At 63.8% G+C, this 114702-nt stretch carries 103 protein-coding genes and 1 tRNA gene (1 of these 104 only partly in view); 60 read left to right on the forward strand and 44 right to left on the reverse strand.

Translation table 11 applies throughout. The annotated features are described in order from the left end of the window. Positions 1-79: 79 nt before the first annotated feature. The gene (locus tag A9O65_RS11810; protein WP_064698309.1) at positions 80-523 is read right to left on the reverse strand and encodes a MerR family transcriptional regulator; all 444 of its coding nucleotides are present in this window, start codon (positions 521-523) and stop codon (positions 80-82) included. A 219-nt stretch (positions 524-742) separates the two neighbouring features. Between A9O65_RS11810 and A9O65_RS11815 the strand changes: the two genes are divergently transcribed. The 5 genes from A9O65_RS11815 to A9O65_RS11835 all read left to right on the forward strand — a co-directional run bounded on the left by A9O65_RS11815 (position 743) and on the right by A9O65_RS11835 (position 6718). Continuing rightward, the gene (locus A9O65_RS11815; protein WP_064702352.1) at positions 743-1909 is read left to right on the forward strand and encodes an acyl-CoA dehydrogenase family protein; all 1167 of its coding nucleotides are present in this window, start codon (positions 743-745) and stop codon (positions 1907-1909) included. 21 nt (positions 1910-1930) lie between these two features. Further along, the gene (locus tag A9O65_RS11820) at positions 1931-3064 is read left to right on the forward strand and encodes an enoyl-CoA hydratase/isomerase family protein (RefSeq protein WP_064702206.1); all 1134 of its coding nucleotides are present in this window, start codon (positions 1931-1933) and stop codon (positions 3062-3064) included. 155 nt (positions 3065-3219) lie between these two features. Beyond that, positions 3220-4122 carry a 3-hydroxyisobutyrate dehydrogenase gene (gene mmsB, locus A9O65_RS11825; RefSeq protein WP_064702207.1) on the forward strand — a complete coding sequence of 301 codons (903 nt, stop codon included), beginning with the start codon at positions 3220-3222 and terminating at the stop codon, positions 4120-4122. Between the two features lie 94 nt (positions 4123-4216). Next, positions 4217-5398: an acyl-CoA dehydrogenase gene (locus tag A9O65_RS11830; protein ID WP_064702208.1), complete on the forward strand. Its 1182-nt coding sequence runs from the start codon at positions 4217-4219 to the stop codon at positions 5396-5398. Positions 5399-5512: 114 nt separating this feature from the next. Continuing rightward, a complete protein-coding gene (locus A9O65_RS11835; RefSeq protein ID WP_064702209.1) occupies positions 5513-6718 on the forward strand; it encodes a CaiB/BaiF CoA transferase family protein in 1206 nt (401 codons plus the stop codon). A gap of 31 nt (positions 6719-6749) precedes the next feature. Here the strand turns inward: A9O65_RS11835 and A9O65_RS11840 are convergent, their stop codons facing one another. The 5 genes from A9O65_RS11840 to ppsR form a co-directional block, all read right to left on the reverse strand. Next, positions 6750-7838, reverse strand: coding sequence for a DUF1513 domain-containing protein (locus A9O65_RS11840; protein ID WP_064702210.1), 1089 nt, complete (start codon positions 7836-7838; stop codon positions 6750-6752). Positions 7839-7842: 4 nt separating this feature from the next. After that, positions 7843-8868 (reverse strand): imelysin family protein, encoded by a 1026-nt coding sequence (locus A9O65_RS11845; RefSeq protein ID WP_064698315.1) that lies wholly within the window; start codon positions 8866-8868, stop codon positions 7843-7845. A gap of 11 nt (positions 8869-8879) precedes the next feature. Further along, positions 8880-10259: a di-heme oxidoreductase family protein gene (locus A9O65_RS11850; RefSeq protein ID WP_074749282.1), complete on the reverse strand. Its 1380-nt coding sequence runs from the start codon at positions 10257-10259 to the stop codon at positions 8880-8882. Between the two features lie 128 nt (positions 10260-10387). After that, the gene (locus A9O65_RS11855; protein WP_082920169.1) at positions 10388-11671 is read right to left on the reverse strand and encodes an imelysin family protein; all 1284 of its coding nucleotides are present in this window, start codon (positions 11669-11671) and stop codon (positions 10388-10390) included. Positions 11672-11885: 214 nt separating this feature from the next. Beyond that, positions 11886-12719, reverse strand: a complete 834-nt coding sequence (ppsR, locus tag A9O65_RS11860; protein WP_064698316.1) for a posphoenolpyruvate synthetase regulatory kinase/phosphorylase PpsR — start codon at positions 12717-12719, stop codon at positions 11886-11888. Positions 12720-12954: 235 nt separating this feature from the next. Between ppsR and ppsA the strand changes: the two genes are divergently transcribed. From ppsA to A9O65_RS11880, 4 genes are all read left to right on the forward strand, one after another. Then, positions 12955-15327 carry a phosphoenolpyruvate synthase gene (ppsA, locus tag A9O65_RS11865; protein ID WP_064698317.1) on the forward strand — a complete coding sequence of 791 codons (2373 nt, stop codon included), beginning with the start codon at positions 12955-12957 and terminating at the stop codon, positions 15325-15327. A 120-nt stretch (positions 15328-15447) separates the two neighbouring features. After that, complete coding sequence (locus A9O65_RS11870) at positions 15448-15924, forward strand: hypothetical protein (RefSeq protein WP_064702211.1); 477 nt, start codon at positions 15448-15450, stop codon at positions 15922-15924. Positions 15925-16336: 412 nt separating this feature from the next. Further along, entirely contained in the window at positions 16337-17278 is a 942-nt protein-coding gene (argC, locus tag A9O65_RS11875) for an N-acetyl-gamma-glutamyl-phosphate reductase (protein ID WP_064702212.1), read from the forward strand. Between the two features lie 117 nt (positions 17279-17395). Next, a complete protein-coding gene (locus tag A9O65_RS11880) occupies positions 17396-18010 on the forward strand; it encodes a LysE family translocator (RefSeq protein WP_064702213.1) in 615 nt (204 codons plus the stop codon). Between the two features lie 168 nt (positions 18011-18178). Here A9O65_RS11880 and A9O65_RS11885 read toward each other — a convergent pair whose 3' ends face one another. The 3 genes from A9O65_RS11885 to acnB form a co-directional block, all read right to left on the reverse strand. Continuing rightward, positions 18179-20053 (reverse strand): glycerophosphodiester phosphodiesterase family protein, encoded by a 1875-nt coding sequence (locus A9O65_RS11885; RefSeq protein WP_064698319.1) that lies wholly within the window; start codon positions 20051-20053, stop codon positions 18179-18181. 54 nt (positions 20054-20107) lie between these two features. Further along, complete coding sequence (rraA, locus tag A9O65_RS11890; protein WP_064698320.1) at positions 20108-20593, reverse strand: ribonuclease E activity regulator RraA; 486 nt, start codon at positions 20591-20593, stop codon at positions 20108-20110. A gap of 317 nt (positions 20594-20910) precedes the next feature. Further along, a complete protein-coding gene (gene acnB / locus A9O65_RS11895) occupies positions 20911-23514 on the reverse strand; it encodes a bifunctional aconitate hydratase 2/2-methylisocitrate dehydratase (protein ID WP_064698321.1) in 2604 nt (867 codons plus the stop codon). A gap of 253 nt (positions 23515-23767) precedes the next feature. Between acnB and A9O65_RS11900 the strand changes: the two genes are divergently transcribed. Genes A9O65_RS11900 through A9O65_RS11910 form a run of 3 tightly spaced genes read left to right on the forward strand, consistent with a single transcriptional unit; the run spans position 23768 to position 28797 of the window. After that, positions 23768-24208, forward strand: a complete 441-nt coding sequence (locus tag A9O65_RS11900) for a DUF1289 domain-containing protein (RefSeq protein WP_064702214.1) — start codon at positions 23768-23770, stop codon at positions 24206-24208. 22 nt (positions 24209-24230) lie between these two features. Then, positions 24231-24857 (forward strand): MiaE family protein, encoded by a 627-nt coding sequence (locus A9O65_RS11905; RefSeq protein WP_064698323.1) that lies wholly within the window; start codon positions 24231-24233, stop codon positions 24855-24857. Positions 24858-24891: 34 nt separating this feature from the next. Next, positions 24892-28797 (forward strand): ATP-binding protein, encoded by a 3906-nt coding sequence (locus A9O65_RS11910; protein WP_064702215.1) that lies wholly within the window; start codon positions 24892-24894, stop codon positions 28795-28797. 49 nt (positions 28798-28846) lie between these two features. Here the strand turns inward: A9O65_RS11910 and A9O65_RS11915 are convergent, their stop codons facing one another. The 4 genes from A9O65_RS11915 to queC are packed head-to-tail and all read right to left on the reverse strand — an operon-like array spanning position 28847 to position 31323. Continuing rightward, complete coding sequence (locus A9O65_RS11915) at positions 28847-29119, reverse strand: YkgJ family cysteine cluster protein (protein ID WP_073292047.1); 273 nt, start codon at positions 29117-29119, stop codon at positions 28847-28849. Continuing rightward, entirely contained in the window at positions 29116-29961 is an 846-nt protein-coding gene (locus A9O65_RS11920; protein ID WP_064698325.1) for a 6-carboxytetrahydropterin synthase, read from the reverse strand. The genes A9O65_RS11915 and A9O65_RS11920 overlap by 4 nt, the downstream gene beginning before the upstream one ends. After that, positions 29961-30605 (reverse strand): 7-carboxy-7-deazaguanine synthase, encoded by a 645-nt coding sequence (gene queE, locus A9O65_RS11925; RefSeq protein WP_064702216.1) that lies wholly within the window; start codon positions 30603-30605, stop codon positions 29961-29963. Before queE ends, A9O65_RS11920 begins: the two co-directional genes overlap by 1 nt. Further along, a complete protein-coding gene (gene queC, locus A9O65_RS11930) occupies positions 30598-31323 on the reverse strand; it encodes a 7-cyano-7-deazaguanine synthase QueC (protein ID WP_064702217.1) in 726 nt (241 codons plus the stop codon). Before queC ends, queE begins: the two co-directional genes overlap by 8 nt. Positions 31324-31495: 172 nt before the next feature. Between queC and trhP the strand changes: the two genes are divergently transcribed. Continuing rightward, positions 31496-32908 carry a prephenate-dependent tRNA uridine(34) hydroxylase TrhP gene (gene trhP / locus A9O65_RS11935; RefSeq protein ID WP_064698632.1) on the forward strand — a complete coding sequence of 471 codons (1413 nt, stop codon included), beginning with the start codon at positions 31496-31498 and terminating at the stop codon, positions 32906-32908. Between the two features lie 41 nt (positions 32909-32949). Continuing rightward, on the forward strand, positions 32950-33372 hold the full coding sequence (locus tag A9O65_RS11940; RefSeq protein ID WP_064698328.1) for an SRPBCC family protein: 423 nt from the start codon (positions 32950-32952) through the stop codon (positions 33370-33372). A gap of 17 nt (positions 33373-33389) precedes the next feature. On the opposite strand, the gene A9O65_RS11945 is transcribed toward A9O65_RS11940, so the two are convergent. The 8 genes from A9O65_RS11945 to A9O65_RS11980 form a co-directional block, all read right to left on the reverse strand. Continuing rightward, entirely contained in the window at positions 33390-33629 is a 240-nt protein-coding gene (locus tag A9O65_RS11945) for a DUF2789 domain-containing protein (RefSeq protein WP_064698329.1), read from the reverse strand. A gap of 71 nt (positions 33630-33700) precedes the next feature. Next, positions 33701-34765, reverse strand: coding sequence for an asparaginase (locus tag A9O65_RS11950; protein ID WP_064698330.1), 1065 nt, complete (start codon positions 34763-34765; stop codon positions 33701-33703). Between the two features lie 38 nt (positions 34766-34803). Further along, positions 34804-35973, reverse strand: coding sequence for an MFS transporter (locus A9O65_RS11955; RefSeq protein ID WP_064702355.1), 1170 nt, complete (start codon positions 35971-35973; stop codon positions 34804-34806). A 70-nt stretch (positions 35974-36043) separates the two neighbouring features. Next, positions 36044-36544: a hypothetical protein gene (locus A9O65_RS11960; protein ID WP_064698331.1), complete on the reverse strand. Its 501-nt coding sequence runs from the start codon at positions 36542-36544 to the stop codon at positions 36044-36046. A gap of 84 nt (positions 36545-36628) precedes the next feature. Then, positions 36629-37915, reverse strand: a complete 1287-nt coding sequence (locus A9O65_RS11965) for a DEAD/DEAH box helicase (protein WP_064698332.1) — start codon at positions 37913-37915, stop codon at positions 36629-36631. A gap of 142 nt (positions 37916-38057) precedes the next feature. Beyond that, positions 38058-38657 carry a PqiC family protein gene (locus A9O65_RS11970; protein WP_254783088.1) on the reverse strand — a complete coding sequence of 200 codons (600 nt, stop codon included), beginning with the start codon at positions 38655-38657 and terminating at the stop codon, positions 38058-38060. Next, positions 38654-40336 (reverse strand): intermembrane transport protein PqiB, encoded by a 1683-nt coding sequence (gene pqiB, locus A9O65_RS11975; RefSeq protein ID WP_064698333.1) that lies wholly within the window; start codon positions 40334-40336, stop codon positions 38654-38656. Before pqiB ends, A9O65_RS11970 begins: the two co-directional genes overlap by 4 nt. A gap of 16 nt (positions 40337-40352) precedes the next feature. Continuing rightward, a complete protein-coding gene (locus A9O65_RS11980; protein ID WP_064698334.1) occupies positions 40353-41666 on the reverse strand; it encodes a paraquat-inducible protein A in 1314 nt (437 codons plus the stop codon). 134 nt (positions 41667-41800) lie between these two features. Here A9O65_RS11980 and A9O65_RS11985 point away from each other — a divergent pair, with 134 nt between their 5' ends. The 6 genes from A9O65_RS11985 to A9O65_RS12010 all read left to right on the forward strand — a co-directional run bounded on the left by A9O65_RS11985 (position 41801) and on the right by A9O65_RS12010 (position 49845). After that, positions 41801-42784 carry a calcium/sodium antiporter gene (locus A9O65_RS11985; protein WP_064702218.1) on the forward strand — a complete coding sequence of 328 codons (984 nt, stop codon included), beginning with the start codon at positions 41801-41803 and terminating at the stop codon, positions 42782-42784. A gap of 194 nt (positions 42785-42978) precedes the next feature. Then, a complete protein-coding gene (locus A9O65_RS11990; RefSeq protein ID WP_064702219.1) occupies positions 42979-44388 on the forward strand; it encodes a cytochrome ubiquinol oxidase subunit I in 1410 nt (469 codons plus the stop codon). 3 nt (positions 44389-44391) lie between these two features. Continuing rightward, positions 44392-45393: a cytochrome d ubiquinol oxidase subunit II gene (gene cydB / locus A9O65_RS11995; protein WP_064698337.1), complete on the forward strand. Its 1002-nt coding sequence runs from the start codon at positions 44392-44394 to the stop codon at positions 45391-45393. A gap of 13 nt (positions 45394-45406) precedes the next feature. After that, complete coding sequence (cydD, locus tag A9O65_RS12000; RefSeq protein WP_064702220.1) at positions 45407-47086, forward strand: thiol reductant ABC exporter subunit CydD; 1680 nt, start codon at positions 45407-45409, stop codon at positions 47084-47086. Next, positions 47079-48824: a thiol reductant ABC exporter subunit CydC gene (gene cydC / locus A9O65_RS12005; RefSeq protein WP_064702221.1), complete on the forward strand. Its 1746-nt coding sequence runs from the start codon at positions 47079-47081 to the stop codon at positions 48822-48824. The genes cydD and cydC overlap by 8 nt, the downstream gene beginning before the upstream one ends. 25 nt (positions 48825-48849) lie before the next feature. After that, positions 48850-49845, forward strand: a complete 996-nt coding sequence (locus tag A9O65_RS12010; RefSeq protein ID WP_064698340.1) for an adenosine deaminase — start codon at positions 48850-48852, stop codon at positions 49843-49845. Between the two features lie 57 nt (positions 49846-49902). On the opposite strand, the gene A9O65_RS12015 is transcribed toward A9O65_RS12010, so the two are convergent. From A9O65_RS12015 to xdhA, 5 genes are all read right to left on the reverse strand, one after another. Further along, a complete protein-coding gene (locus A9O65_RS12015) occupies positions 49903-50745 on the reverse strand; it encodes an EamA family transporter (protein ID WP_064698341.1) in 843 nt (280 codons plus the stop codon). Positions 50746-50947: 202 nt separating this feature from the next. After that, positions 50948-52300: a guanine deaminase gene (gene guaD / locus A9O65_RS12020; RefSeq protein ID WP_064702222.1), complete on the reverse strand. Its 1353-nt coding sequence runs from the start codon at positions 52298-52300 to the stop codon at positions 50948-50950. A 156-nt stretch (positions 52301-52456) separates the two neighbouring features. Next, positions 52457-53338, reverse strand: coding sequence for a xanthine dehydrogenase accessory protein XdhC (xdhC, locus tag A9O65_RS12025; protein WP_064698343.1), 882 nt, complete (start codon positions 53336-53338; stop codon positions 52457-52459). Next, positions 53325-55751 (reverse strand): xanthine dehydrogenase molybdopterin binding subunit, encoded by a 2427-nt coding sequence (gene xdhB / locus A9O65_RS12030; RefSeq protein ID WP_064702223.1) that lies wholly within the window; start codon positions 55749-55751, stop codon positions 53325-53327. Before xdhB ends, xdhC begins: the two co-directional genes overlap by 14 nt. Continuing rightward, on the reverse strand, positions 55735-57228 hold the full coding sequence (xdhA, locus tag A9O65_RS12035) for a xanthine dehydrogenase small subunit (RefSeq protein WP_064702224.1): 1494 nt from the start codon (positions 57226-57228) through the stop codon (positions 55735-55737). Before xdhA ends, xdhB begins: the two co-directional genes overlap by 17 nt. Positions 57229-57425: 197 nt before the next feature. Between xdhA and A9O65_RS12040 the strand changes: the two genes are divergently transcribed. Then, positions 57426-58085 carry a TetR/AcrR family transcriptional regulator gene (locus A9O65_RS12040; RefSeq protein ID WP_064698346.1) on the forward strand — a complete coding sequence of 220 codons (660 nt, stop codon included), beginning with the start codon at positions 57426-57428 and terminating at the stop codon, positions 58083-58085. 18 nt (positions 58086-58103) lie between these two features. On the opposite strand, the gene A9O65_RS12045 is transcribed toward A9O65_RS12040, so the two are convergent. Then, the gene (locus A9O65_RS12045; RefSeq protein ID WP_064698347.1) at positions 58104-59477 is read right to left on the reverse strand and encodes an NCS2 family permease; all 1374 of its coding nucleotides are present in this window, start codon (positions 59475-59477) and stop codon (positions 58104-58106) included. 164 nt (positions 59478-59641) lie between these two features. Here A9O65_RS12045 and hrpB point away from each other — a divergent pair, with 164 nt between their 5' ends. Further along, entirely contained in the window at positions 59642-62098 is a 2457-nt protein-coding gene (gene hrpB / locus A9O65_RS12050) for an ATP-dependent helicase HrpB (RefSeq protein WP_064702225.1), read from the forward strand. A 250-nt stretch (positions 62099-62348) separates the two neighbouring features. On the opposite strand, the gene A9O65_RS12055 is transcribed toward hrpB, so the two are convergent. Continuing rightward, positions 62349-62714, reverse strand: a complete 366-nt coding sequence (locus A9O65_RS12055) for a MerR family transcriptional regulator (RefSeq protein WP_064698349.1) — start codon at positions 62712-62714, stop codon at positions 62349-62351. Positions 62715-62814: 100 nt separating this feature from the next. Between A9O65_RS12055 and A9O65_RS12060 the strand changes: the two genes are divergently transcribed. The 5 genes from A9O65_RS12060 to A9O65_RS12080 all read left to right on the forward strand — a co-directional run bounded on the left by A9O65_RS12060 (position 62815) and on the right by A9O65_RS12080 (position 65938). Continuing rightward, complete coding sequence (locus A9O65_RS12060; protein ID WP_064702226.1) at positions 62815-63588, forward strand: SDR family NAD(P)-dependent oxidoreductase; 774 nt, start codon at positions 62815-62817, stop codon at positions 63586-63588. Positions 63589-63792: 204 nt separating this feature from the next. Then, positions 63793-64245, forward strand: a complete 453-nt coding sequence (locus A9O65_RS12065) for a YchJ family protein (protein ID WP_064702227.1) — start codon at positions 63793-63795, stop codon at positions 64243-64245. 13 nt (positions 64246-64258) lie between these two features. Beyond that, on the forward strand, positions 64259-64651 hold the full coding sequence (locus A9O65_RS12070) for a hypothetical protein (RefSeq protein WP_244534402.1): 393 nt from the start codon (positions 64259-64261) through the stop codon (positions 64649-64651). Positions 64652-64864: 213 nt separating this feature from the next. Then, complete coding sequence (locus A9O65_RS12075; RefSeq protein ID WP_064698352.1) at positions 64865-65332, forward strand: copper chaperone PCu(A)C; 468 nt, start codon at positions 64865-64867, stop codon at positions 65330-65332. A gap of 27 nt (positions 65333-65359) precedes the next feature. Continuing rightward, positions 65360-65938 carry an SCO family protein gene (locus A9O65_RS12080; protein WP_064698353.1) on the forward strand — a complete coding sequence of 193 codons (579 nt, stop codon included), beginning with the start codon at positions 65360-65362 and terminating at the stop codon, positions 65936-65938. A 119-nt stretch (positions 65939-66057) separates the two neighbouring features. Here A9O65_RS12080 and A9O65_RS12085 read toward each other — a convergent pair whose 3' ends face one another. The 5 genes from A9O65_RS12085 to hutI form a co-directional block, all read right to left on the reverse strand. Then, positions 66058-67392 (reverse strand): Na+/H+ antiporter family protein, encoded by a 1335-nt coding sequence (locus tag A9O65_RS12085; RefSeq protein ID WP_064702228.1) that lies wholly within the window; start codon positions 67390-67392, stop codon positions 66058-66060. Positions 67393-67480: 88 nt separating this feature from the next. Continuing rightward, positions 67481-69019, reverse strand: coding sequence for a histidine ammonia-lyase (gene hutH / locus A9O65_RS12090; RefSeq protein WP_064698355.1), 1539 nt, complete (start codon positions 69017-69019; stop codon positions 67481-67483). A 174-nt stretch (positions 69020-69193) separates the two neighbouring features. After that, a complete protein-coding gene (gene hutU / locus A9O65_RS12095) occupies positions 69194-70873 on the reverse strand; it encodes a urocanate hydratase (protein ID WP_064702229.1) in 1680 nt (559 codons plus the stop codon). A 53-nt stretch (positions 70874-70926) separates the two neighbouring features. After that, a complete protein-coding gene (gene hutG / locus A9O65_RS12100) occupies positions 70927-71868 on the reverse strand; it encodes a formimidoylglutamase (protein ID WP_064702230.1) in 942 nt (313 codons plus the stop codon). Beyond that, positions 71858-73084: an imidazolonepropionase gene (gene hutI, locus A9O65_RS12105; RefSeq protein ID WP_064702231.1), complete on the reverse strand. Its 1227-nt coding sequence runs from the start codon at positions 73082-73084 to the stop codon at positions 71858-71860. Before hutI ends, hutG begins: the two co-directional genes overlap by 11 nt. A 343-nt stretch (positions 73085-73427) precedes the next feature. Here hutI and A9O65_RS12110 point away from each other — a divergent pair, with 343 nt between their 5' ends. Beyond that, on the forward strand, positions 73428-74756 hold the full coding sequence (locus tag A9O65_RS12110) for a YjiH family protein (RefSeq protein WP_064702232.1): 1329 nt from the start codon (positions 73428-73430) through the stop codon (positions 74754-74756). Between the two features lie 15 nt (positions 74757-74771). Here A9O65_RS12110 and hutC read toward each other — a convergent pair whose 3' ends face one another. Beyond that, positions 74772-75482: a histidine utilization transcriptional repressor HutC gene (gene hutC, locus A9O65_RS12115; RefSeq protein ID WP_064698360.1), complete on the reverse strand. Its 711-nt coding sequence runs from the start codon at positions 75480-75482 to the stop codon at positions 74772-74774. Between the two features lie 105 nt (positions 75483-75587). On the opposite strand from hutC, the gene A9O65_RS12120 reads away from it, so the two are divergent. From A9O65_RS12120 to A9O65_RS12175, 12 genes are all read left to right on the forward strand, one after another. Then, positions 75588-76211, forward strand: a complete 624-nt coding sequence (locus tag A9O65_RS12120) for a DUF938 domain-containing protein (RefSeq protein WP_064702233.1) — start codon at positions 75588-75590, stop codon at positions 76209-76211. A gap of 68 nt (positions 76212-76279) precedes the next feature. Further along, positions 76280-77230 carry a sugar-binding transcriptional regulator gene (locus A9O65_RS12125; protein WP_064698362.1) on the forward strand — a complete coding sequence of 317 codons (951 nt, stop codon included), beginning with the start codon at positions 76280-76282 and terminating at the stop codon, positions 77228-77230. A gap of 416 nt (positions 77231-77646) precedes the next feature. Continuing rightward, positions 77647-78957 carry an ABC transporter substrate-binding protein gene (locus A9O65_RS12130; protein ID WP_064698363.1) on the forward strand — a complete coding sequence of 437 codons (1311 nt, stop codon included), beginning with the start codon at positions 77647-77649 and terminating at the stop codon, positions 78955-78957. Between the two features lie 84 nt (positions 78958-79041). Next, complete coding sequence (locus A9O65_RS12135) at positions 79042-79932, forward strand: carbohydrate ABC transporter permease (protein ID WP_064698364.1); 891 nt, start codon at positions 79042-79044, stop codon at positions 79930-79932. Positions 79933-79959: 27 nt separating this feature from the next. Beyond that, positions 79960-80838 carry a carbohydrate ABC transporter permease gene (locus A9O65_RS12140; protein WP_082919919.1) on the forward strand — a complete coding sequence of 293 codons (879 nt, stop codon included), beginning with the start codon at positions 79960-79962 and terminating at the stop codon, positions 80836-80838. Positions 80839-80850: 12 nt separating this feature from the next. Further along, positions 80851-81993, forward strand: a complete 1143-nt coding sequence (locus A9O65_RS12145; RefSeq protein WP_064698365.1) for an ABC transporter ATP-binding protein — start codon at positions 80851-80853, stop codon at positions 81991-81993. A gap of 9 nt (positions 81994-82002) precedes the next feature. Continuing rightward, positions 82003-82680 (forward strand): HAD family hydrolase, encoded by a 678-nt coding sequence (locus A9O65_RS12150; RefSeq protein ID WP_064702234.1) that lies wholly within the window; start codon positions 82003-82005, stop codon positions 82678-82680. Between the two features lie 22 nt (positions 82681-82702). Further along, positions 82703-83479: an L-iditol 2-dehydrogenase gene (locus A9O65_RS12155; protein ID WP_064702235.1), complete on the forward strand. Its 777-nt coding sequence runs from the start codon at positions 82703-82705 to the stop codon at positions 83477-83479. Positions 83480-83618: 139 nt separating this feature from the next. After that, positions 83619-84251 carry a nucleoside triphosphate hydrolase gene (locus tag A9O65_RS12160; RefSeq protein ID WP_064702236.1) on the forward strand — a complete coding sequence of 211 codons (633 nt, stop codon included), beginning with the start codon at positions 83619-83621 and terminating at the stop codon, positions 84249-84251. A 68-nt stretch (positions 84252-84319) separates the two neighbouring features. Further along, positions 84320-85795 carry a mannitol dehydrogenase family protein gene (locus A9O65_RS12165; RefSeq protein ID WP_064698369.1) on the forward strand — a complete coding sequence of 492 codons (1476 nt, stop codon included), beginning with the start codon at positions 84320-84322 and terminating at the stop codon, positions 85793-85795. A gap of 11 nt (positions 85796-85806) precedes the next feature. Continuing rightward, on the forward strand, positions 85807-87291 hold the full coding sequence (xylB, locus tag A9O65_RS12170) for a xylulokinase (RefSeq protein WP_064702237.1): 1485 nt from the start codon (positions 85807-85809) through the stop codon (positions 87289-87291). 26 nt (positions 87292-87317) lie between these two features. Then, on the forward strand, positions 87318-88268 hold the full coding sequence (locus tag A9O65_RS12175) for a transaldolase (protein ID WP_064702238.1): 951 nt from the start codon (positions 87318-87320) through the stop codon (positions 88266-88268). Between the two features lie 33 nt (positions 88269-88301). Here the strand turns inward: A9O65_RS12175 and A9O65_RS12180 are convergent, their stop codons facing one another. Continuing rightward, the gene (locus A9O65_RS12180) at positions 88302-88505 is read right to left on the reverse strand and encodes a hypothetical protein (RefSeq protein WP_064698372.1); all 204 of its coding nucleotides are present in this window, start codon (positions 88503-88505) and stop codon (positions 88302-88304) included. 205 nt (positions 88506-88710) lie between these two features. Between A9O65_RS12180 and A9O65_RS12185 the strand changes: the two genes are divergently transcribed. From A9O65_RS12185 to A9O65_RS12205, 5 genes are all read left to right on the forward strand, one after another. Continuing rightward, entirely contained in the window at positions 88711-89772 is a 1062-nt protein-coding gene (locus A9O65_RS12185) for an HlyD family secretion protein (protein WP_064698373.1), read from the forward strand. Beyond that, positions 89762-90907 carry a DUF2955 domain-containing protein gene (locus tag A9O65_RS12190; protein WP_082920170.1) on the forward strand — a complete coding sequence of 382 codons (1146 nt, stop codon included), beginning with the start codon at positions 89762-89764 and terminating at the stop codon, positions 90905-90907. The genes A9O65_RS12185 and A9O65_RS12190 overlap by 11 nt, the downstream gene beginning before the upstream one ends. Positions 90908-91249: 342 nt before the next feature. Further along, complete coding sequence (locus A9O65_RS17255) at positions 91250-91555, forward strand: hypothetical protein (protein ID WP_064698374.1); 306 nt, start codon at positions 91250-91252, stop codon at positions 91553-91555. A 174-nt stretch (positions 91556-91729) separates the two neighbouring features. Continuing rightward, positions 91730-93154 carry a DUF1800 domain-containing protein gene (locus tag A9O65_RS12200; RefSeq protein ID WP_064702239.1) on the forward strand — a complete coding sequence of 475 codons (1425 nt, stop codon included), beginning with the start codon at positions 91730-91732 and terminating at the stop codon, positions 93152-93154. Positions 93155-93188: 34 nt separating this feature from the next. Further along, complete coding sequence (locus tag A9O65_RS12205) at positions 93189-94331, forward strand: DUF1501 domain-containing protein (protein ID WP_064702240.1); 1143 nt, start codon at positions 93189-93191, stop codon at positions 94329-94331. A 1084-nt stretch (positions 94332-95415) separates the two neighbouring features. Here A9O65_RS12205 and A9O65_RS12210 read toward each other — a convergent pair. The 8 genes from A9O65_RS12210 to A9O65_RS12245 all read right to left on the reverse strand — a co-directional run bounded on the left by A9O65_RS12210 (position 95416) and on the right by A9O65_RS12245 (position 101384). Next, positions 95416-96366, reverse strand: coding sequence for a cupin domain-containing protein (locus A9O65_RS12210; RefSeq protein ID WP_064702241.1), 951 nt, complete (start codon positions 96364-96366; stop codon positions 95416-95418). A gap of 507 nt (positions 96367-96873) precedes the next feature. Further along, complete coding sequence (locus A9O65_RS12215; RefSeq protein ID WP_254783087.1) at positions 96874-97404, reverse strand: AAA family ATPase; 531 nt, start codon at positions 97402-97404, stop codon at positions 96874-96876. Between the two features lie 302 nt (positions 97405-97706). Continuing rightward, a complete protein-coding gene (locus A9O65_RS17260; protein ID WP_139180636.1) occupies positions 97707-97919 on the reverse strand; it encodes a hypothetical protein in 213 nt (70 codons plus the stop codon). A 234-nt stretch (positions 97920-98153) separates the two neighbouring features. Further along, entirely contained in the window at positions 98154-98519 is a 366-nt protein-coding gene (locus tag A9O65_RS12220; RefSeq protein WP_064702243.1) for a hypothetical protein, read from the reverse strand. A gap of 77 nt (positions 98520-98596) precedes the next feature. Beyond that, positions 98597-99016 (reverse strand): DUF7282 domain-containing protein, encoded by a 420-nt coding sequence (locus tag A9O65_RS12225; RefSeq protein ID WP_064702244.1) that lies wholly within the window; start codon positions 99014-99016, stop codon positions 98597-98599. Positions 99017-99127: 111 nt separating this feature from the next. Then, complete coding sequence (locus A9O65_RS12230; RefSeq protein ID WP_064702245.1) at positions 99128-99874, reverse strand: anti-sigma factor; 747 nt, start codon at positions 99872-99874, stop codon at positions 99128-99130. After that, positions 99871-100473, reverse strand: coding sequence for a sigma-70 family RNA polymerase sigma factor (locus A9O65_RS12235; RefSeq protein ID WP_064698382.1), 603 nt, complete (start codon positions 100471-100473; stop codon positions 99871-99873). The genes A9O65_RS12230 and A9O65_RS12235 overlap by 4 nt, the downstream gene beginning before the upstream one ends. An 834-nt stretch (positions 100474-101307) precedes the next feature. Then, positions 101308-101384, reverse strand: a tRNA-Pro gene (locus A9O65_RS12245). Positions 101385-101603: 219 nt separating this feature from the next. Here A9O65_RS12245 and A9O65_RS12250 point away from each other — a divergent pair. The 7 genes from A9O65_RS12250 (at position 101604) to A9O65_RS12275 (ending at position 107362) form a co-directional block, all read left to right on the forward strand. Then, the gene (locus tag A9O65_RS12250) at positions 101604-101960 is read left to right on the forward strand and encodes a CidA/LrgA family protein (protein ID WP_342039352.1); all 357 of its coding nucleotides are present in this window, start codon (positions 101604-101606) and stop codon (positions 101958-101960) included. Then, positions 101957-102688, forward strand: a complete 732-nt coding sequence (locus A9O65_RS12255; protein ID WP_064702247.1) for an LrgB family protein — start codon at positions 101957-101959, stop codon at positions 102686-102688. Before A9O65_RS12250 ends, A9O65_RS12255 begins: the two co-directional genes overlap by 4 nt. 102 nt (positions 102689-102790) lie before the next feature. Beyond that, positions 102791-102964 carry a DUF2970 domain-containing protein gene (locus A9O65_RS17020; RefSeq protein ID WP_073292049.1) on the forward strand — a complete coding sequence of 58 codons (174 nt, stop codon included), beginning with the start codon at positions 102791-102793 and terminating at the stop codon, positions 102962-102964. Positions 102965-103102: 138 nt separating this feature from the next. Beyond that, the gene (coxB, locus tag A9O65_RS12260; RefSeq protein WP_082919935.1) at positions 103103-104218 is read left to right on the forward strand and encodes a cytochrome c oxidase subunit II; all 1116 of its coding nucleotides are present in this window, start codon (positions 103103-103105) and stop codon (positions 104216-104218) included. A gap of 39 nt (positions 104219-104257) precedes the next feature. Beyond that, positions 104258-105892: a cytochrome c oxidase subunit I gene (gene ctaD / locus A9O65_RS12265; protein WP_217641187.1), complete on the forward strand. Its 1635-nt coding sequence runs from the start codon at positions 104258-104260 to the stop codon at positions 105890-105892. A gap of 22 nt (positions 105893-105914) precedes the next feature. Beyond that, on the forward strand, positions 105915-106502 hold the full coding sequence (locus tag A9O65_RS12270; protein WP_064698387.1) for a cytochrome c oxidase assembly protein: 588 nt from the start codon (positions 105915-105917) through the stop codon (positions 106500-106502). Beyond that, complete coding sequence (locus A9O65_RS12275) at positions 106499-107362, forward strand: cytochrome c oxidase subunit 3 (RefSeq protein WP_064698388.1); 864 nt, start codon at positions 106499-106501, stop codon at positions 107360-107362. Before A9O65_RS12270 ends, A9O65_RS12275 begins: the two co-directional genes overlap by 4 nt. 21 nt (positions 107363-107383) lie before the next feature. Here the strand turns inward: A9O65_RS12275 and A9O65_RS12280 are convergent, their stop codons facing one another. Next, positions 107384-107578: a DUF2909 family protein gene (locus A9O65_RS12280; RefSeq protein WP_064698389.1), complete on the reverse strand. Its 195-nt coding sequence runs from the start codon at positions 107576-107578 to the stop codon at positions 107384-107386. Here A9O65_RS12280 and A9O65_RS12285 point away from each other — a divergent pair. From A9O65_RS12285 to infC, 8 genes are all read left to right on the forward strand, one after another. Beyond that, positions 107577-108317 (forward strand): SURF1 family protein, encoded by a 741-nt coding sequence (locus tag A9O65_RS12285; protein ID WP_064702248.1) that lies wholly within the window; start codon positions 107577-107579, stop codon positions 108315-108317. The two genes, A9O65_RS12280 and A9O65_RS12285, sit on opposite strands and share 2 nt — an antisense overlap. Further along, positions 108314-108850, forward strand: a complete 537-nt coding sequence (locus A9O65_RS12290; RefSeq protein ID WP_064702249.1) for a redox-active disulfide-containing membrane protein — start codon at positions 108314-108316, stop codon at positions 108848-108850. The genes A9O65_RS12285 and A9O65_RS12290 overlap by 4 nt, the downstream gene beginning before the upstream one ends. A gap of 12 nt (positions 108851-108862) precedes the next feature. Then, positions 108863-109933, forward strand: a complete 1071-nt coding sequence (locus tag A9O65_RS12295; RefSeq protein ID WP_082920172.1) for a COX15/CtaA family protein — start codon at positions 108863-108865, stop codon at positions 109931-109933. Then, positions 109926-110831 (forward strand): heme o synthase, encoded by a 906-nt coding sequence (gene cyoE, locus A9O65_RS12300; protein ID WP_064698392.1) that lies wholly within the window; start codon positions 109926-109928, stop codon positions 110829-110831. Before A9O65_RS12295 ends, cyoE begins: the two co-directional genes overlap by 8 nt. 142 nt (positions 110832-110973) lie before the next feature. Then, a complete protein-coding gene (locus A9O65_RS12305; protein WP_064698393.1) occupies positions 110974-111441 on the forward strand; it encodes a DUF2489 domain-containing protein in 468 nt (155 codons plus the stop codon). A 282-nt stretch (positions 111442-111723) separates the two neighbouring features. Further along, complete coding sequence (locus A9O65_RS12310) at positions 111724-112536, forward strand: OmpA family protein (RefSeq protein WP_064698394.1); 813 nt, start codon at positions 111724-111726, stop codon at positions 112534-112536. Positions 112537-112755: 219 nt separating this feature from the next. Then, positions 112756-114654 carry a threonine--tRNA ligase gene (gene thrS / locus A9O65_RS12315; protein ID WP_064702250.1) on the forward strand — a complete coding sequence of 633 codons (1899 nt, stop codon included), beginning with the start codon at positions 112756-112758 and terminating at the stop codon, positions 114652-114654. 34 nt (positions 114655-114688) lie between these two features. Beyond that, positions 114689-114702, forward strand: partial view of a translation initiation factor IF-3 gene (infC, locus tag A9O65_RS12320; protein ID WP_073292051.1) — the 5' end (the start) only. It continues 526 nt past the right edge of the window; 14 of the gene's 540 nt are visible here — the first part of the coding sequence; its start codon is at positions 114689-114691; its stop codon lies beyond the right edge, outside the window.

Here is a 114702-nt window from a genome sequence, read left to right on the forward strand (position 1 = left end):
GAAATAGATGAAGAGCCTTTTTCATCCAGCTTCTAGCTTCCAGCCGCGAAGCGGCGCTCTTCCAGCTATGATCTAGCTTTCAGCTTGTTTCCCCCAGTTGCCGCAGGACGTCCCGGGCGCGCTGGTCCACGTCGTCGATCTCCAGGCGCATCAGGCGAATGTCCTCCATCTGACGGTCGAGGTTGGCGCGCTTCTCCTCGAGAATCTCGAGCAGGCGCTTGAGCTGGCGCGCGTTACCGTCGGGCATGGCGTCGTACATCATCACCACCTCGCGGATCTCCGCCAGCGAAAAGCCCAGACGCTTGCCCCTCAAGGTCAGCTTGAGCCGGACGCGGTCCTTTTCACGGTAGATGCGCTTCTGGCCTTGCCGTGAGGGGGCCAGCAGGCCTTCCTGTTCATAGAAGCGGATGGTGCGAGGAGTTACCTCGAACATTCTGGCCAATTCACCGATGCTGTAAGTACGTTGCTGCCGAGGCAAGGCATCGGCATGTTCATCGAGATCCTGAGATGGCGATCGACTCATATGACGTCATTTCCTGTAGCCGGGCGACTTTCCCGCCTCGTTTGGCAACCCTAGACGAGGTTTACGTTAACGTAAAGTGCTTGTTCGACCATGGGGTGATATGGGATAAACCTAGCAAGTGCTAGGTTGATGCCTCGCCAGGCTGGAAAGCCGGTTTTCGGCATGGTGGGCATTCATCACCGACCCCGCATGCCACTGCCGTTCGACGAGAGGTTCCCCATGGATTTTGCGCTGACCGAAGACCAGAAGGCGTTGGCCGACGCCGCCGCCGATTTCGCCCGGGCCGAGCTGGCCGAGCATGCCGCGGAGTGGGACGCACACTCGCATTTCCCGGTGGACGTGATCCGTCGAGCGGGTGAGGCGGGCTTTCTCGGCATTTATACGCCCGAAGAGCACGGCGGGCTCGGCCTGTCGCGGCTCGAGGCCTCCTTGATCTTCGAGCAGCTCGCCCAGGGCTGCGTATCCACGACCGCCTATCTCACCATTCACAATATGGTGACCTGGATGGTCGCGAGCTGGGGCGACGACGCCCTGCGGGCGCGTTATGTGCCGGCCATGATAGCTGGTGAGGCGCTGGGCTCATACTGCCTGACCGAACCCGGAGCCGGCTCCGATGCCGCCAGCCTCAGGACGCGGGCGGTCAGGGATGGCGATGATTATGTCATCAACGGCTCGAAGATGTTCATCTCCGGTGCCGGTGCCACGGAAGTGCTGGTGGTGATGGCCCGCACCGGCGAGCCGGACAGCGGGGCGGGTGGTGTCTCGGCCCTGCTGGTGCCGGCGGATGCCGAGGGCATCGAATACGGCAAGAACGAGGAGAAGATGGGCTGGAAGAGTCAGCCCACGCGGCTGGTCAGCTTCGACGACGTGCGCGTGCCGGTCGGCCATCGGCTGGGCAACGAGGGCGAGGGGTTCAAGTTCGCCATGAAAGGGCTGGACGGCGGCCGGCTCAATATCGCCAGCTGTTCGCTGGGGGCCGCCCAGCAGGCGTTGACGCTGTCGAGGGACTACCTGGCCGAGCGCAGGCAGTTCGGACGCGAGCTGTCTTCCTTTCAGGCGCTGCAGTTCAAGATTGCCGACATGGCAAGCGACCTGACTGCCGCCCGGTTGATGGTTCGCCACGCCGCCTGGCGGCTCGACCAGAACGACCCCGAGGCCACCGCGCATTGCGCCATGGCCAAGCGCTTCGCCACCGATGTCGGCTTCAATGTCTGCAACGAGGCCCTGCAGTTGCATGGCGGCTATGGTTACATCCGGGAGTATCCCCTGGAGCGCCTGGTGCGCGACACCCGCGTGCACCAGATCCTCGAGGGAACCAACGAGATCATGCGCTTGATCGCCGCTCGTCGGCTGCTGGCCGATGGCGTCATCGAGTCGCTTCAATAACCGGACACCAGGAGAACAGCGATGACGGACCTCGCGGTTTGCTTCGATGAACTGCCCACGCGTGGCGGCGGACGTATCGGCGTGGCCAGGCTCAACGCGCCCAAGGCCCTGAACGCCTTGTCGCTGGAGATGATCCAGCTAGTGGCCGACAAGCTCGATGCCTGGGCGGTGGATCCCGGGGTGGTGGCCGTCTGGCTCGAGGGCAGTGGCGACAAGGCCTTCTGCGCCGGGGGCGATGTGGTGGCCTTGTATCGCGCCCTTCAGGAAACGAGCCAGTCGGATTTCCCTGCGACCTATTTCACTGCCGAGTACCGTCTCGATCATCGCATCCATACCTATCCCAAGCCCTTGCTGGTGTGGGGCGACGGCATCGTCATGGGCGGCGGCCTCGGCCTGGTGGTCGGCGGCTTCCAGCGGCTGGTCACCGAGACGACGCTCATCGCCATGCCGGAAATCACCATCGGCCTGTACCCCGATATCGGTGCCAGCTGGTTCCTGGGACGCATGCCGAAGGGCATCGGCGCCTATCTCGGCCTGACTGGCGCCCAGCTCAATGCCCGCGATGCGCTGGACCTGGGGCTGGGAGATCGTTTCGTGCCGCGGGAGCGTCGCGACGACCTGCTCGGGGCCCTGACCGAGGCCGATTATGGCGAACGCGAGGTGCCGACCTGCCGCCGTACCGTGATGCAGGTGCTCGATCGCTTCGAGGATCGCCAGCAAGCGCCCGAAGGGCGAGTGTGTCGACATCGCGACCATCTCCAGGCCATGGTCGATCGCAGCGACGTGGTCGAGGCGGTGGATCACCTGCTGGCCGATGATCGTGACGATGCTTGGCTGGCCGCCAACCGGGGCAGGCTGGAAACCGGCTGTCCGCTGACCGCGCATCTGGTGTGGCGCATGCTGGAACGCCATCGTCACGGCAGCCTGGCCGATGCCTTCCGCGACGAACTGGCGCTGTCGGTGCAATGTTGCCATCGCGGCGATCTCGCCGAGGGGGTGAGGGCGCTGTTGATCGACAAGGACAAGCAGCCCCGCTGGTCCCATCGTGATGTGGCCAGTGTGCCGGAGGCGGAGGTGCAGGCACTCATGAGGTCGCCCTGGGATGACGAACATCATCCCCTGAGGGATCTGGGAGTTGGGCAGAGAATCCAATAAGAGCGCATTTCAAACGCTCAACGGTAGTGGGCGCCGGGAAAGCCCACTTCGCTCGCCGACTTTTAAGGTAGCGCTTCCGTCGACTTTTAAGACAGTGCTTTGGAACTGGCGGACGAATCCAATAAAAGACTCACCAATGATCGAGGAGCAGTGCCATGAAAATCGCCTTCATCGGACTCGGTAACATGGGCACGCCCATGGCCACCAACCTGGTCGGGGCTGGCCACGAGGTCGTGGTCTTCGATCTCGTCGAGAGCGCCATGGCGGCGCTGGAGAAGGAAGGCGCGCGCCGTGCCGAGAGTGCCGAGGCGGCCTGCGCGGAAGCCGAGGTGGTCATCTCCATGCTGCCCGCCGGCGTGCACGTTCGAGGACTCTATCTGGGCGCCGACAGCCAGGGCCTGCTCGATTCTCTCGACCACAAGCCGTTGATCATTGATGCCTCGACCATCTCGCCCGACGATGCCCGTGTCGTCGGCGAGGCGGCCGCCGAGCGTGGCCTGACCTACCTGGATGCGCCGGTATCCGGTGGTATCGGTGGCGCCAAGGCCGGCACGCTGACCTTCATCGTCGGCGGTGACGAGGCGGGCTTCGAACAGGCCCGGCCCGTGCTCGAGTGCATGGGGCGCAATATCTTCCATGCCGGCCGGATCGGTGACGGCCAGGTGGCCAAGATCTGCAACAACATGCTGCTCGGCATCCTGATGAGCGGGACCGCCGAGGCGCTCGCGCTCGGCGTGAAAAACGGCCTGGATCCGGCGGTGCTCTCCGAGATCATGAAGCAGAGCAGCGGCGGCAACTGGGCGCTCAATGTCTATAATCCCTGGCCCGGTGTGATGGAAGGCTCAGCGGCTTCCCGGGACTATCAGGGCGGCTTTCTCACCGACCTCATGGCCAAGGACCTGGGACTGGCCTGGGAACTGGCGCTCAAGACGCGTGCCGGCGTGCCCATGGGCTCTCAGGCCCGCAACCTCTTTGCCCTGCACAGTGCCCAGGGCAATGGCGGGCTGGACTTCTCCAGCATCCAGACACTCTACCGGGCCGGTGAGGACGACGCCTGATCGCGTCGCCACGCGGAAAGGGGCGTTCCGGGGTTGGCAGCGGCGGCATTTCAATCTACATTATATAAAAATGTAGATATTTTTGGAGCGCCCTATGAGCCAGATCACCCCCGTCACTTGGGACGACCCCTTCCGCCTGATCGACCAGCTCGACGGGGAGGAGCGGCTGGTCCAGCAGACGGCCCGCGATTATTGCCAGGACAAGTTGCTGCCTCGGGTGCTGGAGGCCAATCGGCACGAGCGCTTCGACCGCGAGATCATGACCGAGATGGGCGAGCTGGGCCTGCTGGGCGCCACCATCGACGGCTATGGCTGCGCGGGCATGAACTACGTCAGCTATGGACTGATTGCCCGCGAAGTGGAGCGGGTCGATTCCGGCTATCGCAGTGCCATGAGCGTGCAGTCCAGCCTGGTGATGTACCCCATCCATGCCTTCGGCAGCGAGGCTCAGAAGGACCGCTACCTGCCTCGACTGGCCAGTGGCGAATGGGTGGGCGCCTTCGGCCTCACCGAGCCGGATCACGGCTCGGACCCCGGCAGCATGTCCACACGCGCCACACGCACCGAGAACGGCTGGCGGCTCAACGGCACCAAGACATGGATCACCAACTCGCCGATCGCCGATGTCTTCGTGGTCTGGGCGCGGGACAACGAGGGCCTGGTGCGCGGTTTCATCCTCGAACGGGGCATGGAAGGCCTGTCGGCGCCCAAGATCGAGGGCAAGTTCAGCCTGCGTGCTTCGGTGACCGGCCAGATCGCCATGCAGGACGTCGAGGTTGACGACGCTCAGCGGTTGCCCGGCGTGACCGGCCTCAAGGGGCCATTCTCCTGCCTCAACCGAGCTCGCTACGGTATCGCCTGGGGCAGCATGGGCGCGGCCGAGGCCTGCTGGCACGCCGCGCGCGACTATACCCTGGAGCGCAAGCAGTTCGGTCGCCCGCTGGCCGCCAACCAGTTGATCCAGAAGAAACTCGCCGACATGCAGACCGAGATCGCGCTGGGGCTTCAGGCTGCCTTGAGGGCCGGGCGCATGATCGACGAAGGCCAACTGGTGCCCGAGGTCATCTCGCTGATCAAGCGAAACAACTGCGGCAAGGCGCTGGACATCGCCCGCCAGGCCCGGGACATGCACGGCGGCAATGGCATCAGCGACGAATATCATGTGATCCGCCATGTGATGAACCTCGAGGCGGTGAATACCTACGAGGGCACCCACGATGTGCATGCGTTGATCCTGGGCAGGGCGCAGACCGGCCTGCAGGCCTTCACCGGTTAGGCATTGTCTGAAAACTGCCTTCGCTCACCGACTGTTCGAAACCTGAGAGCGGTGAGCGATGCCTCTTCTGACGTTGGCAAGAGACCTTCTCTTGCAATTCTGCAAGGAACCAACATGAGCGGACCGCTGGAAGGCGTTGTGGTGCTGGACATGTCACGGGTGCTGGCCGGCCCCTGGGCAGGCCAGTTGCTCGCCGACATGGGTGCCCGAGTCATCAAGATCGAGCATCCCGAGCGTGGGGACGATACCCGTGGCTGGGGGCCGCCTTGGTGGGAAGGCGGGGCAAACGCCGAGCGGCTGGCCGCCTATTATCTGTCTGCCAATCGTGGCAAGCGTTCGCTGGCCGTGGATATCGCCACCGAAGAGGGGCAGGCACTGGTTCGGGAGTTGGCCGCCGGGGCCGATGTGCTGCTCGAGAACTTCAAGGTCGGCGGTCTCGCCAAGTACGGGCTGGCCCCGGCAAGCCTGCGCGAGCGCAATCCGCGGTTGATCGCCTGTTCGATCACTGGATTCGGTCAGGACGGCCCTTATGCCGGACGGGCCGGCTACGATTTCATGATCCAGGCCATGGGCGGGTTGATGAGCTTGACCGGCGAGCCCGATGGCATGCCGATGAAGACGGGCGTGGCCATCACCGATGTGATGACCGGCCTCTACGCGACCATCGGGGTACTGGCCGCGCTCCACGAGCGTCGCGCGACCGGTGTCGGGCGACACATCGACGTGGCGTTGCTCGACGTTCAGCTGGCGACATTGGCCAACCAGGCCTTGAATGCCCTGGTGACGGGGGAAGATCCCGTGCGTCACGGCAATGCCCACCCCAATATCGTGCCTTATCAGGCCTTCGCCTGCGCCGATGGCCACCTGGTTCTGACGGTGGGCAACGACACCCAGTTCGCTCGGTTGGCAAACCTGCTGGGGCATCCGCAATGGGCCGAGGATCCGGCCTTCGCCACCAACGCCGCCCGGGTGGCGCATCGCGATGTGCTGGTGCCGAAGATTGCCTCGGTCTTCCTGACGCGAGGGCGTGATGCCTGGCTCGCCGACCTGGAGGCGCTGGGCATCCCGGCCGGTCCCATCAATACCCTCAGCGAGGCCTTTGCCGACCCCCAGGTTCGTCACCGTGGCTTGTACCGGGAGCTCTCGCGACAGGGCCAGAGCCTGCCCCAGGTGGCCAACCCGTTGCGCTTCGATGGCAGAAGCGCCACCAGCGATACACCGCCGCCGGTGCTTGGCCAGGACAGCGACGCCGTGCTCGCCGAGATGGGGCTTTCCGTCGAGGAGATCGACGAACTGAGACGGCGCGGTATCGTACGGTGATGCTAGCCCAGCGCGAGGGCGCCGGGGGCGTTCAGGTCAGGTGGTTGTCCCAGCGGATGGCCAGTGATTCGAGAGCCTGTGGTGCGCTGCCGTCGCCGCCAACCCGGTAAAGACCGCCGCGGCCAGAGGAGACCAGAAAGTCGCCCTGTCCGTCACAGCGGGCGCCAGCGGCATCCGGCAGGTGGTGGCTGGCCAGTAGCCGGCCATCCCGGCTGTCGATCAATAGCACACGGTGACCGCGCGGGGCAGTGATCAGCGCACGGGGTGTGCTCCGGGCGATAGCAATGCTGGCCGTGTACTGGCGCAGCTCGTCGGTGAGCGGGCCGGGCAGTTCGATCTCGGTGAAGTCGCCTTGAGGGGACAAGCGTGCGAGCAAGGGCCGCCGTTCCCATTCCGCCCCTTGGTACTGATAGCCGGCGATCACGGTGCCGTCGGTGGCCACATCGAGATGTCGGCAACTGAGCTGGTGGTGGCTGGGCGAGTGGCGAGCCGTTATCTCGCCGCTCTCGCGGTCCAACAGCATGAGTGCCGGCGCCATGACGTCGAGATTGAGCTTGGCGCGGCCATAATCGGGATGCGTACGAATGCCGCCAAGGGCGATGGCCAGGGTGCGGCCGTCCGGCATCAGGCGCAGTTCGTGAGGCCCGATGCCATCCAGGGGCAGGTCATGGCAATGTGCATAGTCTCGTTCGGCGTCGTAGACGCGCACCAGTCCCGCGGCGTCTTCGATGCGGTTGGCGGTGACGTAGAGGTAGCGTCCGCTCGTCTCGAAGACGCCATGGCCGTAGAAATGGTGCCCGGGGCCGGCATCGACCCGGGCGACTTCGGCTCGGGCATCGCCGTCGATGACATGCAGCGAACGGCCCGGGCGCCGGGCGAAGAGCACCGCCTGGGTGCTGCCGGGACGCAGGCAGCCGCCGTGGCAGCGTTCCGGGACCGCGATGCGAAAGGCGCGTCCCGCCTCGATCGAGACGGCCTGGAGATAATGGCGACCCTCGGTATCGTCCACGGCGCTGAACACCCAACTCGCCCGAGGCCAGCCCGGCAGGGTCCATCCCAGGCCAGGCAGGGCGAAGGCCCCGAGCCCGGCGACCGTCTTGAGAAGTTCTCGCCTGCGCATCGCGTCAGTCCCCGTCGCTGGCGTTGAAGCCTCTCGCCAGCCCCAGGGTGCCGCCGATCTCCTCGAGCTGATGGCGCAACTGGCCGATCTGGACATGGAGTCCCTGCAATTCGCTGAAGGCGGCGCCGTCGTCGAGCGCCGGGGCCAGCCCGGACGACATCTTGGCGGCTCGACGGCGTGTCCGGTCCAGGGCTTCCCGGAAGTCGTCGGCCAGCGCGGCTTCTCCGCGTCTGGCCAGCAGCGTCTTCAGGCCCGGGAGGAAGGTATCTTCCAGCCCGTGCAGGGTGCCCTCGATCAGGCGAATCGAACGGCCGCTGCGCCAGGCTTCGGCCAGATAGCCGTTGGGAGCCCCGCCGGTCAGCCCCATGGGACTGCCCAGGCGCTTGTCCTCCAGGGTCTCCAGGGCCAGCAGGGCGCCGTGCAGGGTGGCGCCGGTATAGCTGGCGGTGTGCCGATAGTGGTCGCCGAAACGTTGCCAATCGCGGCGTAGGGCGCTGGTGCCATCCGCCAGGTGGTTGGCGATGGCCCGCATCAGGCCGCAGGCGACGGGGTGGGTCAGGGCCTCGTCATCCTGCATGGCGTCATCGAAGAGCAGGTACTCGAGGGCAGGAAATCCCTGGGCGGCAACGCTGCCGTCGGCGATCTGTTCGGCGGAAGGCGGTTGGTCGGCCGCGAGCCAGGCCTGCATCTTGCGTCCGACCAGGTTCTTGCGATCGGGCCAGAACTGGAGCTGCCAGGCACGGCTTTGCTGCTCGATGGGACCGAAGTCGACGAAGCGCACGGCCTGCCAGGCCTGGTAAGCCTCCAGCCAGTCCTGGGTCAGCCGCCGGCGATGCGACGTGTCGGGCTGCTCGCAGAACCGGTCCGCGCTGGCTTCGAGGCGTTCGCTCGCGTCGACGAGGACGCCATAGCGTTGATCGATGGCCTGGTGCCAGCGCTCCCGAGCCTGCGGGGCATCGTCGTCGGCCAGCAAGGGAGCGGTGGCCAGGGTCAGGGCGGCGAGGCCGAGTCGGCCCAGACGTTTGAACACGGAAGTCTCCTTCACAGGGATTCGAGAAAGCGGATCAGACCGTCGCGGCGTTCGGCCGGCAGGTCACGGTAGGCGTCGGCGCTGGCTTCGGCTTCGCCACCATGCCAGAGGATGGCTTCCTCCAGGGTGCGCGCGCGGCCGTCGTGGAGAAAGCCTGCGCGCGGGTTCACCTCCCGAGCCAGGCCGATGCCCCATAGTGGGGGCGTGCGCCATTCACTGCCGCTGGCGTCGAACTCGGGACGGCCATCGGCCAGTGCTTCGCCCATGTCGTGCAGCAGCAGGTCGCTGTAGGGCCAGATCGTCTGATCGGCCAGGGCGGCGCGTTCGGTATCCGGCGGCGTTTCATGGCGAGGCGTGTGGCAACTGGCACAGCCTATCTCGTTGAAGGTCTCGGCGCCGGCCAGTACTCGAGGATCGTCCATGTCGCGACGGGCCGGAACGGCCAGGCTGCCGGCATAGAAAGTCACGAAGCGTGCAATCCTGTCGCTGACCTCGGGCGTGCCGCCGTCGGGAAAGCGATCGCACGCCTGGCTGGGCATGCAGTCGGTCACGGGGACGAGGTTCGAGGTCAGTCCCATGTCGCCGGCGAAGGCATGCAGGCTCTGTTGCTCGATGCTTGGTTCACCCGCCTTCCAGCCGAAGCGCCCGATGACGGTGTCGCCTCGGCGTTCATCCCATACCCGATTGACCCGCCCGGAGATGCCATCGCCATCGGTATCGTCGGGGTCGGCGGCGGCGATGAGGGCCTCGGCAGGCAGCGCTTCGAGAAGGCCCAGGCCGATCATCGGCGGTGCCACGCGTGGCGAGATCTGCAGGTCGTCGGGCAGCGGGCCGTAAGCGGGAGAGCCAATGGCGTAATGCGGTTCGCGCAGGGTGACGACCTCACCGTCGTCGAGGCGTACATCGCGCTTGGTGTAGTGCAGCTGCATGTCGCCTTCGGGGTCGGCACCGGAGATGGCGGCAGTCTGCAATTGGCGACCATAGCCGGGAACGGGGGCCACGCCGAAGCGCGTCAGGGTCTCGTCATCGACACTCTCGGGAGGTAGCGAGAGACGCAGGAAGAGCGACACGGCGCGCTCATCGCCACTCGGCGGGTGGCCCCGGCCATCCTTGATGTGGCATCCCTGGCAGCTGTTGGTGTTGAGCAGGGGGCCCAGACCATCCCGTGCCGCGGTGCTGGCCGGTGCCTCTACCCAAGAGTTGCGGAAGAAGCTGTTGCCGACGCTGAAGTCGAGACGCCGGGTCATGGGCATGGTGTCGAGCGGCAGGGAAAATGCGTTGTGATCGAACTGCTGTACCGTGCCGTCGCCGCCGGTCATGGGGGTTTCCTGGATGGGAGGTGGAGCGGCGTTGGCCAGGCCGGGGCCGGCCAGGATCAGAAAGGCGAGCAGTGAGCGTGCGGGACAGGGCAAGGGGGCCTTGCCGTCACGACATTGGCCGCCGTCAGCGGGACTGTCGGCGACCGGGCAAAACACACGATGTCGGTGGTCTTCGGACACGATGTTACTCGAAAGGCATGTCAGAAAGTGTGTCCGGCATCGTCCGACTGCAGCGAGTTCACGCCGAGTTCGCCTGCCGCCTTCTCGATGGAACCGGTCTGGGTGACCAGCGCCAGGATAGCGTTGTTGACCAGCTCGGCGCCTCGTTCGTTCCCGGGAGCGATCATCATGTCGAAGGCCATCGGCGCCTGGTCGGCTTCGGCGGCCTGCTTGAGGGCGTCGAGCTCCTTCATGCTGTTGGCGAGCTGATCGGTCAGGGTTGCGTCGAGTGTGCTGTCCTCGGCGGCGACCAGGTCGGACAAGGCGGGGCCTTCCAGGGTCGAGCCATCGAGGCGCTGGTAGGTGCCGGTGTAGACGTTCTGGATGCCCTGGCCGTTGTAGTAGTGGGAGTTGTGGGTGTTGTCGCTGAAACAGTCGTGCTCGTCCTCGACGGAGTTGGCCTCCAGGGCGACTTTCATGCGTTCGCCGGCCAGTTCGCCCAGCGACAGCGAGCCCATGCCGAACAGCATGCGCCGCAGACCTTCCTCGGGAGATTCGGCCAGCAGGGCTTGACGATAGTTGTCGTCCTGATCCGGCGCCCACTGGGCCACCATCCACTCGAGGTCGTCGACGAGCAGGTCCGACGCGGCGTCGAGATAGGCCCCGCGTCGGTCGCAGTGGCCATGGGTGCAGGCGTCGCCGCTCATGTAATCGCTGGCGGGGCGCTCGCCGTTGCCGGCCTCGAAGCCGTGCAGATCTTGCCCCCAGAGCAGAAATTCGATGGCGTGGTAGCCGGTGGCGACATTGGCCTCGGAGCCGCCGATCTCGTTGAGATCGGCCAGCAGCTCGGGCGTCAGCTCGCTGACGTCGAGGCTCTCGCCCGCTACCTGGATGCGCTCGTTGGCGATGATGTTGGCGGTGGCGCCAGCATTGCCCAGCTCGTGCTGATAGTCGTCGCCGGCGACGTAGTCGATCATGCCCTCGTCCAGGGGCCAGGCGTTGAGTTGTCCTTCCCAGTCATCGACCACGGCATTGCCGAAGCGAAAGACCTCGCTTTGCTGGTAGGGGATACGCGCCTCGCGCCAGGCCTGACGTGCGGCCGCGAGGGTCGCGTCGTTCGGTTCGGCGAGCAGAGCGTCGATGCGTTCGTCGAGGGTGCGAGCGGCAACCAGGGCATCCTGATAGTTGGCATGTGCCAGGTCGGCGTAATGGCCGACGACCTGCTCGGCGGTGATCTTGCCGTCGGCGGCCATGGCGGCGGCCGGGAAGAGAGTGGCCAGCGCGATGACGCAGGGCAGGGGGCGTGGCGCGAAGCGGGTTGGCATATTGGCATCCTTGTTCGAATTCAGCGCGTGAGCGTTCGGGCGATCAGGGGATGGGCAGGGTCGATGCCCCGTCAGTGATCACAATATAGTGGAACGATAACCAATCTCGCCAATGAATACGAATGAGATGCTCTGTTATTTAGTGGCGGGCCACCAGTGACGAGAGACAGCACCCAGGGAAGACCGTGGCTCGCGATGCGTGCCCCGTGCTGTGCTAGCGGGGCGAGAAGCGACGGTTGATGCCCGTCTCGGCGATCATGCGGGTGGAGATCTCCTCGACCGAGAAACGCGTGGTGTCGATGAAGGGAATGTGCATACGACGATAGAGCGCCTCGGCCTGGGTGACCTCCTGGACGCACTGATCCATCGAGCTGTATCGACTGTTGGGGCGACGTTCGTGCCGGATGGCTGCCAGGCGCCTCGGGTCGATGGTCAGGCCGAACAGCTTGTGGCGATGCGGTTCGAGCGCCCGTGGCAGCTTGAGCTTGCCGGTCTCGTCGAGGTCATCTTCGGTGAGCGGGTAGTTGGCGGCGCGAATGCCGAACTGCAGGGCCAGGTAGAGCGATGAAGGCGTCTTGCCGCAGCGTGACACGCCGACCAGGATGATGTCGGCTTGGTCGTACTGGTGGGTGCGGGCGCCGTCATCGTTGTCCAGGGCGAAATGCACCGACTGGATGCGGTCCATGTAGACGTCGTCGCTGCCGATGGCGTGGGTACGCCCCACGCTGTAGGACGAGTGGGTCGCCAGCTCCTGTTCCAGCGGCTCCAGGAAGGTGGAGAAGATGTCGACTTTGAAGCCCGGGGCATCACGGATGACATCGCGGATCTGGCTGTCGACGATGGTGTCGATGATGATCGGTTGTTCGCCGTCCTTGACCGCCGTGGATTCGATGATGGCGGCCAGTTGGTGAGCCTTCTCGACGCTGTCGATGTAAGGCTTGGTGATCATGTGGATCTCGACGTTCTCGAATTGCGCGAGAAGGCTGCGGCCGAGGCTCTCGGCAGTGATGCCGGTCCCGTCGGAGATGAAGAAGGCGGTGCGTGTCATGGGCGGCTCGATGCGATGGGTTGTCGGTCGGTGCGCCCCATTGTCGGGCTACCCGAGATGACGCACAAGCCGGTCGACTACAGGAAAGGCACGGGAAGGGGCGATGTTGTAAAAAACCTCCAATGACTTCGATGTTAGACCAATGGCGAATATGGCGACCCGCTGGTAGAGTCGCGATCATCTATTCATGACGGCGTGTCATGGGCTATCAGGCGTCGACATCCAAGGGGGTTGCGTGGACGATTACATTCTGTGGTTCGATCAATTGGGCATGGACGATGTCGAGCGGGTGGGGGGCAAGAATGCCTCGCTCGGCGAGATGATCTCCAATCTTGCCGGAGCCGGGGTTACCGTGCCTGGCGGGTTTGCCACCACGGCCCACGCCTACCGCGAATTCCTTTCCCATGAAGGCCTCAACGAGCGCATCAATCAGCGCCTGGCCACGCTGGATATCGACGATGTCACCGAGCTGGCCGAGGCCGGCGCGGAGATTCGCCAGTGGGTCATCGACACGCCGTTGCCCCCGGCCTTCGAGCAGGCGCTGCGCGACAGCTACGAACAGCTGCAGGCCCGGCATCCCAACCTCAAGGTGGCCGTGCGCAGCTCCGCCACCGCCGAGGACCTGCCGGATGCCTCCTTCGCCGGCCAGCAGGAAACCTTCCTCAACATCGAAGGGTTCGACAACATCAAGCGGGCGGTTCACGAGGTGTTCGCCTCGCTGTTCAACGACCGGGCCATCTCCTATCGGGTGCACCGCGGCTATCCTCACGAGAACGTGGCGCTGTCCGCCGGGATCCAGAAGATGGTGCGCTCCGAGACCGGTGCCTCGGGCGTGATGTTCACCCTGGATACCGAATCCGGTTTTCGGGACGCGGTCTTCGTTACCGCTTCCTGGGGCCTCGGCGAGACGGTAGTGCAGGGCGCGGTCAATCCCGACGAGTTCTATGTCCACAAGCCGACGCTGGCGACCGGTCGCCCCGCCGTGCTGCGCCGCAACCTCGGCTCCAAGCTGATCAAGATGATCTACACCGGCGATGCCAGTGCCGGCAAGTCGGTGGAGACCGTCGACGTCCCGCTGGCCGACCGGGGGCGTTTCTGCATCGGCGACGATGAGGTCATGGCGCTGGCCCGCCAGGCGATGATCATCGAGCGCCACTACGGCCGCCCGATGGACATCGAGTGGGCCCTGGACGGCGACGATGGGGCGCTCTACATCGTGCAGGCGCGTCCGGAGACCGTGGTGTCGCAGCAGGAGGGCGGCAAGCTCGAGCGCTTCCAGCTCAAGGAGAAGGGCCGCACCCTGGTGACGGGGCGGGCCATCGGTCAGCGTATCGGGCGTGGCGCGGTCAAGGTCGTCGCCACACCGGACGACATGGACAAGGTGCTCGCCGGTGATGTCCTGGTCACCGACATGACCGACCCCGATTGGGAGCCGATCATGAAGCGGGCCTCGGCCATCGTCACCAATCGCGGTGGGCGGACCTGTCACGCGGCGATCATCGCCCGTGAGCTGGGTATCCCGGCTGTGGTCGGTTGTGGCGATGCCACCGAGGCGCTGGCCGATGGGCGCGAGGTCACGGTCTCCTGCGCCGAGGGCGATACCGGGCATGTCTATGATGGCTTGCTGGAGTTCGACCGCAACGTGACCAGCGTCGATGCCATGCCCGAGATCCCGTTCAAGATCATGATGAACGTGGGCAACCCCGATCGTGCCTTCAGCTTCGCCGGCCTGCCCAATGCCGGGGTCGGCCTGGCACGCCTGGAGTTCATCATCAACCGCATGATCGGGGTGCACCCCAAGGCACTGCTCGAATACGACACCCTGCCCACCGATCTGCAGCAGACCATCGACCTGCGTACTGCCGGCTACGATGATCCGGTGAGCTTCTATGTCGACAAGCTCGTCGAGGGGATCTCCACCCTGGCGGCAGCCTTCTATCCGGAGCGAGTCATCGTGCGGCTGTCGGATTTCAAGTCCAACGAGTACGAGAACCTGATCGGTGGCAAGCTCTACGAGCCCGGCGAGGAAAACCCGATGCTTGGTTTCCGGGGGGCTTCCCGCTATCTCTCGGATGCCTTCCGTCCCTGCTTCGAGCTGGAATGCCGGGCACTGAAGCGGGTTCGCGACGAGATGGGCCTCGACAACATCGAGATCATGGTGCCCTTCGTGCGGACGACCGAGGAGGCCCGCGATGTGGTGGAGCTGCTGGCCGCCAACGGGCTCAGACGAGGCACCGATGGGCTCAAGATCATCATGATGTGCGAGCTGCCGGCCAATGCCTTGCTGGCCGATGAGTTCCTCGAGCACTTCGACGGTTTCTCCATCGGTTCCAACGACCTGACCCAGCTGACCCTGGGCCTGGATCGCGATTCCGGTATCGTGGCGCACCTCTTCGAGGAGCGGAATCCAGCGGTGAAGAAGCTGCTGGCCATGGCTATCGCGGCCTGCAAGGCCCAGGGCAAGTACGTGGGCATTTGTGGTCAGGGACCCTCGGATCACCCGGACCTTGCCAAATGGCTGATGGAACAAGGTATCGACTCCGTTTCGCTGAACCCCGACGCGGTGCTGGAGACCTGGTTCATGCTGGCCGGCGAGACCCTGAGCTGAGCTTGACGTCATCTACGCCTTCCCATGACACCCGGCCCGTCCGGGTGTCATGCATTTCGGCGTCCACATTGGCGTGGCTTTTTGGCACCATTGCCCGTCAATCGTAATGAAGGACCCCCGATGGCGTATTTTCTGGTGATGGGGGGGCTGGCCCTGTCGCTCTGCATGTTGATTGGTTGGCCCCTGTGGCGAATGTTGTGCTGGCTGGGCAGGCGTCTCGGCGTGAGAGGGCGCGACCAGGATCGCGCCCGTGCGAAGCGTTCCGCCAAGCCCCGGGCCAAGGCAGCGACGAAAGAAAAGAAACCGTCACGTGCGACGACCGCGAGTCACCGTCGATCGACTTCCCGCCAGGCCACACCGCGTTCCGGGCCCTGGTGGCTGACTCGGGCCCTGGCGCCGCTTGGTTCGGCCTGGCCGCTGGCCGTGGTGGCGGCGCTGCTCTACGGCGGTACCCGACTGGCCGAATATGGCATGGGCGCGCGCCCCCATGATGCGCCTGCTGCCTACCATCGGCTCGTCGAGGCCCTGGGCTGGGGCACGGCGGCCTTGATCGGCATGTCGGTGCTGGGACTGGTGGCGAGCTGGCGCTGCCGGTAGGGAGATACTGCCTAACCGCTTGCGCGTGCAAATCGCTAGTTTAGAGTCGCCATCCTCGGTGGCTCCCTTTCGGGCCTGTCAAGATGCGGTACAAATGTGCTCCTGGCGATTTGTACGCGATGCATGAGAGTTCGCCTAACGACATGTTATGTCTTACTTTCTATGCTCCGACGCGCCTTACGTGACCCACAAGCATGTGAGGCATGCCATGGCCCGTCGGAAACGGGCCTAGCCTTTACTACGCTCGGTGATTTATTCAGAGTATTCAGATAATCTGGTTGATAGGATCGGCCCTGCCGCCCCTATGCCTGTCAGAAGGTTGATAGGTTGACGACGGATAGTGACTATGAACGGCTCGCCAAAATCATTTTTTCTGGATACCCGCTCCTGACACAGGGAAAGGAGGTCGATCATGAAGAGTGTCTTTATCGATGGTGAGTCGGGGACTACTGGACTCCAGGTGCGTGAGCGCCTGGCCCGCCATCCGCAGATCGAAGTCGTGAGCATAGGCCCGGAGCTAAAACGCGATGCGAAAGAAAAATGTCGCTTGATGCGGGAAGTTGACGTCGCAGTACTCTGTTTGCCAGATGCGGCTGCGAAAGAGTCGGCTGCGCTGGCACAATCAGTAGACTGTCGTGTGCTTGATGCAAGTTCAGCCCACCGGACAGCCGAGGGGTGGGTCTTTGGGTTGCCGGAACTCAACGAACAGCAGCGTGCCGCGATTGCTGATGCGCAGTGTGTGGCCAACGCCGGTTGCTATGCGTCAGGGGCAATTCTGATGTTAGCACCCTTGGTGTCTGCTGGTGCTCTGCCTCCGGATGCTGTCTATGCTATCAATGCCATCTCGGGCTATTCCGGCGGTGGCAAGCCGCTCATCGAGAACTATGAGAGTGAAATAACTCAGAACCCCGCTGTGGCGGCTTATGGCTTGGATTTTCAGCACAAGCATATCCGAGAGATCCAGGTGCTCAGCGGTCTGGCTCATGCTCCCATCTTCATTCCGAGTATCGGAAACTACCGCCAAGGAATGTTGGTAAGCATCCCATTGCCACAGGTAAATGAAGAACAGCTTGTGCTTATGCAGGATGCTCTGGAGCAGGCATATCATTCGGAGGACTTCGTGATAGTCCAGCCCTTCAACAGGACCGATCCAGAAACGGCGCCGTTTTTGACGCCGCATGGTTTGGGTGGCAGCAATGAGGTTCATCTTCATCTTTTCGGGTCCGAGGATGGTACTCGGGGCTTGTTAATGGCTAAACTCGATAATCTCGGTAAAGGAGCATCCGGTGCGGCAGTGCAAAACCTGAACTTGATGCTAGGGCTTGAGGAGTCTCTAGGTGTTGAACTCTATTGAGCTAGCCGAAGTGATCGACAACTCTCCGCCAGAAATAGTTGGATTGGAGCGTCATTAGCGGTCAATCCCGCCGTTTTGGTGAGACTGGGGCAAGCTCATGACTTTCGGAGAAAGGATATGGAACCGCTGTCTATTACCATTTTCGCAGGCGCTCTGCTTCTGAACGCGGGTACTCCGGGACCGAGTATTGCAGCGTTGGTTTCCCGTGTCATCACCAATGGGTGGCGTGATGTCATCCCCTTTGTCGCCGCTATGTGGGTCGGCGAAGTGGTTTGGCTCACGATGGCGATGGCTGGGCTGACTGCGCTGGCCCAAACGTTCCAATTTGGTTTTCTGGTTCTGAAGTGGCTTGGTATTGCCTACCTATGCTGGTTGGCATTCAAGATGTGGCGGCAACCTGTGGGGGAGCGTACTGATGAACTGCCCCGCCAATCTTCGCCGTTTTCCATGTTTTGTGCAGGTATGGCTCTCACCTTGGGTAATCCAAAGATTATGGTATTTTACATCGCGCTTCTGCCTTCGTTGATCGATCTTTCGGCAACAGGTCTCCAAGAGTGGGCAGTACTCGCAGCTGTTACATTGATCACGCTAGCGGTGATTGATCTGGCGTGGACCTTCCTCGGCCATAAAGCGTGCCTTCTGTTGCGTACACCTCAAGCAACACGCATCGCCAACCGGATTGGTGCTATTACCCTCGGGGGGGCTGCAGCTGCTGTCGCAACTCGTAATTGAGACGCTCGTCACCCAAGGTCAAGATTCACTGCACTGGCGGCCAGGGTATCTAGAGGAAAGGGTGAATGGGACTCTTCCACACTATTGAACCCTTTCCTATCCCAGTAGAGAGCTGCCAACCAAATTGTCCAGATATCCTTCATTCAGCACTTCCCATTAGCCTCTACGTCAGTCGCGCAGCCAATTACGCAGCTTGACCAGCATCAAGGCGCCGTCGCTCAGCGTTTCGCGTTCCTCGAGCAGGCGGACGAGGCGATCCGGCCGGTCGGTGATGATGCCGTCCACCCCAAGGTCGATCAGACGCGACATGCGGGCCGGGTCGTTGACGGTCCAGGCCAGCAGTCGATAGCCATGGTGGCGCGCCCGTTTCACTTCGTCGAGGTTGATGCGGTTGTGGCGCAGGGCCAGCGTATCGAAGCCACGGCGTGGCAGGGTGCCGCGCATGACCAGTTGTGCCAGCAGTGTCGTGTGTGCGTCGGGCAGACGGCGTTCGACCTCGCCAAGCAAAGGGTATGACAGGGCGGCGATACTGACCGAGTGCCAGGGATTGGCGGGGCCGCAGCTTGCCGGGTCTTCTGCCTGACGGCGGCATGACCGCCTGGCTTGCCGTTCCTCTTCCAGCACCTGTCCCACGGCGCTGACCAGTTCCGATCCACGGCGCGCGGAGGGTTTGAGCTCGATCATCAGGTGCGCGCGCCCGCGGACGCGCTGCAGGACCTCGTCGAGCCTGGCAATGCGTGTGCCGACGAAGGGGTCGCCGAACCAGCTACCCACGTCGACCGTCTCGAGCACGCTGCTATCGAGATCATCGATCCGGCGGTCGTCGCCGGCCAGCCTTGACAGGCTGGCATCATGATGCAGGACGACCTTGCCGTCCCGGGTCAGCCGTACGTCGATCTCGATCGTGTCGGCGCCATCGGCCATGGCCCGGTCGATGGCCGGGATGGTGTTTTCCGGCGCCTGGGCCGAGCTGCCCCGGTGGGCGATGATCTCGACGTCCTCCTGGATCTCGAAGCGATTGAGAATCAGCCAGGCCTGGCTCAGCGCGAAAGCCACCACGGCGATCTCGACCGCCCAGGCCAGGCGTCCGGGGTGGCCGGTGCCGGAGCGAGATGCCGGGCGCGGCTCCTGGTGGGCCAGCCGTAGGTAGAGGCAGGTGGCCAGCAGCGCATTGAGCGCAATACCGAGAAAGGTGATGGCCAGGGTGACCAGCATGTAGGCGCCGACATAGGCAAGCATGGCCGGCAAGAGAATGGCCTGGCGTTCCGGCAACTGACCTAGCAGCGGCGTGAAGAGGGCATCGAAGAGCGCCGTGGCGGCGAAGGGAGAGACCAGGATCGCCAGCAAGAGCAGCAGGATGGCACCGACGATGTGTCGTCCCTGGCCCCGGGTGAGGCGAGCGCTGCGGCCCAGAGCGCGATGCGGTGCGACATTCTCGAGCACCAGAACCGGCAGAGCCAGGTGCCAGCGGGCATAGAGAGCGGCAGCAATGACCAGCCAGAGCAGCACGATGGGCAGGGCGCAGGCCAGGAACCACCACAGCACGGATGGCTTGGCCTGTAGCACATAGTAAGGGTCCAGTCCGCCGAGGAAATGCCCGTAAAGGCCTGCCAACACGAGGATGAATGGCAGGATCAGCAACAGGTGAGCGCCGATCTGCAGCACGACGAGTCCGGCCAGGGCGGGCAGGTGTCTGAGGCAGGCCATCAGGGTCTCGAAGGCCTGCCGGTAGTGGTTGGTTCGGGGGCGGACGGCTACCAGGGTCATGCCGGCCTGTTGCAGGTAGAGCACCAGGAAGGTCAGGCCGATCGCGGCCAGTAGCCAGCTCAGACCTTCGGGGGCAAGCAGCGCTGCCAGCAGGCCGGTATTGGAGATCAAGGGATGGCCGAGGTGGCCGAGCAGCCAGGCCAGTGTCCAGCCGGCCGCCGGCAGCAGCAGGCTGGAAGCGAGCAGGGTGAAGAAGAGATGGTAGGCGATGAGCGGGCGCAGGTGATCGCGAAGCGTACGTAGCACATCGCCGCTAAGCGGTATCAAGGATCGCATGGCAGGCCTCTCCGTCGGCTTGTTCCCGGCATCCTCGCCTGGTTAAACAGTGATTCAACTGAGCGGCAGTTGGCGCTCGGCGATCAACACGCCGTTGTTATCGGCGTAGAGCCATTGCCCGGGTGAGATGGTGACGCCACCGAAGGTCACCGGAATGTCCCGTTGTCCCTCGCCGCGCTTTTCGCTCTTGCGAGGGTGGGCGGCCAGGGCCTGGATGCCCAGCTCGGTCTCGGCCAGTTCATCGACATCCCGCACGCAGCCGTACATGATCACGCCGACCCAGCCGTTGCCCGCTGCCTTCTCGGCCAGCATGTCGCCGAGCATCGCGCAGCGCGTCGAGCCACCAGCATCGACCACCAGCACGGCGCCGTCGCCAGGCTCGTCGATCGCTTGCTTGACCAGCGAATTGTCCTCGAAGCATTTCACGGTGCGCACTGGGCCATGGAAGGCCTCCAGGCCTCCGAAGTTGACCAGCAATGGCTCGAGGATGTCGACGTCCGGGTACTCGTCGCAGATGTCGGGTGTGGCGATGGTCGTCATGGAGGGAGGCCTCTTCACGATGAATGAAGCCTTGATGATGCCATAGTCGGCGGCGAGGAAAATGCCTCCTTGGTGGAGCGGTATCGCTGTTACCGTGCGCATCCCTTGAGCAGATGTTGGCGACAGAACGGGAAAAGTACTTGAGCAGGGGCTCGAGCAGGTATTTGGGCAGATACCCGAAAAGCACATTCGCAAGCGCTTTTGCCCAGGCATAAAAAAGCGCCCCGCAGGGCGCTTCGGTCATCGGCTCCGGCCACGCCGCCGTGGCGGCGGGCCTTCGATGTTGCGAGCATCGGAGTCGAAAGAGGTGATCCGGATCAGGCTTCCTGAGCCACCGGGATCACGTTCGAGGCGGCGTTCTGAAACTCCTCGATCTCATGGAAGTTCATGTAACGATAGATCTCGCCGGCCATGGCGTCGAACTCGCTCATGTAGCGACGATATTCGTCGACGCTGGGCAGGCGACCTTCCACCGCTGCCACCGCCGCCAGTTCGGCGGAGGCCAGGAAGACGTCGGCGCCGTCGCCCAGGCGGTTGGGGAAGTTGCGCGTGGAGGTGGACACCACGGTGCTCTTGGCCGCCACACGAGCCTGGTTGCCCATGCACAGCGAGCAGCCGGGCATCTCCATGCGTGCGCCGGCGCGTCCATAGATGCCGTAATAGCCTTCCTCTGTCAACTGGTGCTGGTCCATCTTGGTCGGCGGTGCCAGCCACAGCTTGGTCTTCAGGCTACCGGCGGGCTGCTTTTCGAGCAGCTTGCCGGCGGCGCGGAAGTGGCCGATGTTGGTCATGCACGAGCCGATGAAGACCTCGTCGATGGAGCGGCCGGCCACGTCGGAAAGCAAGCGGGCGTCGTCGGGGTCGTTGGGTGCGCAGAGCACCGGCTGGTCGAGCTCGTCGAGATCGATCTCGATGACCTCGGCGTACTCGGCGTCCTTGTCGGCGCGCATCAGACTCGGATTCTCCAGCCATTCTTCCATGGCCAGAATGCGGCGCTCGATGGTGCGCTTGTCGCCGTAGCCGTTGGCGATCATCCACTTGAGCAGGGTGATGTTGGACTTCAGGTACTCGCTGACGCTGTCCTCGGAGAGCGTGATGGTGCAACCGGCGGCGCTACGTTCGGCGGAGGCATCGGAGAGCTCGAAGGCCTGCTCGACGGTAAGGTCCTCGAGACCCTCGATCTCCAGGATGCGGCCGGAGAAGGCGTTCTTCTTGCCGGACTTCTCGACGGTCAGCAGCCCCTTCTGGATGGCATAGTAGGGAATGGCGTGGACCAGGTCGCGCAGGGTGACGCCCGGTTGACGCTTGCCCTTGAAGCGCACCAGCACCGATTCCGGCATGTCCAGCGGCATCACGCCGGTAGCGGCGGCGAAGGCCACCAGGCCGGAGCCCGCCGGGAAGGAGATGCCCATCGGGAAGCGGGTGTGAGAGTCGCCGCCGGTGCCCACGGTGTCGGGCAGAAGCATGCGGTTCAGCCAGGAGTGGATGATACCGTCGCCGGGGCGCAGGGAGACGCCGCCACGATTCATGATGAAGTCGGGCAGGGTGTGGTGCGTCTCGACATCGACCGGCTTGGGATAGGCGCTGGTGTGGCAGAACGACTGCATCACCAGGTCGGCCTGGAAGCCCAGGCAGGCCAGATCCTTGAGCTCGTCGCGGGTCATCGGGCCGGTGGTGTCCTGAGAGCCGACGGTGGTCATCTTGGGCTCGCAGTACATGCCTGGGCGCACGCCCTCCATGCCGCAGGCCTTGCCGACCATCTTCTGGGCCAGGGTATAGCCGCTGTTACTGGCGGCCGGCTGTTCCGGCTTGCGGAAGACGTCGGACGGCTCGAGCCCGAGGGACTCGCGGGCCTTGGCCGTCAGGCCGCGACCGATGATCAGCGGGATGCGACCGCCGGCGCGCACCTCGTCGAGCAGCAACTGGGTCTTGAGCTCGAAGGTGGTCAGCACCTCGTCGGTGCCGTGGCGACAGACCTTGCCCTCATAGGGATAGACGTCGATGACATCACCCATCTCGAGCTTCTCGACGTCCATTTCGATGGGCAGGGCGCCGGAGTCTTCCATGGTGTTGAAGAAGATCGGGGCGATCTTGCCGCCGAAGCAGAAGCCGCCGGCGCGCTTGTTCGGCACGTTGGGGATGTCGTCGCCGAAGAACCACAGCACGGAGTTGGTGGCGGACTTGCGTGAGGAGCCGGTACCGACCACATCGCCCACGTAAGCGACCGGGTGCCCCTTGGCGCGGACTTCCTCGATCTGCTTGAGCGGGCCGGTGGTGCCGGGCACGACCGGCTCGATGCCATCGCGCTCGTTCTTGAGCATGGCATTGGCGTGCAGCGGAATGTCGGGGCGCGACCAGGCATCCGGCGCCGGGGAAAGGTCGTCGGTGTTGGTTTCACCGGGGACCTTGAAGACGGTCAGAGTGATCTTGTCTTCCAGTGCCGGCTTGGACAGGAACCACTCGGCCTCGGCCCAGGAGCGGATGATGTCCTTGGCCACCTCGTTGCCGGCCTTGGCGCGCTCTTCCACGTCATGGAAGGCATCGAACATCAGCAGGGTGTGCTTGAGCTGCTCGCCGACCTCGGCGGCCAGAGTCTCGTCGTCGAGCAGTTCGACCAGCGAGACGATGTTGTAGCCGCCCTGCATGGTGCCCAGCAGCTTGACCGCGTGAGTCTTGTCGACCAGCGGAGACTCGGCCTCGCCCTTGGCGATGGCGGTGAGGAAGGCCGCCTTGACGTAGGCCGCCTCGTCGACACCGGGAGGGATGCGGTTGGTCAGCAGGTCGAGGATGAACTCTTCCTCGCCGGCCGGCGGCGATTTCAGCAGTTCGACCAGGGCGGCTGTCTGCTCGGCATTCAGCGGCTTCGGCGGTACGCCGTCCTGGGCCCGCTCCTCGACATGTTGGCGATAGGCTTCAAGCACGTGGTGGCCCTCATTGGTTGTGGTGTCCGAGTCTCGACCCTGGCGTCGCATGGCGAGGCGGGGGAGGTCGGCACGTGAAACAACGCTGTCATCGGTGGCGCAATTCTAAAAGAAACTGTCGACAATGTTAAGAAGCCCCGTGGTGACGGGCTTTGAACTTTGGTCTTCGGCCGGGTGATGCGAGGTTTTCCGGGGTGCCAGAATGGCGGCGCCGCGTTACCATGTCGCCGAATCGACGGAGAGGGAGCCTTCGATGGCGGGACGCGTGATATCCCCCTGTGTGGGATTGTGCTCGACGACGGTGGGCGACCGGGTCTGCCGGGGTTGTCAGCGCATCGATGACGAGATCCGCGACTGGCCCGGTTTCGAGGCCGAGGAACGCCAGCGCCGGATGGATGCGCTGGATGCCCTGCGGGTGAGCGTCGCTGGTCGTCATCTGACCGTGGTGGATGCCGAGGCGCTCCAGGCGCAGCTCGAGCGCCACCGCATACGCTTCCGCCAGGATCAGCCGGCGCTGTCGCGGGCGGTGGAGTTGCTGAGGGTCGGGCGCGGGCGTATCCGCGACCTGTCGCGTTACGGCCTGAAGCCCCGTGAACCGCTGGATGCCGCGATGCTGCATGAGCGGATTGCCGGCGAGCTCTTGGCTGCCGCCGAGGCGCGGCGACGGTCCATCGATGCGGCCTCTCTCCCATAGTCCAGCCACCACCGGAATACCCATGTCTGCCACCGTCACACACGATCCCCGGCTGCCTGACGCCATTCTCGATTTTCTTGCCTGCCCCACGCCCGCCAGCTGGGTCGACTGGGCGCTGGAGAACCCCGAGACGCTGCTCATCGATCATGCCCAGTGCGAGAAGAAAGCGGCGTCCACGGCCATGAGCCTGCTGTATCGCTATGTCGATGATGCCGAGCTGCTGACCAAGATGGCCCGCCTGGCGCGGGAGGAACTTCTGCACTTCGAGCAGGTGGTCAAGCTGATGGAAGGACGCGGCATTGCCTATCGGCCCATCGGAGCTGCCCGCTATGCCGAGGGGTTGCGTCGCCATGTGCGTGGTGGTGAGCCGCATCGGCTGGTCGACGTGCTGATCGTCGGGGCCATCATCGAGGCACGCAGTTGCGAGCGATTCGCTCGATTGATCCCTTTCCTGGACGAGGAGCTTGCCAAGTTCTATCGCGGTCTGGTTAAGTCGGAAGGGCGTCACTATGAGGATTACCTGATGCTGGCGCAGAGGATCTCTCCGGAACCGCTCGAGGCGCGCATCGCCTTTTTCATCGAGCGCGAGGCCGAGTTGATCACCATGCCGGACACGGCATTTCGTTTTCACAGCGGTGTGCCGGCCTGAGGCCGTTGTCGCCGCCCAGCAGGACAGGTCCAACATGCGGGATGCTTCCGACGTCGCGACACATGACGAGCAGGATCACCTGGCCCTTTTCGGTCATTTCTCGCTGACCCTGGGCGACGATGCCTTGACCCACTTCAGCTATGACAAGGTCAAGGCGTTGCTGGTCTATCTGTTGCTGCACGACCAGCCCGTCAATCGGGCGACTCTGGCCGAGCTGCTCTGGCCCGACCAGGGGTTGTCGTCGGGGCGTACCAACCTGCGCCATGCCTTGCATTGTCTGCGCCAGTCGTTGGGCGAGAGTGCCGAACGCGTGCTGATCGTCTCGCGCCAGACCATCGCCTTTCGCCTGCCGGATACCTGGTGCTTCGATCTTCACGAATTACAGTCGCTGCTCGATGGGCCGGCCAATGTCGAGACCCTCGAAGAGGCGTTGACGCATTATCAGGGGGACCTCGTCGAGGAGCTGCAACTGGCCAGTTGCTCGGAATTCCAGCGTTGGCTGGTGCAGGTGCGCAACGAATGGCGCCAGCGGGTGATCCGCTTCGCCGAGGCCGTGCTGGAGCAGCATGATCCCTTGCCCGACGAGTTGCTGCAATCCCTGGTCAGCCGCTTCTCCGGCTATGGTCCCTTCCACGAGCGGCTCGTTCGTCAACTGGCCGAGCATGGGCACCTGGCCGCTGCCCACGAGCAATACAATGCCTATCTGCAGTTGCTGGCCCTGACCGGCCAGCAGCCCGATCCCAGTTTCCTGCAACTGGCTCGCTACTGGTCCGATGGCACGCCGGAGCCGGGTGCCGGCCCGAGTGGCGCCTTTTCACGTACCCTGGCCGCGGACAGCATGCCGTTGCGCGAGGAGGAGATCGAGCAGCGGCAATTGTCGGTCATGGCCATTCGGCTGCGGCTCGATGCGGATCTCTCATCCCGGAGCGAGGCGCGGGCCTGTCTGGCGCTGCAGATCGAGTTGATGCGCTGGCTCGAGCAGCAGTGCCACCACCTCGGCGGGTTCTGGCTGCCGGGTGCCACCGGCGGTCTGGGGCTGGCGTGTTTCGGCACTCACGGGCCGGCTCATCAACTGGCCGAGCTGGTGGCGCTGTATGAACATTGCCGTCGTGTGCTCCCCGAGGAATGCCGACGCCATTGGGAGGGCGAGAGCGAGCCGCCCAAGTTCGAATTCGCCGCTGGCTTGAACAGCGGTCGAGTCGTCTATCTGCCCGAACGCCACCTGGTGGATCCCTTGGGCCAGGTCACTCAGGGCTCGCTGGCCTTGATGGATGCCGCCGAGGGCAGCGAACTGGTCATTTCCCTGGAAGCCAGCCAGCACATGCCGCCGGCGCTCGATCTGCAGCCGCGCCTGTCGTCGCGGCTGGTGGCCAGCGATGGCCGCGTGCGGCTGCGAGCCTTGGTGCTGGGCACCAACGAAGGCGGCCGCGAGGCCCTGCCACCGAGCCTGGTCGGTCGAGAAGGGGCGCTGCGCACCCTGCGCGATGCGCTGGCCCGGGCGGGCATCGGGCTGCGCCAGAGCGTACTGGTGCGAGGCCCTTCGGGACTCGGCAAGTCGGCCCTGCTAGTCGGGTTTCGCCAACTCGAGCAGAGCCGCGAAGCCGCGATCTGCTGGCAACCCACCACGCGCCTGTCGGTGCAGGAGCCTTATGGCGTGGCCCGCCAGTTGCTGCGCTGGCATCTCGAGGGCGACATCGACGACGAGACGTTCGACGGCCAGCTCGGCGGGCTGGTGGACGAAGAGCTCAGCGATGATCATCGGCTTCTGCTCAAGGAGGCTCTCGGCGTCTGCGAGCCTCGCGAGCTGGCGGCGCTGGCCCAGAGCGGCGAGGCCGTGGAGCTGGTGGTGACCCTGTTGCACCGGCTGATCGCCGAGATGACCGCGTCTCGTACCCTGGTCCTGATGATCGATGACCTGCAATGGCTGGACGAGCCGTCCTTCAAGGTCCTGGCCGCACTCCAGGCGCGTCTGCCGATCAACTGTCCCTTCCTGCTGGTGGCCAGCCATCATGGTCGCGAAGCGCTGCCGGCGCGTCTGGACTGGGATCAGCAGATCACCCTCGGACGCCTCGATGCGATGCAATCCTCGCGCCTGCTGTCGCAGTTGGCGCGTCGTTATCGCCTGCATCTCAGTCCCCGGCTGCGCGGGCAGATCATCGAGCGGTGCGATGGCGTGCCGCTCTATCTCCAGGAGATCTGTCGCCGGGTCGACATGGATCGCCGTGAAGGGCGCAGCATACAGCTCGATGAGTTGCCCCGCGGGCTGCTCGGGCTGCTCGCCAGCCGTATCGACCAGCTGGATGCCGACCGTGAGGTGGCGCATGTGGCCGCCGTGTTGGGGCGACGCTTCCGTCTCGATTTCCTGGCCGAGTGCAGTGGCTGGGAAATGCCGCGCCTGATGTCGGCGCTGGAGCAGATGACCCGGCTGGAGATCATCGAGCCCGCCGAAGGGGAGACCGAGGGGCGCGAATACCAGTTCACTCACCAATTGCTGCAGGAAGCGGCCTACCTGTCATGCCCTCGCGACATTCGGGTCAACCTGCATCGACAGGTGGTGGCTTTGATCGAGGAGCATTTCCCGGTCTGGATCAGCCGGCACCCCGGGGATTTCGCCACACACCTGCGCCGTAGCGGCCAGTATGCCCGCGGTGCCCGCTACTTCGAGCTGGCGGCCCGAGAAGCGCTCAAGGTCAGCGCCAATCGCACGGCAATGAAGATGGCCGACTTCGGCCTGGCCAGCCTGCGTCACGTGGAGGACCAGGTGGAGCGTGAGATCAGCCTGCACACCGTCCGTGGCCAGGCCGCCTTTGCCCTGGAGGGGCATGGCTCGCCTTCCGCGCACGACAGCTTCGTTCGGGCCCGGGAGTTGCTGATCGGCATCGACGATTCACCCGAGGACATCGAGGACCTGGAACAGGCCTTCCTGGTCAAGTGGGGGCTCTGGGTCGGGTGCAGCCAGCGCAACGCGCATGCCGATGCCTTCATGCTCGCTTCGCGGCTGGCCGATCTGGCGGATCGGCTGGAAGACCCGCGTTATCGCCGCCTGGCCGACTTCGCCCGGGCTTGTTGCGAATACTGGGCCGGGCGTGTCCAGCAGGCCTACGAGCACCTCGAGGAGATCGACCCGCTCAACTCTCCCATGATGATCGAGTGGCTGCCGTTCTGCGACCATCCCCAGGTGGCCGCGGCCTGCTTCCAGGGCTGGGCGTTGTGCCTGAGAGGCGATTACCGTCGCGCCGAGCGCCAGGTGGAGTCGGCCATTCGACTGGCCGAACGCTTCAATCACCCCGGCAGCCTCGCCATGGCCTTGATGTATGCGGCGGCCCTGTACCGTCAGGTCGGTCATGTGCATCTGGCGGCCAGCCGCGCCGAGCGTGCCTACGAGATCACGGGCTCGTCGGACCTGCATCTCTGGCAGGTGGCCGCGCGAAGCGTGCTGGGATGGCAACGGGCCCTGGCCGGTGACCGCGAGGGGCTGACGATCATCGAGGGCGCCCTGGAAGAGCTGGCCGAGGTTACCGGGCGCGATCCTCACCAACGCCCTGCGCTATGGTTCGTGGATGCCTGCATATCGATGAACGAGCTGGCCCGGGCCGAGGAGTATCTCGACCAGTCGCTGATGATTGCCCGGGAACGAACGACCCTGTTCGTGCCGGAACTGGCGATTCAGTTGGCGCGGGTGCGCCAGCGACTCGGGCATCCTGCCGGTGAGGTGCGCACCTTGGCCGAGCTGGCGCTGACCCAGGCCCGGGACGACGGCAACCTGCACCAGGAGCTGTGTGCCCTCGAGCTCTGGCTGACCCTGGTCGACCCGGAGGACACGGGCGCTCGCGAGGATTTCCGACGGCTGCTCGGCGAGGTCAGCCACAGCGATGCCCCGGTGCTGGTGAGATGGCGGACCCTGCTGGACAAGCGGCTGACGCACCTGGCCGATGCTTGAGAGGGTATCGCCCCGGCTCGTGCGCGAGACCTTGGCTTTCTTGGATGCTTCAGGTGCTGCTGGCCGTCTCCAGAGAGGCGATCAATGTCAGCGCCTGCTCGCGATGGTCACCGCATAGTTCGCGGTCATAGTCGAAGCGTTCGCAGACCGCGGGGCGCGCGGGATCACCGAACAGCCGGCAGAGGTTGTCGTCGGTGAGTTGCACGCAACGTACCCCCGCCGGCTTGCCGTCGGGCATGCCGGGAATGGGGGAGCTGATCGAGGGAGCGATGCAGCAGGCGCCGCACCCCGGACGACACCCTTGTTTCGCCACGCCCGTCACGGTTTGGCCTCCGCAAAGGCCCCCTTGTCGATGCCCTCGAACGCCTGGACACGAGTGGCTTGGCCGGTCTCCCGGGTGATCTCTCCGGCCAGCCAGGCGGCGATGTGCTCCACGGTGGTGGAGGTCGGCATGACCACACAGCGCTCGCGCGGCAGGCTCATCGTGAAGTATCCCTGCGCGGCGCGATAGCTGGTGACCAGCCGGCCGAGCCAGGAGGCTTCCATGCCCTCGTCGACATCGGCCTCGTCCACCAGATAGCGAGCATCGAGGCGCGCCGCCCAGTCGGCTTCCAGCGCGGGGCAGCGCTGCCCGTTCTGCCAGACATGCAGGCGCGAGCGGTGGCCGTGGGCAATGCGCTGGCAGTTGCCGGCGTGTCGTTTCAGGCCGTGGCTGTAGCGATAACCGGCCCCTTCGATGGGCTCGTCGCTGAGCGTGAGGCGTATGGCCTCGACACGCTCGGGAGGCTGACGCATCAGTCCCTGATCAAGGTGTTCGGCCAGCCGCTGCGGGGTGACGGCCGGCCAGGGCAGCAGGCTGAAAGCCTGGCGCGGGCCGCGCACTTCCAGGGCGTAGGGGGTCTCGGTACGGACACGTAGCCCCTCGTAGCATTCCTGGACGTTCACTCCCGGAGCTTCGGTGGGCACCAGCAGGGTGTGGTCGACGCCACGGTCGAGGCGCGACTTGATCCAGGGCTTGACCTCGCCGAAGTCGAACAGCATGCCGTCAGCGCCGAGTTCGCCGTCGAGCTCGGCGTCGACACGCCAGCTGGCGCCGATCAGTCCGTGCTCCGGGCACCACAGCGACGCATCCAGGTGGGTCAGGCGGTTGACGAAAAGCGTCATCAGTCGATCCCCGCGATCTTGTGGGCCTGAATCGACAGGCGCCAGCGTGGATGGGCCAGGCAGTAGGCCACGGTGGCGGCCATGGTATCGCGTGCCTCGCCGAGCGGCGAGGTATCCATGGGCTGCAGGAAGAAGTGGCGGAAATCCAGCTCGGTGAACCGCTCCGGTGGCGCGTCGGGCTGGGGATGCACCAGCTTGAGCTCGTCACCTCGGGTCTGGACCAGCGGCGTATCGCCCTTGGGGCTGACACACAGCCAGTCAATGCCAGCCGGGGCGGCCAGCGTGCCGTTGGTTTCCACGGCGATGTCGAATTCCCGTTCGTGCATTGCCTCGATCAGCGCCTCATCGAGCTGCAGCAGGGGCTCGCCTCCGGTGAAGATGACCTGCGGGCGCGCGCCATCCGATGTGCCCTGCCAGAGGGCGACGAGGTGGTCGGCGAGCGCCTGGGCATCGGCGAAACGCCCACCGTTCTGGCCGTCGGTGCCCCGGAAGTCGGTGTCGCAGAATCGGCAGGCGGCAGCGGTGCGGTCGGCCTCGCGGCCGGACCACAGATTGCAGCCGGAGAAGCGGCAGAAGACGCTGGCGCGACCGGCCTGTCCGCCTTCGCCCTGGAGCGAGTAGAAGGCTTCCTTGACGCTATACATCGTGCTCCCCCTCGGAAGGTGCGTCGGCGACGGGTTCGGGACGGTATGAATAGCCGAGAGGGTCGTCGATGCCGTTGGTGGCGAAGGCCGCCAGGCGCTCCCGACAGCTGCCACAGCGACCGCAGGCGAGAGATTCGCCCAGGTAGCAGGTCCAGGTGTCGGCGTAGTCCAGGCCCATGGCGAGCCCGTCGGCCAGGATCTCGGCCTTGGTGCGGCGCAGATAGGGCGTGTGGATCTCGACCGGCTCGAAATTGGCGATGCCGGCGACGGCGTTCATGGCCTCGACGAACTCGGGACGACAGTCCGGGTACAGTACGTGGTCGCCACCGTGAGCGCCGTAGTCGACGCGGCCGGCACCGATGTTCACGGCCTTGGCGATGGCCATCGACAGCAGCATCATGTTGCGATTGGGCACGACGGTGTCGGCGAGGTTGTCGGCGTCATAGTCGCCATCGGGCATGCGGCGATCGGCATCGGTGAGCGCCGAGTTGTCGATCAGGCCATGAATGGCGCGGATATCGACCACCTGATGGGGCACCGCCAGCTCGCGGCAGACGCGCCTGGCCACCTCGAGTTCGCGAGCATGGCGCTGGCCATAGTCGAAGGAGAGGGCATGCACGTCGCGGCCTTCGCGCAGGGCCCGATGCAGTACCGTGAAGGAATCCATGCCACCGGAGTAGATCACCACGGTGGCCGAAGAAGCGGAAGCTTGGGACATGGTTGGCCTGTATGTCGGAGAATTTGATGGCCGGGATCCGGTCCGGCGCGGCAACCTTACCGAAAGTGGCGCTTTCTGGCCAGATCATCGCCCAGTTGCTAGAATGCTGCGCCCTCATTTCAGCGCCGCCATGGACTTCTGGCGGTGCCATCGTCCTGACAACGGTGACTCCATGAAAGCCCCAGAACTGCTGTCGCCCGCCGGCACCTTCAAGAACATGCGCTACGCCTTCGCCTATGGAGCGGATGCCGTCTACGCTGGTCAGCCGCGCTATTCGCTGCGCGTGCGCAACAACGACTTCAAGATCGACAACCTGCACAAGGGCATCGCCTATGCCCACGAGCGGGGCAAGCAGTTCTATGTCGCCTCGAACATCGCGCCGCACAACAGCAAGCTGAAGACCTACCTGCGTGACATGGAGCCGGTGATCGAGGCCGGCCCCGACGCGCTGATCATGTCCGATCCCGGACTTATCATGATGATCCGCGAGCGCTGGCCCGAGCAGGAGATTCACCTCTCGGTGCAGTCCAACGTGGTCAACCACGCGGCGGCGAAGTTCTGGCAGCGCCAGGGCATCAGCCGGATCATCCTGTCCCGCGAACTGTCACTGGAGGAGATCGCCGAGATACGCGCCGAGTGTCCGGATCTCGAGATCGAGACCTTCGTGCATGGCGCCCTGTGCATCGCCTATTCGGGCCGTTGCCTGCTGTCGGGGTATTTCAATCACCGCGACCCCAACCAGGGGACCTGCACCAATGCCTGCCGCTGGAAGTACAATACCGTGGCGGCATCCGAGGACGAGACCGGCGACCTGGTTCCGGCCAACTCGGCCCGGGCCCACGATGCCAGTGGTATCTGGACCCCGGAGCAGGGCGCCGGGCTGATCGCCAGCGGTGGCGGCAGCGCCGAGAGCACGGCCACGGCGGGCGGCGTGGAAGGCCAGGACGAGCTTTCGGCGCTGATCGAGGATCGCAGCCGCCCGGGCGAGTTGATGCCGGTGCACGAGGATGAGCACGGCACCTACATCATGAATTCCAAGGATCTGCGAGCGGTGCAGCATGTGCCGCGCCTCGCCGAAATGGGCGTGACCTCGCTGAAGATCGAGGGGCGTACCAAGTCGCATTACTATGTGGCGCGCACCGCTCAGGTCTATCGCCGGGCCATCGACGATGCCGTGGCCGGCCGTCCTTTCGACATGCGCCTGATGGACGAACTCGACAACCTGGCCAACCGTGGCTATACGGAAGGTTTCTATCGTCGCCACGTCCATGACGAGTATCAGAACTATGAACGTGGCCACTCGATCGGTGTCCACCAGCAGTTCGTCGGCGAGATACGGGATTACGACCCCGAGCGGGGCGTGCTCGAGATCGACGTCAAGAACCGCTTCGAAGTCGGTGATGGCGTGGAGCTGATGTTGCCCGGCGGCAACCGGCGGTTCACGCTGTCGCATATCGAGAACCGTCGTGGTGAATCGGTGAGCGCCGCGCCAGGGTCGGGGCATGTGGTGCGCATTCCGGTGCCGGGTGAGGCGATTCCCGAAGAACGCATCGCCTACGCGCTGCTGATGCGGGACCTGCCCTGAAAGGGCCGGCACGATACGGCGTCGCAACACGGGAAAACAGCATGTCCACCATCGAACATAGCGCCATTCTCGAAGCGCCTCCTGAACGGGTCTTCGCCCTGCTCGAGCGGGTCGAGGACTTCGTCGACTATTCCGACCTCATCAAGGCCATCGAGCCGCTGGGGGAAGATCGCTATCGGTGGCACGTCAAGGCGGTGGGCATGGACTGGACCTTCGATGTGGTGATCACCGAGTCGGTGGCTCCGGAGGTGCTGGCCTGGGAGTCGGTGGATGGCGTGAGCAATCGCGGCCGCTACCACCTGACGCCGGTGCCCGAGGGGACCGAAGTCTCGCTGAGTCTCGAATACGAGATCAGGAATCGCCTGGTCGAGAAGGCCGTGCGTCGCGCGGCCAGCCCGCTGGTGAGCCGGGTGAGCCAGCAGATACTCGATCGGGTCGCTGCCCGTTTGGGAAGCACTGCGTAAGTGAATGCAGGGGGTAACTAGCTCTTCTTGCGCAGTGAGGCATCCAGGTGATCCACCACCTCGGCCCAGTCGGCGTCTGCCTCCAGCGCTTCGCGCAGCAGCTCGGCCTGGCCCTCGTTCCAGCAGGGGGCATCGGGCAGGGCCATGTCGTCAGGCAAGGGGCCGTTGCGTTCGATGAAACGCTTGATGGCGTCCGGATCGGAGGCGAGGCCGAGCTGTGCGAACAGCTCGCTGAAGGGATGATCGGGGGCTTCCATGGCGGGCTCCTCTGTCCTGATACGATCGACTCTGATGTCACTCTAGACGTAGTCGGGTGAGTGCGCCCGGCTCAATCGTCGAGGGCCGGTGTGGAGCGTTCGCCGACCAGGGGCGTGAGGAAGCGTCGGCGGCGTTCGTCGTCATCCAGTGGCTGGGCCAGCAGGTGGACCAGCTTGGTGACGGTGGCCTCCGGGGTCATATCGTCGCCCGACAGCACGCCGGCGTCGACCAGTCCTCGGCCGGCGGCGTAGGCGCCGATGCTGATGCCGCCATGGGGGCACTGGCTGATGGCGGCCAGCAACTTGCCTTCTCCGCTGGCTCGCGCGAGCACCCCCAGGATGGCCGGGTCCTCCGGCAGATTGCCGCCTCCCCAGACCTCGAGCAGAGCGCCCCGGACACGATCATCCAGCAACCAGGTCTCGAGCTGCCAGGCCGCGATACCGGGCCAGAGAACCAGGCGTGGTACGCCACCCTCGGCCAGGCCGGTGACATCGGGCAGTTCGAAGCGTGGCGCGCCGCGCTGATGTCGCTCCAGGCCGCGGCCAGGGAAGATCACGGCGTCATTGCCGACGAACTCGCCGAGCAGAGGGTAATTGGGGCTGATGAAGGCATCGGTGTGTCGAGTCTGCCACTTGCGACTGCGCACGCCGCGCAGAAGGCGTCCGGCAAAGCACAGGGCGACCTCCTGGAGACGCGCATCGGTGGCAAAGCGCATGGCCGCTTCGATGTTGGTCAGCGCATCGCTGCCCGAATGCTCGAGCGGTGCCATGGCGCCGGTCAGGATCACCGGACGGTCGATGCCCTGAAGCTGGTAGGCCAGGCTCGAGGCCGTCCAGGCCAGGGTGTCGGTGCCGTGCAGGATCACCACGCCATCGTGGGCCTGATAGTGGTCGGCGACGAGTGTCGCCAGGTCGCGCCAGTCGGCGGGCGTGGCAGCACTGGAGTCGATGGGGCGGGAGGTTTCCCGCATCTGGAAGTCGGGCAGTGCCGCGCGCCGTTCTGGTGACAGGGTGGCCAGGGCACGCCGCAATCGGTCCTCGAAATCGCGACCAGGGACCAGCCCCTGGGGGCTGTCCACCATGCCGAGGGTGCCGCCGGTGTAGATCACCAGCAGAGAGGCGCGAGAGGATGACATGCGGGCTCCTTTCTGATTGAACGCGGCTCGGTGTGCGATCAGCGGTAGTCGCGAATGAGCAGTCGGCCTTCGTCATCGGTCTCCAGGCGGCGATTGCGCCCGGCGAGCAAGGCGAAGACGACGGCCACCATGACGATGCTCAGAAGCACCAGGTTGATGGCAAGCAGACCAAGATCGAATTCCAGCATCATGCCCACGGCCAGCGGCCCCAGGGCCGCCAGGGTGTAGCCGCCGCCCTGGGCAAGACCGGAAAGCTTGCCGGCCAGGCGCGAGTCGGCAGTACGCAGTACGATCAGCGTCAGCGCCAGGCTGAAGCTGCCGCCCTGACCGAGGCCCAGCAGGGCGATGCCAACCCAACGCCATGGCTCGGGGCCGATCAGCAGCAGGGTGAGGCCGGAAGCCACCATCAGCAACAGCAGCAGCAGGGCCGGTCGCTGGTCGCGACCCAGGCGAGCCAGCCAGGGGGCGACTAGCGCCGAGATCAGCTGCACCATCACCGAGGCCGCCATCATCCAGCCGGCTTCGGCGTCATCATAGCCCCGCTCGATCAGCAGAGTGGGCAACCAGCCGAAGACGATATAGGCCAGCGAGGACTGCGAACCCATCAGTATCATGACCTGCCAGGCCAAGGGTTGACACAGCAGGGCTCGGGTATTGCCGGTGGGCGCTGGGCGGACCGCGGGACTTCCCGGCTGCGGCATCAGTACCAGCCAGGCGATCAGCGCGGCCAGGGCGAGCCCGGCCCAGGCCACCAGGGCAAATGGCCAGCCTCCGAAGGCATCGGCCATCGGAATGCTCAGGCCAGCGCCCAGGGCGCCGCCGAGACACAGGGCCATGGTGTAGACGCCGGTCATCAGGTCGGCGCCCCGGGGTAGTTCACGCTTGACCAGGGCCGGCAGCAGGCTACCGGCCACGCCGATGCCTGCGCCGACCAGCAGGGTTCCGGCGAACAGCCAGGCCGGCGTGGCCAGGCCACGCAGTCCCAGCCCCAGGGCCAGGACCAGCAGGGCAAGTGACAGGGTGCGTTCCGGGCCGAGACGACGCGATAGCCAGGGCGCGAGAGGGGCGAACAGGCCAAGGCAGAGCACGGGGAGGGTGGTCAAGGCGCCGATGCCGGCCACGGTCAGGTCGGTCTGGGCTTCGACGCGTGGCAGCAGGGGAGCCAGGGACGAGAGGGCCGGTCTCAAATTGAGGCCGACCAGAATCATCAGAAAGAAGAAGGCTGCGGGATGCAGCCGTCTCTCGGATGCGGTGCTGGCGTGGAGGCTCGACATAGGCTTACTTGAGGTGTGGACGCAGGTCACCCCGGGCGCTGTCGAGCAGCGTGATGAACTGGGTGTCGCCGCTACTGTCGACACGGTCGACCCTGGCCATGCTGGCCATTCCCTTGTCGACCTTCAATTGCTCGAAGATTTCCAGGGTCAGCTTCTCGGCGGGGAGATCGCCGGGGTTCAGCAGGCCATCTTCCAGGGTGAAGGTGGGCAACAGGGTGGCGCGTACCCGAGTCATGCCACCTTCGGCCAACACTCGGCGGACGAACAGCCAGCCTTCGCAGGTCAGGGCCTGGCCCTCGCGCTCGCGCAGGAAAAGGGTCCGGTAGCAGGCTCCTTCGCTGGCCGCCTTTTCGGCCATGCTGCGGTAGGCTTCGGTCATGCGCGTTGCTGAGACCCGTGCCTTTTCCAGCTCCCGCAGGGCGGCATTGTGCTCGCGCTCCAGCTTGGCCTGGCGCTGGAAGGTGAGCCAGCGGTGGTAATCGCGGATCAGCTCTTGAGTGTCCATGGCGTTCCTTGCAAATCCAGAATGGGATGAGGGCTATGGCGGATCACCGTCGCACAAGTCGCGGCGCTCCGCCACACTGGATGGCTATGCCTGCTGGCGCTTCTGTCCGCCGCGGCGCCGACGCTTCCTCCCGGCGGGGGCATCACGCTTGGCGGAGTCGTTGGCACCGGCGTTGCCGCCGCGCGCGCCGCGACCACGCCCGCCACGGCCATTCTCGATCGGCTCCGGCTTGGCATTGGGGTCCGGCTCGAAGCCCGGCTCGATGTGCTTGACCAGGTCGCGCTTGATCAGCCGCTCGATGTTCTTCAGCAGGCCGTGTTCGTCGACGCAGACCAGCGATACGGCCTGGCCTTCGTTGCCGGCGCGACCGGTGCGGCCGATGCGGTGGACATAGTCCTCGGCGACGTTGGGCAGCTCGAAGTTGACCACATGGGGCAGCTCGTCGATATCGAGGCCGCGGGCGGCGATGTCGGTGGCCACCAGAACCTGCAGGTCGCCGGACTTGAAGGCCGACAATGCCTTGGTGCGCGCCGACTGGCTCTTGTTGCCGTGGATGGCCATGGCCGGAATGTCGCGCTTGCCGAGATGCTCGGCCAGCCGGTTGGCGCCATGCTTGGTACGGGTGAAGACCAGCACCTGGAACCAGCGCTGGGACTGGATCAAATGCGCCAGCAGGTCGCGTTTCTTCTCGCGATCGACCCGGTAGACGGCCTGCTCGACAGTTTCGGCGGTCGTGTTGCGACGTGCCACCTCGATCAGGGTCGGCCGGTCGAGCAACTGGTTGGCCAGCGTCTGGATCTCGTTGGAGAAGGTCGCCGAGAACAGCAGGTTCTGGCGCTTGGCCGGCAGTAGCTTCAGCACCTTGCGGATATCGTGGATGAAGCCCATGTCGAGCATGCGATCGGCTTCGTCCAGTACCAGGGTCTCGACGCCGGAAAGGTCGACGTGGCCCTGCTGATGAAGGTCGAGCAGGCGGCCGGGCGTGGCCACCAGGATATCCAGTCCCGGGCGGATGGCATCCACCTGGGGCTGTTGGCCGACGCCACCGAAGATCACATGAGAGGTCAGGGACAGATGCTGGCCATAGTCCCGTACGCTTTCACCGACCTGGGCGGCGAGTTCGCGCGTGGGGGTCAGCACGAGGGCGCGCACACCACGCTTGGCGGGGCGCTTGCCATCCGCCAGCCGCTGTAGCATCGGCAGGGTGAAACCGGCGGTCTTGCCGGTGCCGGTCTGGGCGCTGGCCAGCAGATCACCGCCTTCGAGCACGGCAGGAATGGCCTTGCGCTGGATCGGGGTCGGCTCGGTATAACCCTGAGCTTCGATGGCGCTCAGGAGTTCGGCCCGCAGGCCTAGGTCGGAAAAACTCATGCAGTCTCCGCAGCAACGTCTCGATCCGTGCCGGCCGCCGCTGGCGGCCAGCCAGTCCCGGATCGGGACGTGGGAATAGGTCAGACGCGGCAGGAGGGACCAGCGATGCCGCGAGTGGCGCCATTATGCCATAGTCGTACGGTCAGCGCAGCCGTTTGATCGCCGAGGCCAGCCGGTCGGCGAGGCGGTCCAGATCCTGCCCCAGCGCCTGGACCAGCGCCGGATAACCATCGGTCTCGAGCGGTGTGGTCAGGCTGAAGGGCGTCAGGGACAGCAGTTCGCCGTCGGCATTGCGCAGTTGCCAGCGCCCTTCGGCCACGGCCATGCCGTCATGCCGGCCCTGGAAGCGGTCCACCTCGAGCCGCAGGGCCAAGGGGGTATCGCTCCGGGTGGTGTCGCCGTCGAGCATGACCCGTGTGCCGGGCAGGCGAGCGGCCAGGCGATCGCGCAGGCCACGCTCGAGCTGGCGACCCAGTGGCTCGGCCCACTGATGCCCCTGGGCCTGCTGGATGGTGATGTCGTCGAGTTGGAAGACGATGCCCTCCACATCGAGGTAGCGGGCCAGCCGAATGGGGCGTATCACCAGCAGCCGGTCGGCCGAGACATCGGGAGTGGCGTCCGCTATCGGCGCGTCGGGCAGGGTGTAGTGGGTCGGCGGTGTGCCGCCGGTGGCACAGCCGCTCAGCCAGAGGGCCGCCAGGGAGGCGGCGAGCAAGGCGGTGAGTCCTCTCGAAGGCATCATGGCTGACTCCTTGTGTCGGGGGCGCGGGGCATCGGGTCCTCGGTGTCGATGCTGTCGAACAGCAGGGCCCTGGGGTCTTCGCTGATCTTGCGGGCCGCGGGTTGCAGGTCGCGCATCAGGCGCTCGACCTGGTCCAGGGTGTCGGTCAGCTCGCGATAGGCCGGCGAGTCGGCGGAGAGCCCTTCCAGCGTCGTCTGCAGTTCTTGCAGTGTCGCGTTGAGGTTGCCCGGCAGTTCTCGGGTGCCGGGGTCGTCGAGCAGGGACTGCATGCTGGTGGTCAGGTCGCGAACTTCCTCGAGCATGGCTTGCGATGTCGTCAGGTTGTTTTCCAGGCCGGTCAAAACCGGCGCGACCTCGAGTGCATTGAGCTTGTCGAGCAGGGCCGTGACCTGGGATTGGATCTGCGCCAGTCCCGAGGACGTGGTGGGGAAGACGGTGCGTTCGACGAAGGTTTCCGGTTCATACTCGCCGGCACGTTGATCATCGAAGGTCAGGTCAACGAACAAGGCGCCCGTCAGCAGGCTGCCGTTCTTGAGGGAAGCGCGCAGGCCGAGGTCAAACAGACGATCGAAGCGCTCGCGCCATTCGTCGAGGTCCAGGTCCTGATCGTCGATGCCCAGGCGTTGCGGCTCGATACGGATCAGCACCGGAATGGCCAGGCGGTCACGATTGTCCGGCTGCGGTGCGGTGAAGTTCCAGGGGACGCTGGTGACCGTACCGATACGCACGCCGCGGAATTCCACCGGCGCGCCCTTCGAGAGGCCGCGGATGGTGTCCTCGATCAGCAGCACGTACTCGAGGTAGCGGTCGAAGGTGCCCTGGCGAGCGCTTTCCTCGTCGGCGAAAAGCTTGAAGGTAGTGTCGGGTTCCACGGTCTCGCCCCGCGGGAGATCCTCGGGCACCCCGAAAGTGACGCCGCCACCCAGCAGCGCTTCGATGGATTCGACCTGGACGCGGACGCCCTGGGAGTCGAGCCGAAGGTCGATGCCGCTGCTGCTCCAGAAGCGGGTGTTGGACGTGATCAGGCGGTGATAGGGGCTCTCGATGAAGATGCGGTGGTGCATCTGTCGCGTCTCGACGTCGAAGTCGGCCTGTTCGACGCGGCCCACGGTGAAGCCCTGGAAGGTGATGGGGTCGCCGACACTGAGGGCGTTGCCGACTTGACTGACCAGGTTGATGCGCAATCCCTCGGCGCCGGGCGGGGCCACCGGCGGTTGATCCCTGACCTCGAAGGTACGTGCTTCCTCGTGGCTCTGTCCGGGTTCGAGCTGCAGGTAAGCGCCGGACAACACGGTGTTGAGACCGCTGATGCCTTCGCGACCGATTCGGGGCTTGACCACCCAGAAATTGCTGTCCTCGACCAGCATGGAGGTGGCCTGGGTCTTCATGCGGGCCTTGATGACGACGTTCGACTGATCCTCCGAGAGAGAGACGGATTCGACCTGGCCGACTTCGACATTGCGCGTCTTGATGAGGGTCTTGCCGGCCTCGATGCCATCGGCACTGTCCATGGTGAGGGTGATCACGGGGCCGCGGCTGGCATAGTTGTCGTATACCAGCCAGGCGCCGATCAGCAGCGCCACGATGGGGACGATCCATATCGGCGACAGCCTGGCCTGCCGTGTGGCGCGGGCACGGTGTTCGTCGTCCCGTTCAGTGTCGCGGGAAGTATCGTTCATGAAGCGCTTCCTTGTTTCATGTGAGGCGTTTCCCGGTAGGCTCGTCCGGATCGTCCCAGATTAGCCTGGGGTCGAAGCTCATGGCGGCCAGCATGGTGATCACCACTACGCCGCCGAAGGCCAGGGCGGCGGGGCCGGGAGTGACCGACATCAGGTTGCCGGCGCGAATCAGGGCTACCAGGATCGCCACCACGAAGATATCGACCATCGACCAGCGACCGATGAATTCGGTGAGGCGATACAGCCGAGTACGGGTCAGGGCTTTCATGCGATGGGCGCGTGGCGCGACCAGGCAAAGCCAGGAGAGGGCGATCAGCTTGCCCAGAGGCACGAGCACGCTGGCGACTAGGATGACCATGGCCACCGGCCAGGAGCCCATTTCGATCAGTTGGACGACCCCGCCGATGATGGTGGAGGGGTTAGGGCGGCCGAGGCTGGTGGTAGTCATGATCGGGTAGACATTGGCCGGGATGTAGAGCACGGCGCTGGTGGCGATGAGCGCCCAGGTGCGTTGCAGGCTGTAGGGATGACGTACGTGCAGGCGTTCTCCGCAACGCTGGCATCGGCCCTTGCCGCTTGTGTCCAGTCGATTGACGAGCCCGCAGGTGGCGCAGCCGGTGAGCCCCTGGCCGGCTGCGGTTTCGCCGGTGCGGCTGCCTTCCGGTGCACTGGGCTCGCCGGCCAGGGCGAACCACAGCCAGTCTCGGTCGATGGACTGGGTGGTGGCGAGCAGCAGGACCACGAAGGTCCCGAACGCCCAGAAGCCGGCACCGAGTTCCACGTCGGCGAGCCCGGCGATCTTGATCAGGCTGACCAGGGTGCCGATGAGAAAGACATCGGCCATCATCCAGGGGTGCAGGTGCGCCAGGGAGCGGGCAACGCTACGGCTGGCCGGCAACGGCGTGCCGCGCAGCAGCCCCGTCTGCAGCCAGATCACGCCGATGAGATAGAGCGCGGGCAGCACCAGGATGGTCAGTAGCACGGCAATGGCCACGATCGGTTCGTGGTAACCGATCAGCTCGGTTGCCGACTGGGGCAGCTCGATTCGGTTTCCCACCCCTCGGACACTGAAGCCGAGGAAGGGATAGCTCACTGCCAGGGCGAGCGTCACCAGCGAAGCCAGTGCCAGCGCCATGCTGCGCTGGGCGGGATAGCGGTGTCGACGTACCTCGGCATGGCCGCAGCGAGGACAGCTCGCCTGCTCGCCGGAGCGCAACGGGGGAAGGGCCATCATCCAGTCGCACTCGTGACAGGCACGCAGGCGTCGCCGCGAGATTCGAGTCTCGGGCGGAGCCTGGTCGACGAGTGGTGCCCTTCCGGGCATGGTCATGGGTCTAGAGGCCAGCCTTGGCACTGGGCGCTCATCCTCCTGGCACCAGGGTGAAGACAAACTCAAGTGTGTCACGTTGACGCCGAGGGGGCCATAGTCAAACATACGAACCCGAATGTTCCGATGGAGATACCATGATGCTTCCCGTTCTGGCGGTGGTGGCAGGCCTGATCCTGCTCATGTGGAGCGCCGAGCGCTTCGTCGATGGGGCGGCGTCGACCTCATCCCACCTCGGGCTGTCGCCCCTGCTGATCGGGATGCTGGTGATCGGTTTTGGCACCTCGGCGCCCGAGCTTGTGGTCTCGGTCATCGCGGCGGCGCAGGGCAATCCCGGGCTGGCGCTGGGCAATGCCTATGGCTCGAACATCGTCAACATCGGGCTGATCCTCGGGCTGGTGGCGTTGATCTCGCCGCTTGCCGTGCACTCGAGCATGATTCGCCGCGAATTGCCGGTCCTGGGGGGCGTGACCCTGCTGTCGGCCTTGCTGCTGCTGGGCGGCGTGCTGGGCAGGTTCGAAGGAGGACTGCTGCTGCTGGTCCTCGTGGCCTTCATCGGGTTCAGCATATGGCAGGCCTTGAAAGCACCCGAGGATGCGATGACTGCGGATACCGAACAGGATATCGCCTCCCATCCGATGTCGCTGCGTGCCGGACTGCTCTGGACGGCCTTCGGCCTGTTGCTGCTGGTGGTCAGCTCGCGCCTGCTGGTGTGGGGGGCGGTGTCCATTGCCCAGAGCTTTGGGGTCAGCGATCTGATCATCGGGTTGACGGTGGTGGCCGTGGGAACTTCCTTGCCCGAGCTTGCCTCTTCGATCAGCGCCCTGCGGCGTGGCGAACACGATCTGGTACTGGGCAACGTGGTCGGTTCCAACCTGTTCAATACGCTGGGCGTGGTGGGGCTGGCTGCGCTGATCACACCGATCGAGGTGGCACGCGAGGTGCTGCTGCGTGACTGGACGCTGATGATGGCCATGACCGTCCTGACGACGGTCTTTGCCCTGGGCTGGCGGAACCGTGCTGGACGGATCAATCGACTCGAAGGCGGAGCGCTGCTGGCCATGTATCTGGCCTATACCGGTTTCATGATCAGCCTGGTCATGCAGGGAGGTACGGTTTAGTCACCTGCGACAACACGACACTCTAGGTCTGATCCGTCACCGGAGTAGCATGGTGGCATGACGACTTCCGCCGCGTGATGGCGGGGCTCGAGACATGACGCAATACAAGGGTCGTGTCTATCGTCTAGGCTGTTGCATGAGCGGAGGCTCAACTGTCTCCGTTTCATTCCGAGTGAAGGAACCTGGAGTCTGCCATGGAACTAGATCCACTGTTGCTGTCGCGGTTGCAGTTCGCTTTCGTGGTGTCTTTCCACGCCATCTTTCCCGTCTTCTCCATTGGGCTTGCGTCCTACCTCGCGGTGCTCAATGGGCTGTTCTACCGCACCGGCAACCCGGCCTGGGAACGCCTGGCCGTGTTCTGGGCCAAGGTCTTCGCGGTGGTGTTCGCGATGGGGGTGGTATCGGGCATCGTCATGTCCTTCCAGTTCGGCACCAACTGGAGCAACTTCTCCTTTGCTGCCTCGAACTTCCTTGGGCCCTTGCTCAGCTACGAGGTGGTCACGGCCTTCTTCCTCGAGGCGACCTTCCTCGGTGTACTGCTGTTCGGGCGCAAGAGAGTGCCTCAGGGGGTTCACCTGTTCGCTTCCATCATGGTGGCGCTGGGAACTTTCATCTCGGCATTCTGGATCCTGGCGGCCAATAGCTGGATGCAGACGCCGGTGGGAACGGAACTCATCGACGGACGTTTCCATGTGACCTCCTGGTCGGAGGCGATCTTCAATCCCTCCTTCCCGTATCGCTTCGCGCATATGGTGCTGGCGTCCTTCCTCACCGGAGGCTTCGTGGTGGCCGGGGTCAGTGCCTGGTACCTGTTGATCGGGCGCGACGTCGAGGCCAACCGGAAGGCCTTTTCGATGTGCCTGTGGCTGCTGCTGGTTCTGGCGCCCACCCAGGCCGTAGTGGGGGACTTCCATGGTCTCAACACCCTGGAACACCAGCCAACCAAGGTAGCGGCGATGGAAGGCAACTGGGAGACACAGACGCACACGCCGCTTCTGCTGTTCGCCTGGCCGGACAAGGAGGCCCAGGAAAATCTCGTCGAGTTCGGCATTCCGGGACTGGCGAGCCTGATCCTGACGCACGACATCGCCGGCGAGGTGCCCGGGCTCAGCGAGGTGCCGCCGTCGGAGCAGCCGCCCGTATGGCTGGTCTTCTGGTCGTTCCGTCTGATGGTGGCCCTGGGGGTGGCGATGATCGCCGTGGCCCTGGCCGGGCTCTGGTTGCGCGTCAAGGGTCGCCTGTACGACCAGCGTGGCTTCCTGCAATTGATGCGGCTGATGAGCGTGTCGCCCTTCCTGGCGGTGCTGGCCGGCTGGTTCGTGACGGAAGTCGGTCGCGCGCCCTGGTTGGTCTATGGAGTGATGGATCAGACCGAGGCCCTCACGCCTTCGCTGAGTGGCTGGATGGCGTTGACGACCCTGGTGGGATACATCGCCGTTTACGCTATCGTGTTCTGGGCCGGTTTCTACTACCTCACCCGCGTGGTGCGCCAGGGGATGCTGCCTGATCTCGAGCCACACGACGAGGTGGAGCGTCCCGCACGTCCGTTGTCTGCCGCTCATGCGTCCTTCGAGGACGCCGCCAATCAACCGGGCAGGAGCTGAGCCATGGAAATGTTCGATCTGTCATTGATCTGGGCCCTGATCATTGGTTTCGGGGTCATCATGTACGTGCTCATGGATGGTTTCGACCTGGGCGTGGGGATTCTCTTTCCCTTCGCGCCGGACGAAGCCGGGCGTGATGTGATGATGAACTCGGTGGCGCCGATCTGGGACGGTAACGAAACCTGGCTGGTTCTGGGCGGCGCCGGTTTGCTGGCGGCCTTTCCGCTGGTCTACTCGGTGTTCCTGCCAGCGCTGTACCTCGGGGTATTCCTGCTGCTGGCCGGGTTGATCTTCCGGGGCATTGCCTTCGAGTTCCGCTTCAAGTCGCATCGCAATCGCCACTGGTGGAATCGTGCCTTCTGCTGGGGGTCGGCGGTAGCCTCCTTCGCCCAGGGGGTAGTGGTCGGCGCTTATATCCAGGGTTTCGCCGTCGAGGATTTCGTCTATGTGGGTGGTCCACTGGACTGGCTGACACCTTTCACGGTGCTGACCGGCCTGGGCCTGATGGCGGGCTATGCGCTGCTCGGGGCTGCCTGGTTGATCATGAAGACCGAAGGGCGCCTCCAGGAGTGGGCCTATGGCCTGGCACCGAAGCTGCTGGTGGCGGTCCTGGCCGTCTTCGCGATCATCAGTTTCTGGACGCCCTTCGTCGACGAGGCGGTGCGCGAGCGCTGGTTCGGGCATCTGCACTGGATCTGGATCTTCCCCTTGCTGGCGCTGGCCTGCGCGGCACTGGTCTGGCGCGCCGTGCGCCAGCGTCGCGAAGGCCAGCCCTTCATCGCCACACTCGGCCTGTTCGTCTTCACCTATCTGGGCCTGGTGGTCAGCAAGTGGCCGGTGATCGTACCCCCGGACTACACCATCTGGGACGCCTCCTCGGCGCCCGAGTCGCAGCTCTTCCTGTTGCTTGGCGTGCTGTTCGTGATTCCGCTCGTGCTGACCTACACCGCCTGGACCTACTGGGTGTTCCGCGGCAAGGTCCGGGAGGGCGAAGGCTATCACTGAGCCTGGGCGCGACATGCAAGGACAACTGACACCTCGCGCCTGGCTGGCCAGGCTGGCCAGGAGCGAGCGTCGCCATTTGGCACTGGCGGTGCTCGCAGGCATCGCGGCGGGACTGCTGACCATCGCTCAGATGGCGACGCTGGCCTGGTTGGTGAGCTCGATGCTGATCGAAGGTGCCGCACCTGCATCGCTGATGACAGGGTTCGTGGCTCTGGTGGTCATGGTCATGCTGCGCGCCTTGGCCCAGTGGGGACAGGAAAGTGCGGGCCTGACCGCCAGCCTGGGCGTGCGAGCCAGGGCACGCCGTGAATTGCTCGATCACCTCGAGCGTCTCGGCCCGGTCGGACTGGCCGACCATCATAGCGCCAGCCTGGCCAATCGTGTGGTCGACCAGGTCGAAGCGCTGGACGGCTACATCGCGCGGTTTCTCCCGCAAATGCGCCTGGCGGTGGCGATCCCTCTGGTTATCCTGGGCGTCGTGGTCTGGCTGGATTGGCTGGCAGCCCTGTTCCTGTTGCTGGCTGCCCCCTTGATTCCCCTGTTCATGGCATTGGTGGGCATGGGGGCCGAGCGGCTCAACCGGGAACAGTTCGAGACGGTGTCGCGACTTTCTCGCCATTTCATCGATCGGGTGCGGGGCATCACCACCTTGCAGCTCTTCGGTGCCAGTGCCCAGGCGACTCGAGACGTGCATGCCGCCGCCGAGGACTACCGAATACGCAGCATGCGCACCCTGCGCCTGGCGTTTCTTTCCTCGGCGGTGCTGGAGTTCTTCGCCGCCGTGGCCATTGCCGTGGTGGCCATCTATGTTGGCTTTGGGTTGCTCGGCTATATCCGCTTCGGACCGGCTGATGAGCTGACTCTGTTCAGCGGCCTACTGGTGTTGCTGCTGGCGCCGGAGTTCTTCCAGCCGCTGCGCACCTTGTCCCAGCATTATCATGACCGTGCCGCTGCCCTGGGAGCGGCCGAGGGGATGGTGGCGCTGCTCGATGAAGTTCCGCCGCGCAGCGACGAAGCGCCACTGCCATGCCGGAGCGATGCCCTGGTGGAACTGGAAGCCGTGACGGTGTCGTATCCGGAACGGGGTCGGGTGCTTGGTCCCCTGGATCTGACGGTGCGTGCCGGTGAGATACTGGGCGTGAGCGGTCCTTCCGGCGTTGGCAAGTCGAGCCTGTTGCAACTGATGGCCGGTTTCATCGCGCCGGCCTCGGGACGGCACCGCGCTGCCCCCGACCTGCGGGTGGCCTGGATGGATCAGCGTCCTCTGCTGATCCATGGCACCCTGGCCGACAATCTTCGCCTGGCGGCTCCCGAGGCGGACGAGGCCGCCTTGCGTGATGCCTTGCGGTGCGTCGGTCTGGGCGAGTTGCTCGAAGCCTTGCCCGAGGGGTTGGGCACGCCGCTCGGCGAGCGTGGGGTCGGGCTTTCCGGCGGCCAGGCCCATCGCCTGGCTCTGGCGCGCATCTTCCTTTCTCCGGCACCTCTGGTGTTGCTGGACGAACCCACGGCGAGTCTGGACGACGACAGTGAGGTCCGAGTGCTCGAGGCACTCTCGGTGCTGGTCGAGCAGGGCCGAACTCTGGTGATCGCCAGTCACCGGCCGGCGCCCCTGGCCCTGGCGACACGCCGGTTGTCCCTGTCCCGGGAGGGCGCCGGCGAGAGGCGCGAAAGCGAGGAGGTGGTACATGGCTGATCGGGCACCGGGCCTTGTGGCCACGCTGAGCCCCTGGTTCGTCCATCTCGGCCGGCGTCGCGGTCGCCTGTTGACGGGGGCGGCTCTGATGCTGCTGGCCCTGGTGGCGGCGCTGGGGCTGCTGGCGCTCTCGGGCTGGTTCATCACCGCCACCGCCCTGACGGGGCTGGTGCTGGCGTCGGGTGGCGCGGCGATGCTGGACGTTTACGTGCCCGGTGGCGGCATTCGTGCCTTCGCGCTCACGCGCACCGTGGCACGCTACCTGGAGCGACTGTACAACCATGACACGGTGCTGCGGCTATTGGCCGATCTGCGCGGCCATATGTTCGCGGTCCTGGCCGATCTCGATGCCGCCCGGCTGAGCCGGCGCCGTGCCAGCGATTGGCTGAATCGGCTGACTGCTGACATCGACACCCTGGACAGCCTCTTCCTGCGCTTGCTGGCACCGGCCCTGGTGGCCTTGCTGGCAATTCTTGGCCTGAGCGCCTTTCTGGCCCTCTGGGCGCCGTCGGTGGGACTGGCGACGGGAGTCATGCTAGGGCTGATTTGGTGCTGGTTGACGCTTGGCCAGGCGCGTCTTGGACTGGCGGCCAGCCGGCGACGCGTGACGGAGCTTGAACGCCTGCGCGGACGGGTGATCGAGCATCTGTCGGGAATGGCGGAGCTGGAAAGTCACGGGGCGCTGCCCGAGCAGCGTCGGCGACTGGATACCATTGAGGCGAGGTTGCGCGATGATCAGCGTCGGCTGGGAAGACTGTCGGCCCTGGGCACGGCGCTGGCGGGCCTGACAGTCGGCCTGACCTGGGTGCTCGCCTTGTGGCTGGGCGCGCAGCTGTGGGCGAGCGAGGCCCTGTCCGGCCCGCTGATGGTCATGATGCCACTGGCCGTGCTGGCAATGAGCGAAGCGCTGATGGCGCTGCCCATGGCCTTTACCCAGTTCGGTGCCACCCAGGCGGCTGCCGAGCGGCTCAACGCTCTGGAAGCCTCGCGACGACCGACGAAAACCTTGCCGGACGGCCACTTGCCGTCGGCAGGGCCGCTCTCCGTGGACCTGGAGCGTATCGGCCTGCGCTATCCTGGTGCCCTGACTGCCACTCTCGACGATTTCTCGCTGCATCTTGCGCCCGGGGAACGACTTGCCCTGTGTGGCCCTTCCGGGGTCGGCAAGTCCAGCGTGGCGGCCCTGATCGCCGGTCAGCTCGTTCCCGACAGCGGTTGTGTGCGCCTGGGTGGTGTCGACATCGAACACGCCGAGGGTCAGGCCCTGCGTCGCCGCCTGGCCATGCTGACCCAGGGCAGCGAGCTGTTTGACGACAGCCTGGCGGCGAATCTGCGGCTGGGCGACCCCGCGGCTTCCGACGAGTATTTGTGGCGTCTTCTCGACGACGTCGAACTGGGAGAGTGGGCACGAACGTTGCCACGTGGCCTCGAAACTCGGGTGGGAGAAGGGGGACGACGTCTCTCCGGCGGACAGGCGAGGCGGCTGGCGCTGGCGCGCCTGATGTTGCGCGACCCGGGCCTGGTGATCCTCGACGAACCCTTCACCGGGCTCGATGCGGGCACCGCACGGCGACTGGCCGAGCGGCTCGATGCCTGGTTGGCGGATAGAACCGTGATCTATCTCTCGCATCGTCGTGACGATGAGGCCATGCCCCTGCCTGGCGTGACGCAAACGCTCGAGCTGCAGGCCCGGACTGGGCGACCGCTTTGCGCAAAGGCTCGGAATCTTTCAGGATAGGGCAAAGCATCGAACGAGGTGACTCATGCGGGACTTCCTCAAGCGTCTGCCCAAGGCCGAACTCCATCTGCATATCGAGGGCACCCTGGAGCCCGAACTGATGATGGCGCTCGCCGAACGAAACGGCGTGAGCCTGCCCTACGCCTCGGAGGACGAGGTGCGTACCGCCTACGACTTCGCGGACCTGCAGTCGTTCCTGAACCTGTACTATCAGGGCATGAGCGTACTGCGCACCGAGCGCGACTTCCACGACCTGGCCATGGACTACTTCCAGCGCGCCCATGACGAAGGGGTGGTGCATGTCGAGATGCACGTCGACCCCCAGGCCCACATGGCAAGGGGCGTGTCCCTGCAAACGGTGATGGAAGGGCTTGGCCAGGCCCGCCGGCGAGCCGAGCGCGAGCTCGACATGTCTTCGGCGATGATCATGGCCTTTCTGCGCGACAGGCCCGCCGAGGAGGCGATGCAATTGCTGGAGCGTGCCGAACCCTACTGGGAGATCCTGGATGCCGTTGGCCTCGACAGTGCGGAGCTTGGCCATCCGCCGGCCAAGTTCGCCGAGGTCTTCCAGCGTGCACGAGCCCTCGGGTTGCCCCGAGTGGCCCATGCCGGCGAGGAGGGGCCGCCCGAGTACATCCATGAGGCGCTGGACGTGCTGGATGTCTGTCGGGTGGATCATGGCGTGCGCTGCCTGGAGGATCCGGCGCTGGTCGCTCGCCTGCGCGAGCAGGGTACGGTACTGACGGTCTGCCCGCTCTCCAACCTGCGCCTCAAGGTCGTCGAACGGCTTGATGACCATCCTTTGCCGCGGCTGCTGGAAGCCGGCCTGACCCTGACCCTGAACTCTGACGACCCGTCATACTTCGGCGGCGGCATGCTGGATAACTTCGAGGCCTGTCATCGGGCCTTCGGCTGGTCACGCGATGTCTTCGTCGATCTGGCGCGCAACGCCATCGATGCGGCCTTCATGAGCGAGGCACGTCGCGACGAGCTGCTCGAACGACTGGCGAGTTGCGACTAGCCGCCCCGATTGCCAAGCCCGCCGATGCAATACAGCCGGGTGGCGGAGCGGATGCCATCATCCCCAGTGGCTCAGCGTCACACCGGCCAGGATCAGCCCGCCGGCCAGCAGGCGCTCCCGGCGCAGCGGTTCCTCGAGCCAGACCACCCCGATGGCGATGGCAAACAGAACGCTGGTCTCGCGCAGCGCCGCCACAAGGGGGATTGGCGCCTGGGTCATGGCCCAGATGGTAACGCCATAGGCACCGAGGGAAAGGGCGCCTCCCATCAGCCCGACCCGCCAGTGGCGACCCAGTTGCGGCAAGGTTCGGGGGCCGTGCAGGACGACCAGGACCAGGAGCATGGCGAAACCGTTGAGCAGAAACAGCCAGATGACATAGCCAACGGCGTCGCCGTTGGCGCGTGCGCCACTGCCATCGGCGAGGGTATAGCCGGCGATAAAGGCGGATGTGATCAGTGCATTGACCAGCGAGGTGCGTTCGAGACGGTAGCGACGTCCTCCAGGGAATGCCATGCACAGGATACCGAGGACCAGCAGGGCGATGCCGGCATAGCCCAGTGATGAGGGCTGATCGCTGAGCAGGCCGATGCCGATCAGCGTGACCAGCAGGGGCGCACAGCCTCGCGCGATGGGATATACCTGGCCCAGATCGCCACCCCGATAGGAACGGGCGAGGAAGATGTTGTAGCCGAGATGCAGGACCACGGAGGCCATCAGCCAGGGCCAGGCGGTGGTGTTGGGCAATGGCACGAAGGCCATGCCGAACAGCGCGATGACGCCGCAGCCGACCTGGATCAATGAGATGCTCAGCAGGCGGTCAAGGCCGACCTTGACCAGTGCATTCCAGCTGGCGTGCATCAAGGCGCTGGCCAGCACGGCGAGAAAGACGGGCGTCGTCACAGCATGTCCCTTGCGTCAATGAAGCGATCGTCCCGGATACCGGGAAGAGGCCTTCTTCCATGGCGTTGTCCTACCATGTCACAGAGTCGACACAGAGGTCGATGCCACGCCATGGAGCATCGTCATGGCGAAACCCCATGGGTGTGGTGGTGTCGGTGTGCCCTGTAAAGACCACCGATGTGTCGGGGTGGTGGCGAGTGGGTCAACTGGCCATCGCGGCGGCCGGATGTTCGGCATCACGTTGATGGATGCATTCGCCGTTGGCCCAGGTAGCGTGCACGGCACGGTCGTCGCCCAGCATCATCAAGGCGAAGAGTCGCTCGGCGAGCGTCCGGCAGCGGGCGGTGCGCCTGGCGAGCAGCGGGGTGGCCTCGGGATCGAGCACCACGATATCGGCTTCGCCGCCTTCGCGCAGCCGTCCGATGTGTTCATCCAGATGCAGGGCGCGGGCGTTGCCGAGGGTCAGTCGATAGAACCCCTGCCAGGCGGTCAGCGGCTGATCGAGCAACTGGCCGACCTGATAGGCGGCCCTGAGGGTGCCGAGTCCCGAGAGGTCGGTGCCGCCGCCCACGTCGCTGGCCAGGCTGGTGGCCAGGCCGGCCTCCTGGCAGGCCTGGCGATCGAAGAGGCCGCTGCCGAGAAAGAGGTTGGAGGTGGGGCAGAAGGCGATGTTGGCCCCGGCATCGGCCAGTCGGCGTCGCATCGGCTGGGTGAGGTGGATGCCGTGGGCGAAGGTGCTGCGTGGCCCGACCAGGCCGAAGCGTTCGTAGACGCCCAGGTAATCCTCGCACTCGGGGAAGAGCTCGGCGACCCAGTCGATCTCGCCGAGATTCTCCGAGAGATGGGTCTGCAGGTGCAGGTCGGGCGCATTTCTCAGCACCGCGCCGGTGGCATCGAGCTGTTCGCGGGTGGAGGTCGGGGCGAAGCGCGGCGTCAGGGTATAGCCCAGACGGTCTCGGCCGTGCCAGTCGGCGATCAGGCGCTCGCTGTCGGCGAGGCCGCCGAGGGTGTCGTCGAGCAGGCCATCCGGAGCGTGGCGGTCCATCAACACCTTGCCGGCCAGCATGCGCAGGCCGCGTCGACGGGCGGCATGGAAGAAGGCATCGACGGAGCCGGGATGTGAGGTGCAGAAGACCTGGGCGGTGGTGGTGCCGACCCGCAAGGATTCGTCGAGAAAGGCCTCGGCGACGCTCTCGGCGTGGGCGCGTTCGGCGAAGCGGCATTCCTCCGGGAAGGTGTATTCGTTGAGCCAGTCGAGCAGTTGCCGGCCGTAGGAGGCCATGATGTCGAGCTGGACGTAATGCACATGGGTGTCGATGAAGCCCGGCATCATCAGCTTGCCGCTGTAGTCGACCACTTCGATGCCGGCGGGCAGGCGAGAGGCCAGCTCGGTGTAGTCGGCGACGGCACGAATGCGGCCCTCGTCGAGCCAGAGGGCGCCGTCCTCGTGATAGCGCACGCTGCCGGAGGCGGGGCTGTCGCCGTCGCCGGGATCGGCGTCGAAGCTCAGCAGGGAGCCGCGCAGGACGCGCATGGCGGGTCGGGGGTTAGTCATAGCATTCTCCAGTCATTTTGGCATCCGGCAAACGGGGCCTGGCCGCCGTCGACGAGCTGTCGTGAGGGCGCTACATCCACCGTTCATGGCGGATGAACTTCGCTTCACCTTGTCGTCGGGAAAGCGCCTCGTCGCGGATCCGTCAGAGCAACCTGTCTAGTCGCGTGGTGGCGTAAAGGCATCACGCAGTACCTCGGGGGCCACGCCGAGCCGGTCCGGACGCTGGACATCCGGCTTGAGCGTGAGCAGTTCGGCGGCAGTCGCCAGGGCGATCTCGTAGGGACGCTTGCCCTTGGCGCCGGGGATGCCGATGGGACAGCGCACGCCGTCCAGGGCAGCGGTATCGTGACCGGCGTCGGCCAGCCGTCGGCGAAAGCTCGCCCACTTGGAGGCCGAGCCGATCAGGCCGAGCGAGGCACAGTCGCCGCGCCGCAGCAGAGCGTCGACCAGGGCACGATCCTCGGCGTGATCATGGGTCATCACCAGGGCATGGCAGCCAGAGGGTAGCGAGTCCACGGCGCTGGCGACGTCGATGCCCTCGGGACCGGTGGCGATGCGCCGACAGCTCAGTCGTTCGTGATGATCGAGCTCGTTCGGGAAGGCATCGTCCCGGCTGTCGAACCACAGCAAACGCCAGGGCAGTGGAGCGAGTATCTCGACCAGTGCCCGGCCCACGTGTCCGGCACCGAACAGTGCCACCGTCATCTCGGCGCCGGTGAAGACCTCGATCAGCACGTGGACGTAGCCGCCGCAGCACTGGCCGGAGCGACCGCCCAGCGGGAAGGCCTCGAGGTGACTGCCGCCCTCGCCGCCGGCCAGGGCGGCACGGGCGACATCGATCACCTGAAACTCGAAGCTGCCGCCGCCGAGGGTGTCGTGGACGCTGTCCGGGGTGATCACCATCTTGGCGCCGGGCTCCCGTGGCGTGGACCCCGCCGTGCCCACTACGCTGGCCAGGGCATGGGGACGGGCCTGTCGCTGCAGCCGGTCGAGGGCCGCATGCCATGCCCCGGCGGCCGCGCTGTCATGCCGGGGCATGGTCGGATCTCCTGGGGCTGGTGGCGTCCTCGGCGCGTCGCCGTAATGTCTCGGCAGCCATCAGCACGCGCTCCGGGGTGGCCGGGGTGTCCAGCGCCGGGCTTTCGCGATAGTCGACCAGGCTGGCCAGGGCGTCGCGCAGTGCCGACCAGACCGAGATGCTGAGCATGAAGGGCGGCTCGCCCACAGCCTTGGAGCGGTAGATGCTGGCCTGGGAATTGGGGTGCCCCTCCAGCAGCTCGACATTGAAGGTCGGTGGCAGGTCGCCGAAGGCCGGAATCTTGTAGGTGGAGGGACCGTCGGAGACCAGTCGTCCGGCGTCGTTCCACTTGAGTTCCTCGCTGGTCAGCCAGCCCATCCCCTGGATGAAGGCACCCTCTATCTGGCCGATATCGATGGCTGGATTCAGCGAGTCGCCGACGTCGTGGAGGATGTCGGCGCGGCTCAGCCGATATTCGCCGGACAGGGTGTCGACCTCGACCTCGGCCACGGCGGCACCATGGGCGAAGTAGTAGAAAGGACGGCCACGGCCGCTGGCACGGTCATAGTGAATCAGCGGCGTGGCGTAGAAGCCTTTCTCGGAGAGCGAGACGCGGCCCATGTAGGCGGCCTGGATCAATTCGCCCCAGGGGATGCGCCGTTCGCTCTCGCCGATGCCGGCCACCAGGTGGCCGTCTTCCAGGCGCATGGCCTCCCGGTCGAGTCCACCGTTTTCCTGGTCGAAATGTGCGGCGGCAAAATCGAAGAGTCGCTCGCGCAGCTTGCTCGCTGCATCGCGGGCGGCCTGACCATTGAGATCGGCACCGCTGGAAGCGGCGGTGGGCGAGGTATTGGGCACCTTGTCGGTGCGCGTGGCGCTGATACGCACGCGTTCCAGGTCGAGTCCAAGCTCCCGGGCGACCACCTGGCAGACCTTGGTGTGCAGGCCCTGGCCCATTTCGGTGCCGCCGTGATTGATCATCACGCTGCCGTCGGTGTAGACGAGCAGCAGGGCGCCGGCCTGGTTGAGGTGCTGCACGGTGAAGGAAATGCCGAATTTCACCGGCGTCAGCGCCAGGCCCTTCTTGATGATCGGACTGGTCGCATTGAAGGCGGTGATTTCCCGACGTCGCTGCCAGTAGTCGCTGCTCGTCTCGAGTTGGGCGACGATGTCATGCAGCAGGCTCAACTGCTCGACGCGTTGTCCATAATGGGTCACATCGCGGGCCGCTCCGCTGTCGTCCGCAGCGCGATAGAGATTGCGCTTGCGGATGGTCAGCGGGTCCTCGCCGAGATGACGGGCGATGTCATCCATGGCCCGCTCGATGATCATCATGCCCTGGGGGCCGCCGAAGCCACGGAAGGCGGTATTGGAGGCGGTGTTGGTGCGCGCGCGATGGCCGGTGACCCGGGCGTCGCCGAGCGAGTAGGCATTGTCGGCATGGAACATGGCACGGTCGACCACGGCATCCGAGAGGTCCGGTGAATAGCCGCAGTCGCCGATGACGGTGATCTCACCGCCGGCGAGTACGCCGCGCTCGTCGAAGCCGAGACGGTAGCGGTTGTGAAAGGGATGGCGCTTGCCGGTGGCGCGGGTGTCCTCGGCGCGCGGCAGGCGCAGCTTGGCGGCGCGACCGGTGCGCCGGGCGATGATGGCGGCGATGCAGGCCCAGGGCGAGGCCTGGGTTTCCTTGCCGCCGAAGCCGCCGCCCATGCGGCGCATCTCCATGGTCACGGCGTGGAAGGGAATGTCGAGTACCTCGGCGACCAGCTTCTGCGTCTCGCTGGGATGCTGGTTGGAGGTGTAGACCATCACGCCTTCATCCTCGGTGGGCACCACCAGGCAGGCCTGCCCCTCGAGATAAAAGTGCTCCTGGCCGCCGACGAACTGCTTGCCCTCGAGACGATGAGGCGCGCTATCAAGGGCACGCTGCCAGTCGCCGCGCTCCTGGACATGGGTGGGCCGCACGAATTCCTCACGCTCGGTGGCCGCCACCGGATCGAGGCAGGCGGGTCGCTCGTCGATCTCGACCACGGCTTCCTTGACGGCCAGCCGCGCGGCCTTGTGGCTCTCGGCGGCGACCGCGAACAGGCACTGGCCGACATAGCTGATCTCGTCGCCGGCGAAGATCGGATCCCCCGGGAAGACCGGGCCGATGTCGGTATGGCCGGGAACATCCGCCAGGGTGATGACATCGACCACGCCGGGCGCGGACCTGACCTTCTCCAGATCCAGGCGATTGAGCCAGCCATGGGCCACCGGGGACAGGCCGAGCGCGACGTGCAGCGTATCGGCCGGGGCCGGCAGATCGTCGATATAGGCGGCGCGGCCGGTCACGTGCTTGACGGCGCTCTCATGGGCGCGGGGCGCGCCGGCCGATCCCTGGCGCTCTGTCGTGTCGGGTGAAGGGGAGAGCCTAGTGAGCGTACGCATCGAGAGTCACCTTGGTCGCAGCGTCGTTGTTGTTGGGTGTCGCCTCGGCGGGGGGCATGTCAGCCTCGATCATCAGGCGCAGGCGTTCGAGCATGTTGCCAGCGGCGGTGCGGCGGTACTCGGCGCTGCCGCGAACATCGCTCATCGGTGTCAATTCCTCGCCCAGCACCGCGCGGGCGGCAGCGAAGATAGCGGGGTCGGGCGCGCACCCTTCCAGGGCGGCCTCGGTCTTGGTGGCGCGTCGCGGGATGGCGGCCATGCCGCCGAAGCCCAGGCGGACGTCACGCATCACGCCGTTATCGAGCCGCCAGGCGAAGGCGGCGAGCACCGCCGAGATGTCGTCCTCTCGGCGTTTGGACAACTTCCATACCTTGAGATTCTGCGCCGGTGTCGGCCGCGGGAGGAAGATGGCGGCGATGAACTCGTTCTCGCCCAGGGCCGTTTTGCGGTAATCGAGGAAGAAATCTGACAGCGGCAGCTCGCGAGCGCCATCCGGGCCGTCCAGGCGCAGCCGGGCATCCAGGGCCAGCAACACCGGCGGGGTGTCGCCGATGGGGGAGGCATTGGCGATGTTGCCGCCCAGGGTGCCGCGGTTGCGGATCTGCGACGAGGCGAAGCGGTGCATCAGGTGCTCGAAGGCCGGGTAGTGCTCGGCGAGCAGTGGGGTCATGTCGGCCAGTGTCACTGCCGCACCGATCCACCAGCCGTCAGGCGTCTCGTCGATGCTGGTGAGTTCTGCGACCTGGCGCACGTCGATGATGTCGTCGAGCGGCTTGAGCTGCTGCGTGGTTTCCAGCCACAGGTCGGTACCGCCGGCTACCAGGCGCGCCTTGGGGCGCCGGCGCTTCAGGTCGCGCAGGGCGGCGATATCCTGGGGAGCGACATAATGACCGGCAGTGGGCGACTCGCCGCCCTCGGGACGGCGCAGCCAGGCGACATGGCTGCTCAGGTGGGGATCGTCGGCCCAGGCAGGCTGGACGTCGGGGTAGTCGGCCATGCTGAGGGCGGCATCGCGAATCGGTCGATAGCCGGTGCAGCGGCATAGGTTACCGCCCAGCGCCGCCTCGAGGCGCTCCTGGGTCAAGGGGGCGGGGGCGCGACGCTGCTCTTCATGGAGGGTGAACAGCGACATCACGATGCCCGGTGTGCAGAATCCGCACTGGCTGCCATGGTGGTCGACCATGGCGGCCTGGGCCGGATGCAGTGCGTCGCCCCGCGCCAGGCCTTCCACGGTGACCAGGTGGCAGCCGTCGATCTGATGGGCGGGCAGGATGCAGGCGTTGGCGTTGCGGTAGACCAGCTCGCCCAGGGCATCCGGCTCGCCGATGGCCACGGTGCAGGCGCCACAGTCGCCGGAGGCACAGCCCTCCTTGGTCCCGGTGCGCCCGAGATGCACGCGCAGCAATTCGAGCAGGCTGGTGTCGGCGGTGACGTCGCTGCAGCGACGTCGTTCGCCATTCAGGTAGAAGTCGATCATGGCCGGCTCCGTTTGTCGTTGTATCGGATAAAGCACGTGATACTTCAATTCTTGACCATGTGGTCAGTTTTGGCAAGTCTCGGTTCGCCTTTTTTCGGGTTACCCGTTGCGTTTTCCACCCTGAGCGAATTGCCTGCACTCCGACTGTCAGGCAAGCTCATGATCCCAAACACCTGTCGTCGAGCTGATGAGACTTCATGGCCAAGGCAATGCAGTACAGCGAACAAGAGGGCGGCGCCATCCGCCAACGCAACGAGAAAGCGATCCTGGCGGCGGCGGAGCGTGTCTTTGCGCGGCACGGTTATCGCGGCGCCAGCTTGCAGGAAATCGCCGAGCAGGCCGAGTTGCCCAAGTCCAATGTCCTCTATTACATGGGCAGCAAGCGCAAGCTATACGTGCGCCTGCTGGAACGCATGATGGGGCGCTGGAATGCCATGCTCGATGACATCTCGGCCGAGGACGATCCCGCCGAGGTGCTCTCTGCCTTCATTCGCTCCAAGATGCAGATGTCGCGACGTCACCCGGAAGGTTCGCGGCTGTTCGCCAGCGAGATTCTCGGCGGCGCGCCTTTCCTTCAGGAATACCTGCGCGGCGAGCTGCGCGAATGGGTGCAGAGCCGCGCGGCAGTGTTCCGGGAGTGGGCCGACCGGGGCCTGATGGATCCGGTCGATCCGGTCTGGCTGATCTTTCTGATCTGGTCGTCCACCCAGCACTACGCGGACTTCGAGGCCCAGGTGCTGGGCATCACCGGGCGTGAGTCACTGGGCGACGACGATCTCGAGGAGATCACGCGCTTTCTGACCCGGGTGGTGCTCAAGGGGTGCGGGGTGCGCCACCCCGAACCGGCTGTCGAATAGAACCTTGTTGGCCCTCGCTCACTGGGTGGTCAGCAGCATCAGCACGGCCAGGGCCGCCGTGACCCACATGGCCGGCTTGATCTCGCGTACCTTGCCGGTCAGTGCCTTGATCAGCACGAAGCTCATGAAGCCGAAGGCGATGCCCAGGGTGATCGAGTAGGTCAACGGCATCAGGATGATCGCCAGAAAGGCCGGGAAGGCCTGATCGAAGTGGTTCCAGTCGATCTTGCTGATCGGGGTCATCATGAACAGTCCGACCAGTACCAGTGCCGGAGCGGTGGCGATACCGGGCACCAGTGACAGCAGTGGCGAAAGGAACAGAAAGGGCAGGAAGAGGATGGCGATCACCACCGCCACCAGGCCGGTACGCCCACCCTGGGCGACCCCGGCCCCGGATTCGATGAAGGTCTGGGCGGCACTGGTGCCGAGTGGTGCTGCGATCATCGAGGCGAAGGCGTCCACAGTCATCGAGCGCTTGAGGTTGCGCGGGTTGCCTTCTTCATCCTTGAGGTCGGCAGACTCGGAGAGTGCCATGAAGCAGGACAAGGCATCGAAGAAGTTGGTGAACAACATCACGAAGATGAACGGCAGATAAGCGACCTTCAGCGCGCCGATGATGTCGACCTTCAGTACCGCGCCGAAATCGGGCCAGGCAGCCAGGCCGTTCCAGGCCACCATCACCTCGTCGCCCCAGACGCGACCCATGGGCGCGGCCAGCAGCGTGGTCAGGGCAATGCCCATGATCAAGGCGCCGTTGAAGCGCAGAATCACGAAAATGGCCGTGGCCACCAGGCCGAGGAAGAAGGTGACCAGGCTGGCATCGATGGTGCCCAGCGAGACCAGGGTGGCGTCGCTGCCGACGATGAAGCCGGCGTTCTTCAGGCCGATGAAGGTAATGAACAGACCGATGCCGCAGGTGATGGCGTAACGCAGCGACAGCGGGATGGCCTCGATGACCGCCCGGCGCACGTTGAACAGGGCCAGGGTGGCGAACAGCACCCCGGACCAGAACACGCAGCCCAGCGCCACTTCCCAGGACAGGCCGGCGCCCATCACCAGCGTATAGGTGAACAGTGCGTTCATGCCCATGCCGGGCGCCACCAGGATCGGATTGCGCGCATAGAGGCCCATGGCCAGGCTGCTCATGAAGCTGATCAGCACCGTCGCCGAGAGGGCAGACGCAAAGGGGATACCGGCATCGGAGAGGATGGCCGGGTTGACCACGATGATGTACATGCCGGCCAGGAAGGTGGCGATGCCGGCGAGGATTTCGGTCTTCAGGCTGGAGCCTCGGCGACTGACGCCGAACCAGCGATCGAGAAGCGGCAGGTCTCCCTGGTGGGACACGGTCGAGCGCGGGCCCCCGACGGGGCGGGTGGTGGTCTGTTGCATACCATTGAACCCTGTTTGTTGTTGTGGGCTGAACGTCAAATTGTCATTTCCTGACCTTTTGGTCAAGGTGCCGACAGGCAAGCCTAGAACCGTTGGCGCGCCTTGGCAAGTCGGAAGGCGATGGTGGCGACGGCACACGGAAGCGAGTGACCAAGGACACGAGGATGGCAAAAACCACGAGCACCGACGCCGACACGACGACGCTGCCCATCGAGGCGCGGCTGGAGGAAATCCGTGAGGCGCTGGACGAACGCTCTCGCGCCATGCTGGTGGCCGAGCCCGGTGCCGGCAAGACCACGCGAGTGCCGCTGGCGCTACTCGATGCCGAATGGTGCCGCGGACAACGCCTGCTGCTGCTCGAACCGCGTCGTGTGGCGGCGCGTCTGGCTGCCGCGCGTATGGCCGACACCTTGTCCGAGCCGGTGGGGCAGACGGTGGGCGTGCGTATGCGCGGCGAGTCGCGAGTGAGCGATCGGACGCGACTCGAAGTGATCACCCAGGGCGTGCTGACGCGCATGCTGCAAGACAATCCGCTCCTCGAGGGCATCGCTGGCATTATCTTCGACGAATTTCATGAGCGCAGTCTCGAGGCCGACCTGGGGCTGGCCCTGGCGCTGGATGCCCAGACGGTGCGCGATGATCTGCGCCTGCTGGTGATGTCGGCGACTCTTGACGTCGAGGCACTGGCTGCCGCCCTGGGCAGCGAGACGCCGGTGATCGATTGCCCCGGGCGACAGCATCCGGTGGCGACGCGTTATCGGCCGCCCGGGTCGCGGGTCGAGGCTGAACGTCATCAGGCGGCGGTCGTCGAGGAGGCGCTGGCCAGCGATGGCGGCGATATCCTGGTGATTCTACCGGGCGTCGGCGAGATTCGGCGGCTGGGACGACGGCTTGCCGAGTGCCTGCCGTCGTCGGTCGTCCTCCACGAACTGCATGGTCGAATGCCGCTGGCCGCACAGCGACAGGCGCTGGTGCCAGATGCCGAAGGGCGCCGTCGGGTGGTGCTGGCCACCGCCATCGCCGAGTCCAGCGTGACCGTCGATGGCGTGCGCCAGGTCATCGATGCCGGTTGCGAACGCCTGCCGGTCCACCAGGTGCGTACCGGCCTCACGCGGCTCGAGACGCGTCGGGTCAATCGGGCCAGTGCCGACCAGCGTCGCGGTCGCGCCGGGCGTCAGGCACCGGGCGTCTGCTATCGCCTGTGGTCGGAAGAGCAGCCCCTGATGCCGAATCGCGAGCCGGAGATCCGCCAGAGCGACCTGACTCCGCTGGCCTTCGAGCTGGCAAGGTGGGGGATCACCGCTCCGCACGATCTGACCTGGGTGACGCCGCCGGCGCCCGCGGCACTGGCAGCGGGGCGCGATGCCCTGTTGCGGCTCGGCGTGCTGGACAGCGAGCATCGTCTGACCCGATTCGGCAACGCCTGCACCCGCTGGCCAGTGCACCCGCGCATGGCAGTGATGCTGGAAAGAGCCGAGCAACGCCAGGCCCGAGCCCTGGCCTGTGGGCTGGTCGCCCTGCTCGAGGGAGGCGATACTGACGATGAACGCGATCTCGCCGAGGCCCTGCAACGCCGATTCGCCTCGCCGAAAGAGCATCGCCGTTGGCTGCGTGATGCCGAGCGACTGGCCGCCATCGCCGGGGTACGCCTGGAGATGCCGGATACGGCACCGCTCGGTGAACTGCTGGCCCTGGCCTGGCCGGAGCGCATCGCCCAGCGTGTCGCGGTAGGGCGTTTCCGGCTGGCGTCGGGTGGCCAGGGGCGATTGCCCGAAACACATCCGCTTGCCCACGCCGCCCTGCTGGTGGCGGCGGAGCTCGATGGCGAGCAGGGCGGTGGCCGCATCTATCGCGCGGCCGAGCTTTCGGTGGCGGGATTCGAGGCGCTATACCCGGAGACGCGGCAATGGCGGGATCATCTGGAATGGTCCGATGCACGGGGCGAACTCGTCGGCGAACGTCGCCGTGGCCTGGGGGCCGTGGTGCTCGAGCGTGCTCCGTTGCATGACAAGCCGCCAGAAGCGGTACGTCGCGCCTTGCTCGAGGCCCTGGCACGGCGCGGCAAGCTGCCGTTCGGCGACGAGGTCGAACAATTGCGCGGCCGAGTGGCGCTGCTGCGTCGCCATCTCGGCGATGCCTGGCCGGATTGGTCTGACGGGGCCCTGCTGGCGACCCTGGACATCTGGCTCGGCCCCTACCTGGATGACATCAAGCGGCTCGATGAGCTGGAGCGCCTGCCGTTCGAGCGGATTCTGCTGGATCGGCTCGACTGGTCGTTGCGGACCCGACTGGACGAGCTGGCTCCCGGCCGTCTCGAGGTGCCCAGCGGCTCGCGGATTCGGTTGGACTATCGGGGCGAGACGCCGGTGCTGGCAGTGAAGTTGCAGGAAGTGTTCGGCTGGCAGCAGGCACCGCGACTGGTGGAAGGTCGGGTGGCCCCGCGCCTGCATCTGCTGTCGCCGGCACGGCGTCCCCTGCAGGTGACCGAGGACCTGGCCAGTTTCTGGGTCAATGCTTATCCCGAGGTACGCAAGGAAATGCGCGGGCGTTATCCCAAGCATCCCTGGCCAGAGGACCCGCTGACATCACCCGCCACGGCGCGGACCAAGCGGCGTGGTTGACGCCGAGAAAGGTCGTCGAGGCGGTTCGCCAGAACGGAGCCGCCCGATAGCACCCGATACCCCCGTGCAGCGGCGATATCGCGAACCTCTGGGCCTATCTCGTCACCCGTCCATCAGATCGGGGCTGGCGTTGGTGAGCGGACCCTGTGCGTGGCGGCAATGCTGGACTCTCCCCACGAGACGAGGATCTCTCGTTGACTGCCTGCGAGGTAACGTCATTCACGTCGTCGTTGACGCACGGTGATGCGACTCAAGCTACCGGAGGACGCTGATCTAGGCTTTTCAGGTATCCCGATATGATGTCTCGACATTCCTGCAGATCACGCAGCTTCCGATCCAGGTTTGCCGCTTCCTTGTACAGGGTTTCCCTAACCTCTAGGCAAGGATCGAAGACAGGCTGGTCATCCAATATGCATGGCAATAGCTCACGAATGGACTCCAGCTTCAGCCCAGCTGCGCGGAGCATGCCAATGCGCTTGGCCACCAGTGCGGTATCAGCATCGTAGTCGCGATACCCCGACTCCGTTCTCGCGGGGGCAAGGAGACCTTCTTGCTCATAGTAGCGCAGCATGCGCTCGCTGATCCCCAGTTGGCGTGAGAGCTCCCCAATCCTCATGGCTTTCCATCCGACATTGGCATATTGACCTTAACAGACTGTCAAGGTCTAGCATCCTCGCGTGCATTGAGCAACCAACCCATCGAGCGAGGAAGAGAGCATGTCAATTGAGGCATTCAACCTGGACGGCAAGACCGCCATTGTCACTGGCGCAGGTCGAGGGCTCGGCAAAGCCATTGCAATTGGGCTGGCTTCTGCTGGCGCCAACGTCCTTTTGGCTTCCAGAAACCCTGAGCACCTATCCGGCACCGCAGCGGAAATTGAACATTCAGGGGGCCAAGCCATACGGACGTCTGTTGATATCTCGGATCCTGCATCATGCGCTGCACTGGTATCGAGAGCAGAGGACGAGTTCGGAAAGCTGGACATTCTGGTATGCAATGCAGCCACCAATATCCAAGGGCCTGCAGCCGATATGCCGCCATCGGCCTGGTCGCAGGTCATCAATACCGAGATGTCGGGGTGTTTTTATTTGAGCCAGGCGGCTTATAAGGTCATGGCCAAGCAAAGGAGCGGTTCCATCATCATGATCTCCGCTAATTCCAGTACCGTCGGCTATGCTGATTTGGTTGGTGTGGCTACCGCAAAGGGTGGGGTCGATATGATGGCGCGTAATCTTGCCATCGAATGGGGGCAGGATGGTATCAGAGTGAATACCATCAATCCTGGCTTCACTGAGCATGTCCCCGAGGACGGAGCTGACGTTGCCGCAGGAGACGGGGGTCTAGAAGAGGATATTCGGGCCGCCACTCCATTGGAGCGCCGAGGTCGTGTCGAGGAATTCGCCAATCCGGCCATATTCCTGGCCAGTGATGCTGCAAGCTATGTCACCGGACACAACTTGGTGGTCGACGGAGGCTATTCAGTGAAATGAAGGTCAGAGATTCATTATAAATGCATCTTCTGTTTCATCCCAGGCCACCTTTCGGTGGCCATTCTGGTGAGAGATTTCCATGTGTCTCACCACGTCACAAGCGCACCTGCTTCAGTCGGGCCCATTGAGTGATTGAGGTGGCTTCTGGGAAAGGGAGCATGACAGGTATGATGTCGCCCTCGACACGAACCGGGAGTCTCGACGATGAACGATCAGCGCTGTCCCTGTGGTACCGGCCGTGCGCTTGCCGAATGCTGCGGGCGCTATCATGCAGGTTCCCCGGCGCCGACGCCCGAGGCCTTGATGCGCTCGCGCTTCAGTGCCTTCGCACTTGGCCGCAATGACTATCTGCTGGCGACCTGGCATCCGGATTTTCGTCCGTCGAGCCTGCCGGATGAGGATCCGACCGAGTGGGTGCGCCTGGAGATTGTCGACACCTGGACTCAGGGCGACCAGGGGCATGTGCAGTTTCGTGCCACCTTCCGCGAGGGGCGTCGTTGGGGCGTGCTGGAGGAGGCCTCCGAATTCCGTCGACACGAAGGGCAGTGGTGCTATGTCGATGGTGAGCCACGCGTCATGCGGCTCAAGCCCGGCCGCAACGATGCCTGTCCTTGTGGCAGCGGGAAAAAAGCCAAGCACTGCTGCATACGGGGATGACTCCACCCGGCCTATGCGTCTTGAGCAGCACGCGGTGGCGGTTTACTATTCGCGCATGCCTTATCATCGTGGTTTGATCATCTGTCTCGGGATTCCGTTGGTCTTTCTCCTGCTCATTGGTGGGCTGATCTTCGGAGGACAGGCCGTTTCCGCCGTCAAGCTCGACGGCGAGATTCAGCGTGCGCTGGCGACGAAATTGGTGAACGCGTCGAGCCGCGCGGATGATATCGAGCTGAAGAACCTGCAACGGGTCAACAACGGCTATGGCTATTGTGGCCTGTACAAGACCGCTTCGTCCGAGAATGGCTACGCCTCGTTCTTCTACAACAAGATCGATGGGCGTGTGACGCTGGACATCAAGTCGGAACGCTACGAGTCGAACTGCGGGCTGTCGTCTTTCTGCTGATCCTGGCCCGTCTCCCTGCCTGATCCTCCATGGTGGCCTTGGTCCCGCGCCTTGCGTCGTTGTTGTCCCCTGAGCGATTCTGCTTCTCCCGCTGTGTTGCGGGAGGACAAATTGTCGCAGCGGCTGGGTCCGGTGGCGGCTCCACGCTAGTCTGCAACACTGAAGTTGCCTGGATCGTCCTGGCTTACTGGGAATGGAACATGAGGCTGACATATGGCGAATGGAAAGCGGAAACTCAAGCGTTGGATCTCGGCCGCATCGCTGGGGGGGCTGGCAGCCTGTCTGCTGGCATTTCCTCTCGCCGCGAGCGCTGATGGGCTGGATGTCACGGATGCCCGGATGCGCGTGCTGCCGGGTGACATGCCGGCGGCAGGATATTTTCGACTCGACAATACCAGTGACAAAAGGGTGGTGCTCGTCGGCGCCAAGAGCGACGCCTTCGAGAAGGTCGAGTTGCATCGCAGCATGAACAAGGACGGCATGGCCAGCATGGAGTCGGTGTCACGGCTTGAAGTGGCGCCGGACGAGCATATCGAGTTTGCGCCTCAGGGATATCACCTGATGCTGATGAAGCCGACCGGTGCGTTGTCTGCCGGGGATGAGGTCGAGATCACCCTGGAGTTCGAGCGCCATGATCCTCTCACCGTAGATTTCGAGGCCGTGCCGCCGACATCCATGTAGGTGGCGATGATGTTGCAGGAGAATGGCATGTTGCGATGGATGTTCCCGCTGGCCCTGGCATTAATGCTGGCGGGCTGTTTCGACCATAACTGGCAGACCAACGACATCACCGATGTCATGCCGGCGCTGGAATTCGATCTCGTCGATGAGGATGGCGAAGATGTGCAGGCCGATGCCTTCATCGGCAAGCCGACCCTGCTGTTCTTCGGCTTTACGCACTGCCCGGATGTCTGTCCGACGACGCTGGCCAAGCTGTCGGCTGCCATCAAGCAGCTCGATGAGTCTCGGCAGGATGACGTACAGGTGCTGTTCGTCTCGGTCGATCCCGCACGTGATACCCCGGACGTGCTGAAGCAGTACACCGAGGCATTCGGGCCGCAGTTCATCGGCCTGACCGGCGAGCGCTCCAAGATCGATGCGCTGACTAACCGCTATCGCGTTACCTATGAGTACGGGGAGAAGGACGCGCGCGGCAACTATGACGTCACGCATTCGAGCAGTGTCTTCGCCTTCGATCGACAGGGCGAGGCCCGTTTCATGTTCAGTGACATCAATTCTCTGGAATCGCTCGTGGGCGATCTGTCGTATCTCGTGGAAAAGGGCTAATGGCCTGGCAACTCCTGTCCATGTGCAGAAGCTGAGGCAGACGTCCTGACGCAAAAGCCCCGCTCGACTCATGTCGGCGGGGCTTTTGTCTTTCATGGCGCGGTCGGCCGCCGGGCGGCTCAGAGCGTCATGGCGGCAATCCAGCCGAAGGCCACCAGCGGAATGTTGTAGTGCAGGAAGGTTGGCACCACGCTGTCCCAGATGTGGTCGTGCTGACCGTCGGCATTGAGGCCGGCGGTTGGCCCGAGGGTCGAGTCGGAGGCCGGTGAGCCGGCATCCCCGAGGGCGGCGGCGGCTCCGACCAGAGCGATGGTGGCCATGGGAGAGAAGCCGAAGTTCAGCGCCAGGGGCACGTAGAGCGAGGCGATGATCGGAATGGTCGAGAACGACGAGCCGATCCCCATGGTGATGAACAGCCCCACCAGCAGCATGATCAAAGCGGCCAGCCCCTTGTTGTCGCCGATCATCTCGGTGGAGCTGGCAACCAGCGCTTCGACTTGCCCGCTGGCCTGCATCACGCTGGCGAACCCTGCCGCCGAGATCATGATGAAGCCGACCAGCGCCATCATGCGCATGCCTTCGGTGAAGATGTCGTCCTGTTCATGCCAGCGGAACACACCGCTCACCGAGAGCAGGGCGAAGCCGAATAGACCGCCGATCACCATCGAGCCGGTGAACAGCTGGACCGTGACGGTCCCCACCAGCGCCACTGCCAGTACCAGCATCTGCCAGGGCTTGAGGTGCTGGGCGGCCTGGCTGGGCGTCTCGTCGCCATGGGCCAGATCGACGTCCTGATAGTCGCGCTTGCGACGGTAGCTGAACAGCAGGGCGACCACGAGGCCCAGGGCCATGCCGCCGATGGGCACGATCATGGCCATTGGTACCATGCCGGCGGTCACGTCCAGGCCGTTCTCGTTGAGGTTGGTCAACAGGATGTCGTGAAGAAAGATCGAACCGAAGCCGACCGGCAGCAACATGTAAGGGGCGGTGATGCCGAAGGTGATCACGCAGGCCACGGCCCGGCGATCGAGCTGCAAGTGATTCATCAGCTTGAGTAGCGGCGGCACCAGTACCGGGATGAAGGCGATGTGTACCGGGATCAGGTTCTGGGAGCTCACCGCCGCGGCCAGCAGCACGCCGAGCAGGGTGAAGACGATCAACTGGCGGTTGGGGATCCCGTCGTCCAGTCCCAGCTTGGCGATGGCCTTGTTGGAGAGCAACTGGGTGATGCCCGAGCGCGACAGGGCCACGGCAAAGGCCCCCAGCACGGCGTAGGAGATGGCGACCTTGGCACCGTTGCCCAGGCCGTCATTGAAGGCGGTGAGGATTTCGCCCAGCGGCATGCCCGCATAGAGACCGCCGACCAGGGCGGCGGCGATCAGCGCGAACACGACGGATACGCGCATCAGGCTGAGGGTGACCATGACCAGGATGGCCAGGACGACTGCGTTCATGTCTTGCCCCTTGTGAGAAGGTCGATTGTTGTTGGTGTCGCCCCTTGCCGGCTCGGGGCGGGAGGGGCGACGAGGTTGCGTTGCCTGGTCAGTTCACCTGGCTGGGCAACAGATCGGCGGGCGCCAGACGACTGAGGTGGCGTTTCGCGAGGAGTTCGCTGGCGGCGTCGATGTCCGGCGCGAAGAAACGGTCCTTGTCGTAGTAGGCGACACGCTCGCGCAGTACCCGGCGAGCTTCTTCCAGTGTGTCGGTGGTCCTGAGACCGTCGCGGAAATCCAGGCCCTGGCAGGCGGCCAGCCATTCGATGGCGAGGATGCCACGCACGTTGTCGGCCATTTCCCATAGCCGCTTGCCGGCGGCCGGCGCCATGGAGACGTGGTCTTCCTGGTTGGCCGAGGTCGGCAGGCTGTCGACGCTGTGCGGATGCGCGAGTGCCTTGTTCTCGCTGGCGAGTCCGGCCGCCGTCACCTGCGCGATCATGAAGCCCGAGTTGACGCCGCCATGCTCCACCAGGAAGGGCGGAAGCTGGGACATGTGCTTGTCCATCATCAGCGAGACGCGACGCTCGGTGAGCGAGCCTATCTCGGCGATGGCCAACGCCAGGTTGTCGGCCGCCATGGCCACCGGCTCGGCATGGAAATTGCCGCCGGAGATGATATCACCCTGTTCGGCGAACACCAGGGGATTGTCCGAGACAGCATTGATCTCGATGCCCAGAACCTCGGCGGCCTGGCGCAGCTGGGTGAGGACGGCGCCCATCACTTGAGGCTGACACCGCAGGGAATAGGGGTCCTGAACCTTGCCGCAATCGACGTGGGAATCGCTGATCTCGCTGCGCTCGCCGAGCAGGTGGCGATAGGCGGCAGCGGCATCGATCTGGCCGCGCTGGCCGCGCACCTCGTGAATGCGAGGATCGAAGGGCGAGCGCGAGCTCAGGGTGGCCTCCACAGTGAGCGAGCCGCACACGGTGGCGGCGGCGAACAGATCTTCGGCCTCGAACAGACCCTTGAGGGCATAGGCAGTGGAGACCTGGGTGCCATTGAGCAGGGCCAGACCTTCCTTGGGCGCCAGCGAGAGCGGTTCGAGACCGGCGATCTCGAGGGCCTTGGTGGCCGGCAGCCACTCGCCCCGATGGCGGGCCTGGCCTTCGCCGAGCAACACCACGCTCATGTGCGCCAGCGGCGCCAGGTCGCCAGAGGCACCCACCGAGCCCTTGAGCGGGATCTGCGGATAGACCTCGGCGTTGATCAGCGCCACCAGGGCATCCAGCACCTCGCGGCGAATGCCGGAGTAGCCGCGAGCTAGGCTGTTGACCTTGAGCACCATGATCAGGCGTACCAGGGCATCTTCCATGGCACCGCCGACGCCGGTGGCGTGGGACAGCACTAGGGAGCGTTGCAGGTCCTCGAGCTGGTCCTTCTCGATGCGGGTCTGGGCCAGCAGGCCAAAGCCGGTGTTGACGCCGTAGACGGTGCGATCTTCCTCGACCACGCGATTGACGCAGTCGACGCCGGCGGCGATATCGGCATCGGCACTGGTCGGCAGGGAGACCTGGAGAGGGGCTTCGAAGACCCGGCGCGCCTGGGCCAGGGTCATCTTGCCGGGTTGTATCTCGAGATGGTTCATAGGGAGTTCCTCATCTCGCCGAGCCGGAGCTTGCCGGTGGCAGGCACTACGCGAAGGCGCTGTGAACCCATCCCTGGGCGCTACCGATGCCATCCTTGGCATCGGACCTTCGCTTCGACCTGCCACCGGCGCTCCCTGTACCAGCGAGAAGCATGACTGTGGATGTAGAAGGTTTTACTTGTCGATCATCGGCAGGTCGAGGCCATTCTCTTGCGCACACTCCTTGGCGATGTCGTAGCCGGCATCGGCGTGGCGCATGACGCCGGTGCCCGGATCGTTGCGCAGCACGCGGCCCAGGCGGACATGGGCATCCTCGCTGCCGTCGCAGACGATCACCACGCCGGCGTGCTGGGAATAGCCCATGCCCACGCCGCCACCATGGTGCAGCGAGACCCAGGTGGCGCCGCCGGCGGTGTTGAGCAGGGCATTGAGCAGCGGCCAATCGGAGACAGCATCGGAGCCATCCATCATCGACTCGGTCTCGCGATTGGGGCTGGCCACCGAGCCGGAATCCAGGTGATCGCGACCGATGACCACCGGCGCCTTGAGCTCGCCGTTTCTGACCATCTCGTTGAAGGCCTGGCCGAGGCGGGCGCGATCCTTGAGGCCGACCCAGCAGATGCGTGCCGGCAGGCCCTGGAAGGCGATGCGCTCGCGAGCCATGTCCAGCCAGTTGTGCAGGTGCGGGTCGTCCGGGATCAGCTCCTTGACCTTCTGGTCGGTCTTGTAGATGTCCTCGGGGTCGCCGGACAGCGCGGCCCAGCGGAAGGGGCCGATGCCCTGGCAGAACAGCGGACGGATATAGGCCGGCACGAAGCCGGGGAAGTCGAAGGCATTGTCGACGCCTTCTTCCTGAGCCATCTGGCGGATGTTGTTGCCGTAGTCGAAGGTCGGGATGCCTTGCTGCTGGAAGTCGAGCATGGCGCGCACGTGCACCGCCATGGACTGCTTGGCCGCCTTGACGACTGTCTCGGGCTCGGTCTTGCCACGCTCGACATACTCATCCCAGCTCCAGCCGGCCGGCAGGTAGCCGTGCAGCGGGTCGTGGGCACTGGTCTGGTCGGTGACCATATCCGGCTTCACGCCGCGCTTGACCAGCTCAGGCAGCACGTCAGCGGCATTGGCACACAGCCCGATGGAGATCGCCTTGCCCTCGGCGGTGTAGCGCTCGAGGCGAGCCAGGGCGTCGTCCAGATCCTCGGCCTGTTCGTCGAGGTAGCGGGTGCGCAGGCGGAAGTCGAGACGCGACTGCTGGCACTCGATGTTCAACGAGCAGGCGCCGGCGAGAGTCGCGGCCAGTGGCTGAGCGCCGCCCATGCCGCCGAGGCCGGCGGTCAGGATCCAGCGTCCCTTGAGGTCACCGTCGTAGTGCTGGCGGCCGGCCTCGACGAAGGTTTCGTAGGTGCCCTGGACGATGCCCTGAGAGCCGATGTAGATCCAGGACCCGGCGGTCATCTGGCCGTACATCATGAGCCCCTTCTTGTCGAGCTCGTTGAAGTGTTCCCAGTTGGCCCAGGCCGGCACCAGGTTGGAATTGGCGATCAGCACGCGGGGTGCGTCCTTGTGGGTCTCGAATACGCCCACCGGCTTGCCGGACTGGATCAGCAGCGTCTGGGTGTCCTCCAGGCGCTGCAGGGTCTCGACGATCTTGTCGAAGCATTCCCAGTCACGGGCGGCGCGGCCGATGCCGCCGTAGACCACCAGGTCCTCGGGGCGCTCGGCGACATCCGGATGCAGGTTGTTCATCAGCATGCGCAGCGGCGCTTCGGTGAGCCAGCTCTTGCAGGTGCGCTCGGTACCGGTGGGGGCGCCGATCTTGCGGCTCGGGTCGTGACGCTTGTCGATATGGGACATGCTTGGATTCCTCGCAGGGTCTCTCGGTAAGAGGGCTGACGGTCGGCGCCGGTTCAGCCGTTCAGGGTCAGCAGATGGATGAGGCGTGCCGCGACTCTGGCGGTGCGGTCATCGATGTCATGGTCGGGGTTCAGCTCGGCGATATCGGCTAGACAGAGCTTGCCGCTGTCGCGGACCGTCTCGATCAGGGGTTCGAGCAGCGCCAGGGGGACGCCGCGTGCTGCCGGTGCGCTGACGCCGGGTGCCTCACAGGCCGGCAGCACGTCGAGATCGATGGTCAGATAGAGCCGGTCGCAATGGGCGATGAAACGCTCGAGATCACGCTGGATGGTGTTGAGCCGGGTCGGAGTGACGTCGCGGTCTTCGCGCACCAGTACATCGAGCGCTCTGGCCCGCTGGAACAGCGCACGAGTATTGGCGGCGCGGCTGATGCCAAGGCAGGCGTAGCGGAAGGGCCAACCCCTGGCGTGGCAATCCTCGGCGATCTGCGAGAAGGGCGTGCCGGAGGAGCGTACGTGGCCAGGATCGCGCAGATCGAAATGGGCATCGAGGTTGATGATGCCGACGCGCGGTGGCGTCTCGCGAGGAGCGAGGTGACGGGCGAGGCCTTGCCAGCTGGCATAGGCGATCTCGTGGCCGCCGCCCAGCACGATGGGCAGGTGCCCGGCATCGAGCAGTGGCGCCAGGCGTTCAGCCAGGGCTGCCTGGGCGGCTTCCAGAGCGTCGCCTTCGCAGGTCACGTCGCCGGCGTCGAAGGCCGGTGCTTCACGGTGCCAGGCAAGCGGAGCTAGGGCGCGACGGATCGCCGACGGTCCGGCGGCGGCACCGACCCGGCCCTGGTTGCGGGCCACGCCGGCATCGCTGGCGAAGCCGAGAAGGGCACATCCCGCTGGGGCGTTCTCCGAAAGGGGCGCGATGCGCTGGTGCCAGCGGTCACTGTCGGGCTCGGGGTCGCGGCGACCCTGCCAGAGGCTCATGTCGATCTCATTGGCCATGAGCGAGCTCCTCCACGGGTTGGCCGGCGACGACGCGCTGACGAAGTCGACCGGGCTGGACGGCATAGGCGAGCTCCGCCGGAGAGTCGATGTTCCAGAGACACAGGTCGGCAGGCGCTCCCTCGCGCAACCTGCCGAGTTCGGCAAACCCCAGAGCGCGGGCGCCGTGCGCGGTCATGCCGGCCAGTGCCTCTCGCGGCGTGAGGCGAAACAGGGTACAGGCCAGATTGAGCATCAAGGTCGGCATGAACAGCGGCGAGCTACCGGGATTGGCATCGGTGGCGACGGCCATCGGCACGCCAGCCTCGCGAAGCCCGGCGATGGGAGGCTGCTGGGTTTCGCGCAGCGTGTGAAAGGCACCCGGCAGGATCACCGCCACGCTGCCGGCATCCCGCATGGCGGCGATGCCGGCGTCATCGAGGTACTCGATATGGTCGGCCGACAAGGCGCCGTGGCGAGCGGCCATGGCGGAGCCGCCCAGATTGGAGAGTTGCTCGGCATGGGCCTTGATGGGCAGGCCGTGAGCCTGGGCCGCCTCGAAGACGCGCTCGCACTGGGCCACCGAGAAGGCGATCTTCTCGCAGAAGACATCGACCGCATCGGCCAGTCCCTCGTCCGCGGCAGCGGGGATCATCGCCTGACAGACCAGGTCGATGTAGCCGTCGCTGTCGTCTGCGTATTCCGGCGGCAAGGCGTGGGCGCCGAGCAGGCTGGTGACGACGCGCACGGGCCGCGCCTCGCCGAGACGGCGGGCGACGCGCAGCATCTTGAGCTCGTTCTCGACGTCGAGGCCATAGCCCGACTTGATCTCCACGGTGGTCACGCCGTCGGCGAGCAGGGCATCGAGGCGTGGCAGGGCGGCGGCGAACAGCTCGTCCTCGCTGGCCTTGCGCGTGTCGCGCACGGTGCTGATGATGCCGCCGCCGCGTCGGGCGATTTCCTCGTAGCTCACGCCTTCCAGGCGTGCCTCGAACTCGTCGGCACGGCCGCCCCCGAACACCAGATGCGTGTGGCAGTCGATCAGGCCAGGGGTCATCACGCCACCGCTGCCCATGAGCCGGCATGTTTCGGCAAGGGAAGCCGAGAGTTCCCGCATCGGAATCAGGGACTGGATGCGGTCTTCCTCGACGATTACCGCCATGGCCTCGGGCAGGGTCTCCTGTCCGTCGAAGACGGTGACGTCCTGCCAGAGTCGACGTGTCCGGGGATGAGTCATGCTGACGTCTCCAGGGTGTTTTGTATATACAAATACATTAGCGCATTCCCGCGCCATCGTCACCCCGTGAGTCTGGCGTCTGACGGGGTTCTCAGGTCTAGGCATTTCCATGCAGAAAGGCAGATAAATATTATTAAAATCAATAAAATATAATTTTTCATGGAAATATTTTGATCAGGTCTATCGAATGTTTTCGACCAAAGTATTAAGGACCTCGGCGAGGTGCTCATGGCATCGGTATTCTGTGTGATGTATATACAAAGTGGGTTGCCTCAGTCCTTCATGCAGTGAAGCGCAACTCGCATCGATGATCCCGCTCACAACGACAATCCAGGAGCCTCCCATGGCGAACTCCCCATCCGACGCGTCCCGACGTCGGGGGCCCTCGGCGAGCACCGTGTTCAAGCTGTTCGTACCCAGCTGCATCGGGGTGCTGATCTTCTTCGTGCCGATGACGTTCGACGGCAAGACGACCATACCGCTGGACCATATGGTGACCGGTGCTCGCAACCTTTTGGGCGAGGGTAGCGGCCTTTATGCCCTGGCGCTGATCGTCGCCGGGGCGCTCTATCCTCTGGTCAGAGGAACCTGGCGGCGCAGCCTGACCGAGCGAGTCTTCACGGGGCTCAAGCTGGCCGGTGTGGCGGCAGCAGTGATGGCACTGACCGGCTGGGGGCCTGCCTTTTTGCATGAGCCGGACATGCTGCCCTTTCTGTTCGACAAGCTGGTGATTCCGGTGGGGCTGATCGTGCCGATCGGGGCCATCTTCCTGGCGCTGCTGATCAGCTTCGGCCTGCTCGAGCTTATCGGCGTGCTGGTCCAGCCGGTGATGCGGCCGGTGTGGCGCACGCCGGGGAGAAGCGCGATCGATGCCGTGGCGTCTTTCGTCGGTAGCTATTCCATCGGCTTGCTGATCACCAGCCGGGTCTACCAGGCAGGGCAGTATTCGGCTCGGGAGGCGGCGATCATCGCCACCGGCTTCTCCACCGTGTCGGCAACCTTCATGATCATCGTGGCCAAGACCCTGGAGCTGATGGCGTTCTGGAATCTCTATTTCTGGCTGACGCTGGTCATTACCTTCATGGTGACGGCGATCACGGTGCGGATGCCGCCTCTGTCGCGCATGGATGACAGCAAGACGGACGGTGAACCGGACGCCACCCCAGGGCGCCGCCTGGCCACGGCCTGGCGTACCGGGCTGGAGGTGGCCGAGCGGGCACCGAGCCTGCTGTCCAGCGTGGCGCTGAATTTTCGCGAGGGACTGCTGATGGCGATCAGCATCCTGCCGTCGATCATGTCGGTGGGGCTGGCCGGATTGCTGCTGGCCAAGTACACGCCGCTGTTCGAATGGCTCGGCTGGGCCTTCTACCCCTTCGTGGCAATCTGGGGGCTGGACGAAGCCGCTGCTCTGGCCCAGGCAGCGGCGGCGGGGCTTGCCGAGATGTTCCTGCCGGCCCTGTTGATGGGCGATGCTGGCCTGGTGGCACGTTTCGCCGCCGGGGTGGTGTCGGTCTCCTCGGTGCTGTTCTTCTCGGCCTCGATTCCCTGCATCCTGTCCACCAGCATCCCGTTGTCGGTAGGGCGCATCGTGATCGTGTGGTTCCTGCGGGTGGCGTTGAGCCTGCTGCTGGCGGTGCCGGCGGGTTACCTGGTGCAAGCTCTGGCAGGTTGATCGGCTCAGGCCGCGTCAGTTGGTATGCAACGAGGAGCGTAGCTTGTAGCGGTCGCCGGGATGGATCAGGCGCGCATAGCTGATCAGGTGATCTCCCGACCAGGTGCGCCGGATCATTCGCAGACAGGGTTCGTGGGGGGCGATGTCGAGGCGCCGTGCGGTGTCGGCGTCGACCAGCACGGCCTCGACCACGTGTTCCACATCGTTGATCGGGCAGGCTGCCACCAGCACCTCATTGGGCGTGTGCTGCGTGAAGTCCGTCTCCAGATAGTGGGGAACCCGGCTGGGATTGACGTAGCGATCCTCGAGCTGGATGGGCACGCCGTTCTCGCGATGCACGATCAGGGTGTGAAAGACCCGGGCGCCGTTGCGCACGCCCAGATACACCGAGATCTCGTCGTCGGCCTCCAGCGCTTCGGCACGCAGGACTTCGCTGGTGTAGACATGTTCGCGGCTGCGGACCTCTTCGGCGATGTTGTGCACCTCGATCAGCGAGGACTCGGCCTTGCGGTCGGTAACGAAGGTGCCGACCCCGGGTTGTCGCGTCAGGTATCCTTTCTGGACCAGGTCACGGATCGCCTTGTTGGCAGTCATGCGGCTGACGCCGAATTCCTCGGCCAGGCGTTCCTCGGGTGGAATCCGGTGCTGCACTGGCCAGTCGCCACCATGAATCTTTTCCAGCAGGTGCCGTTGTATCTTGAGGTAGAGAGGCAGGGAACCGGCCATGCGTTATCCTGTGTGTCCATTCCGGTGGAAACGGGAAAAGCAAGGGAGCGGCGACACTCGCCGCCCCGTATCCAGGCACTCTCGGACAATGCCCAGGAGACCATGATGTCACGAACCGATCATCGGGGCACATCCCCGGCGCGCCTCAAGAGCCCTGCTGCCGCGCGCAATCGCGAGCCGATCCTCGCGGTGCTCGAGGAGGTATTGCCGGCGCGAGCCAGGGTGCTCGAACTGGCCAGCGGCAGTGGGGAGCACGGGCTTCATTTCGCCTCGGCGATGCCAGGCTGGCAATGGCAGCCAAGCGATGTCGACTCGCACTCCCTGGCGTCCATCGAGGCCTGGCGGTCGACGTCCGGGCCGGACAACCTGCGGGCGCCGATCCGTCTCGATGCTACCGGCGACTGGCCTGACGAAACCTTCGATGCCATCGTGGCCATCAACCTGATACACATTTCGCCCTGGGAGGTGACCGAAGCGCTGATGGCCCGTGCCGGTGAGCACTTGGCCGCCGGGGGGACGCTCTATCTGTATGGCCCCTATCGGCGCGAGGGCAGGCACACGGCACCGAGCAATGCGGCCTTCGACGAGGACTTGAGACGCCGCGATGCACGTTGGGGCGTGCGCGATCTCGAAGCGGTGGTGGAGGCGGCGATGCCTCACGGACTGACGCTCGAGACGGTCGTCGAGATGCCGGCGAACAACCTCAGCGTGGTGCTGCGTCGCCAGTGAGCGGACATTGTGCAACCCCGGCAGCCTTGCGATGATGCCGCATATCGATCAGCCAGTGAGTCGTGAGAGTGGACAAGTTCGAGGTGAAACTGGACCAGGCGGCGCGGGCGGCCTGGCTCTCCCATGTGGGAGGCTGTACCCAGGACGAGATCGCCGCGCAATTGGGGGTGTCCCGCCCCGGTGTGCAACGCTTGCTGGCGCTGGCGCGCCAGGAGGGGCTGGTCAAGGTCCGAATCGATCATCCCATTGCGCAATGCACGGCGTTGTCCCAGGCGATTCGCGATGCCTTCGGCCTGGCATTCTGCGATGTGGTGCCGGCCGATGCTGAGGCGGGGGCGGATAGCGCCCATTATCTGGCGGTGGCCGGTGCCGAGCGCCTCGCGCGCCTGCTCGAGCGTTCCGAGCCGCTGACCCTGTCGCTGGGCACGGGGCGCTCGGTGCGGGCCACGGTGGAGGCTCTGAGACGCTTCGATCGTCCGCAGCATCGCATCGTCTCGTTGGTAGGCAACATCGCTCGGGACGGTTCCGCCAACCGCTATGACGGCGTCATGGTGCTTGCCGACAAGACGGGCAGCGAGCGTTTTCTGTTGCCCGCACCGGTCGTGGCGGGGTCGGTGAGCGAGAAGGAGGCGCTGCAGGGACAGCCGTTGTTCCAGGCCATCACCAAGGTGGCGCGCCAAGCTCAGGCAGCTTTCATCGGTGTGGGGCGCATTGATCGCCAGGCAACCTTGTTCCAGGATCACTTCATCAGCGAGGCCGAACTGGATGAACTGTTGTCCCGGGAGGCTGTCGGCGAACTGCTCGGCTGGCCCATGAATGCCGAGGGTGAACTGATCGACTGCTCGACCAGTCGACGCGTCACCAGTCTGCCGTTATCGATGTTCCGCGATCAGGAAATGGTGGCTCTGGCCGGCGGGCGGGGGAAGGCGCCGGCGATCCTGGCGGCCCTGCGTGGAGGCTGGTTGAAGAGTCTGGTGACCGACGAGCAGGCCGCGAAATATATCGTCGAGCACTCGTGATCGGCGTGTCGAGCCACGAGCTTCGAGACATGAGCGTCGAACCCAGCCACAGGTGTCGAGCCACGCGCCTCTACACCTGGCCACGGACTGGGCCATTCGAGCGGTAGCCTCGATCGTTCGCCCTTGACTGGGGGCTCACCTCGGTTGTCATCTCTTTCTAGCTTCTAGCTTCTAGCTTCTAGCTTCTAGCTTCTAGCTTCTAGCTTCTAGCTTCTAGCTTCTAGCTTCTAGCTTCTAGCTTCTAGCCTAAAGTCTAAGCGCTCCGGCTTTGCGTTTTTTGTGTCTCTGTCCGATCATTTGATCAGTCGTTGATTCTATTGATCGGTAATAGGCGAGAGGGCAACGGGAATTTCCCGTCCTCCAGAGACAACAACAATTCCTCCTGCGGGGGGGCATCAACGCAACAGGAGCACGCCATGCAGCGTCATCGTCTACTTCCCCTGGTGGCCGCCACGGCACTGGGCGCCACGGCGGCCCAGGCCGAGACCATCACGGTGGCCACCGTCAACAACAATGACATGGTCATCATGCAGGGGCTTACTGAGGCCTTCGAGAAGGCGCATCCCGATATCACCCTGGACTGGGTGGTGCTCGAGGAGAACGTGCTACGCCAGCGCATGACGACCGATATCGCCACCGAGGGCGGGCAGTTCGATGTCATGACCATCGGCAGCTACGAAGCGCCGATCTGGGCCGAGCGGGGCTGGCTCGAGCCCCTCGACGACCTGCCCGCGTCCTACCAGGTCGAGGATCTGCTCAAGCCGGTTCGTGACGGTCTCAGCCATGATGGCACCCTCCATGCGCTGCCGTTCTATGCCGAGAGTTCGATGATGTACTACCGCCGGGATCTGTTCGAGCAGGCGGGCATCGAGATGAGCGAACAGCCGACCTGGAGCGAAGTGCGGGAATGGGCCGGCAAGCTCCACGACCCCGACAACGAGGTGGCCGGTATCTGCCTGCGTGGCAAGCCGGGCTGGGGCGAGAACATGGCGTTTGTCTCAACCCTGGTGAACACCTATGGCGGCCGCTGGTTCGACATGGACTGGAACCCCGAGATCGACAGCGATGCCTGGCAGGAGGCGATCTCCTTCTACGTCGATCTGCTCAACGATTACGGCCCCTCCGGGGCGAGTTCCAACGGCTTCAACGAGAACCTCGCGCTCTTCTCGCGGGGGAACTGCGCCATGTGGGTCGATGCCACTTCGGCGGCCGGCAAGCTGTTCAACGCCGATGAGTCCCAGGTGGCCGACCAGCTCGGTTTCGCGCCGGCACCGGTAGCCGAGACACCGAAGGGCTCGCATTGGTTGTGGTCCTGGGCGCTGGCGATTCCGAGCTCCTCCGAGTCTCCGGAGGCGGCCAAGACCTTCATTCAATGGGCGACCTCGCAGGAATACGTCGAGCTGGTCGGTGAGCGCGAAGGCTGGACCAGCGTGCCCCCCGGTACCCGCGAATCGACCTATGCCGATGAACGCTACCAGCAGGCCGCCCCCTTCGCCGACTTCGTGGTCGAGGCGATTCGTGACGCCGACCCGCTGGATTCCACCCTCGATCCCAATCCCTATGTGGGCGTGCAGTTCGTCGGCATTCCCGAGTTCCAGTCGATCGGCACCCAGGTGGGGCAGATGATCGCCTCGGCTCTCACGGGAGAGACCAGTGTCGAGCAGGCACTGCAGGCCGCGCAGCGTGCCACCGAACGCACCATGCAGCGTTCCGGCTATCTCGACTGAAACGCGGGTGTCGTCCCTGGCGGCGCCCGGCGCGCCGCCCATCCTTATGCCGCTTGCGGCGTTCCAACCGACGAGTGACGAGCCATGAACAAGACTCGCGCCTCCGGTCGTACCGTCGGCGGTCTGCGCACCCTGTCGCTGCAGGCCCCCGCGGTGACCCTGTTGCTGCTCTGGATGCTGGTGCCGCTGGGCATGACCCTGTGGTTCTCCTTCCAGCGCTATAACCTGCTGATGCCCGGCATGAAAGGTTTCGCCGGGTTCGAGAATTATCAATACCTGCTGACCGATCCTGCCTTGTGGTCGGCCATGGGCACGACCCTGCTGCTGGTGGGCTGGGTCCTGGCCATCACCGTGGTGGGCGGTACCTTGCTGGCGGTGCTGTTCCAGCAGGACTTCTTCGGGCGTGGCATCGCCCGGGTGCTGGCCATCTCGCCGTTCTTCGTCATGCCCACGGTCAGCGCCCTGGTATGGAAGAACATGATGATGCACCCGGCCAACGGGGTGCTGGCCTGGCTCGCCGAATCCTTCGGCCTGCCGGCGCTGGACTGGTTCTCCAGCCTGCCTTTGACCTCGATCATCATCATCGTCTCGTGGCAGTGGCTGCCGTTCGCACTGCTGATCCTGCTGACCGCCATGCAGTCGCTCGACGACGATCAGGTCGAGGCGGCCCGCATGGATGGGGCCGGGCCGGTAGCGATCTTCTTTTTCATCACGCTGCCGCACCTCAAGCGGGCGATCAGCGTGGTGATCATGATCGAGATGATCTTCCTGTTGACGGTCTTCGCCGAGATCTTCGTCACTACCTCTGGCGGGCCGGGGCTGGCCACCACCAACCTGGCTTACCTGATCTACATCCGCGCTCTGCTCGACTTCGATGTCGGCACGGCGTCCGCCGGCGGGGTGATCGCCATCATCCTGGCCAACATCGTTGCCATCTTCCTGGTCCGCATGGTGGCCAAGAACCTGGAAGCGTAAGCCAGGCACGCTGAGGAGAGGATTCCCATGACGACGACCCTGACGACCAAGGACACGCCGGTGACAGCGGAGCGCGGTAACGCCGCGGCCCGTGCCAGGCGCCTGCGTGGCCTGGGCATGGCGCTGCTCGGCTGGACGGTGGCCCTGCTCATCTTCTTTCCGATCTTCTGGATGATAGTGACCGGCTTCAAGACCGAGGCCGAAGCCATCGCCGAGCCGAGTCTGATCTTCACGCCGACCCTGGAGAGCTATGCCGAGGTGCAGGAACGTGCCGATTACGTCAAGTTTGCCTGGAACAGCGTGGTGGTGGCCTTCGGCTCGACTCTGCTGGCCCTGCTGATCGCCATTCCGTCGGCGTATTCGATGGCCTTCCTGCCGACCCGACGCACCAAGGGCACCTTGCTGTGGATGTTGTCGACCAAGATGCTGCCGCCGGTCGGCGTTCTGGTACCGATCTATCTGCTGTTTCGCGATCTGGGACTGCTGGACACCCTGACCGGTCTGACCATCGTCTACATGCTGATGAATCTGCCGATCGTGGTGTGGATGCTCTACACCTTCTTCAAGGATCTGCCGCGGGACATTCTCGAGGCGGGACGCATGGATGGCGCGAGCACTCTGCAGGAAATCGGCTATCTGCTGCTGCCCCTGACACTCCCCGGAATCGCTTCCACCGGCCTGCTATCGGTGATCCTGAGCTGGAACGAGTCCTTCTGGAGCCTCAACCTGACGACCTCCCAGGCAGCGCCGCTGACCGCCTACATCGCCTCCTTCTCGAGTCCCGAGGGCCTGTTCTGGGCCAAGTTGTCCGCCGCCTCGACCATGGCCATCGCGCCGATCCTGGTGTTCGGCTGGCTGACCCAGAAACAAATGGTCCGTGGCCTGACCTTTGGCGCCGTCAAATAAGAGGACAATTACATGGCAACCCTGCAACTCAACAGCGTCGTCAAGCGCTTCGATGAAACCCAGGTCATCCAGGGGGTCGACCTGGAGGTCAAGGATGAGGAGTTCGTGGTCTTCGTCGGCCCATCCGGCTGTGGCAAGTCGACCCTGCTGCGCATGATCGCCGGACTCGAGAGCACCTCGTCGGGGGATATCGTCATCGAAGGCCAGCGGGTCAACGACCTGGGGCCGGCGGAGCGCGGCCTGGCCATGGTATTCCAGAGCTATGCCCTCTATCCGCACATGACGGTGGAGGACAACATGGGGTTCAGCCTGCGTCTGGCCGGTGTAGCCAAGGCGCAGCGGCGCCAGAAGGTGCTCGAGGCGGCACGCATCCTGCAGCTGGAGCCATTGCTGGATCGCAAGCCAAAGGCCTTGTCCGGCGGGCAGCGCCAGCGGGTGGCGATCGGTCGGGCCATCGTGCGCAACCCCAGCATCTTTTTGTTCGACGAACCGCTGTCGAACCTGGATGCGGCCCTGCGCGTGCAGATGCGTATCGAGCTGGCGCGGCTGCACGAGGAACTCAAGGCGACCATGATCTACGTGACCCATGACCAGATCGAGGCCATGACCATGGCCGACAAGATCGTGGTGCTGCAGGGCGGCGTGGTGGAGCAGGTCGGTTCGCCCATGGAGCTCTATCACCATCCCCGCAACCGCTTCGTGGCGGGCTTCATCGGCTCGCCGAAGATGAACTTCCTGCCGGTGAGCGTGGTGTCGGCCGGTGATGAGGGCGTGGACGTCCGCCTGCCCGGTGGCGATGTCACCCGGGTGCCGGTCGATGGGCGAACCTGTGAAGCCGATCAGTCGCTGACGCTGGGCGTGCGTCCGGAGCATCTGACGCTGGACGAGACAGGCCCTCTGCGGGGGCGGATCAGGGTCATCGAACGCCTGGGTGGCCAGACCTCGCTCTATGTGGACATGGACGAGGATCTCTTGACGCTGATGGTGGATGGTGACGTGACCCACCGCGTGGGCGAGGAGATTGGCTTCACCTTCGAGCCACGGCGAGGCCATCTGTTCACCGACGACGACATCGCCCTTGCGAGCCTGGAGCGTCATCCGCTGGCGTCCCTGACCCGTCAGGACAATCGTGCCGCCAGTGACGCCGAAGCCTGAGGAGTGGACATGGAAAGGTTGATCTTTGATTGCGACGGCGTGCTGGTGGACAGCGAGGCAATCGCCGAGGCGACGTTGGTCGAGCGACTCGCGTCGTGGCTGCCCGATGTCGATATCCAATCGCGACTCGGCGAGGCGCTCGGTCTGACCACCGGTGCGATCCTCGAGCGTCTCGAGGCGCTCAGTCGTCATGCCTTGCCCGATGATGCGCTGGGTGCCATCGACCGAGAGATCGAACGTCGTCTGGCACAGGAGTTGCGCGCCATCGATGGCGTCGCCGCCGTTATCGAACGGCTGGACATGGCGGTGGCGGTGGTATCCAACAGCCATCGCGGGCGGGTACGCGACTCGCTGTCGCATACTGGGCTGGACGCTCTTCTGGACGGGGCGCCGATCTTCTGTGCCGAGCAGGTGGCGCGCCCCAAGCCGGATCCAGCCATCTATCGACTGGCCGCCGAGACGCTGGCGGTGTCACCGGAGGAGTGTCTCGTGGTGGAAGACAGTACGGCTGGCGTTGGCGCTGCCCGGGCGGCCGGCATGACCGTGATCGGCTTCACCGGGGCCAGCCACGTGCCTCCTGGCCAGGCGGCGCGGTTGCGCGAGGCCGGTGCCTGGCACGTGATGGAGCATATGCGCGAATTGCCGGCGCTGGTGGCGACCTGGCGCAAGCAACGCCTTTCCGGTTGAACCAACACAAGGAGACATCGTGATGAAACTCGTCGACAAGGTGGCGGTGGTGACCGGCGGGGCGCGAGGCATTGGCCTGGCGATCGCCGAGCGGTATCTGGCGGAAGGGGCTCGGGTGGTCGTAGCCGATGTCGATACCGAGGCCATCGACGCAGGGCTGGTGTCGCTGGATGCCGGGGAACGGGCGATCGGAAGGCGGCTGGATGTGCGCGACAGCGCCTCGATCGATGCCATGGTGGCGTCGGTCCAGGAGCGCTTCGGGACCATCGATATTCTCGTCAACAATGCGGCAGTGTTTGACATGGCGCCGGTGCTGGAGGTCAGCGAGGAGAGCTTCGACCGACAGTTTGCGGTCAATGTCAAAGGACTCTTCTTCACGCTCCAGGCGGTGGCGGCGGCCATGGTCGAGCAGGGGCGAGGCGGGGCCATCATCAATATGGCTTCCCAGGCCGGCCGGCGCGGCGAGGCGCTGGTCAGTACCTACTGCGCTACCAAGGCGGCAGTGATCAGCCTGACCCAGTCCTGTGGCTTGGATCTGATTCGGCATGGCATCCGGGTCAACGGCATCGCCCCGGGCGTGGTCGACACACCGATGTGGGAAGAGGTGGATGCCTTGTTCGCGCGCTACGAGGGACGTCCCCTCGGCGAGAAGAAGCGCCTGGTCGGTGAGGCGGTGCCCATGGGGCGCATGGGACGCCCGGAGGACCATGCCGGCGCGGCGGTCTTCCTGGCCTCCGAGGACAGCGACTATGTGGTGGCTCAGACGCTCAACGTCGATGGTGGTAATTGGATGAGCTGAAAAAAGTCTGCGCGGGTGAATTGCTGCGTTGCACGGTGCTCGGAGTCCCTCACATATACCTCATATGCTCGGGCTCCTGCGCGCCGTGCGTCTTGCTCTTCATCCTGCTCGGCGATTTTTGGATCACGCGAGAAAAATGATGAATCCGAATATCCATGAGGTGACGTCACGAGTGTTGGAGGCGGCAGGGGAAAGCCGGCGCTTCATCGTGGCTCTGGCGGGGCCGCCCGCCGCTGGCAAGTCCTTCCTGTCGGGCTGGCTGTGCCGTGAGCTCAATGCCTGCCAGGCCGGCTGTGCGGCGGTGGTGCCCATGGACGGTTATCACTACGACAACGCCGTGCTCGAGCCCCGGGGGCTGGTTGCCGTGAAAGGCGCGCCGGAGACCTTCGACTGCGTGGGCCTCAAGCACGATCTGCAGCGTATTCGCCGAACCGATGGCAACGTCGCCGTGCCGGTGTTCGATCGTCCCCTGGATCTGGCCCGGGCCGGCGGTCGGTTGATCACGCCCGAACATCACATCGTCATCGTCGAGGGTAACTACCTGTTGCTCGATGAAGGCCCCTGGCCGGCATTGCGTAATGAGTTCGACTTCAGCCTGTTTCTCGAGGTACCCGACGAGGTGCTCGAGGCACGCTTGATCGAGCGCTGGCTGGGAATGGGCCAGGACCAGGCGGGCGCCATCGAGCGTGCCCGGAACAAGGACATGCTCAATGCGCGCTTGATCAAGTCTCGCTCGGTGGCCGCCGATCTGCACTGGTTCACGAGCGACTGATCCTTCATGTCTGCACACGACACCATTCCGCACACGACACCATCGCCACGCGTGGCAGGAGACGCTTCATGACTCGACTCAACAACGCCAACCTGGACCGGCTGGGATGCGAGGTCGCTACACCGGGCTATGCGCGTGGCGCCGTGACTCCCGGTATTGTGCACATTGGCGTGGGAGGTTTTCATCGCGCGCATCAGGCGATGTATCTGGATACGCTGATGCAACGCGGCGAGGCGCTGGACTGGGGCATCATCGGCGTCGGCGTGATGCCCGGTGACCGCCGCATGCAGCAGAGCCTGGCCGCTCAGGATCACCTGTATACCTTGGTGGTGAAACATCCTGACGGCAGTCTCGAGCCCAGGGTGATCGGCTCGATGATCGACTATCGGTTCGCGCCGGACGATCCGGAGGCCGTGATCGAGGCTATGGCCGATCCGGCCATTCGCATCGTCTCGCTGACGGTGACCGAAGGAGGCTACAACATTCACCCGGCGAGCGGCGAGTTCAACCTCGATGATCCCGACGTGTGCCATGACCTGGCCGAGCCTGGCTTGCCCCGGACCTCGTTCGGCCTGGTGGTCGAGGCCCTTGCCCGGCGGCGGCAGCGCGGGGTAGTGCCGTTCACGGTGATGTCCTGCGACAACATCCAGAGCAACGGCGATCTCGCCCGGCGCATGTTCGGGACCTTTGCCCGGGCACGCGATGCCGAACTCGGTGCCTGGGTAGCGTCCGAGGTCCCGTTTCCCAACGCCATGGTCGATCGCATCACGCCGGTAACCACGCCTGCTGATATTGACGAACTCGAGCAACGCTTCGGCGTCGAGGATGCCTGGCCGGTGGTCTGCGAGCCGTTCACCCAGTGGGTGCTGGAAGATCGCTTCGCGGCGGGGCGGCCGGCGCTCGACCATGCCGGCGTGCAACTGGTCGAGGATGTCGAGCCCTATGAACTGATGAAGCTGCGCCTGCTCAACGCCAGCCATCAGGCACTGTGCTATTTCGGTTATCTTGCCGGATACCGCTATGCCCACGAGGTCTGTCGCGATCCGTTGTTCGTCGACTTCCTGATGGATTACATGGTGAAGGAGGCCTCGCCGACGCTGGCTCCCTTGCCTGGTGTCGACCTGGCGAGGTACCGGCGGGGCCTGATCGAGCGTTTCGCCAATCCCGAGATCAAGGACACCCTCGCGCGCCTGTGTGCCGAGAGTTCCGATCGTATCCCCAAGTGGCTGCTGCCGGTCATTCGCGACCAGCTTGCCAGGGGTGGCGAGATGCATCGAGCGGCGGCAGTGGTGGCCAGTTGGGCACGCTATGCCGAGGGGACGGACGAAGACGGCGAGCCCATCGAGGTCGTCGATCGTCTCAAGGGGGAATTGATGGCGGTGGCCGCGGGGAATCGCGAACGACCGACGGCCTTCATCGAACAGCACGCGTTGTTCGGCGACATGGCCAGCCAGGCGCGTTTCCGCGAGGCCTACCGGGCCGCGCTGGAGAGCCTGCATGAGCGGGGCGCACGGGCTACCCTTGAGACGCTGGTCCGAGCTTGAGGGGAGGTGGAATGTATATCGGTGTGGATTGCGGTACCCAGAGCACCAAGGTCGTGGTGGTGGACACGGAGGCCGGGCGCCTGCTCGGCGAGGCGAGCCGTCCCCATCGACTCGAGGAAGGGGACAACGGGCGCCGCGAGCAACACCCGGCGGACTGGATTGCCGCTTTTCGCGGTGCGTTCCAGGCTGCCGTGGCCGAGGCGCGTATCGATGCCCGTGACATTCGCGCCATCGGGGTTTCCGGACAGCAGCATGGCATGGTGGCGCTGGATGAAGCCGGCGAACCGCTGTATCCGGCCAAGCTGTGGTGTGACACCGAGACATCCGGCCAGAATGACGCCCTGATCGAGCGGCTCGGCGGAGACGCCGGCTGTCTGGACAAGCTCGGCCTGGTGCTGCAGACCGGCTATACCGCATCCAAGGTAGCCTGGCTGCGTGAAACCCGGCCGGAGATCTATCAGCGCATCGCCACCTTGCTGCTGCCCCACGACTATCTCAACTACTGGCTCACCGGCGAGCGGGTGGCCGAGGCGGGGGACGCCTCGGGGACCGGCTATTTCGATACGCATCGTCGTTGCTGGCGGCGCGATGTCTTCGCCGAGATAGCCCCCGAGCTCGATGCCGAGCGGGTGCTGCCGCGTTTGATCGCGTCCGACGAGCCGGCCGGTGTGGTGCGTTCGGCACTGGCTCGCGAACTGGGACTCGCCGAGGGCGTCCTGGTGGCCAGTGGTGGGGGCGACAACATGCTCGGCGCCATCGGCACCGGTAATATCGCGCCGGGCCTGGTGACCCTGAGCCTGGGGACATCCGGCACGGTGTGTGCCTATTCCGACGAACCCGTGCCCGTCGAGGACGCCATGGTGGCCAATTTCTGTGCCAGCAGTGGCGGCTGGCTGCCGTTGATCTGCACCATGAACGTGACCTCGGCGACCAATCGGGTGCGCGAGCTTTTCGGCCTCGATCTGGTGGGATTCAATGATCAGCTCGACCGAGCACCCATCGGAGCCGGTGGCGTGACGACCTTACCGTTCTTCAACGGCGAACGGGTGCCGCCGTTACCCCAGGCCTCGGCCAGCTTCCTGGGACTGACCAGTGTCAATACCACGCCGGCCAACCTTTGTCGGGCGGTGGTCGAGAGCGCGACCTTCGGCATGCGCTATGGCCTCGAGCGGCTTGGCAAGCTGGCGTCAGGGGCCAGCCAGATCCGGCTGATCGGTGGCGGTGCCCGGAGTTCCGTGTGGCGGCAGATCGTCGCCGACGTGACGGGCACGCCAGTGGTCTGCCCGCAGATCACTGATGCGGCGGCACTGGGCGCGGCGCTGCAGGCGGCGTGGTGCGACCGTCGACGGACGAAGCGTCTGGCATCACTGTGCGAGCGGCTGGTCCACCTCGACCCGATGGCGGCCGCCGAACCACGGCCGGCGAACGTAGAGGCCTATCATCAGGCGTATGGTCGTTACCGTGAGGCGCTGCAACGACACCACGGCATTCCCTGATTTCGACACGCCAAAGGAGGATCGACATGACCTCGCGACTCGATGCCCTGAAAGCACACTCCCTGGTGGTGGCCGATACCGGCGACCTGGAAGCGATTCGTCGCTACCGTCCCTATGATGCCACCACCACCCCCTCCTTGCTGCTCAAGGCATTCGACATGGATGCCTACCAGCCGTTGATCGACGCGGAACTGGCGGCTATCGCAGGCAGCGGTGATGCCGCGGTGGAGCGGGCCGTGGATCGACTCGCCGTCGCCAAGGGCTGCGAGATTGCCAGACTGATCCCTGGTCGCGTTTCCACCGAGGTGCCCGCTGCGTTGTCCTTCGATACCGAGGCGAGCATTCGCAAGGCGCATGAATTGATCGAAGCCTACGATGAGCGTGGCGTGGGCCGTGAGCGCATCCTGATCAAGCTGGCCTCGACCTGGGAAGGCATTCGTGCCGCCGAGCGCCTGGAGCGGGAGGGCATCAACTGCAACCTGACCTTGCTGTTCAGCGATGCTCAGGCACGGGCCTGCTTCGATGCCGGCGTGACGCTCGTCTCGCCCTTCGTGGGGCGTGTCACCGACTGGTACAAGCAGTCGACCGGGCGGGACTATGGTCCCGAGGAGGATCCTGGCGTGCGTTTCGTGCGCGGTGTCTGCCGTCGCGTGGTGGAAGGAGGCTTCGATACCGTGGTGATGGGTGCGAGCTTTCGTACCGTCGACCAGGTACTGGCGTTGGCCGGCTGTCCGCGCCTGACCATCTCGCCGGCGTTGCTCGAGGAACTGGCCTCGAGCGAGGGGGAAGTGGCTCCGGCGGTCTCGATGGACGGCGAGGCTGGTGCCCGCCCGACGCCGATCGATGAGCCGAGGTTTCGCTGGGAGCACAATGCCGACGCCATGGCCAACGACAAGCTGGCCGAGGGCATTCGCCGGTTCGCCGAGGATCACGATGCCCTGGCCAGGCGCATCGCCGAGCGGCTGGGCGCTGCGTGACACCTGTCCTGTCGGACGCCGGCTGGCCTCCTTTCAGCGCTCGTCGGGGATCTCGCCGGGCACGCGGTAGCGCGGGGCTTCCTGCTGGCGCTGCTGTTCGGTCTTGGTCTCGTTCTCGGCGGGCACACCCCATACCGTCTCGCGGCTGCCGTCCGGCCAGGAGTAAGTGGTGCAGCCGCTCAGCAGTATGGTGGCCAGTGTGACCGGGGCGAGCAATGGGCGTTTCGTGAGTCTCATGAAGGTCTCCTGGAGGCGGTTTGGCGGTCGAGCGCATCTATCGCCGATCTTAATGGACACTGGCCCTGGCGAATACTGCCCAGGGAAGCCGATATCGATAACGAAGATGTTTTTAGCAAACTAATAATCCTGCTAATATTGCCGCCCTTCGAGACGCTGGCAATGCCAGCCGGCCAGGGTAGCAAGTATTTACAGGAATCCATCGATGTCTCCAGATCAGCGTTTCGCGCGCTGGGTCCGCGCCGCGATCGTGGCCTTCTGCGTGCTGTTCATTTACTTCGTGCTTGCCGATACCTACATGCCGATGACACCTCAGGCCAGGGTATTGCGCCCGGTGGTGCAGGTTGCCCCCGAGGTGGACGGCCGCGTCAAGGCGGTCGCCGTGGAGAACAATCAGCATGTCGAGCAGGGCGATGTACTGTTCGGGATCGATCGCGAACCCTATGAGCTGGCGCTGCATGAGGCGCGCTTGGCACGGGAAGCGGTCAACCGGGACAATACCTTGATCGAGGCCGATCTGGCCGAGGCCCGAGCCAATCTCGAGTCGGCCCGGTCGACCGCCGATGAGCTGAAATCCGAACGTCGGCGGGCCGAGTCGCTGCTCGAGCGTCAAGGCATCTCACGCCAGCGCTTCGACCAGATCGCTGCCGACGAACGTGAAGCCCGTGCCGCGGTGGAAGCGGCGCGGGCGCGTATCCGCTATCTCACGGTGAAACTCGGCGAGAGCGGAGACGGCAACCTGCAGTTGCGTCAAGCGGATAATGATATCGAGCAGGCCGAGCTCGATCTCTCCCGGACACTGGTGCGCGCTGAACGGGCCGGTGTGGTGTCCAATCTACAGTTGCGGGAGGGCGACTATGTCACCCGGGGTCAGCCGGTGCTGGCGCTTGTGGGGAATCGGCTCGACCTGGTTGCCGATCTCCGCGAGAAGAGCCTTCGCCATGTGCGGGAAGGCGAGCCGGCGCGGGTCGTGTTCGATGCCTTGCCGGGCGAGGTCTTTGCGGCACGGGTAGTGTCCAGGGAAGCGGGGGTGCGAGCCGGTCAGATCATGGCCGATGGCAACCTGGCGGATATTCCCACCACCGATCGCTGGGTACGCGATGCCCAGCGGGTTCGCCTGCATCTCGAGGTGGAAGATCCTCCTCATCCCTTGCCGGTCAGCGGTGCCCGGGCCACGGTACAGCTGTTGCCCGAGGCCAATCCTCTGGCGAGCCTGTTCGGTGGCCTGCAGGTCCACCTGATGTCCTGGTTGCACTATGTCTACTGAGCCGCGACCGAATTCGACGCTTGCGGGCCTCGGCCATGGCGTACGGCGCCTGCTGGCGCGTTCGCTGGGGCTGGTGATGCCGCATCGGGGCGACGGGCCCGGGATCGAGCCTGGCGAGTCGCGCTTTGCTGTCAACGATCTTCGCCAGTCCCTGCGCATTGCCTTTGGCGCGAGCATCGGTTTTATGATCAGCCATTTGATGGACTGGAACTACGGGGTGTTCTTCACCGTCTTTCCGATGTTCATGCTTGGCATCATCCCGGCGTTCAATGCGCACGTGGTGCGCCAGTTCCTCGGCAATGCCTGTCTCAATGTCGTCGAGGTGAGCTTGGTGGCCGGGCTGACGCAGCACATGCCTGTGGTCATGACCGGGATCGTGTTTCTGCTGTTCTATGCACGCTTCAGGCTGATGGCGAAAGGGCCGCTGTTCGTGTTCGGTGCCAACGGGGTCTTGACTCTGAGCGTGCTGATGCACTTCGCCAGCTATCCGACGCTGGACCTTGCCGACCTGCTGGCCAGCAATCTGGTGGCTAGCGTGCTGGCCGTGATCATCGCCGCCGTGATGTATTGGGTGTTTCCCGATGTCGAGCCGCGTGCGCGGCCCTCGGCGGTCGAGAAGTCGGCGTCTCTGGTGCGCCACCAGACATTGATCGGGGCCATCACGGCGACGCTGTCCTTCGTGGTGTTCCAGACGCTCGATCTACGGGACTCGCTGTCGGCGCAGATGGCCACCATCCTGATCCTGTTCTCGCTGGGCTATCATGGCGCGCGGGTTTCCGCCGTCAAGCGTGCCATTGGCACCTTGCTGGGCTGTAACCTGGCGATCATCCTGCAACTGTTGCTGTTCACCCAGAGCGATCACCTGCTGCTGGTGCTGGTCAGTTATTGGATCGGCCTGATGCTCTTCGCCCGGGTGCACCTGCTCGAGGGCGGAGGCTCGGGAGTCGGCTTCGGCGGGATGACGACGCTGGGCATTCTCTATGGCCAGTATCTGGGGCCCAATCAGGACTTTTTCTACGATGCCCTGTACCGCTTCAGCTCGATGTGCGTGGCGCTGGTCGTCACGCTGGCGGTGATGGCGGTGCTGCATCGGCTGCTGAATGCATCGGCACTGACCCGGGCGCATGCTGACTGAGAGCGGAGCTCGACGGGATGACGGCGTAGCCCTGGGCATCGGCTGGCGTGGCGAGCCTGATGGCTGAAAGCTCTTCTTCTGCAGGTAGCGATGCCCGATGGCGATTGCCGCCATGCCAGCGAAGACGGCTGGGCCAGCACTGATCCAGCGTCTCCTGCCTATATACAGCAAGTCGTCGCCGAACGACTCGGCATACTATCCATTGACGGGCGTTCGGAAGGCCGAGATGCCGGGCGAGGCGTCGAGCTGCATGCCGGCAACTGGCCGTTCGGCCAGTTGCTCGTGAACGGCGTTGTCGGGGCGTGGTCACGAGGGCAGCGAAGGGAGAAAAAGGAGTTCGCCATGGACATGACACTCGTCGAACACATGTGGATCGCCGTCGCCGTGCAGATTGGACTGGCAGGTATTCTCGGGCTCAGGGGCGCGGGAGTGGCGGCCGTGATGGTGTTTCTCGGCCGGGAAATCGCCCAGAACGAATATGAGGCCTTGCGGCTGCCCGAGTTCGCCGACATGAACCTGGCGACCTTGCCCTGGTGGGCAGGCCTGCGGCATGGCTGGGCCCTGGGATCGGTGCTGGATGTCGCCGCTCCGGCACTGGCCTGCTGCCTGGTAGCCCTGCTGTGGCATGCATGGCAGCGATGGCGATAGGCGGTTGCCGAGTACGCCGGTCGTCATGCTCGAGGATCGAGCCCGAATGACGCTCGCCCTGTCTGTCCCAGGAGTCGATGAAAGGCTCGATGAACAGGCTCACTGTCGCGTCGAGAAATGAACTCTCGTGGGCAGGTGGGACCTAATGCGCCAGATGGGCAGAAGGAATCTTGCATGGACAATGGCCTCAGCCGCGCCGCCGTGGCGGCCAACCGCTTCGGGCTCGGTGCCGGACCGGGGGAGCTGCAAGAGATAGCGCATGATCCCAAGGGATGGGTCCTGGCACAGCTGGAAGCGCCGGAGCCCCTTGGCGAGCCGCTGCAGGGGCTTGCGGGAAGCTCGGAGTATCTGGAGCGGTTGATAGCGTACCGTCGTGATCGTCGCGCCGCTCGGCGGCAGCAGGCCCGGGAGAAGGGCGAACAGGTTGCCTTGCCGACGTTCGGCGAACGTTTCAATGGCGATATTTTGCGCGAAGTGCAGTTGCGGGCTCGGCAGCAATGTGCCACCACCTCTCCGGTACATGAGCGGCTGGTCATGTTCTGGAGCAATCATTTCACCGTTTCGGCCGAGAAGCAGAGCGTACGATTGCTGGCCGGCGCCTTTGAACGCGAGGCGATTCGACCGCACATCGGTGACGATTTCGCCACCTTGCTGCTCGGTGCCGAGCAGCATCCCGCCATGTTGATGTATCTGGATAACGCGGGATCCATCGGCCCGGGGTCGCGCATGGGCAGATGGCGCAACCAGCGTGCAGAAAAGGGGCATGGCAAGCCAGTCGGTATCAATGAAAACCTGGCACGCGAAGCCATGGAGCTTCATGGCCTCGGCGTGGATGGCGGATATCGCCAGCAGGATGTTCTGGAGCTGGCACGCGCATTGACGGGGTGGCGTACCCGCCTCCAGGTTCCGGATAACAGCAAGGCCCGGCCACTGACGTCGCATGGCAGTGTGTTTCAGCGGCGTGCCCATGAGCCGGGCAGTCGCAGACTGCTGGGCGAGACGTTCAGCCAGCGCCATGCTGCCCAGGGGCGCGCCATGCTGAGTTTCCTGGCCGACCAGCCGGCGGCGGCGACGCATGTTGCCGCGGCGCTCGCCCGGCATTATGTCGCCGATGATCCGCCGAGCGACTTGGTGGAGCACCTGGCCAGAACCTATCGACAGCACAAGGGGCAATTGTTGCCCGTGTACCGAGCCTTGTTCACTCACGAACTGGCTTGGCAGGAAACGCCTCGCAAGTTCCGCCGCCCCGATGAATACCTGATGGCGTTGCACCGTGCCCTGGGCCAGTTGCCTGCGGTTAAGGGCGCGCGCTGGAAACGTGAGTTGCGTCTGCTCGGGCAGCCGTCCTTTCGTCCGGGCTCGCCCGCTGGATGGGGAGACACCGCCGATGACTGGATTGGTGCCGACGCGCTATGGAAACGCTTGTTGATCGCTCGGCGTCATGCCAAGCGGCTTGCTCGGATGCGTGACCCCATGGAATTGGCGCAGGACAGCCTCGGCCCGCAACTGCGTGAGTCGACGGCCGTTGCCATCAGCCAGGCCGACCGTCGCCAGGGAGCGGCGATCGTACTGGCGAGCCCGGAATTTCAGTGGCGCTGAGCGGCGCTTCTTTCACGTCACAGGGAGACGGCTTATGTTGACTCGGCGTCAATTCCTTTCTCACCTGGCCGGCGGGTGCAGTCTGCTGCTCTGGCCCGGTGCGATGACGCTTGCCGATGGCGTCGACCAACCCCAGCGGTTGCTCGTGGTTCTGCTGCGCGGGGCGATGGATGGCCTGGCCGCGGTACCCAGTCTTGGCGAGCCGCGCTTCGCGTCCTTGCGCGGTGAGCTGGCGTTTCCCTGGGAGGCAACGCGTCAGTTGGACGACACCTTTGCCCTGCATCCCTCCCTGGCATTCTGTCATCGGCTGTTTCAGCGCCAGGAGTTCGCCGTGGTGCATGCCTGTGGCCTGCCCTACAGGGGGCGTTCGCATTTCGATGCGCAGGATTGCCTGGAGAATGGCAGTGATGGGCCGGATGGCAGTCGTACTGGTTGGCTCAACCGTGCGGTGGGGGAGTTGCAGGGCATGGAGGGATTGAGCATCGCCTCGGCACAGCCACTGATGGTGCGCGGCGATGCGCCTTTCATGACATGGTCGCCCACCCCCGGCAAGCAGGGACCCGACGCGCTGGCCAGGTATGTTGCCGATCTCTATCGAGAAGATGAAAGATTGTCCGAGCCCTTCGAACAGGCACTCGCCTCGCAGCAGATCGTGCCTGATGGCAGTGGTGATGGCGGAGGGCAACTGGCTGGTGTCATGCAGGCTGCGGGACGCTTTCTGTCGGCCGAGAACGCGCCTCGAGTTGCCATGGTCCAGGATGGCGGCTGGGATACCCATGCACGGCAGAATGCGGTGTTGAAGCGCAAGCTGAAGGGGCTGGATGTCGGCATGAAACGACTGCAGGCCTCACTGGGAAGCCATTGGTGGCATACCGCCGTGGTCGTGGTTACCGAATTCGGTCGGACCGTGGGGATCAACGGTACACGGGGCACGGACCATGGCACGGCCAGCAGTGTCTTGTTGGCTGGTGGGGCCGTGCGGGGAGGCAGGGTGCATGGCGAGTGGCCCGGACTGTCACGGTTACGGGACAACCGCGACTTGATCGCTGCCCAGGACATGCGCAGCGTATTGAAGGGCGTGCTGTGCGATCACCTGCATCTCGATGCCCAGGCATTGGATACTCGTGTCTTCCCGGACAGCCGCGATGCCCGACCACTGAACGGGCTCATTGGATAGCGCGTCGACTCGTTGGCTTTCCCCGAGTGCTGGTTTGCCGGCTTGTTGCGGTCATGCCGGGTGTACTGCGTTCGGGTAACAGGAAGACGCCTTCACTTCCTGTGGGGCAGCATTGCAAGGTCGGCATCAGTCGGCCGTCCTGACAAAGGGAGGCGACGTGTCGACCGAATCTGCTGTGCCTTGCATGAGTCCGGGAGCGACTTTCCTGATTCATCCCGAGATCAGGCGTGCTCCAGGAGGCACCTGGAAGCGCAGCTCATGGCAAGGTCCGGGAGGCGGCTGTTGGCCCGCCGGGCGGTTCGGGTACCAGATTCGGCACTCTCCAGGTGGTGGCATGTGGCCCTGGGGCACCGACGAGCCTGAACGATGGTAGCCGTCGCCATGTCCTCCATAGTCTCCACCGTATGCCACGCAACCTGCCAAGCTTCCGACCAATCCGATGGTGGCTGCGACTCTTGCGATCCTCATCATTGCGACCTTTGCATGGGGTTGCCCCTTACCATAGCAAGAGACGTGCTGTTGTTTCGGGGAAGGACATTTCACGAGATACCTCTAGGTGTCGCCGTTTTGCCACAGGGCAGGGCCGGTGCGGCTTGCTACCATAGGGATATCATTCCTTTTTCGGAGATTCTCATGCGTATACTGACACTATTGCTCGGTACGGTTGTGGTGGCTGGGTTGGCGGGCTGCAGCTACCAGCCTGCTCGCCTTACTCCTGAACCTCTTATAGAGATTGGCGATGGAGGGCATCACCATGATCGTGGGCATCGCGGTCGTGGGGGCGATTTCTGCCCGCCGGGTCTGGCCAAGCAGGGGCGCTGCTGACGCCCGGCGCCTCGTTTCGACTCGGTAGTGGTAGCTGCTTGTGTTCGGCACCTTCACACGCAGTCGGTCGAGCTGTACTGAACATGCCACATGGCAGCCTGCCGTGGCAGACGATGTTCGAGGCTGTGGGCACCACAGCATGCGGTGCCCTGGAGCTGGCAGCGCCTCCTAGGGATGGTGCCTTTCACGATGCCGTTCTCCTGACTTTTTCAGGAGCCGGCATCGGGTCATATCCATGCCACAAAGCTGAACACTCCGCTTAGGAGAGTTCAGTTTCTGCCAGGACACGACGCAAGACAGACCACGATAGGTCGGAGTGAGTCTTGAACTTGTCCTTTTTCTTGTCTTCTTCTTTTATGTAGTTGAAGGCGTTTCGAGTGTGGGAGATTTTTTTCTCGTTATCGTCATGATGCTCTTCATGATCATGAGGCATCATGGGCGTCTCGTCTTCATTGAGGTAAACATGGAAGCTGGCGCCAAACTCCTCGGTAGAGTTCATGAATCTAGGTCCAGTTTTACTCTCACCTCCATTTAGCGGGCAATAGACCCGGTGAACAGGGTAAGTGTCTTTCGATAGCCATGCACATTGCCCAGGGTTCAGGGTGGTAAGCCCGAGTTTTTTGGCGTTCCAGTCTAAAGAATCGTACAACATGACATCCAGCTGCCCAGCAAGGCAGAAGACAATGCCGGTCGTTTCCCCGTGAGAGTGAATAGGCGAGTAATGTTGGGCAGGCCAGATCTCAAGCACTACTGGGGAACCAACGTCACCCTTGTCCTTGTGAGGAGGTTTTTGCGTATGGCCATCAGCCTCGGCAAGGTAGTCGTACTGACTTTTCCCTGTGCAGGCTACGCGTATATAGGGTGGATGGCTCGGGTCGGCTTTGGCTTTCAAGTGTAAAATCTTGCGTAGCAAGCCGTATTTACCGTGGTGATGCTTGAAGGGAGAGAGGTGCTTGCGCATTGCCGCAATCTCCCAAGGTGATAGGCGCATGTTTTCCGCTTTGCGTGCCATGTCCATGACCACAGGAGGAATCATTAATTGCTGGACATATTCATCGAAGAACGATGCTTGGCTGATTACCGGTGAGGGAATGGCCTTCGCGGCCTTCTGGCGGAGCTCCCGATCTTCTTCCTTGGTGATATGAAACGGGTATTCTGTCTCACAAGCTTCATGTTCATGGTCTTCTTTTATATGCTTTGAATTTGTCATTTCATTCCTCTCTATGCTTGTTGGCGAGTTGTTGAGTTATTTTTTGAAGGTGTCAGTAGGTTTGGAGGTTTTGTTGGTCTCCATAAAGATAGTTGGTGATAGAGTTGGGGGTTGTTCTTGTTCCTGGTTGATCTTGTGTTTTTGTAGGTTTTTCGTCAACAATCTATTGAAAGAAAATGTGTTTTTATGTTTGATGTTTGTATTGATCAAGTGTGGGATCAATCGGTTATGGTTATTATCGGGCCTTGATAAGGGAGAGTGAAAAGGGGCTATGTTAAGTGTTAAACATGCCGCTAGCGAAGTCCGGAAGGGTCGCGTGGTGTTCTCGGCCTCCATGACACCTTATGCACGCCAAAACGGGCGCCTGATGCCATGGCCGGCTATGGCATTTGAATGTTCAAGAGCCAGGGTGGCTGTCGTTAGACAATCGTGGGTTTATTAGACAGAATGCTGGATAGGTCAGATAATCTGAACGGAAGATCGGGCAGGTGTGGATCTACCATTGGGTTACCCCAACGCGTCACAAATTTTCTGCGCAAGTGTGTCTGGATCTTTTGTGGATTCGATCGATAAAACATGGCATGACCGCTCCGCAAGCCAAGCCCTGTGTCGAGCCAGGCTCCTTCCTGGCATCTCCCCATCATCATATTGGGCCGCCCATTCCAGGAATTTAGGATCAACGGATCCAAATCGTTGGATATCCCTGTGCTTGATTCTCTCAATCCGTGTCTGAGCAGGGGCTGTGAGGAAAACAATCATGTCAAAAGCATCCTCAACCTCTCTGCCCCATGACATCACTGATCCAGCAACGACGACGCGTTTAGTCTCGTTGAGAGCCTTGGCCATCATTGCTCGACGTTCATCGTTGGAACGCTTTTCCTGGAAGGGTGGAGTGGTAGGCAACCAGTAAATGTCATCGGCCCCTTGAAACGTAGCTCCAATGTAGCTTGCCAATAATTTGCCCAATGTCGACGTGCCAGAGCCTGCGGCGCCAGTTACCAGTATCTTCATGATGTTGCCTTCCTGTTTGCTATCCATAAAATTCTGCTGTCAATGGGGCATGTATGAAGCAAGCCGTACGTAATTTTATGCTATGTAATGCTGGCTCGGGTGATAGGCAACACATTGGAGCGAAGAAAAGGGGAGCGTTTACTCGCTTGACCAGGAGGTTTTATGGTGGCCAGGGGGCATATTCCCTGGCCGATTCGGCGTGACCGAGGAAGTGTAGTGGCTGGGTAAGTCTGGCTAACGCACATGGCGTACTCAGATCATTATCAGATAGCTCTCCAAGCAACGCGCTTGATATTGTCTTTTGGTCCGGTTAAGACGTACCGAGCAGGTCAAGCTATAGTATTAGTGTTGTTGCTGGCAGGCAACGTGTCTTTGTATTTGTCAACTAGTAGCGTTCCGCGTAGGCGGCTACTTTGAACTTCACGAAGTAATGCCACTTCAATATCGAGAGGTGTGCTTGTTGCTGGGTAATAGACAGATCCTTTTTTTATCTCTTTCCAACCTTCTTTGATTAGTTGATTGAAAACCTCGGTCGCTTCCATGTTGTCTCCTTTTGTGTATTATATTAAGAAGAGTGTTGTGGGTGGTTGTTATGTTTTGATGATTTCTTTTTTTTCATGGAGTTTGCTTGGTTTTCGTTGTTGTTTGTTGAGCTATGGTTGTAGGCGGATATTAAGGGTGGTTGTTTTATAATGTTCGCCCCTGCTAATCGCAAGGGCGGGAAAAGTTATGTGGAGATTTTGTGTGTTGGTGCTGTAGAACTTTCCCTCCCCGTTTTATAAGGAATCTACGGCATTGTAGTCGGATTGTACACCACCATCTTCGACAATGGGGCCATCATCGAGGATGCTACCAGGGTCTTCCCGTTCGGCGTTGTAATTAGACTGTACGCCGCCATCGTCGACAAGCGGCTCGTCATCAAGGGTGCCGCCAGTGTTTTTCCTTTCGGGGTTGTAGCCGGATTGCACGCCGCCGTCTTTGACGAGGGCTTCACCGTCGTTGCCCCTCATCATGGACATATCGCGGGATTGACCAGAATGCCCGTTGTCTGACATTCCGCCTTCATGGTGGTCTGCGATGGCCATGCTGGAAAGTAGGGCCATTATCCCCATCAATGCTGTTGCTTTAATGACATGCATCATAGTGAACCTCGCATATATGAGTTGCTCTATCCATGTCGAGGGGGCGCCACGGTGATACTCGACCTAGTCGGGTGGTATTACTGTGCTGTGATGGTGGTCATCACGAGGTTCCCATCTACCTTGACCGGGCCATCTTCCGAAGCGCCGAGCGTATACTCGAACACACCGGTCTCCATGCCGCCTTCCTCGCTGTGAACCATCAGCATCAACTGATCGCCGGAACTAACGTTTTCGGTCAGCAATGCGGTGACGTCCATGTTCTCGCCTTTCTTGAGCGGAGCATGGCCAACCACGGGACCTGGTTTCATGTTGTCGTCAGTTCGATGTACTACTAGCCAGCCATTGCTGTTTGCCATGACTTTCTCGGCGTACACCGAGCCATCTGCGGCCGACTGGTCATTGGCCCAGACTTGCGGATGCATGTCTGCTTGAGCGAGGGAAGCGCCGACGAGCAGAGCAGTGGATACAAATGCACTTGCCATGAACTTGGTCATCATCATTCTCTCCTTGTATTCCGAAGCACGCCCTACCAGTCAAAGGGTTTATGGAGGGCGTGTTCGTAGTTACGAGTGGAGAGCACGCAAGGTTTCACGTCAGCGTGAAAAAAGTTATAGGTGCTGTGACTTCCCTCTCTGGTCGGTGGGATAGAGATAGCCGTGGATAGCAGGGCCCGTCGGTTGGCCGGTAGGAGAACCACCCGGAGGTTCAATGCTGATGCCGAAGGTGGCCTGTTTAAGCAGGTCGGGATCGTAGTCGCGTAAGGCATCGGCATCCAGGCTGAGGTCGTCGTTCAGTACGCCCACAGAGCGAGGGTTAGGCCCAAGCTCGGCTGACTTGATCCACAATTGATAGGATCGATCCGGCAGTGGTTCCGCCGTTACGGGTTGCACGTTCAGCCGGCGGTTGTCGAGGTCAACGGCGAGCATGAAGGCTGGCTGTTGGTCGTTCTGTGTGAAGACGGCTACGAAAGGAGTTTGGTTTGGCGTCGAGTCGAACAGTACGACCAGAACGATGGCCATTGCCAGTGCTGCAGCGGAAGCGAACGCAGCACTCCAGCGCCAGAAGGCAAGGCGACGACGCATTGCTAGCAATTGCGTCGTGCTGCTTTCACGGCCGCTTGCTTCGGTCTCGAGCACCGCGATGCGGCGTTCGATCCGCTCCAGTAGATCTGGCCCAGGGGCTACATCTTGGATTTCGTTGCGAAGTGGGGCAAGGCGTATCTCCCAGGCCCGAATTTGTGCGTCTAGGTTAGAATCATGCTTCCGACGCTGGGCCACTTCAGCACGTTCGTCGATCTCGAGGGTGCCCAGCACATATTCGGCGGCCAACATGTCGATGTCGTCGTGTCCAGTCATGACGCGAGGCACCCCTTGAGTTGCTTTAAGGCTCGGTGGAGCCAAGTCTTGACGGTATTCACCGGTTGTTCGAAATACGCAGCTAGATCGGCGCGCGACCATCCATCCAAGTACGCCAGGCGCACCATGTTTTGGTGTCTGGCTTCGAGCTCCTCCAAACAGGCATGCAGATGTCGGACATCCTGTTCGTGTTCAATGCATTCTTGGGCACTGATCTCATCGGCGGAGGTCTGTGACAATGCGTCCTCAGATTCATGAGGAGTTCTAGGCTGGCGGCGCAATTCGTCGATGGCAGCATGGCGAGCGATGGTCACCATCCAGGTAATAGGGGAAGCCCGACTGGTTTCGAATTGTGACGCCTTCTGCCAGATCGTGACGTAGACCTCTTGGATGACATCATCCGCTCGACTCCGATCTTTCAAGATACGCAACACCGTGCCATAGAGTTTCGCCGAGGTGGCCTCATAGAGCTGAGCGAAGGCGCGACGATCACTTTGGGTAATGAGCTGGAGTAGATCACGGAGGTGGTTATTGGATGATGGCGTCGCGGATGAGGTGTCGCCGCAATGCGCTGAAGAGGGCCATGAGTTATCGGACATACCACTTTCCTTGTTGATGTCATCGAGCAAGCACCATGTAAGGACAGACTAGCGTGCTGCCGCTGTACAGGCCAATGCGGGGCCATGTGAGAGAGTGGCGGGTAGGGGCTGATCGGACAGGGATTCGAGCCGGGTGTGGCTCTACCATTGAGCTACCCCGGGGCTGCCGATGAGGAGAAGATGGGGGCAACGAGGCTTTGACCGATCGAGGAGCTTTTCCCAGTGGGCATTGATCATTTCCTTCTCCTCATCGGTCTGTGCTCTCAGCACAGGAACACCGCCGGTGTCTGGAACGTATTCTCCCAGCTTTTCAAGTGCACGTATCCGCTTTATCTCATGTAGGTAGTGCTGGAATTGTTGCCATTCCTTGGTGCTGACAACTGCCTGGTACCTAACGATAGGCTCGTCATTGGAGAACTTCCTCGTGTCCAGAAACGTACTCCGGGTGTCTTCCCGATTCAGGAACTGCCACACCTCAAGCCTGGCTGCGTTTCTCTCCCTGCGCTTGTCGCGCCCAATGGCAAGCTAGTTGCCCAAGAGCGCACCGAATGCGGTCCCGAGCAAGCCGAACAGCCACTCACTTAAACCAGGTCCAGGTAATGGGTTTTTCTCTCCTCTTCATCAGGAGCCAAGGCGATAGCATCTATAGACGTTTCAGCGTCCACTCTTCATGGGGCAAACCGAACGCCATTCCATGTCATTTGGTTCTGGCTCGGGTACGTCGAGAGAGGGGAAGGAGGACACTCGTTTTGGCGTAATTTTGATAATGTCTGAGCACAACGAAAAAACCGCCACCCGGGATGACCCGTAAGTGGCGGTTTCTCTTGATATGTCTGGTCGGAGCGACTGGATTCGAACCAGCGACCTTTGCAACCCCATTGCAACGCGCTACCAAGCTGCGCCACGCTCCGATACTTTTCCCGGTGCACCTTTCCTGCCTGGGTGCCTCCCCGAGAACGAGGCGTATACTAGCGCGTTCGTGAGCAAATGAAAAGCCCCTTTTGCGCTTTTGTTTCAATTGCTTGGCCAATGACGCCGGGATGGTGTCCGGTTGCCGGGCTTTGCCACAATACTGCGTATCACAAGGGTGCTGAACTAGGCGGGGGGACGAAATGCCATTGATAATGGGGATGAGCATGTTGCTGGCGTGCCAGATGCTGGGCGAGCTGGTGACACGAGGGCTGGCACTGTCGGTGCCCGGACCGGTGATCGGCATGGTGATCTTGCTGGCAGCCTTGGTGGTGAGGGGCAAGGTGCCGTCGAGTCTCCGGGTAACTGGCGAGGGCTTGCTGCGTTATCTGACGCTGCTGTTCGTGCCGGCAGGGGTCGGTTTGATGGTCCATGGCGCCTTGATCGGTGCCGATCTGTTGCCGATCGCGGTGACGCTGGTGGGCTCCACGGCCATGACCCTGGCGGTGACGGCCTGGGTGCTGTCGCGCCTTCAGGGCCGGGGCGGGCGTCGGGGAAGCGGGGAGAATGAGACATGAGCGTGGCGGCGCTCGATCAGTTGTGGGTCTATCTTTCCGGTAACCCGCTGCTGTCGTTGTTGGCGACATTGCTAGCCTTCATGGTGGCGGTGCGCCTCAATCGCGCACTGGGCGGCACGCCCTTGCTGCATCCGGTTACCTTGTCCATCGCCATCCTGATCGGCTTCCTGCTGCTGGTCGACATGGACTACGCCACCTATTTCGAAGGAGCCCAGTTCATTCACTTCCTGCTGGGGCCGGCCACGGTGGCCCTGGCGATCCCCCTCTATGATCATCGCGAGCGCGTCCGGCGCCTGCTGGGATCGCTACTGCTGGCTTGTGTCGCGGGCATCCTGACCGCGGTGGTCAGCACCATCGGTCTGGCGATGCTGTTCGGCGTTCGCCAGGAAACCCTGTTGTCGCTGGCGCCACGTTCGGTCACGTCTCCCATTGCCATGGGCATTGCCGAACAGATCGGAGGGATTCCTTCGCTGGCGGCGGGGCTGGTGCTGCTGACAGGGTCGATCGGTTGTGCCCTCGGACCGGGCGTCTTTCGTCTGTTGAAGATCACTGATCCGGCCGTGCAGGGATTTACCATGGGATTGTCGGCCCATGGTTTCGGCACGGCCCATTCTTTCGCCCGTCTGGGGGCGGTGGCAGGTGCCTTCTCGGGGCTTTCGATGGGTCTGACCGGCCTGTTGACCGCCTTTCTCTTGCCGCTGATCACACGTCTTCTCGGTCTGAGCTGACGTTGTCGTCCTGCCATCATCTGGGCCAACAGGGCCTGTGTTCGCCGACGTTGCCGACACCTCCTAGTCTCATGGAGACGGGGGCGTCGAAGGAGAGAGGTAATGTGGCGAGTGATCAAGTCGGTTCTGGCGGCTTTTTTCGGCGTACAGAAGGAGAGCCGTCGTCACGAGGACTTCTCTCGGGGGCGGGCTTCGCACTTCATCATCGCCGGTATCCTGATGGGAGGCGTGCTGGTGCTGCTGATCGCCCTGGTCGCATCGCTGGCCGCCCGATGAGGCGCGACTGCCCTGTGATCGTTGAGAACCGCGTTTATGAGATCGGGTCAGAGCGGTCCGTGACGAATGCCGAGGCTCTTCTATACTCGATCAAGTAGCGGCTAATACAACAACAATGTTCAGGAGGAGGCGATGCGCATGCGGCTCGTGTGGACAGCGGGATTGGTCGCCTGCTCGGGGCTGTCGGGGAGTGTGCTGGCCAACGGCTGGAACATGCCGGTCGGGGTCACTGACGTCAGCCGCGAGATTCATTCCCTGCACATGACCATCTTCTGGATCTGTGTCGTCATCGGCGTCGTCGTCTTCGGCGCGATGTTCTACTCGCTGTTTCGCTATCGCCGTTCGCGTGGCGCCAAGGCCGCCAACTTTCACGAACATACGACCGTGGAAGTCATCTGGACCCTGATTCCGATCCTGATCCTGGTGGCCATGGCGATTCCTGCCACTGCCACGCTCAAGACGATGTACGACACTTCCGAAGCCGATCTGGACGTGATGGTCACCGGTCAGCAGTGGCGCTGGCGTTATGACTATCTCGGCGAGGATGTCGCCTTTACCTCCAACCTGGCAACGGCCCGCTCCCAGGTCAGCGGAGAGAGCGCCAAGCAGGAAAACTATCTGCTCGAGGTCGACGAGCCGCTCGTGCTGCCGGTGGATCGCAAGGTACGCCTGCTGATGACATCGGATGATGTCATCCACTCCTGGTGGGTGCCGGACCTGGCCGTCAAGCAGGATGCCGTGCCGGGGTTCGTCAACGAGAACTGGGTGCGCATCAACGAGCCGGGGATCTATCGCGGCCAATGTGCCGAGTTGTGCGGTCGTGATCACGCCTTCATGCCGGTGGTCGTCAAGGCGGTGGAGCCCGAGCGCTTCGATGCCTGGCTGGCCGAGCGCAAGGAAGCCGCCGCCCAGGAAGCGATGGGGGTGGACCGCGAGTGGGAACTGGATGAATTGATGGAGCGGGGCGAGCAGGTCTACGGCACGATCTGCGCTTCCTGTCACCAGCCCGATGGCTCCGGTAGCCCGCCGGCCTTCCCTGCGCTAGCCGGCAATCAAGCGATACTCGACGACCCGGACTATCACATCGACACCGTAGTCAATGGCGTCTCCGGCTCGGCGATGCCGGCCTTCCGCAGCACGCTGAATCCAGTGGAACTGGCCGCGGTGATCACCTATGAGCGCAATGCCTGGGGCAACGAGACCGGCGAGGCCATACAGCCGGCGGAGATTGCCGAACTGCTCGACGAGCAGTAGGGCGCGCTTTTCGACGACGGATACCGAGGGGGATAGATCATGGCTTCGCACCTGCCTCCCAGACCCACGCCCCAGCAGCATCAGGCCGATGCCGGCGGCATGGCGGCGGATGACCATCATCATGGGCCGCGGGGCCTGATGCGCTGGCTGCTGACCACCAACCACAAGGAGATCGGCACGCTCTATCTGATCTTCTCGCTGACGATGTTCTTCATCGGCGGCATCTTCGCGATGGTGGTTCGAGCGGAATTGTTTCAGCCTGGCCTGCAACTGGTGCAGCCGGAATTCTTCAACCAGATGACCACCATGCATGGCCTGATCATGGTGTTCGGCGCGGTCATGCCGGCGTTCGTCGGTCTGGCGAACTGGATGGTGCCGCTGCAGATCGGTGCCCCCGACATGGCATTGCCACGCCTCAACAATTTCAGTTTCTGGCTGTTGCCGGTGGCGTTTGCGTTGTTGCTCTCCACGCTGGTGATGCCGGGCGGGGCCCCCAATTTCGGCTGGACCTTCTATGCGCCGCTGTCGACGACCTATGCGCCACCGTCCACGACCTTCTTCATCTTCTCGTTGCACCTGGCGGGCATCAGTTCGATCCTCGGTGCGATCAATATCATCGCTACCATTCTCAACCTGCGGACACCGAGCATGCGCATGATGGACATGCCGCTGTTCGTCTGGACCTGGCTGATCACCGCCTTTCTGCTGATTGCCGTGATGCCGGTGCTGGCCGGGGTGATCACCATGATGCTGCTGGACATCAATTTCGGCACCAGCTTCTTCAATGCTGCCGGCGGGGGTGACCCCGTCCTCTTCCAGCATCTGTTCTGGTTCTTCGGGCATCCAGAGGTCTACATCATGATCCTGCCGGCCTTTGGCATCGTCTCGGTGATCATCCCGACCTTTGCCCGCAAGCGCTTGTTCGGCTACGCCTCGATGGTCTATGCCACGGCTTCCATCGCGATCCTTTCTTTCCTGGTCTGGGCCCACCACATGTTCGTCGTGGGCCTGCCCCTGGTGGCGGAGCTGTTCTTCATGTACAGCACCATGCTGATTGCGGTACCCACCGGGGTGAAGGTGTTCAACTGGATCACCACGTTGTTTCGTGGCTCGCTCACCTTCGAGCCGCCGATGCTGTTTGCCCTGGCCTTCGTCGTGCTGTTCACCATCGGAGGGTTCTCGGGACTGATGCTGGCCATCTCGCCGGCGGATTTCCAGTATCACGACACCTATTTCGTGGTCGCCCACTTCCATTACGTGCTGGTGCCCGGGGCGGTGTTCGCCATCATGGCCGCCGTCTACTACTGGCTGCCCAAGTGGACCGGCCACTATCCGCATACACGTCTGTCGCAATGGCACTTCTGGCTGTCGGTGATCGGCGTCAACCTGACCTTCTTTCCGATGCATTTCGCCGGTCTCGCCGGCATGCCAAGGCGAATTCCGGACTATGCGCTGCAGTTTGCCGACTTCAACATGATCACCAGCATCGGGGCTTTCATGTTCGGGGCCTCGCAACTGCTCTTCGTAGCAGTGGTGGTGCTCTGCGTGCGCAGGGGCGAGAAGGCGCCGGCCAAGGCATGGGACGGGGCCGAGGATCTCGAATGGACGGTTCCCAGCCCGGCTCCCTTGCATACCTTCGAAACACCGCCGCACTTCGAGCCGCATCGGCATTGATGGCAGACGTCGGGAGGCTTGCATGGTGGGACAACGCTCCGATGACACACGCCGAGAGATCAGGCGTACCGTGGCCAAGACCCTGGTGGCGCTGGTCGGGATGTGTGTCTTCGCCTTCGCGCTGGTGCCCTTGTACGACGTGTTCTGCCAGGTCACCGGGCTCAATGGCAAGACATCGAATCAGGCCCAGGCACTGGCCCACGAGGCCGTCGACCAGGATCGGGTGGTCACGATGCAGTTCATCACCCGAGGCAGTCCGGGGCTGCCGTGGTCGCTGGAAGCGCATACTCGTCAGGTTCGCGTTCATCCGGGGCAGAGCGCTGAGGTGCACTTCTCGTTCGAGAACCTGGGCGACCAGGCCAGCGTGGCGCGTGCGGTTCCCAGCGTGACGCCTTCGCAGGCCTCGCTGCACCTTCGCAAGCTGGCGTGCTTCTGCTTTCAGAATCAACGCCTGGCGCCGGGCGAGCGTTTCGAGGCGCCCCTGGTCTTTCAGTTGACGCGGGACCTGCCGGCCGACATCAAGACGGTCACGCTGGTCTATACCCTGTACCGGCAGGACGCGGCACCGTCCCGGGGGAAGGGGACGTCGACGCGAGGAGGTGACGCATGAGCGGTGGTAGCTATTACGTACCCCCATCGAGCAAATGGCCGGTGCTCGGCTCCCTGGCCCTGGGGGCCTTGATGGTCGGCACCGGTGTGATGCTGGTGCATGGCGCCTCGGGCATGCCGGTCATGGTGGTCGGTCTGGTCGGGATTCTGGCTGTCATGTGGTTGTGGTTTCGGGATGTCATCCACGAATCCCGCAAGGGGCTCTACGACGATCAGATGGATCGTTCCTTTCGCTGGGGAATGGGATGGTTCATTTTCTCCGAGGTGATGTTCTTCGCCGCTTTCTTCGGCGCCCTGTTCTATATCCGAACCTTCGCGCTGCCGTGGTTGGATGGCGAAGGCGCCAAGGGAGTGGCCGCGCTGCTGTGGCCAGACTTCACGGCTTCCTGGCCATTGCTGGAGCCTCCGGATGCGGCCATTCAAGGGCCCGAGCAGACGTTCAGTCCCTGGCACTTGCCGCTGGTCAATACCCTGATCCTGGTCGGCTCCAGCATCACCCTGACGGTGGCGCACGAGGGGTTGAAAGAAGGGCGTCGTGACACGGCGCGCCATTGGCTGACGCTGACCGTGCTGTTGGGGCTGTGCTTCATCGCCATTCAGGGCATCGAGTACCGGGAGGCCTATGTTCATTACGGGATCACCCTGCAGGCAGGCATCTACGGCGCCACCTTTTTCCTGCTGACGGGCTTTCACGGCGCCCATGTGATCGTCGGCACCCTGATCCTGATCGCCATTCTGGCACGGGTCCGGCGAGGACACTTTTCCGAGGATCAGCATTTCGGGTTCGAGGCGGCGGCCTGGTACTGGCATTTCGTGGACGTGGTGTGGATAGGGCTTTTCACCTTCGTTTACGTCTTCTGAATCGGCACAAGGCGAGGCATCTCAGCCGCCTAAGCCGCCGCCATAGAACCCGTACAGGAGGAGCGCGAGGAGCAGGGCGGCCAGGCAGACACGTAGCTTGAGGGAGATGAGCACGCGCCGCGAGCGACCGCCGTCCTTGAGCAGAAAGCCGGCTCCGGCGGCGAGGCTGGCGACCATGGCAACGAAGACGAGGGCGATCAGGACCTTGAGAAACATGTCGGACTCCATGACGAGGTTTGCCACACGGATTCGGTCCAGCCGTCGCCTGGCGCTGTGGTTCGGGTTCTGGGCCTGTCTGGTGGTGCTCGGACTCGGACTTGGACTATGGCAGTGGGAGCGTGCCGCCGACAAGCGAGAGTTGCTGACGAGTTTCGAGTCGGCGCCTCGGCTAGTGGCCCCCGAGACCTCGCCGCCCAATGGTGCCAGGATCACCGTGTCGGGTGAGTACCTGGCGGACGAGACGCTGTTTCTCGACAACCGTATCCATGCAGACCGGCTCGGTGTGGCGGTCCTGACGCCTCTGCGTGGCGACGATGGGCGCCTGTGGCTGGTGGAGCGCGGGTTTCTGTCCACCGGCCCGAGTCGTGACACGCCGCGGGTGTCGACGCCGGATGGACGCGTCACCCTGAAAGGGCGCTGGCAGGTGGCCGGTGATTCGGCGCCGCTGCTCGGCCCCAATCGCGAGGGCAAGCGCCTGCAGCATATCGACCTTGGCGCCTGGGAGACCCCGGACGGCTTCGCTCATGCCGGTTGGTTGCACCTGGAGGCAGGCGAGGGGCACTTGACCTCCTGGTGGCGCCCCAATGTGTTACCGCCGTCGCGACACCTCGGTTATGCCGCCCAGTGGTGGGGGCTGGCGCTGACGGCGATGGTGGTGATGATCGTCGGGGCGCGCCGGCTGAGCCGCGACCGGCGCGGGCACAGCCTCGAGAACAAGCAGGAGACACGCTCATGACCGATGCCCGTATCGTCCGTTCCCGTCTCAAATTGCTGGCCTTGTTCGCCGTGTTTGCCCTGCCCATGGCGATGGCCTGGGGCATGGTCGAGTGGCGGCTCGGGATTCCCGATGAACGTACCGCTCATGGCGAGCTGCATCCCGATCTCCCGCGGTTGGCCGACTGGCCGTTGAGCCGGGTGGCGAAGGACGGCGCCGACGATTGGCTGATGGCCTTCGATTGCACGAACGATTGTGCCGCATCGGCGGATCGTTGGTGGCGGGTACACCGAGCCCTGGGGCGTGATGCTCATCGAGTCAGTCGGCTGCGCATCGGTGAAGGGGGCGGCAAGACACTGCCTGGCGAAGCGATCGCGACATGGCACGACATGCCGACCTGGCGGGAGCCGGGCACGCTCTGGATCCTCGACCCTGACGGGCGGCCGGTATTGAGCTACGGCGAGGGCGTGGCGGCGTCGAATGTGCTGGAAGACATCGAGCGCTTGCTGAAGCTGAATCCTGAGCGGCCTCTGGCGCGCCTGCACGATGAGTGACGGGAGGAGAGGATGCGTGACGAGGGCATGCTGGATCCGTGGTATCGGGCGAGACTGAAAAGGCTGCGCTGGTTGAGCCTGCTGGGCGTGTTGTTCGCTGCCCTGGTCATTCTGGCCGGAGCCTGGACCCGCCTGGTGGACGCCGGGCTGGGGTGCCCTGACTGGCCGGGATGCTATGGACAGTGGGTGGTACCGGATGAAGCGCGCGCGCTGGTACATTCTCCCGATGTGCCGCTAGAGGCGTCCAAGGCATGGATGGAAATGCTGCATCGATACCTGGCCTCGTCATTGGGGCTGCTGGTGATCATCGTGGTGGTACTGGGATGGCGACTGAGGCAGCGCGTTGGGTACCCATGGCGACTTTCTCTGGTGTTGCTGGCACTGATCCTGGTTCAGGGGGCCTTCGGCGCGTTCACCGTGACGCTCCGGTTGTGGCCGCAGGTGGTGACATTGCACCTGCTCGGCGGCATGGCTGTGATGGGGGGATTTCTATGGTTGCATCTGCGTGTACGGCACCTGTCGATGTCGGGGGTGTGGCGGCGGCAACCGCGTCGGCTCACGCCGCTCTGGGGAGTGGCGCTGGGGCTGCTGGTGCTTCAGCTGGCCCTTGGTGGTTGGACATCGAGCAACTATGCGGGCATCGCGTGCCAGGGGTTTCCTACCTGTAATGCCCAGTGGTGGCCGAGCATGGATTGGGGCGAGGGGTTTCACCTGACCCAGACCGTGGGGCCCAACTACCTGCATGGGCAATTGCATGCGGAGGCGCGCAGTGCGATCCATGTTGGTCATCGTTTGGGAGGAGCGGCACTGTTCCTGTGTTTGCTGGGGTTGGGATGGCGTTACCGGCACGATCGCGGTGTCTCGCCCTGGCTGGGGGTGATGGGCGGTGTCTGTCTGTTGCAGGCGGCACTGGGCATTGCCAACGTGCTGCTGTGGCTACCGCTCTGGCTGGCCTTGCTGCATACCGCCGGCGCAACCATGCTGGTGGTGGCGACGTTGTTGGCGGTCTGGAGCTGGCGATGGGGTGAAGCTGCTCCCCGGTCATCGCCATCGATGACGGCGAGGGAGTTGATGCATGCATGACGCCAGATCGATGACGCACTCGGCGATCACGCCGCTATGGCGTGACCTCATCACCCTCGGCAAGCCGCGTGTGGTGTCGGTAATGCTGGTCTGCAGCCTGGTGGGGATGCTGCTGGCCCGGCCGGTACCTCCTCTCGACAAGGTGGTGCTGGGGCTGATCGGCATCGGTCTCGCCGCCAGTGGCGCTGCCGCGTTCAATCACGTCGTGGACCGTCGCCTGGATGCCATGATGCTGCGCACGGCATCGCGTCCTCTGGCGATGCAGCGTCTGCCGCTGCCGCTGGCCCTGGGGTGGGCAACCCTGTTGTCGATCACGGGCATCGGGCTGCTGCATGGCGGCGTCAATCCCTTGACGGCCTGGCTCACCTTCGGCTCCTTGATTGGCTATGCCCTGATCTATACCGCCTTTCTCAAGCGAGCTACGCCGCAGAACATCGTGATCGGTGGAGTGGCGGGGGCGGCCCCTCCGCTGCTGGGTTGGACGTCAGTGAGTAACCAGTTTGGCCCTGAGCCGTTGCTGTTGGTCTTGATCGTGTTCGCCTGGACGCCGCCGCATTTCTGGGCATTGGCCATCCACAAACGAGATGAGTACGAGCGAGCTGGGGTGCCGATGCTGCCGGTCACCCACGGTGAAGCCTTCACGCGCCTGCAAGTATGGCTCTATGGCTGGCTGACGGTGGCGGTGACATTACTGCCTTTCGTCATCGGCATGAGCGGCTGGATCTACCTGCTGGGGGTGACGGCGCTGAACGTGCGCTTCATGTGGTGGAATGGTCGAGTGTGGCAGGGGCAGAACCCTCGGGCGCCGCTCGGGGCTTTCTGGTTTTCCATTCGTTACATTCTTGGGATCTTCGCCATGTTGCTGATCGATAACTATGTCGGATTCTGGTGGGGCTGAGGCAAGACAGAGCGCCCGGCGTGCGACGCTTCGGCGTGAACGTGGCGTCGAGATATCGAGGAGATGGGTTGGTCGCCCAGATGGCGCGGTTTAGAATGCGCGCCCTTACCCCTTGAATGACAGACGTAATGGGAACTATTTCATGACCAATACCACTGCCCTGATGCTGCTCGGGCTGGCCCTTGTCGTCGTCGCCGGCCTGGGAGCTTATGCTGTTACCCTGTGGCGGGAGGTCCGGCGTCGTGAAGCGTTCCGCGAAGAAGAGTTGCGCCGGGCACACGAAAACTGCCTGGAGAATCTCGAGCTGGTAGCCAGTGCCTTGCAGCAAGGGCAGGTCGATATCACCGAGGGCGCCTGGCGTTGCAAGACGTTACTGGACATTCTCGATCCATCGTTGGTTTCCCGGCCGGAATTCCTTGCCTTTGCCGAGGTTCATGAGCGAACCCGGCACCTGCATACACATTCGGCACGCCAGGCGCTGAGCCCAAGAGAGCGCTTCCAGGAGGACCGGGAGCGCCTGAAAGTGGAGGATGAATGGCGCGATGCCGTCATGAAAGCGGCCTTGCACGCATTGAGGTTTCGACGCGATTGGCCGGATTCTTTGCATTGATTTGAATGACCTAAACAAAACAATGTATTACACTTGCCAGTGCGTTTTTCGATTGAAAGGTGACTCAGTCTCCGGCAAGCTGCTAATCGCGACGTAGGTGGCTGATAAGTGGATGGAGTCCCGAGTCATCGCGCGCCGTTGATTGGCCGAGATCGCGATTTCGTGCTTTCTTGGTCGGTGTGGACGGACAAGATCCGTCTCCGGTTGGCCATACCACCGGATTCGCTGGATGGCTAAGCCCTATGCTGGCCCCGCTAGATTTGTGTCAAGAAGGAGTCTTACATGAAAAAATCAACGACTGGCTTGTTGCTCGGTTCCGCGCTGGTGGTCGGTTTGTCCGGCTGCGCCAGTTCGGCGTCTCAATCCTCCGGCATGGGCGACAGCTCAGCGTCCGATCGTGCCTGGTACAAGCATCCCGCTGTCTGCAGCGTTGCAGGCGGTCTGATCGGTGCCGGTATCGGTTACAGCGCCGTGGATGACGACGATGAAGATACCGGTGCCTATGTCGGTGGTACCGTCGGCGCTGCCGCGGCCGCGCTGCTGTGCGCCGAGCCGAACAAAGGTCCGGAGCCTGTCGGCGACAGCGACGGCGACGGTGTGCCGGACGATAAGGATCAGTGTCCGGGAACTCCGGCCGGTGTCGCGGTTGACGCCGTGGGCTGCCCGCTGGACTCCGACGGTGACGGCGTGCCGGACTACCAGGACCAGTGCCCGGGTACCCCGGCAGGTGCCGAGGTCAACGCGCTGGGCTGCGTCGAGGATCTGGTGCTGCAGGATGTCAACTTCGAGTTCGACTCTGCACGTCTGACCGCGGGCGCCGAGTCCGTCCTGACCGACGTTGCCGCCAAGCTGCGTTCCAACGAGAACGTCCGTGTTCGTATCGAAGGTCACACCGACTCCGTCGGTCCGGCCGATTACAACAAGGACCTCTCTCAGCGTCGTGCCGATTCCGTGGCGAGCTTCCTGGCCAGCCAGGGCATTTCCGCCGATCGCATGACCACCATCGGCTATGGCGAAGAGCAGCCGGTGGCCAGCAACGACACCAAGGCGGGTCGTGCCGAGAACCGTCGTGTCGAGCTTGGCGAGTGGGAGTGATGCTCTCCTGAGTCGACCCTTCAGCGCCCCGGCTCGAAGCCGGGGCGCAGTATAGAGTCGGAAAGGCGCCTTCGGGCGCCTTTTTCGTTGGCGATCAAGCTCACCCATGGCGCCGTCGGTAGGGCGTCTGGTAGGCTAGCGTCGCTCAAGGCAATCCATCTTCTCGCAACATGTGATCCCTGGTATGGATCACCACTGTGCCCAAGGAATCGCTTCATCATGCCCATCGTGACCCTGCCGGACGGCAGCCAGAGACCTTTCGACGAACCGCTTACCATCATGCAGCTGGCCGAGAGCATCGGCACGGGCCTGGCCAAGGCCTGTATCGCCGGGCGCATCGATGGCGAACTGGTGGACGCTGCGGATATCATCGATCATGACGCCGAAGTGTCGATCATCACCGCCCGCGACCCCGAAGGACTGGAGATCATTCGTCACTCCTGTGCCCACTTGATCGGCCATGCGGTCAAGCAACTCTATCCGGATGCCAAGATGGCCATCGGCCCGGTGATCGAGGATGGGTTCTACTACGATATCGACTTCGGTCGTTCGGTGACGCCCGAAGATCTCGAGGCCATCGAGGCGCGGATGCAGGCGCTGATCGATACGGGATACGACGTCGTGCGCGAATACGTCGACCGTGACCGCGCCATGCTGACCTTCCTGCATCGCGACGAACCCTACAAACAGGAAATCGTGCGCGAGATTCCGGAGGGGGAGACGATCCGTCTCTATCACCACCAGGAATACACCGACATGTGTCGGGGACCCCATGTTCCCAATACTCGCCACCTCAAGGCCTTCAAGCTGACCAAGCTGGCCGGCGCCTATTGGAGAGGCGATGCCGAACGTCCCATGCTGACACGGATCTACGGCACCGCCTGGGGAGACAAGAAGCAGCTCAAGGCCTATCTCAAGCGCCTCGAGGAAGCCGAGAAGCGGGACCATCGTAAGCTGGCACGCAAGCTCGATCTCTTCCACATGCAGGAAGAGGCGCCGGGCATGATATTCTGGCATCCGCGCGGATGGACGCTCTGGCAAGTGGTCGAGCAGTACATGCGCCAGGTGTACAAGGATGGGGGCTATCAGGAGATCCGTTGCCCCCAGGTGATGGATGTCTCGCTGTGGAAGAAGTCCGGCCATTGGGACAACTATGCCGATGGCATGTTCTTCACCGAGTCGGAGAAACGCGAATACGCGCTCAAGCCGATGAACTGTCCGGGGCATGTGCAGGTCTTCAATTCCGGCCTGCGCAGCTACCGTGAACTGCCGGTGCGTTACGGCGAATTCGGCGGTTGTCATCGCAACGAGCCTTCTGGCGCCTTGCACGGCATCATGCGGGTACGCGCCTTCACCCAGGACGATGGGCATGTCTTCTGCACCGAAGCGCAGATCGAGTCGGAGGTGACGAGTTTCCACCGTCAGGCGCTGCAGGTCTATCAAGACTTCGGGTTCGAGGACATCGCCGTGAAGATCGCTCTGCGTCCCGAGAAGCGCCTTGGCGACGATGCGGTCTGGGATCGTGCCGAGGAAGCCCTGCGAGGCGCCCTGCGGACGTGTGACGTCGACTGGGAGGAGCTGCCGGGCGAGGGTGCCTTTTATGGTCCCAAGATCGAGTACCACATGAAGGATTGCCTGGGGCGTGAATGGCAGGTCGGCACCATGCAGGTCGACTTCATGATGCCGGTGCGTCTCGGCGCCCAGTATGTCACCGAGGATGGGGAGCGACGTTCGCCGGTGATGCTGCACCGGGCCATTGTCGGCTCGATGGAGCGCTTCATCGGCATCCTCATCGAGCACTATGCTGGCGCCATGCCATTGTGGCTGGCACCGCAGCAGGTTGTGGTGTTGACGATCACCGATGCACAGCGCGACTATGCCATGGCTCTCGAGCAGCGCTTGCAGAAAAACGGCCTGCGAGTCAAGGCGGACTTGAGGAACGAGAAGATCGGCTTTAAAATCCGCGAGCATACGTTGCAGAAGGTCCCCTATCTCCTGGTGGTGGGAGATAAGGAAGTCGAAGCCGACTCGGTAGCCGTGCGCTCGCGAATTGGCGAGGATCTCGGCACCATGACGGTGGATGCCTTCATCGACCGGATTCAGGCCGAGCGGCGCTAGCGACATCTTCCAAGACTGAAGTGGAGACGGAACCATCAAGAGAAGCAA

Source organism: Halomonas caseinilytica, from assembly GCF_001662305.1.
GTDB classification, from domain to species: domain Bacteria; phylum Pseudomonadota; class Gammaproteobacteria; order Pseudomonadales; family Halomonadaceae; genus Halomonas; species Halomonas caseinilytica.

Coding starts and splice junctions, on each gene's coding strand:
- A9O65_RS12175 (WP_064702238.1), top strand. CDS start 87,318: ATGACCTCGCGACTCGATGCCCTGAAAGCACACTCCCTGGTGGTGGCC.
- A9O65_RS11965 (WP_064698332.1), bottom strand. CDS start 37,915: ATGAGTTTTTCCGACCTAGGCCTGCGGGCCGAACTCCTGAGCGCCATC.
- A9O65_RS11985 (WP_064702218.1), top strand. CDS start 41,801: ATGATGCTTCCCGTTCTGGCGGTGGTGGCAGGCCTGATCCTGCTCATG.
- queE (WP_064702216.1), bottom strand. CDS start 30,605: ATGTATAGCGTCAAGGAAGCCTTCTACTCGCTCCAGGGCGAAGGCGGA.
- A9O65_RS12225 (WP_064702244.1), bottom strand. CDS start 99,016: ATGATGACCAAGTTCATGGCAAGTGCATTTGTATCCACTGCTCTGCTC.
- A9O65_RS12060 (WP_064702226.1), top strand. CDS start 62,815: ATGTCAATTGAGGCATTCAACCTGGACGGCAAGACCGCCATTGTCACT.
- A9O65_RS11990 (WP_064702219.1), top strand. CDS start 42,979: ATGGAACTAGATCCACTGTTGCTGTCGCGGTTGCAGTTCGCTTTCGTG.
- A9O65_RS11870 (WP_064702211.1), top strand. CDS start 15,448: ATGGCGTATTTTCTGGTGATGGGGGGGCTGGCCCTGTCGCTCTGCATG.
- A9O65_RS11885 (WP_064698319.1), bottom strand. CDS start 20,053: ATGCGATCCTTGATACCGCTTAGCGGCGATGTGCTACGTACGCTTCGC.
- A9O65_RS12190 (WP_082920170.1), top strand. CDS start 89,762: ATGTCTACTGAGCCGCGACCGAATTCGACGCTTGCGGGCCTCGGCCAT.
- A9O65_RS12280 (WP_064698389.1), bottom strand. CDS start 107,578: ATGTTTCTCAAGGTCCTGATCGCCCTCGTCTTCGTTGCCATGGTCGCC.
- hutH (WP_064698355.1), bottom strand. CDS start 69,019: ATGAACCATCTCGAGATACAACCCGGCAAGATGACCCTGGCCCAGGCG.
- A9O65_RS12085 (WP_064702228.1), bottom strand. CDS start 67,392: ATGAACGCAGTCGTCCTGGCCATCCTGGTCATGGTCACCCTCAGCCTG.
- A9O65_RS11855 (WP_082920169.1), bottom strand. CDS start 11,671: ATGCCAACCCGCTTCGCGCCACGCCCCCTGCCCTGCGTCATCGCGCTG.
- xylB (WP_064702237.1), top strand. CDS start 85,807: ATGTATATCGGTGTGGATTGCGGTACCCAGAGCACCAAGGTCGTGGTG.
- A9O65_RS12305 (WP_064698393.1), top strand. CDS start 110,974: ATGACCAATACCACTGCCCTGATGCTGCTCGGGCTGGCCCTTGTCGTC.
- A9O65_RS11830 (WP_064702208.1), top strand. CDS start 4,217: ATGAGCCAGATCACCCCCGTCACTTGGGACGACCCCTTCCGCCTGATC.
- A9O65_RS12250 (WP_342039352.1), top strand. CDS start 101,604: ATGAGCATGTTGCTGGCGTGCCAGATGCTGGGCGAGCTGGTGACACGA.
- A9O65_RS12075 (WP_064698352.1), top strand. CDS start 64,865: ATGGCGAATGGAAAGCGGAAACTCAAGCGTTGGATCTCGGCCGCATCG.
- A9O65_RS12135 (WP_064698364.1), top strand. CDS start 79,042: ATGAACAAGACTCGCGCCTCCGGTCGTACCGTCGGCGGTCTGCGCACC.
- xdhA (WP_064702224.1), bottom strand. CDS start 57,228: ATGATCGACTTCTACCTGAATGGCGAACGACGTCGCTGCAGCGACGTC.
- A9O65_RS12215 (WP_254783087.1), bottom strand. CDS start 97,404: ATGGATAGCAAACAGGAAGGCAACATCATGAAGATACTGGTAACTGGC.
- A9O65_RS12110 (WP_064702232.1), top strand. CDS start 73,428: ATGGCGAACTCCCCATCCGACGCGTCCCGACGTCGGGGGCCCTCGGCG.
- A9O65_RS17020 (WP_073292049.1), top strand. CDS start 102,791: ATGTGGCGAGTGATCAAGTCGGTTCTGGCGGCTTTTTTCGGCGTACAG.
- A9O65_RS12200 (WP_064702239.1), top strand. CDS start 91,730: ATGGACAATGGCCTCAGCCGCGCCGCCGTGGCGGCCAACCGCTTCGGG.
- A9O65_RS11980 (WP_064698334.1), bottom strand. CDS start 41,666: ATGACCATGCCCGGAAGGGCACCACTCGTCGACCAGGCTCCGCCCGAG.
- hutC (WP_064698360.1), bottom strand. CDS start 75,482: ATGGCCGGTTCCCTGCCTCTCTACCTCAAGATACAACGGCACCTGCTG.
- mmsB (WP_064702207.1), top strand. CDS start 3,220: ATGAAAATCGCCTTCATCGGACTCGGTAACATGGGCACGCCCATGGCC.
- A9O65_RS11960 (WP_064698331.1), bottom strand. CDS start 36,544: ATGGACACTCAAGAGCTGATCCGCGATTACCACCGCTGGCTCACCTTC.
- A9O65_RS12285 (WP_064702248.1), top strand. CDS start 107,577: ATGTCGGACTCCATGACGAGGTTTGCCACACGGATTCGGTCCAGCCGT.
- pqiB (WP_064698333.1), bottom strand. CDS start 40,336: ATGAACGATACTTCCCGCGACACTGAACGGGACGACGAACACCGTGCC.
- argC (WP_064702212.1), top strand. CDS start 16,337: ATGAAGAGTGTCTTTATCGATGGTGAGTCGGGGACTACTGGACTCCAG.
- A9O65_RS11810 (WP_064698309.1), bottom strand. CDS start 523: ATGAGTCGATCGCCATCTCAGGATCTCGATGAACATGCCGATGCCTTG.
- A9O65_RS12205 (WP_064702240.1), top strand. CDS start 93,189: ATGTTGACTCGGCGTCAATTCCTTTCTCACCTGGCCGGCGGGTGCAGT.
- A9O65_RS11950 (WP_064698330.1), bottom strand. CDS start 34,765: ATGTCATCCTCTCGCGCCTCTCTGCTGGTGATCTACACCGGCGGCACC.
- cydB (WP_064698337.1), top strand. CDS start 44,392: ATGGAAATGTTCGATCTGTCATTGATCTGGGCCCTGATCATTGGTTTC.
- hutG (WP_064702230.1), bottom strand. CDS start 71,868: ATGGCCAATGAGATCGACATGAGCCTCTGGCAGGGTCGCCGCGACCCC.
- A9O65_RS12055 (WP_064698349.1), bottom strand. CDS start 62,714: ATGAGGATTGGGGAGCTCTCACGCCAACTGGGGATCAGCGAGCGCATG.
- A9O65_RS12255 (WP_064702247.1), top strand. CDS start 101,957: ATGAGCGTGGCGGCGCTCGATCAGTTGTGGGTCTATCTTTCCGGTAAC.
- A9O65_RS11955 (WP_064702355.1), bottom strand. CDS start 35,973: ATGATTCTGGTCGGCCTCAATTTGAGACCGGCCCTCTCGTCCCTGGCT.
- A9O65_RS11880 (WP_064702213.1), top strand. CDS start 17,396: ATGGAACCGCTGTCTATTACCATTTTCGCAGGCGCTCTGCTTCTGAAC.
- A9O65_RS17260 (WP_139180636.1), bottom strand. CDS start 97,919: ATGGAAGCGACCGAGGTTTTCAATCAACTAATCAAAGAAGGTTGGAAA.
- A9O65_RS11840 (WP_064702210.1), bottom strand. CDS start 7,838: ATGCGCAGGCGAGAACTTCTCAAGACGGTCGCCGGGCTCGGGGCCTTC.
- A9O65_RS12120 (WP_064702233.1), top strand. CDS start 75,588: ATGTCACGAACCGATCATCGGGGCACATCCCCGGCGCGCCTCAAGAGC.
- coxB (WP_082919935.1), top strand. CDS start 103,103: ATGCGGCTCGTGTGGACAGCGGGATTGGTCGCCTGCTCGGGGCTGTCG.
- A9O65_RS12065 (WP_064702227.1), top strand. CDS start 63,793: ATGAACGATCAGCGCTGTCCCTGTGGTACCGGCCGTGCGCTTGCCGAA.
- A9O65_RS12235 (WP_064698382.1), bottom strand. CDS start 100,473: ATGTCCGATAACTCATGGCCCTCTTCAGCGCATTGCGGCGACACCTCA.
- A9O65_RS11945 (WP_064698329.1), bottom strand. CDS start 33,629: ATGGAAGCCCCCGATCATCCCTTCAGCGAGCTGTTCGCACAGCTCGGC.
- thrS (WP_064702250.1), top strand. CDS start 112,756: ATGCCCATCGTGACCCTGCCGGACGGCAGCCAGAGACCTTTCGACGAA.
- A9O65_RS12080 (WP_064698353.1), top strand. CDS start 65,360: ATGTTGCGATGGATGTTCCCGCTGGCCCTGGCATTAATGCTGGCGGGC.
- A9O65_RS17255 (WP_064698374.1), top strand. CDS start 91,250: ATGGACATGACACTCGTCGAACACATGTGGATCGCCGTCGCCGTGCAG.
- xdhB (WP_064702223.1), bottom strand. CDS start 55,751: ATGCGTACGCTCACTAGGCTCTCCCCTTCACCCGACACGACAGAGCGC.
- A9O65_RS12210 (WP_064702241.1), bottom strand. CDS start 96,366: ATGACAAATTCAAAGCATATAAAAGAAGACCATGAACATGAAGCTTGT.
- A9O65_RS11910 (WP_064702215.1), top strand. CDS start 24,892: ATGCGGGATGCTTCCGACGTCGCGACACATGACGAGCAGGATCACCTG.
- A9O65_RS12040 (WP_064698346.1), top strand. CDS start 57,426: ATGGCCAAGGCAATGCAGTACAGCGAACAAGAGGGCGGCGCCATCCGC.
- A9O65_RS12295 (WP_082920172.1), top strand. CDS start 108,863: ATGCGTGACGAGGGCATGCTGGATCCGTGGTATCGGGCGAGACTGAAA.
- ppsR (WP_064698316.1), bottom strand. CDS start 12,719: ATGACACGCACCGCCTTCTTCATCTCCGACGGGACCGGCATCACTGCC.
- A9O65_RS11940 (WP_064698328.1), top strand. CDS start 32,950: ATGTCCACCATCGAACATAGCGCCATTCTCGAAGCGCCTCCTGAACGG.
- A9O65_RS12070 (WP_244534402.1), top strand. CDS start 64,259: ATGCGTCTTGAGCAGCACGCGGTGGCGGTTTACTATTCGCGCATGCCT.
- hutI (WP_064702231.1), bottom strand. CDS start 73,084: ATGACTCATCCCCGGACACGTCGACTCTGGCAGGACGTCACCGTCTTC.
- A9O65_RS12130 (WP_064698363.1), top strand. CDS start 77,647: ATGCAGCGTCATCGTCTACTTCCCCTGGTGGCCGCCACGGCACTGGGC.
- trhP (WP_064698632.1), top strand. CDS start 31,496: ATGAAAGCCCCAGAACTGCTGTCGCCCGCCGGCACCTTCAAGAACATG.
- A9O65_RS12160 (WP_064702236.1), top strand. CDS start 83,619: ATGAATCCGAATATCCATGAGGTGACGTCACGAGTGTTGGAGGCGGCA.
- A9O65_RS12220 (WP_064702243.1), bottom strand. CDS start 98,519: ATGATGCATGTCATTAAAGCAACAGCATTGATGGGGATAATGGCCCTA.
- A9O65_RS12140 (WP_082919919.1), top strand. CDS start 79,960: ATGACGACGACCCTGACGACCAAGGACACGCCGGTGACAGCGGAGCGC.
- cydD (WP_064702220.1), top strand. CDS start 45,407: ATGCAAGGACAACTGACACCTCGCGCCTGGCTGGCCAGGCTGGCCAGG.
- A9O65_RS12290 (WP_064702249.1), top strand. CDS start 108,314: ATGACCGATGCCCGTATCGTCCGTTCCCGTCTCAAATTGCTGGCCTTG.
- A9O65_RS12165 (WP_064698369.1), top strand. CDS start 84,320: ATGACTCGACTCAACAACGCCAACCTGGACCGGCTGGGATGCGAGGTC.
- A9O65_RS11835 (WP_064702209.1), top strand. CDS start 5,513: ATGAGCGGACCGCTGGAAGGCGTTGTGGTGCTGGACATGTCACGGGTG.
- A9O65_RS12045 (WP_064698347.1), bottom strand. CDS start 59,477: ATGCAACAGACCACCACCCGCCCCGTCGGGGGCCCGCGCTCGACCGTG.
- A9O65_RS12145 (WP_064698365.1), top strand. CDS start 80,851: ATGGCAACCCTGCAACTCAACAGCGTCGTCAAGCGCTTCGATGAAACC.
- A9O65_RS12180 (WP_064698372.1), bottom strand. CDS start 88,505: ATGAGACTCACGAAACGCCCATTGCTCGCCCCGGTCACACTGGCCACC.
- cydC (WP_064702221.1), top strand. CDS start 47,079: ATGGCTGATCGGGCACCGGGCCTTGTGGCCACGCTGAGCCCCTGGTTC.
- guaD (WP_064702222.1), bottom strand. CDS start 52,300: ATGACTAACCCCCGACCCGCCATGCGCGTCCTGCGCGGCTCCCTGCTG.
- hrpB (WP_064702225.1), top strand. CDS start 59,642: ATGGCAAAAACCACGAGCACCGACGCCGACACGACGACGCTGCCCATC.
- A9O65_RS12270 (WP_064698387.1), top strand. CDS start 105,915: ATGGTGGGACAACGCTCCGATGACACACGCCGAGAGATCAGGCGTACC.
- A9O65_RS11905 (WP_064698323.1), top strand. CDS start 24,231: ATGTCTGCCACCGTCACACACGATCCCCGGCTGCCTGACGCCATTCTC.
- ctaD (WP_217641187.1), top strand. CDS start 104,258: ATGGCTTCGCACCTGCCTCCCAGACCCACGCCCCAGCAGCATCAGGCC.
- A9O65_RS12155 (WP_064702235.1), top strand. CDS start 82,703: ATGAAACTCGTCGACAAGGTGGCGGTGGTGACCGGCGGGGCGCGAGGC.
- A9O65_RS12010 (WP_064698340.1), top strand. CDS start 48,850: ATGCGGGACTTCCTCAAGCGTCTGCCCAAGGCCGAACTCCATCTGCAT.
- A9O65_RS11920 (WP_064698325.1), bottom strand. CDS start 29,961: ATGACGCTTTTCGTCAACCGCCTGACCCACCTGGATGCGTCGCTGTGG.
- A9O65_RS11900 (WP_064702214.1), top strand. CDS start 23,768: ATGGCGGGACGCGTGATATCCCCCTGTGTGGGATTGTGCTCGACGACG.
- cyoE (WP_064698392.1), top strand. CDS start 109,926: ATGCATGACGCCAGATCGATGACGCACTCGGCGATCACGCCGCTATGG.
- A9O65_RS12185 (WP_064698373.1), top strand. CDS start 88,711: ATGTCTCCAGATCAGCGTTTCGCGCGCTGGGTCCGCGCCGCGATCGTG.
- rraA (WP_064698320.1), bottom strand. CDS start 20,593: ATGACGACCATCGCCACACCCGACATCTGCGACGAGTACCCGGACGTC.
- A9O65_RS12150 (WP_064702234.1), top strand. CDS start 82,003: ATGGAAAGGTTGATCTTTGATTGCGACGGCGTGCTGGTGGACAGCGAG.
- A9O65_RS11820 (WP_064702206.1), top strand. CDS start 1,931: ATGACGGACCTCGCGGTTTGCTTCGATGAACTGCCCACGCGTGGCGGC.
- A9O65_RS11970 (WP_254783088.1), bottom strand. CDS start 38,657: ATGATGCCTTCGAGAGGACTCACCGCCTTGCTCGCCGCCTCCCTGGCG.
- queC (WP_064702217.1), bottom strand. CDS start 31,323: ATGTCCCAAGCTTCCGCTTCTTCGGCCACCGTGGTGATCTACTCCGGT.
- xdhC (WP_064698343.1), bottom strand. CDS start 53,338: ATGCCCCGGCATGACAGCGCGGCCGCCGGGGCATGGCATGCGGCCCTC.
- A9O65_RS11815 (WP_064702352.1), top strand. CDS start 743: ATGGATTTTGCGCTGACCGAAGACCAGAAGGCGTTGGCCGACGCCGCC.
- A9O65_RS12230 (WP_064702245.1), bottom strand. CDS start 99,874: ATGACTGGACACGACGACATCGACATGTTGGCCGCCGAATATGTGCTG.
- hutU (WP_064702229.1), bottom strand. CDS start 70,873: ATGTCCCATATCGACAAGCGTCACGACCCGAGCCGCAAGATCGGCGCC.
- A9O65_RS12310 (WP_064698394.1), top strand. CDS start 111,724: ATGAAAAAATCAACGACTGGCTTGTTGCTCGGTTCCGCGCTGGTGGTC.
- A9O65_RS12275 (WP_064698388.1), top strand. CDS start 106,499: ATGAGCGGTGGTAGCTATTACGTACCCCCATCGAGCAAATGGCCGGTG.